Origin of the sequence: Epibacterium sp. MM17-32 (genome assembly GCF_022348205.1) — a bacterium.
Taxonomy (GTDB): domain Bacteria; phylum Pseudomonadota; class Alphaproteobacteria; order Rhodobacterales; family Rhodobacteraceae; genus Epibacterium.
Genome location: NZ_JAKRFC010000006.1, coordinates 168,781 through 262,579, shown reverse-complemented (window position 1 = coordinate 262,579; position 93,799 = coordinate 168,781). Strand labels below are relative to the sequence as shown.

Here is a 93,799-nt window from a genome sequence, read left to right as displayed (position 1 = left end):
TAGGATACCGGCCCCCAGCGCCCAAAAGCATCGTCCCGATAGACCAAAGACCGACGATGCATTAACATTCAAATTGGACCACTCGATGGGGGCACATCAGGCTGATCGGCGAGCTGTGCTGGACCTTTGACCGGCTGGCGCTGCCGCTGTGCCATCCGACAGTGGACGGGCTCAAACCCAGCAACGTGATGATGTTCAAACAGCTCTGCAAAGCGGTGTTGCGGTTTGAACGCCTGGAGCTGGAAGAGACCGGCGAGACCTATGAGAGCGAGACGCGCAACGGGGTGCAGATCAAGGCGCGGCCCGAGGTGGCGGAGCTCTGGCGCGCTGGAGAACTGACGCCAATTTGGACGCCCGATGAAGAGCAAGAAGCGATGCGAGACCTGATCCGCACGCGCAAGCAGGCAATGGATGCGGTGAAGGTGGCCATCGGGCGCAAGAACTGGATGTTCTCAGGCTCCGAGGGGGGCGGTAGAGCCATGGCCATAGCCTTCACCCTCATCGAAACCGCCAAGCTCAACAAGGTCGATCCCCAGTCTTGGCTCACATGGGTGCACGGCAGGATCACCGACCACAAGATCACGCGACTGGACGAGCTGATTCCTTGGCGTTACGTTACCCAAGCAGCGTAACAGGCCGCATCGGAACAGCGCCAGAGCGCCATTCACCGGACAGTCACCAAAGATCGTCAAAGCAAGAGAGGCTAAAAAACAGGAAATCCTTCCGGTGCTTCGCCAACTCGATGAAAAACAGACAAACCTTTTCAAGAGAGTTCTAAGAGAAAACGGTAATTTTTCAAAGAGTTAGAGTAAAAGGCAGTCGACACTAAGAGCAAGGAAACCAAGGACCATACCGGCAACTAAGGCGCCCAATTTCAGGTTCCGAGAGTCCTGTCAATGAGCTCTACTTCGTGCAGTAATAGCCGCCCACGCCATCATATTTCACTTTGAAACGGTTGCCCGGGCAGGCGGCAAAACGGAGAGGGCCAAGGGCATGGAGGTTGAACATGTTGTCCATTTCCTGCCCAGGTTTGAGAGTTCTGCCATAGGTGAACCAAGTGCTTTCGTTTTCACCACATCCCTTGGCATTGGGCAGGTCCGCCTCAACACAGTAAGCCGCGAAAATCTCGAAATCGCAGGTGTTCATTGCCCGATAGATCGAGCGCCCGTCGCTGGCTTCTCCCTTGTCGATTTGAATGCATGGCTCGACATTTGGAATGACTGCGTTACAGATGCCGTCAAACTCTTGCAGGGCTGCGTTCAGGGTCTCAAGGCTCGATGTTTTGCGGGCGCGATTGGCTTTCTTAAGCTCTTTCTCGGCCCGCCCGATCAATCCGCGAAGGTGTTCGCGGCTTTCGCTCCAGTTTTGGTCACGTTTTATCGTCGAATGAACATCCTTGACCACCCCGGCAATCGCCGCCCATGGCGTGAGTTGTTTGGCCTGATTCAGAGACAGTGTCCAAGCCGCGCCTTTGCCATCACCTTGCATTCCTGCGATGGAAAGCTGCCCGGCTGTCGACAGCCCGCCGATAACCTTGATCATCTGAGCCTCGACCTGATCGGCGGATCCTGTGATGTTGCCCTTGTAGATCGAAGCCGAGTTGGCAACGATCCGTGTGAGTGAAAGGGCACGATCCGTCCATTGTCCTACGGCTGACAGAAATGCCTCATCGTCCATTTCCGAAAGGCGTTCGGTCATGTCCTGCATCTTTTCCATCGCAAGGCCATAGTTCTTGAAGCTGTCATCGAAATCGGTGGAGGCAATCTCGGCGCGCCGGTCGGGCCAGTCGGCGCAGAAATTCACCACCTGATCCGCCGACATACCGTTCATCTTGCTTTGGGAGATGGCCGGTTGGCTGAACAACCCAAGCGATAACATGGCCAACAAGAAGAGGTGCGGCGTGATGAAAAATGAACCGTACATTAGGCAGTCTCATATTTCGTAATGAATTTCATCTTTTTCTCTCCCTCTATTTCTCCTACTTTCAAAGGCAATGAGCAAGTCAGCCGAAGAACGCCTGCGAAAGGCCCGGGAAACCGCCTCTTTCTGGATGGGTTGCGTGGGCTTCGCCATTGGCATCTTCGCGGTAACGCCCGCCCTCGTCTTACGCTTCGGGTTTGGCACCTCGTCCGCGCTGTTGCCGATTGTTGCGGCGATTGGCTGGTTGTTCTGCATTGCGATAACCGCGGTCTTCGTTGGTATGTTCCGCCGCTCTGACGATGGCGCGACGTTCCTCGTCTACATTGGCACTTGTCTGTATTTCATCGTGGTTGGGTTCATTCCCGAAGCGTGGGGCCTTGCCTTGGCGCGTTTGGTCGGGCTGATCTGATGGTGAAACCGAATAGCATGACCTTGCGGGCACCCGAGGGGGATTATTACCCGATTACCGTGATGAAGACCCACGTCGAGATGGGCTCGGTCGTGTGCAAGGGTGATCCGCTGATTGATCTGCGCAGCCACCAAGGCCGGACGCTTCGCGTGCGCGCCCCAGAGGATGGCGTGGTCACCTCTCCGCCGCATGGCGAAGGGTTCACGCTTTATGAAGCTGCGATCTTGTTTAGCATAGACGTTTCCCAAGCAAAGGACGCGCCCAAGGCCAAGCCAGAGCCGAAACCCGAAGCACCGAAAGCGGAATACGCCGGTGTCAGGGGCGCAGGCCGCGCCGCGGGGGATCAAAACGCAACCGAGCCCGAGGAGGAACCCGCGTCAAAAGAAAGCGGTCAGCGCGACACCCCGAAGCCCGAATATGCCGGGGCGCGCGGCGCAAAACGTAGTGCACAGGAAAAAGCGGCAACAGATAAGCCCAAAAGCGATCCTCCCAAGCCCAAGCCCAAGCCCAAGCCTGAAAGCAAAACCCAGGCCGGGGAGGCATCGGGCCGCGCGAAATCGCAAGAAAGCGAAAGCCAAACAGCCGATACCAAGGGGTACGGGTTCAGGCCACAGACAGAGACCTATTCGGAGGCCACCGGCGCGCCTCGGTCAGACCCTGCCGCCCGTCAGACGAAGGCCAAGCCCAAGCCGGCCGCCAGCCCGCCCAAGGACCCCCGAGCGCGGCATCGCGCCAAAGCCACCGCCGCCGAACCGACCGCGCCCGAGGCTCCAAAAGGACGTAGCGCTGCCGACCCCGAAAACCTTGCGCCCTTGCCGGGGCCTGTGATCCCCCCCTTACTTTTTTTGCTGACGGCCTTTGCCATCTGGGGCGGGGCCGGAGGCCTCTCGCTGATTGGCTTTGACTACGCCGATCTTCTGCCCACCAGCAAGGAAGAAACCACTGTCACGGTCTTCACCGAGGGTGAACTCCCTGATCTAGGCGATCCTGTCCCGCTAAAGCCCAAGGCCACTCAGGATGCGTTCCAAGAATGGCTCAACGAGGGAGGATTGTGATGCCGCGTTGGCTTATCGCCCTGACTTTTGCGCTTGGGCTTGCCTTGCCCGTACAAGCCGCAGGACCAAAGCACCAGTTTGAATCGAAACCGTTCACGGCAAACTTCACAGTCGATGGATTTCCGCGCTGCGGTTTCGCCGAGAATGAAGCTGGCTTTGGCCTGTTGTATTGGAAAGCCAGAATCCAGATCGGTTCTCTTATGGGGGGCGCCTTGGTTTCCAGCACCTTCAACTGGAATCTGCGCGGCGGCGGTTCCCCCGGTGCCACGGTCTGCCTGCCCCATGGCCTGCCGGGACGCGATCCGGTGATGATTAGTCTGAGTGACATCATGGATCGCGCCACCGAAGAGCGCCTGCTTTCCGTTTATGACGTTGAATTGCAGGTGGTTTTCTACAATCCCAAAGACCAGGACCGTTATGGTATTCTGATTGACGCAGGTGCCATCGGCAAAGCGAACCAATGGTCATTCAATGTGCCCGGCTCCCCGGATTGGGACGAGATGTTTTTTGTGCATTCTATTGATAACATGAAAGGGGTCTCCCCAAACTACGTTGATCGCAAGAAAGCCATCGAGATATTCAAAGAAGGCGAGATTGTTGATGTGCATCTGAATGACATCAAGGTCAGTGCTTGGGATGCCATGCATTGGTGGCGCAAGAACAACAAACTTGCGGAAACGGTGGCCATGGTTGGTGCGGTCAACCGTATCCGCGAAGGGGTGCGCACCGCCTATGGGCTTTATCTCGAAGACTATGAATACAACGTCTATGATGATCGGGTTTTCATGCATGAAGTGCCGCGGCAGCTAAAGTGGAAATACGAGCGCCTAAGCGACATCCCCGAACGGTTTCGCAGCGGACGCGATAGCACCTATGAACAGGTCCAAAGCGATGCACGCGGAATACTCTCCAACGCCCGCCGGTTCATGAACGGTTTGCCTGTCGGCGGGGTTGATGTGTCGCGCTTGCGGCGTGGCCGCCCGCCGGTCTTTGGGGATAGTGGCCTGACCCCTGTCACGATCCGTGGGCCGCTTGAATTTCGGATCTGGGACCACGGCAGCGAAGACGGCGACAAGGTTGATGTTGTTCTGATTGACGAGTTTCAACGAGAGGTCTGGTCAAAACGCAATTTACGCCTGTCCGCACGTGGCCATGGCGATACGGTTCGCGTGTCCCCGGGGGTCTACCAATTGTCGGTTAAAGCGCTCAATCAGGGCAGCTCGGGCGAAAACACGGGCAAAATCCGATTGCAGAGTCAGATTGTGGACGGTCAGGGGACGCAACAATATGACCTCCGAACCGGGGAGGAAGGGACGATGCTTATGACGGTGTTGCCATGAGGAGCACTTTGCAGAATATGGACTGGGCGGCCTGTACGACCGGCCCAAAGCTGCCGCTCCGCTTTCACCGAAAGTGCGGCCGCTTGGCGCCCTATTCCAATTATCGAAACCGATCACGTCGCTGCTCGAAAGCGGACTTTCTACTGGGGTGAAATTTGGCGTGGTGCGCTCCGGTCTATCGCAGCAGCTTGATGCGATCATGCAGACTCAGGGCGCTTGGAATGCTCTTGGCGGCAAGGGCAGCCGAAATCTCGACAAGCGCCTGCCGCGCCTGATCATTTTGCGACAGTGCCTGGCCGTCGGAAGTCAATGCCGTCGCCACAAGCTCCACCAGCGCGTCGCCTGTTTTCTCACGATACCAGTAACCAGAGGGCTTTCGCTCCTTCAGCATGGCTGCCAGCCAGCGTAGGCCGTCAAGACGAAGCGTGGCCCCAAAGCTTGTCGACAAGAAGTGGCAGAAGCGGGTGACGCATTCTTCGTCTCGAGCCAAGTGCGCGGCGGCCCAGCGCTCGTAGACATCCTTCATACGCATAGCCGCGCCGGGTTTCAGCCGGGCCAACGCGGCCTCTTTGCCGAAGCCGAGCAGGTCGCAGATCAGGCGTTCGCCGTAGAACCAGAGGCCAGGTTGAGACCAGCCGGCGGCAAGGCCGTACTCCGCGGTGGCCCGCCAGACACGTTCGAATGCCGCCGGGTCGTCACCTTTCCCCAGACGCAGGAACAATCCCGTAATGAAGTGCTGCAGCGCGTAGTGTGCTGCCGGACCGTGGCAGAGAACCGGTTCCCAAACCTCCCACTCTTCTCCTTCGAGCGCCGATAGCGTCAAGGCTCCTAGCTTCAAAAGGATGTCGTAGCCGAAGTTCTGGCTTGGCAAGTCGTATTCGCCGTACTCGTTTTTCTCCCGCTCCCTGGCGCGCGTCGCGTCGTAGTCCCAGATGCGCAGCGCCAAGTCTGTATCGAGGCGACGGTCGCCAGTGCCACCGCCATCGATCAGCCAGTTGAACAGAACACTGAGGAAGTGGTCGTCTAACGAGCCGCTCCGTCGGCGTTCCGGCTTTCCGCGCCAAGTCTGGGCGCCAGAATTGTAGAGCCTCATCTGGCGCCGGAAGTCTAACCGCCCTACGCCTGCGGCGACACGCTCGAAGTTGAGGTCATCTGGCGTCGCATTCCTTCCACGAAGCGGAAAGCGCCGCAGCCGCGCGAGCCACATAAGCCAGGCACGCTCCGCTTCCTCGTCGTCTCCGTGGTGCGGAGCGAGGACGTTAAGGCCCGACCAGAAGAGCCCGGCGCGGAGCAGCCGCCACCAGGCCGCACCAAGCTGTTTTCGATTGGCATAGGCAACGCCGATTACGACGGCGGTCGCTTCCGTGTCGCCGCTCGTCAGAAGCCGCAGGACGGCCGCGTCCCACTCCTGAACACCGTCTCCATCGGCAAGCCACTGGTGCATTACCGCGTGGGCGATGAACTTCAGCTCGCCGCGGAAACGCTCTGCGCGCCGTCCGCGAATCTCTTCTACCGTAGACGCCACTGCCGCCACACCAGCACGCACTACTTCGAACACGAGATGCTGAGCATCGGGATGCTGAACGAGCCAAGCGTCGCCCAGTGTGATGAGGGTGCCGGCTGCAGCGGACCGACACTTTGACTTCTCGACCTGGTCCTCGCCCTCCGCCCCGGCCTCGAATTCTTCGACAACATTGAAGAGGTACGCCGCTTCATCGTCGCTGAGTGGTTGATCGCCTCGAAGACGCTGCTCGCACTGGGTTGGCAGGAGAAGATATGTCAGAGATGGTGCGTTATCCGCATGCCACGCCTGCACCTCAAGGCGCAGGTCGTCTGGGTACACGAGGTCCAGACTCTCCGCGCCTGTCGTCGGGTCGGTGACCGTCTGATAATTGGCCCGGTCGAGCGCGGCGAATAGCAGCTTGAACTCCAACGCCTCTTTCGGGTCTTCAGGCAGCTCCCAAGTCTTCAGCACCGTTTGAAGACGCCGTGCAAGGTCGTCGTCGGCCAACACTAGCTCGGCAACGACATCTACGAACTTCTTCTGGCGATGGGGCGCCAAGATCCAATCGCGCGCGAAGTCGAACACTACCTGGCCACTCCGCAGCCAGGCCCAATCGGTGAAATTGTAGTCTACGCGCTTTACACGGACACTGTCCCAATAGAACAAGTCTGGAAACGTCAGAAGGGGCGCGAGTGGCCCCCTTAGCAGCGATGGCCGATACTTCGCGACATTGACTAGCACGCTTACAAGCGCCGCGGAGTTCCCCTCCTCGAAAATTCTCTCGATATCAGCATTGATTTCCTTACCTGCGTCTAGCCGCAGCGTAAGCCACCGCTCCAACGCGTCGAGCGCGCAGAACAGATTTCCGCGGCGCATCGAGTCATTGGACTGCGGCCAGTCGAACACCTGCCACCAGCCGAGGAAAGTCTTTTTTGGCAAGTTCGCGAATTGCAGTGTTATTCCGGGCGGCGCGCCGTCACGGCCCCTCATGACCTCCGCGGCCCAGCGCTCCGTACAGAAGTTCACCAGCTTGATGAGCGAGGCGAGCGCGGTTTCCGGGGCCAATTGCAAGAAAGCGAAGAACGGACTCTTCCAGAAGACTGTCGGGTGCGCGTCCTCCGGGTAGTCAAGTCCAAGGTCAATCTCGAGTCGGTGGGACCCGTATTCCCGCTCAGGCTGATCTTCGATAATGAGCGCAAGCAGGACCTCGCTGGCCAACTCGGGGCGCGCGCGCATCAGATACTGAATGCCGTTCTGCTTGATGCAGGCGGTCCGGAAATCCCTGTCGAGCTTGTGACAGGCCCCCAGTGGCCAGGGCGGGAGGCGATCCCGGGATGATCCGATGGAGCGTGGTACCTGCTTTCGCTCCTCGTGCCGAGCCTTGTATTCGGCGTCGGCTCTTAGACGCTCGGCGTGCGCCTTCGCCTTCTGTTGCTGAACCTCAGCGATGCGCCGTTTGACGTCAGCGTCGACCTCTCGGCGCCCCGCTAGTTCAAGCGCCCAGTTTCTAACCTCGGTCGGTAGGTCGGCGACGCCAGCCAACGGTGCGGTGTAAAGCGACGGTTCGCGCATCAAGTACATGACCCCATGGCCCTTCTCGACCTGAACTGTTCGAGCCATGTCGAGCACCATCTCTGCCAATTCCAATCGGAATGGCATCAGCAGGCCGTTGCTCAGCGTCCGCGGTGTCTTCATAAGCCAGGTCTCGATAACCTTCGCTAGAGCGGGTGAAACCACCCCAGCCAGTCTCTCCCGCTGCGCGATGAGGAAGCGGAGAACGGGCGGCCACCGGCCGAAGACAATCGAGCGATAATGCGCCTCCAGGTACAAGCCGTACTCAGCGCTCAATCCCGTTTTGCCGCCGGTCGGCACTGTCGCGATGTGGTGGAAACGCAGAAGCAGCCGCGTGAGGTATTTCTCGCCTTTGTCGAGGAGCAGGTCGACGCGTTCGGTCAAGAAGCGTTCGGCGTCGGGATCCAAGCAGAGCGCATCAAGGAGGACATCGCCCGCTAGCTCATCCTCTATGGACTCCGCGGCCGTAAACGCGACGTCCCAAGCCGTGCCAGTCTCGGCTGGCTGCCGAAGCAGAAACTGCCCCAACATCCGAAGCGCGTTCGTCCAGAGAGGATTGCCAGCCAGGGCGGCCCACTGCGACGTATCCGTCCAAATCTGCTTCAGGAACTGAAAGCGCGCCCAATCCGCCGCAAGATCGTGCTCGAACTCGATGCGGTTGGTCCGCTCGTTCAGGCGTAGCGGAAGCTCGTGGGGCCGTTGGGTGAACGTGGCTGTATCCGCCGGCTCCAACCCGGTCAGCGCGAAGCTGCGCTCGAACGATGCTTCTCGCTGGGCAAGGCGCATCATAAGCGCCTGCACGTCGGCGCGGTCCTTCGTCCAATACTTCCAGAGGCGGTCGGCGACGGCGGTGTGAGACGCCAGTCCGCCGGCGTTCGACCCCAGTGCCGGGCCTGCCTTGATGACCCAGGCCAACGTCCGCAGATTTGTTAGCGCCGCGATAGTATCCTCATGCGCGGCCAACCAATGCAAAGTGGGCAACTTCAGAAGCGCCAACTTCACAGCGTCGCTCTTGAGCGCCTCGACCTCGACGAGATGCGATTTCCGTAGGCCGAGTATGGTCTCTTCGCCTTCGATCCAACTCTGAGTCTGCGTCACGATGACGACTCGCCACGCGGCCTCAGTCTCTTTGTCGTCATCTGGCAGGATGTCTTGAAGCAACCGGCGGATGACAGGGAACTCGCAGGCCTCGATGCGCTCCGCCGAGTCGATGACCAATACGTTCTGCGGCTCCACAGTGGCGTTCAACACCAGCGAAAGCTCGTGCGTAAGCGGGAGAGCGCTGCGGCGCGCTGCGCTAAGCGCCTTCTGCAAATCTTCCGGACCGAACCACACCTGGTTCCAAGATTCGTAGCTGCCGTCCAACACCGTCTTGACCAGCGCTGACTTGCCCGAACCCGATTCCCCCAAGACCGTCGTGACGAGATTGTCGGCGACCGACGCACGGAACGCCGCCTCTTCCGCATTCCGAGATACAACATGGCCTGATGTGAACTCGGTCTCGATCCGCGCCTTGTGGTCCGTTGCTATGTCGGCGAGCGTCTCCCAATCGCGCTTATAGTCTGGGTGATGGCGAAGACGGAACTGGCCCCGCAGCATAGACACGAGGTCCAAGACGGTTACGGTCCCAATACGAAGGCGCACTTCCTTCGCGACGTGTATGAGCCGCTCCCAAAGAGCAATTGCTTCCTCGTTGCGGTCAGACGCGAGTAAGCAGCGGCATCGAGCGATAGCCCTAGCTTGATCCTCCGAATGCGCGAACTGCAAGTCGGTCGGCAGCACATGCAATCGGCGAATGAGCTCGATGGTCTCCTGGTCGGTTTCGCTGCCGGGGCTCTGGACGCTGTTAAAGACCCGCGATTGCCTCGCATTGCTGCGGATGCGGCTCATCGCGAGCGCCATATCTGGACCGTTGCACGCGCTTTTTACCTCGCGCCATGCCGGTTCGAAAGTCGGATGGGTGCCGAGCGTCACTAGAGCTAGTCCGTCGGTCGCGCGGTTAAACGGCCCCTCGGCGTCTCGCCATTGTTCCCAGGCGCGGGTCACGAAATCAGCGGGGAGGCCGGCCGCAGTCACCTGAGTGTTCCCCTTCGCGGAGATCGCCAATCGTCGCGGTGCGTCCGCTGCCTGCGCCGTCAGCAGGAGGTCGTCAATGTGCCAGCCTAAGGTCGAGACTTGCGCTTGGATTTTTGTGACGACGCTACCGATTCCCGGAGCCAGTTCACCCGAAAGGGCTTTCACCAGCTGCCACGCGCTTATCAGGTCTTCGAATTCAAACCCCGCCCCGCTCATTGAGCGCAGCGTCGCAGGCGCGCGCTGCGCGCTGTTGCCTCGAGAAGGTCTCGGCTTCGATGTCTTCCTAGGCGGGGCCATAATCTTCCGAATGTTTGTAGCTCTGCATCCTAGTGATATCTGACGAACGGAGCTATTTGAACGTCCGCTTTTGCTGTGTGGATGGCGAAAGTTGCAGCGCCGCTTTCGGCCCATACCGGACCTTCGCGAGGTTCGCCCTCGCTGCGGCGCAGCTTCCCCAAACCGGCCATCGGTCGCATCGTGCAGCATGTTCTGGCACGCCAAGGTCAGCTGTGCGGACGAAGCTGCCGTTCGCTGCAACGCCTCGATCTGTGCTGCGCTTGCGACACGTTTTGCTCCAAGGGCGGAGAGCAGTCATTCGCTGCGTTTCGCACGAACGACCGCTATGCAAGAAATGTCCCTCAGGATCCTTGCGGAAAGATGGAGTTCCTAGCAACCTATAGACTAACCACTTGTCGATCTGTAGAGAATAGCCATTTCCTGCGGAAAGCCCCACTGCAACGCAGTAGAACTCAGCAAGGTTTTTTTTGATGAGCAGAGTAAAGTCTATTGATTTCCATGACTACAAAACGTTTTCGAAGTTCACTATTTCTGCAAGGTCCAAAAACGTCCTCGTTGGCCCTAACAATGCAGGCAAGTCGACGGCTTTAGACGCATTTAGGATTTCCTTCGATGCGCTTAGGTATGCCGGTCGAAGGAACGCGACTTTTAAGTCCCACGCTGAGGATGGCGTCTGTTCGACTTGGGAAGTGCCGGTGTCGGCTATTCAAACTGACCTAAGATATTGCATACACAACTTTGGTGATGGGCGTGCAAAAATATCAATCAGACTGGAGAACGGAAACTCCTTCATTGTTACTGCATCCAACGACGGGCCATTGGAATGCTATTTAAAAACAGAACTTCAACCTCGAAAAAACACGCAGTTTTTGCGAGATCAATTTCCGCTAAATCTGACTATAGTTCCAACGCTAAGCCCGCTTGAGCAAAACGAAGAACTTGTGCGGCAAGAAACTGTTGAAAGAAACCGGTATGGACGACTTGCCAGCCGGAATTTTCGTAACTTTTGGCTTCATAAAACCGAAGCAGAGTTTGAATCGTTTGCGGATTTGGTTGAGTTGGGCTGGCCGGGTATCAGGGTCCAACGACCTGAGATCGAGAGAGGAGGTAAACGCCCAGTAGTTCGGATGTATTTTCGTGACGGACCTCATGTAAGAGAGGTACAATGGGCTGGGTTTGGCTTCCAAGTCTGGATGCAAACTATGATGCACCTCTCGACCTCAAACCATACTTCAACGCTTATCTTGGACGAACCTGACATTTATTTGCATCCTGATTTGCAGCACCGTCTTCTCAGACTAGTTAGCCAACGGGTTGGTCAGTACTTTATCGCCACGCACTCAACTGAAATTATTAATGATGTCGAACCCGGCGAAGTCTTAATTGTCCGACCCGGATCTAGGAGTGCCAAGAGAATTCAAGGCGAAGCTGGATATTCAGACGTTTATTCTGCGATTGGCAGCTCAGAGAACGCACAGTTCGCCAGACTGGCAAAAACAAAAAAGGTTCTGTACTTCGAAGGCAATGACGCAAGGATACTTTCAAAAATTGCCAAGAAACTTGGAGGGATGGACTTCATCTCAAATTCATCCGTTACTCTCATGAAGACCGACGGATTTGCAAATTGGACCAGAGTCACAACTTCCTCTTGGGTGTTCGAGAACTTCTTTGGGTTCAAGATACCTGTGTCGGCTATTTTTGATCGCGACTATCGGTGTGATGAAGAGATAGATGACTTCATAGAAGGTGTGAGTGTTGGGGATACGCTCTGTCGAGTTCTTCCACGTAAGGAAATCGAAAACCTCCTCTTGGTGCCTGAAGCGATTGCTGCCGTTGTAAAAAAGTTTGGCCGTGATCGGCTACAAGAAAACTATAAAGAAGTTGTCTTTGACGCGATCAACACAAGTGTCGACGAAGTGAAGTCAAAGACGTTGTCGGCCAGGATCGGAGCAAAGATAACCTATGAAGTCGGCAAAGGGTCAAAGAAGGACATCGCGACCATTTCCGCCGAAGAAGAGGCTAATTTCACAAAAGGCTGGCAAGAGGAGGATTTTCGATATCGTGTTGTGCCAGGCAAGTCGGTATTTTCGGCAATCACCAAGAGGATACAAGAAGAGTTGAAAGTCACTGTGACTTCATCTCGTGTTGTTGATGAAATGACAGCGGCTGATATCCCTCCAGAGCTTTTCGAAACCCTTAAGGATGTGAAGCGCCATCTCGATGGCTAGCGTGAAAGCAAGTGATTGCGGCCCTCGTCTGGAGGGTTTGTCCTTTGGTACCTTTGCGGCCCTTAAACGCAGATGTGACGAACGGCCGGTTTGGGCCGCTCTTGATTGACATTGACCTATTGTGGAAACTCGAAAGCAATAATGTGGTGGGGATAGGGCCAGTTTGATGAATGTTTCAAAGACTGTTTCTTGGATTTCTTCGAGTCCATTGGTGCAATTGGCCGATGCTGCTTCGAAGTTGGCTATTTTTGTTGTCGCAGCGGTTTGGGTGTTCGAGGCGGACGAGCGTGAGAGGCAGCGCGAAGACGTTCGAAAAGACAAAATTTACCGTGCCTTTACTATTCTCTCTCAGCAGACATTCCTTCAAGTTGGCGGTCCCATCCCCGGTATGGCTCTCGCCGAGCTAATGGAAGAAGGCATCAGTCTTCGCGGTATGGAGTTAACGGGGGGCACGTATACCGCTGTCAACTTGGATGGTGCCGATTTCCGTAATGGTGATTTTTATGAGCTAGAGTTCAACGGGGTTTCTTTGGTTGGTGCTGATTTTTCGGGAGCTCACTTTACCGATGTGTCCTTTAAGGGTGTAAACTTGAAGGACACCAAGTTCCATGGAGCTGTTTTTTCATCCGGTTCGACCTTTGAGAATGTGGATGGGATTACGAGCACGAGCTTCATAGGTTCAATAGTCTGCCCCGACACGAAATTGCCAGACGGCATTGAAATGGATGAATTAGATCGTTCAGGGAGCCTGGTCGAAGTACCAGAGAACTATAAGCCTGAAGGCTGGTGGGCTTCCATCATAGTGGATTGCATACCCCAGGCCCAATAGTTTAGAGAAACACGAAACTTCCCCCAAAAGGGTCGATGTCTCCTTTGGCTTGCTGCACCGCAGTGATCCGCTTACTGCACGAATGTCCGCAGAGGGCCGCGATTACCGGGACTGCCTTTCTGGGCCTGCGAGATGCGGCGCGGCTGCATGTTGCAGTATGGGCTCAGAACCGGACCTGCGGCAGCGTGCCGAACCGTCCCGCACTCCCAGGTACCCTTACCGGCGCGGTCGGCCCATAAGAGACGTTGACCGTGACTTCGAACGCTGCGGCGCTGCTTCCCGAAAGCCGACACTGCGAGGCTGCACCGCATTTAGGGTGTGCGTGAGATCGTCTGACCTCGAACGCTCGTTCCGCAGTTGCCAATCAAAGTGCCTACGCACACAGTAATGCGACAAAGCCAAGGCACATTGGAGTCGTGATGGGAAAGACCAAGCCAGTAGCAACTGTATTTATAGATACAAACATATTGAAGTTTTCAGCGGTTAAAAAACACGTGTATCGTACAAAGAAAACAACCGTGAATTGGGGCGGCACCGAATTCGAGACGGAAATTCACGAGCCGCATACGGTCAACGATCTGCATAAAATCAAAAATGAAGTCCAGAAGCGCGATGCCGTGGTTCTCGGTATGCTCGCCTACGCCGGAATTTCCGAGTGGCTTGGCTTCTACATTCACCGCGAAGTTGTTCTGGAAACTTGGGGGCTGCCCGGAATGGCAAGCCCGTCTGGGCGATTTTTCGGATGCACCATCCACGAAGTTCCCGACCCGGTTGCGCTGCAGTCGCGCATAATCTTTGGCGGTAACAAGAAGTTCAAAGAGCACATTCTTGATTTTATGTGCAGCATAAAGCAACCGCGCTTTGTCGAACTGACAAAAATGACGGGCGCATACCAGGGCGCAAGCAAGCCATTGAACCTGAACCAAGCACTAGATGCCTACCACATTTGGTGTGCGGAATCGGCTGAAATGGATTACTTTTTGACGATGGACTATAAACTGCAAAAAGTAGTTGGGCGGTCGAAGATTGAAACGTCGGTGAAAGTCGTAACGCCAGACCAATTGCTGCGCTTAGTTATTCCAAAATTTGGCTTCGTGGGGGCCATCAAGTTTATGTGGAACGGTTATAAGTTCGCTAAGCCTCGCGTAGGCTTTGACGAAGGCAAGGGCTGGACTTAAAAAGTAGCCTCGGCTGCGTCGCTTGACGCAAACAACCCTTCGTATCGAACGGTTTGACCGGCCCATTGCTGCCGGTCGGGATTACTCCTACGCCGCAGCTCGGTTTCCCCAAAGCTGACACTTGATCATCCCGGCATCGAACCCCGAAGGGGTAACTCAAGCGCGCCGCAGCGATAGGCGTGCGCAGCTCGAAGCTGCCGATCAGGCTGAATATTCCTTTTGCTGTGCTTAATCCCAGAAATGTCCAGAAACGAAGCTCTTAATGGGAGGCATTCAGCATTATATAGTATTTGCGGAGTTTGCTCGGGCAAAACTGCGAAACGATTTTCTGGTTTCAATTTCAATGCATGAATCATTCAACTTTCAAAGCAAGATAAATTGCCCTGACAAAGGGGTCTTGAAGGTTGGTCGCATCTCCGCCCTCACATATCAACATAATATCAGACTTAATAGCGCTCAACCTGGAGTGATGCATTTCTTCCAGCGCCTTGCCTACTTTTACAACTTGCTGATCTGTCAAATATGCACACCTGCCGGACATCGATAAGGATAAGAAGATGTAAAGCTCAATTTCCCATTTTGGAAAATCTCCGGAATCCAAACTTAATGCGTCCCTTAGCAAGGATTCTGCGCTCTGGTAGTTTCCCGCCTTTAGGTTCTGCATCGCGTCTAGCACGAGGACGCATGCTGCCGCAGCACTGTCACCGATCTCTGCGGCGTACCGTGAGAATCGCTCAAATGACATGGCGTTGCTTTCATGAGGTCGACTGAGAATATCAAGAATTGCTACGCCGAAAGTAGAATACAGCGTCTCAATGGGTTCAGCGAATCTCGATCTATTCTTAAGCGCGGCGCGCATCGCAATCTGAGCAAGCCCAAACCTGCCTGAGTAAAAAAAGTAATTTGCGATACAATGTAGGGAGCGCCCCTCAACCAATCCGACATAATCTATTTCACCTGAATTACGAACTTTCGCCCTTACTTCTCGTAAGATCTTTCGAAAATCAGATTGACGCCCAGAGTACGTGGCGATGTCCATTGCAAAAACTAGTGTATCCAACATCGCCTTAAGGTCATTCATGGCTATAGCTGCCTCCAGCGATGCATCTATGGATTTCGAGGACATAGGTAAACATCTCACGTAGAAGAAGTTCGCTCGCTCTCGAAGGCGACGGTCGTTACTAAGTATCAGCTTTTCGAAGATAGATCCGGCAGAAACTCGATCATCAAGGTTGAACGACAGGCGAGCCACAAAGTACATCAGCTCGTCCCTGCTGAATTTTGGTATGTATAGTTCATCCGATTGTGATTGCACCAGCGTACTCACTTTGCTGACAGAGCTGTGCCAAAATTTTGCACTGACGTCGCCCTGAAAGACGCTGACCTCAGCGCCGGCGTCTTGCCAAATTTCAATTATATCTGAGATGTGAAGGAAATTGGATTCTTCAAATTCCACTTTTCTAGGAGCATGGCCGCAATAGTCGTATATATCAACGATCTTCGGACGTATTTCCCTTAGCGCAGGGGTGATGTCAAATGAGTCACTGAAGCTGTACCCCATAACGACTAGCCTACCCCCGTTGGCAGATGAAACAGATCTCAGAATGTCGCTCGGCGCGTGAGCTGTATCTCCTCCGCGTGCCACTGATGCGATGTCCGCCCGCAGGTTAGATGGATGTTCTGCTACAAGTTCTCCGTCGTAAATTTTGTGCGCTGTTCCGTGTAACTTCACAATATTGGAAATCGAGGCGTGCACTCTTTCCGGCCATAGAAATAGCATTGCTTGCTCAATTAGCGTGTCGAAATTTGTTGTCAATACAGTATCGCCGAGTACGGCCCTTTCGGCGAGGTAAGCATGAAGGCCATTGAAGCGGGAGCCATGATTGGATCTGACCCTCGCGAAATTTAGTGATTCTAGCGCAGGATCAATTTCTGACAGGCATGTAATAATTTGCTCAAATCTCAGCCCCCTGTATATTTCATCCCCATAGAGGCATCTCCTTATAATATCATCTTGAATATCGAGATTGCCTCCAATAGCCTTCGCCAGCTCACTTTTGAAATAGTTCACCGAAGGCAAGTTAGCCGGAGGTGGAACTGATATGCCTGCGCCACATAAGAAGACAGTGCCGTTTGCCTTTTTTCCCATTTAGCTCCCTCAGCTCAATTGGGCCAAATTTTCTGGCGTATGTTAAATGAACTAGGCGAGGTGAGCGGCTGCACCAACTCACCCGCCGAAATTTATGAGGAATAGATACCCTGAGCTAAACTGGGGCACACCCAGCCTAAGCGTCAAGTTCTGCCTCATCCTTTCTAATTCCCCCAATAAACGCTCAAGTAGAGAAGCTGAAGAGGTCCAATAGGGCATTTGCGCAATCTTCTTCGCTCCCAGGCCCTGTGATCAGCGTCATTTTGTGATTAATCGCTTGCCGCAACATAAATTCGACTGTGCCCTTCCCTGCGCTTAGCGTTGCTCTCTGAGCGTGTTGCGACTGGCCGCTATCGCCGATTTGCTGCGCCTGCAACGCCGCAGTCTCACCGTCAGCAGACCGCCCCGACCGGCCGCTTTCCGCCCAAATACGACATTCTTGCAAGGCGCAGCGAAGGCACTGCTGCGTGCGAATGGCTTCCTGAGACCCGCCATCACGCATCAAGCGGGGCGGCGAAATTTGCTGTGATCCTGCTGCCGCACCGCCGCAAGTCAGCTGTGAGCTGTGAGCTGTGAGCTCAAAACCGGATGTCGCGAGGAGCATCAATGTCGGCTTTTATTTTATTAGTGCCTAGGATAGATTCTCAGTGTAAAGATCACTCGAACCATAGCTGCAGCACTTCTTGTTTTTTTGTTGGGCCTGATGACAGGACTCGGCGACCGTTCGCACGCGACGATAGAAAATTGCAATGGTGGGCATTGCGAAAACCACCTGCATACCTCTGTAGTCGGTCATCATGTTGACCACGCCTCAGTTTTGCCGAGCAGAAGCGCACCACATGAGCCAGACGGCACGACGCACGAAGGATGCAATCCACTCCTTTGCAATGCCGTTGTGCTCACGGCGCAGGATTTCCAAGCGACAACTAACCGATCCGTGAATGTAACGGCATGGCAGGCCTCAAACTTCTCGACGCTCAGTGAACCGGACAATCCGGACAGGCCACCTAACGCTTAAAACAGATTTTCGACGCTGTTCACGGCAGTGAACACGTTCCAGTGTGCTGCGATTTATTTGCGGCACCGCTCTGTTACACAACATTAGGACCAGTACATGAACCGAAAATATCTCCTGATCGGCACTTGCGCCGTAGTAGTCGCCGCTGCCTATATTACTCTACGCCCCGTCCCGGTTGAGAAAGCCGCACAGTCAGCGCCCGACGAGGGCAATGCTATGGTGGCCATACAGATGCCTCCTATCGAAGGAAACGCGGCCATCGGGCAACGGATATTCGAAAACGCGTGCGCCGCATGCCACGGTAGCAACGCGGCAGGCGTTGAGGGCGCAGGGCCGCCACTGATCCATATTGTTTACGAACCCAGCCATCATGCAGACGAGTCCTTTCAAAGCGCGGTCGCAATGGGCGTCAGAAGCCACCACTGGCAGTTTGGCGACATGCCTCCAGTTGAAGGCTTGACCCGCGGTGACGTGGCTATGATCATCGACTACATCCGCGAAATCCAGCGCGCTAATGGAATAAACTGAGGGTTCCTCAATGAACAAGCTCACCACATTTGCATTGATTTCCATGCTTGCCACAAACGCATTTGCCCATTCGAGCGTGGACACCACCACACCGGAAAGCGGCGCGACGGTTGCCGAAGTGCCCTCAAAGATCAGTTTCAATTTCGCGGATGATATTCGCCTGACAAAAGTCAACATGATCCATCAGGAGGCTCACACCGTCACGCTCGAACTTGGAGACCAGACAAGTTTTGGGCGAGCGTTCGCGCTCCCGCTTCAAAGCATGGGTGAAGGCACCTATCGCATTGAATGGCGAGGCTTGGGAGCAGACGGACACGCCATGCAGGGCGAGTTTACGTTCACGGTAGACTAAGCATGCCGGATATCTGGGGAATAGGCGCGATTTTATCCAAGCTGATGCTGTATGTGGGTATTAGTGGTGCGACTGGTCTTTTGATCATTCGGGCTGGTTTTGCTGACTTGGTGTCGCCTCTGAGCGGTATGATGCGTGGTCAGATTGCTCTGTTAGCGGGGCTCGCGCTTGCAAGCTCTGTCCTTGGGTTCATGCTGCGCGGCGCAACCCTGACGGGCGGGACTGATGGTATGACCGATCCAGAGATGCTCGGTCTGCTGTGGCAGACCTCTGTTGGCGACGTCCTGGTCTATCAGGTTGTCGGGACAGCTTTGATGATTTTCGGGGTATTCATGCCCCTAATCGGCCAATGGATCGCGCTTGTCGGTGGAATGATCGTGCTGTGGTCATTCGCCCAGATCGGGCATGTCCCCGATTTGGAGATAACCGGCGTCCGTGTGCTTTTGCTCCTGCATCTTCTGGGTGTCGCGTTTTGGATCGGCATCCTTGGACCGTTGCGCGCCCTGTCTCAACGGCCAGAATATCTGAACAACGCGGCCATGTTGGGGCATCGGTTTGGGCAGGCGGCTTCGGTTATTGTCCCTGCTTTGATTTTGGCCGGACTGCTGTTGGCTTGGATGTTACTCGGCGATGTGTGGGCGTTAATGACAACTGGCTACGGCCAAACCCTGCTAATCAAACTTGTGCTCGTGGGCGCGGTCTTGATGTTGGCCGCCGCAAACAAACTTCGCTTCGTCCCGGCCATGCAATCCGGGGACAAAAAAGCCGCCCGCCATTTGGTACGCTCCATTGAAATCGAAGCCGTGATCATTCTGGTGGTCATTGCAGCAACCGCGACGCTCACCAGCGTCTTGACCCTACCCAGTTGAGGCAGCCCATGATCAAGCGGGATTTTTTGATCGCTACATTTGTCGGCTTCGCAACGGGTGCAGGCGCTGGTCACGAAATGGATGACCGGGATTTGACCAATGGGCAGACCTTTTACGCCGAACAATGCGCGTCCTGTCATGGCGTCAATCTCGAAGGACAGCCGGATTGGCAGACGCCTGACGACAACGGTATTCTTCCTGCGCCACCCCATGATGAGACCGGGCACACATGGCACCACGACAACCAGCTTCTGTTCGAATACACTCTGCTGGGTGGGGAAGCGGCGTTGGCCGCGCGCGGCGTCGACGGCTTCACGAGTGGCATGCCCGGATTTGGAGGTACCCTCTCCGACGACGAAATCTGGGACATTCTCGCCTTCATAAGGTCCACTTGGCCTGAGCGCGTTCAAGAAATTCAAGCATGCCGCAACCCGCCGCACCAGTGATGCAATGTTTTGGGAGCAGCCATAGGATTTTGGACAACCAAAGTTCACTTTGTCCGCACCCCTTCTGTTCGATGATGGTTGGTGGCTGCACGCGCGGCGAAGGTCTGTTCTTTCCATTGCTCGCGCAGCATTGGACCGCCGCCCGGGTGGCAGATCGCCAGACTTTGCAAATGTCGCTATCTGCGCTTCTCTGACCTGCAAGCCGGGCGCAGCATCCCCTGGGTCAACTGGGCAGACTTAAAGGTCCGCTTCCAAGAAGCCTTTCGCGCAGGCAGCAGTGCCTTCGCTGCGCCTTGCATGAATGTCGTGATGGGCTGGCTTGCTTCATTCGGTGGTAGGAAGCGGACGGGGTATCTATACAACCAGGCAGCCGTAGCGCCGCAAGTGGGTCGTGGGTCCTAACCGACGATGGATCATATCGTTGGTCACGTTGACGGGGCAGATGTTACGCCGCACTGTCGACATCTACGACCTCGGGCTCGGCCATACGCTCCTAGGCACCTTTTCGCCGAGGATCTTTTGGGATGGCAACACTTTGCAGCAGCAATGGTTATCTTTGCGGACAGCAGAAAGAACGGAGCGGCATCATGAGACGGTTATTGGTTCTAATTGCGGCAGCGGGCACCTCTTTCGGGGTGACTGCAGAGGGAGGAAACCACAAATCTGGACAAGGGCATTCTGGCGGTGCGTACAAAGTAACCAATTGCCCTCCGGGTCTCGCCAAGAAGAACCCTCCTTGCGTTCCGCCCGGTCAAGCCCGCAAGTACGACCGTGGAGATGTGATCTATAAAGATTACATCGTCATCGGCGATCCAGGGCGGTACGGACTTAATCGCGAGCAGACCTACTACCGCGTGGGTGAATATGTCTATCGTGTTGACCGCGATACGCGCGAGGTGCTGGACTTAATTGGCGCGGTCGCGCGCGTCTTGGACTAGTGCGCGAATGCACAGCTTTGGCTCGAGAGTTTCGAACCGAGACAGATCGATGCGCGACCGAGGCTGGATGACGTAAGAGCGGGATTGCCGCATTGATCCTTTCCCCCCCCCCTTTTTTTGTTCCACTTATGTTCCATCAGGCGAAGCGGAGCAGCGAATGCCTCTTTTTCTTCATGTCTGCTGTGAGTGCGGTCACGTTGGCAAGATCGAGGTAAGCCTCCGCGACAACCATCATGCAATTTTTCAGAAAGCGAGATGTAGCATGTGTCGCTCCAGCGGGAGGCGGGGAATTCCTGTCAACGCGTTGTTGGGTCGGGGGTACGAATGCAATTTAGAGGTTGAGGTGTTGAGGGTCCGGACGCCTGACACCCGCTGAATGTTGGGCTGCCCGATTTGATTTCGGCTTGTTCTCGCGCTCCGATGCTTCAGCATTCGCGCTGGCCTTGTTAAGGATGATGGCGGCAAAGCAAAGGGCTGCCAGAGTTTACAAGTGTTGCAACAGATCGAGCTGAGGGGAGTGTTGATGAGCGCAGAGAAAATCAAAGTTGAGCGGCTGGAGAATGGGCGGGTCAGCGTTCGAAAGGGAACTTGGTCCGATGTCTTCCCCGAAGATCGGAGAGAGCAATGGGCGGCATGGTATGAGCGGATGCATGTCGAATATAGCTATCTCGGATACCTGGATATGGCGAAAGCTCTGCGGGATTTACCAGAATGATAACCCCGGACTTCAACGCGAGGTCCGGGGTCCGTTTTTGTGGCACCAACACTCTGAAAACAAAGGCAAACCTACCTACTTAAAATCCCCAGGCTTTAGCCGTGCGGGTTCGAGTCCCGCCGCCCGTACCAATCTGAAGATAAAAGATTTTTTCCAACAATGAGTTTGCCTTCAAAGGCGTCCGGTGCACGAGTTGGTACAGGTTGCGTTCTCAGACTCGTCGTTTCCTGATTTCTACGACCTTCGACGCCCTACTAGAGCGGTCGCGGGGGGGAAGGTGGTGCCCTCAGTGTGCTGGTCTGCGGGCTTCAGGGGGGGGGGTGGACCTATCTGTGAGGTCTCCTGCGGGCCGAGAAAGGTGTGTTCTGTGCGGCCCTGTCTATGGTGAAAACGATCCGGCCAACCTTGGGGCAGCGGACCGGCAAACGGGAAAAACGCGCGGGGCGACGCCTTTGGGGCGCGGTTGCCAAGGCTGGCACTCTCTGAGGCAGATTGGAAAGTGATCGACTGCCTGCGGGCCTTGCCGGAACTTGGCGAAAACGGGGGCGTGAAGGGATAAACCCTTTCGTCGTCCCGTGAGAGGACCGGCAGCAGGATCTTTGCTGCCGGCCAAAGTGACTCCGCGCGTCAGAACCGGGTGATGACCGTGGCGCCGACGGATTGGAACTTGTCCATGCTCATAAGGGCCTCGGGGGCCTCGGAGAGGCTGATCTGATCGCCCACCAGCCGCGCCGGATCAAGCGTCCCGCTGGCGACCATGTCCAGCATCGCGCCATAGCGGTGCGCCTGCATCCCGTGCGAGCCGAGCAGCTCGATCTCCTGGCCCACGATCTTGGGCATGGGCACGGCTGGGGCGGCATGGTCTCCCAGCATCAGACCGACCTGAACGTGTTTGCCCCGTGGTCGCAGGCAAAGGATAGAATTGGTCATGGTGACCGGATGCCCAAGCGCATCGAGCGAAACATGGGCGCCGCCGCGTGTCAGTTCCTTGATCGCTTCGGGCACATCGGCCTCGCCACCGTTGATGACCGCAGCGGCACCGAGATCTTTGGCCAGGTTAAGCTTGGCCTCATCGAGATCCACGCCGATCACATTGGCCCCCGCCGCCGCCGCGATCATGACGGCCGACAGCCCGACACCGCCACAACCGTGTACGGCCACCCATTGGCCTGCGCGCACCTTGCCCTGATCGATGACCGCGCGGAAGGATGTCGTGAACCGGCATCCGAGGCTGGCGGCGGTCGCAAACCCCATGCTCTCCGGCAGCGCCACAAGGTTCAGATCGGCTTGGTGGATGGCGACATATTCTGCAAACGAGCCCCAGTGAGTGAAGCCAGGCTGTTCCTGATGCAGGCACACCTGCTGTTGGCCTGCGTGGCATTCGCTGCAGCTGCCGCAACCGCAGATAAAGGGGACGGTGACCTTGTCGCCAACCTTCCAGCGGGTGACGTCCTTTCCCACCGCCTCGACCACGCCGGCCAGCTCGTGGCCGGGGACATGCGGCAGATCGATATCGCTGTCATGACCCATCCAGCCATGCCAGTCGCTGCGGCAGACCCCCGTTGCGGCAACCTTCAGGACGACACCATGTGGCGCGGGGCTCGGGTCTGCGACCGTGACCACCTTCGGGGCGTGTTGGAACTTTTCGAACAGGACAGCTTTCATCGGGGTGTCTTTCGGTTCTGGGGTTTAATCAAGGCGATCATATCGTTTCCTGTGGAAAGACCCCTGTCAATCTTGCAGAAATCCAGGTGACCCTGAGCGGGATCTCCTCTCTGTTCCTCACTTTCTGAAAGCTTCTGCCCTTGCCTGACCTTGATGCCGTAAACGTTCATCTCCTGTCCCTGCTGCAAGAGGATGGCCGTATGACCAATGCGAAACTGTCCGAAACCCTCGGGATGAGCGAAACACCCTGCTGGCGCCGTTTGAAAAAACTGGAGGAAAGCGGGGTCATCGAAGGGTATCAAGCCAATCTGAACCGCCGCAAGCTGGGGCTGGGCGTCATGGCCTTTGTACAGCTGCGCTGTTCAGAACACGATCAAGCCGCCACGGCGGAGTTCCAACGGATTGTCGAGACAACCCCGAATATACTGGCCTGTCACAACACCACCGGAGCGGACGATTTTCTGCTGATCGTCGTGGCGCGGGATCTGGACGATTACAGCGCCTTTGTCGACAGCACCCTGCGTCGCCTGCCGGGGGTCACCAGCATTCGCTCGAACCTTTCACTGAAAGAGATGAAAGCGTCCAACAAACTACCGGTGAGGCCGTCTGGGAGGACATGACACCAATGACATGACGCGGCAAACCCACGTTGCGACAGCCGTCCGCCGTCGTCGGTGCGGCCGTGACGGATCACCGAACGGATATGAAGGGTGCCTTGCCGCCCTGCGCCGCGATTGTGCAAACGTCGGCTGTGTCAAACTGAGGCTGGCCGCGCAGTCTCGCGAGCCGGCAAAGAACCCCGCTCCGGGGCGCCAGGGTATATCCGTAGCGCGATAGCCCACCTTCAGCGCGTGAAGCGCACTGGTGACCTGGCTGCGATGGTGTGGTCGCGGGTCTGCCCCGATATCGTCGTGGCAATCGAAGAGGTTGTCGTTCTGCCAGCCAGAATAGGCCGCCATCTCTTGAATGTCGTCGCTTGTGATCATCGTGATCTCTCAAAACAGCCCGGTTGTTTGGGCGTTACAAGGCCCTGCCGGTCATCGTGGTGCAACAGGTTTGCGTATGATGGGCCGGTGGAGTGTTGTGCGGAGATCCGTATCGCCGTGAGCAACGGGCCGCCCTGTGGTCCGCTGCTACCCACCGTCCGTGACAACGAACCGGTGGAGGATGCGGCGCACGATGGGCGCGACGACCAGCACGGTGGGAAAGGCAATCGCCCAGGAGGGCAGCCAGGCGGAGAGCCAACGCGGTACAAAATCGGCTGCAAAGCCGATGGCCAGGAATGTCGCCACGCCAGATATCAGCAGCGACATGAAGCAGGACAGAAGAAAGCCGAAAGCAATATGCTCAAGCTTGCGTGGAATGAACGGGCGTATCATGAAACCTCTGCATGGGTTTGACAGGGGGAACGGCGGTTGTGGACATGCAGCTTGGTCTATTCGGCTGCGGCGCGCGTGTCATCTGTAAGGGCCATCCATGCATCGTTTTGTGACAGGAAGATCCGGCCGTTCAGATCATCGATCAAATGAGACCGTTTCAGCCGATCCATCACCGGGCCTTTGACCTCGGACAGATGGAGGCCGACACCCATATCCCTGAGCCGGGCGTTCACCGCTTCAAGGCTTTCGAGGGCGGAATAGTCGACCTCGTTCACCGCTGAGAACATCAAGACGACATGCGCGATGCTGCATCCTTCGGTGACGCGGGACTGGACAAGATCCTCCAGAAAACGCGCGTTGACGAAATAGAGGCTTTCGTCGATCCGCAGGCTGAGCACGCGAGGGTCGGTTTCCACCTCATGGCGCAGCACGTTGCGAAAATGCTCGCTGCCGGGGACGCGGCCGACCTCGGCCACATGGGGCCGCGAGGTTTTGTAGAGTTGCAGCAGGACGGACAGGATGACCCCGGCTGCGACGCCAACCTCGACGCCGAGCGTGAGGGTCAGCACGATGGTTGCGGCAACGGCGGTAAAATCCGCGCGGCTGTAGGTCCAGGTTTTTTGCAGGATCGACAGATCGATCAGCGACAGCACCGCCACGATAATGGTCGCAGCGAGGGCAGCGTTTGGCAAATAGTAAACCAAGGGCGTCAGCGCGACGGCTGCAATCGCCAGGCCAAGGGCGGTGAAGGCCCCGGCGGCCGGGGTTTCCGCGCCGGCGTCAAAGTTCACGACGGAGCGCGCAAAGCCACCGGTGACGGGATAGCCGCCGGTGAAGGCCGCCCCGAGGTTGGCGGCGCCCAGGCCGATCAACTCCTGATCCGGGTCGATCCGCTGACGTTTCTTGGCGGCAAGTGTCTGGGCGACCGATACGGATTCGACAAACCCGATGATCGAGATCAGGATCGCGGGCACCAGGAGCGCCTGCAAAAGCTCGGCGGAAAACCCCGGACGTGTCAGCGGCGGCAGGCTTTGCGGGACGGCGCCCACGATCTTGACACCGTGGCCGGCGAGATCGAGCGCCCAGACCAGAGCCGTGGTGCCGACCACGGCGGCAACTGGCCCGGCCTTGGCTGCAATCTCGGTGACCAGCGTCGCGGCCCCAAGCCGTTTCAGCGTCGGTTTCAGGCCCGTGCGGACCCAGAACAGGAATGCGGTCGCCGTGACGCCGATGGCCAGCGTGATCCAGTTGATCTCATGCAGCTGCGTCCAGAGCGCCACCAGTATGTCCGGCAGCGTATGCCCATGGGCCGGGACGCCCAGGATATGTTTCAGCTGGCTGGTTGCGATAAGAATGCCCGAGGCGGTGATGAAACCAGCGATCACAGGGTGGCTGAGAAAATTGGCAAGAAACCCCAGCCGGAACACCCCCATAAGGACCAGAAAACCGCCCGATAGGAACGCAAGCGTCAGCGCCGCGATCGCGTAGCCCGCGGTGCCTTGCTCTGCAACCTGACCGATGGCCGAGGCGGTCAACAGCGAAACCACCGCGACCGGGCCGACGGCCAGCGCACGGCTGGTCCCGAAGAGCGCGTAGAGCACGATCGGCGCGATCGAGGCATAGATCCCGGCCTCAGGCGGCAGACCTGCCAGAAGGGCATAGGCAAGGCTTTGCGGGATCAGCATGATCGTGACGATCAATGCGGCGATCATATCGTTGGAAAACGCCTTGCGGTCGTAAGTACGCCCCCAGTCGAGGACCGGCAGGTAGCGGCGTAAAAGTCGGGTCATGATCTTGTCCAGAAAATAGGGCAGGGGGCTGATCTTTGCACGCAGGCGCCCCGCGCCAGGCGCGCGCATCCGGGTGGCGATGCGCGCGGGTCAGGTCTTGGTGTCTCAGTCCGTTGCGGGGTTGAGCTTTTCAGGCTTGGCCATCCATTCCTTGCCCTTCAGCATGGCCTTCCAATAGATCGGCGGCAGCATCTTTTCCTTCAGGAACCAGGCCAAGCGCGTCGGCTGTGTGCCGTCCAGCAGCACCGAGGGGAAGCTGGGTTTGAGCACGCCGCCATAGCCGAACTCCGCCAGCACGATCTTGCCGCGCTCGACGGTCAGCGGGCAGGATCCGTAGCCGTCATAGGCGGCGGTGGGGGACCGCCCGGCAATATCGGCGACGATGTTTTCCGCGACTGTTGGCGCTTGTTTGCGCGCCGCCGCGGCGGTCTTGGCATTTGGGGCGTTCATGACATCGCCAAGCGACCAGATGTTGTCGAAACTCTTGTGGCGCAGCGTGGTCTGATCCACATCCACCCAGCCCGCGGCATCGGCAAGCGGCGACACACGGATGAAATCCGGTGCGGTCTGCGGCGGGCAGACGTGCATCATGTCAAAATCGACCGTCACGGTTTCGGGGGTGGTGTCAGGTTTGGAGACCTTGAACGTCGCGGTCTTTGCCGGCCCATCCACGGCCACCAGATTGTGGAAGAAGTTCAGCGTCGCATCGTATTTTTCGACGTATGTCTCCAGCGCCGGAACGTAGTCTTTGACACCAAACAGAACACCGCCGGCAGTCATGAACTGGATGTCGATATCCTTGAGCGCCCCGGTGCGGAACCAGGCATCGCCGGACAGATACATCGCCTTTTGCGGCGCACCGGCACATTTGATCGGCATCGGCGGCTGGGTGAAAAGCGCGCGCCCTTCCTTCAATCCCTGCACCAACTGCCAGGTGTAGGGCGCAAGGTCGTAGCGGTAATTCGAGGTCACGCCATTGCGACCAAGCGTGTCTTCGAGGCCTTCGACCGCGTCCCAGTCCAGCTTCAGGCCGGGGCAAACGACCAGCCGGTCATATTTTACCACCCGGCACCCATCCAGGATGACCGCGTTGTTGTCCGGCTCGAATGCGGCGACGGCGGACTTGATCCAGGCCACGCCGCGCGGGATGAGCGACCCCATGGTCTTGGCTGTTTCGCGGGCCTCGAAGATCCCGCCGCCGACCATGGTCCAGCCGGGCTGATAATAGTGAATGTCCGCAGGATCGATGATGGCGATCGACAGGTTCGACTGCCGCGACTGAAGGCTCGCGGCCACCGAGACGCCACCGGCGCCGCCACCGACGATGACCACATCATATTTGGCGTCACCGGTGTCGGTCGGGGTCTTGCCGCCGTTGGCAATCCGCCTGGCAACCCCGTTCATGTCATAGCCAGCAGCCTTGGTCGCCGCGAGGATCTCCGGCATCGGGCGTTTCTTGCTCTCATGGAACGACCAGAGCGTCGCCGACCGCGTGCCGGTCCGGCAATAGGCCAGAACCGGACGTGGCAGGTCGGAGAGCGCGGCGCTGAAGGCCGCCACATCCGCATCCTGCACCAGACCGGATTGCACAGGAACATAGGCAGCCTTGATCCCGACAAGATCCGCAGCCGCAGCGATTTCCGCGAAACTGGGCTGGTCTGCGCCTTCCCCGTCGGGGCGGTTGCAGATAATGGCGCGAAAGCCGGCCTCCTTGATGGCGGCGATATCTTCGACCATGATCTGGGGGGTGACAGAGGTTTTGTCGCTGATTTTCCGGATGTCCATGGTCCCGCCCCTCAAAGCCCGTTCACGGGCACTTTGAGCATGGGGTTGCCGTCCTTGTCGGTCGGCACTTCGCCCGCGCGCATGTTCACTTGCAGCGAGGGGATGATCAGCCTTGGCATCGCCAGTTGCGCATCCCGTTCGGTGCGGAATTTGACGAACTCCTCCTTCGTCTTGCCGCCGCCGACGTGGATGTTGTGGGCTTTCTCTTCGCCCACCGTGGTTTCCCACTGGATGTCGCGCCCGTTGGGGCCGTAGTCGTGGCACATGAACAGCCGCGTCTCGTCCGGCAGGGCCAGGACCTTCTGGATGCTGTCATAGAGCTCACTCGCGTCGCCCCCGGGGAAGTCAGCACGGGCCGAGCCGCCATCCGGCATGAACAGCGTATCCCCCACAAAGGCGGCATCGCCCATCACATGCACCATGCAGGCGGGCGTGTGGCCGGGCGTGTACATCGCAAAGGCCTGCATCTCGCCGATCTGGTAGGTGTCGCCATCTTCGAACAGCGCGTCGAACTGGGACCCGTCACGCTGGAACTCGGTGCCTTCGTTGAAGACTTTGCCAAAGGTATCCTGGACCACCATGATCTTTGACCCGATGCCGATCTTGCCGCCCAGCCGGGACTGGATGTACGGGGCTGCGCTCAGGTGGTCGGCGTGGACGTGGGTTTCGATGATCCACTCCAGTTTGAGGTTTCGGGCCTCGATCTGGCGGATCAGCTCATCCGCGTGGTCGTAGGTGATCCGCCCGGCAGCATAGTCGATGTCCATGACACTATCGACGATGGCACAGGCGGTCGATGACGGGTCTTTCACGATGTAGCTGATCGTGTTCGTGGCCTCATCAAAGAAGGCCTGAACCTCTGGCTTGATGTTCATGTTGACGGGGTAGGTCATGCTGTATCCTCCGGTTGCGGGGTCAGGGGCTAGGGGGTTACGTGGCGCGGTTTGCGGCCAACCAGGCGGCGCAGAAAGACGCCCGCTGTGACCGACACCAGGAACAGGGCGACCTCCCAGCGACCGGTGCCAAGTGCAGGGATGGCGGCGCCCGGGCAGAACCCTGCGATGCCCCAGCCCACACCAAACAGGGCCGCGCCGCCGATCAGCCTGCTGTCGATACGCGTCGATGTCGGCACTTGAAAGCTCTGCCCAAAGAGCGGGTTGGACCGGCGCCAGACCCACCGGTAGCCGATGGATGTCACGATCAGCGCACCGCCCATGACGAACATCAGGCTCGGGTCCCATGTCCCGGCAATGTCGAAGAAGTTCAGAACCTTGGCAGGGTCCATCATGCCGGAGATCGCAATCCCGGTGCCAAAGACAAGGCCGGTCAGAAGCGCAAACAGATGTTTCATCTCAACCTCCGAATACGTGGCGGATCACAAAGACGGTGATGGCGGCGGTCGCCATGAAGGTCGGCACGGCCACCAGCGACCGGATCGACAGGCGCGACAGGCCGCAGACCCCGTGACCCGACGTGCAGCCGGAGCCGAGGCTGGCACCAAAGCCGACGATGACACCGCCGATGACGATCATCATCGGGCTCACCGGTACTGTCAGCGCAGGCATCGCGCCCGTCACCGCAAAGATCAGCACCGGGGCGAGGATCATGCCCAGGATCACGGCGATGCGCCATGACATCTCCTGCCGGTTTTCGACAAGGACCGCGCCGGACAAGATGCCGGTTGCGCCAAAGATCCGTCCCAGGCCCAGCATCAGCAAGACCGCGCCGAGACCGATAAGCAGACCGCCCCCGAGGGACGCGAAAGGTGTGAACACGGTTTCCATCGCGTCAGGCCCGGCAGGTCTTGAAGCCAAAGATGGAATAGATCGGGCACACGCGGATGGCGGCGACGATCAGCATCACACAGCCAACAAGCGCTGCGCCATATTTCAGAAGCCCCCCGTCAAAAGCGGGCACCCCGCTCAGAAAGGCGAGATAGAGCAAGCCAACGCCAAGGGCTGCGCGAAGGAGGCGGTCAAGGGTGCCGACATTGGTGGTCATGGGGGTCTCCAATCCGATAACTTGGAGAACAGATATAAGTTTGCGGTGCGCGCTTCAGTGACAATGTCACTTAGCAGGCACAAAGTGAAAGGCTACGCCGAAGTGGCAACGGCGCGCAAAGCCGGTTTGTCCAGCAATTCGATGCGGCCACGCGACTGTGCGATCATCTCGCGTTTCTGGAAATCCTGCAGGATGCGACTGATGACTTCGCGCGCGGTGCCCAGCTCGCTTGCGAGATCCTGATGTGTGGCGGCGACCTCTTTGAAATCACCTGCCAGTGCAATGAGCCGTTCCGCCAGACGCACATCCATATGCCCAAAGGCGACATCATCCACGACGCGCAACAAGTCGATCAACCGCCGGGAGTAGGCGGCAAAGACAAACTTTCGAAATGCGTCTTCTTCCGCCACCAGCCGGTCAAAATCCGGCTTGGGCAGAACGATGGCGGTGATGTCGGTCTCGGCGATGCCTTCGGCGTTGTAGGCCTCTTCGGCCAGCATGCAGGCAGTGGTCAGAACACAGCTTTCGCCGGCATCCACGCGGTAGAGCACGATCTCCCGGCCGGTGTCAGAGCTTTGCGACACGCGGATGCGGCCCTCGTAGAGGAAAAACAGGCTGTCGGGGATGTTTGCCGGTCCAAAGACCTGCGCGCCCGCGGGGATTTCGATTGCGCGCGCAACCTTCTGCAACCGGTCCCGCACCGGGCGCGGCAAGGCCGCAGTGCCCTGAAAGCGCTCTGTCCAATCGGCGATCATCGTGCTTTGCGCATCGGTGCGACGATGCCCTCCTCAAGTGGGGCGATACGCGCCAGAAGATCATCGCGGTTGGAGGCAATGTCGGCGAGTGTCAGATCGTCCAGAACCTCCATGAAGGCGCGCGCGGCCCTCTGCAGCGCCCGCGACAGTTTGCAAACCCCCATCAGCGGGCAGGTGTTGTGTTCGGGATTGAAACACTCCACCAGTTCGAGCGGGCCTTCTGTCAAGCGCACGACATCCCCGATCACGATGTCTTCGGCGGGTTGTCCCAGACGAAACCCACCATTGCGCCCGCGCTGTGTAACGACATACCCCGCAACGCCCAGTTCATGGACGATTTTGACGATATGCGGCCGCGCCAGCCCGTGTACGCGCACGACATCATCGACCCTGATCAGGTCCGGGGACTTCAGCGCCGCCAACTGCAAAGAACGCAGCGCGAAATTGGTGTAGGACGTCAGTTTCATCGCCTCTCCTCGCCCGAAACTTATATTTGCACTATATGTTATTGCAAGATGGGTGGAACCGTCTTGTTGCTCTGTCCGTGCGGCGACCGGTAGCCGGCTCGGACACCAAATCAGCGTGCGCTCCCCGGACAACACGCGGATCGCCCTTGGAGAACCGCCGCAAGGGACGTGCTCGACGCCATGCGGATCCAAGCGGCTGCGCCGGGTCGGCGGAAATACGCGGCTTGGGGCAGGGGCAGGGTCCTGCGTCGACATCGGGCTTGGCAGGGCCTCCGTGGTGCCCATAGGATAGTGCTGTCCGGCACCCGTTGCGGCGCCTTTTTGGGGCGGTGTGACAGAGTGGTGCCGGGCTAAAAACGATGACGCTGGCGTGGGTTACACGATTTGACCGAAGATTTTATTGCAAGAGCAACGCTGCTGGATCAGGGGTTTTCGACCCTGGGTCTCTACGCGGTCCTCGACGGCGCCTGCCTGCCCGGATTGCCAGAGCGGCTGGAGGCGTCGAACGCGGCATTTGAGTGCCTGTTTCAAGGAGACGCAGCAGAGGATCTGCGTGACGTGGCCCCCTATCTGGTGGAGGTCGCGCAGGGTGGGGAGCTGCTGCGAGATTTTGTCGACACCCAGGACACCCCCCAGGCCATGTGGCACAAACGCCCCGGCATTCTGATCGCGACCGATATGGAAATTGCCCCGCTGCGCAAGCACTTGCGCCGCTTTCTTCGGGTCACGGTCGAGGCGCGTCCCTATCTGTTCCGGTTCTGGGAAGCCGCGCCCGCAAGGGTCTATTTCCAGGCGCTCCAAACGCAGGAGCGGCGCTCTCGCTGGTTTCTGCCGCGTGACGGGGGGCGTGTGGACGCCTTCCTGCTCCCGGACCCGGAGAACGACGGGCTATGGGTCGCGGGGCCGGGGCCCTCCGGCGCTGCGGATGAGACCGCCGCCCCGCTGCGGCCCTTCAACCTGTCGGAGCCGGAGCTTCTGGCGCTGCGCAGCGCCCGCACGCGTGACAATCTGGCGGAAATGGTGGCGCTTCTGACGCAGACCTTTCCCGAGCAGGTCGCGGGGAAAGAGCCCGCCGGGCTGGAACGTCAGGTGCAGCGGTCCGTCGGCCGAGCCTGGGAGTTCGGGATCCGCCAGCGTGCGAACGCCTTTCGCATTGCGGCGTGGGATCTGCATGCTGACGGCGCGTTCGAAGACCTTGATCCCGAAGCCAAAATTCGTGCGATCCTTGAGCTGCCTGTCGGTGAGGCGGACAAGATGCGCCGTCTCGCGGCGCGGGTGGCAGAACTGGATCGCCCCTCGCTGTGATCCTAGACCGCTTGGCCCGGGTCGTTGTCATATTCGACCCTGACGTGGTTGGTTTCCGGGCCGTGGCCCTGATGATCGGCGCTCAGGAAATCGCCGTCCTTCATCGAAACATGGCCGAAGTTGCGCAAAATGGCAGCCCGGTCTGCCGTTGAGATGGACCCACTGCGCATGGCGGCCTCATAGGGTTTCAGCCCCTCGGGAATTACGTAATTCTCGTCAGTGCTCGGCAATTCCAGAAACGCCCCATCGACCTCCGCCACGGCGGCCTCGTGCATCATGTGCAGCGCGACCCGCGACAGGCCAAGTTGCACCCAGGGGCGATGCAGGGCCAGTTGCTCGTCATAGGTGAAGGTCTGGCGGGTGATGGTTTCGAACCCGTGCTGGACCGTGACCGTCCGTTCGACGATCGGGGTCATCACGCGAAGCACCCCGCCTTCGGTTTCGTTCGGACCAAGCCAGCCCTCGCGCACGAACACCGCTTCCAGATCGCGATGCGCTCCCGGTTGCAGATCCGCCTGCTCGACGGCAGCGCGTGCGGCCTCGGCCTCGGCCCGCTGATAGTAGAATTGCCCCCTCGCGCTTTCGAGTGGGGCGGTGTCACCGGGATCGGCGTAGCCGCCGCCGACATCGGAATGCGCCCCGGGCAGTTCGAATGTGTCACCGCCGCCGGGAATGTTGCGGTTGAGGCGGAAGTTCTTGCGGTATTCATCCCCCGCAGTCAGATGGTAAATCCGGTTGCTGGCCTGGTCGCTGCGCAGATGCACGTTCACCGGGTCGTTGTCGTCATCGGTGGCCTTGCCGATCGCGGCGACCGTGTCGAAGATACCAACAAAGCGAATAGAGACGGGCAGATCTTCGGGCCAGGTTTCCTCGTAATCGCCAATGCCCCAGGGGTCATAGGTTGCCCGTCCGGCCCGGATCGAGTTCACGAAATGACGCGCCCCCGCGGCCCCGCGCGAAAACCCGAACACGTCGAGCACCACCTCCTTGAGGTAGGGCGCGCCGCCGAGGAGGTTGACGCGGCGCAGAACCTCTCGGAAGCCTTCGAGGACGCGCGCTTCGACACCGCTTTGACGGCCCTGACCAAAGGCATAGCCCATGGTGTCGTCGGCTTCGCCAGCGGTCGAACCGGGGCCTTGGACATAGACCGACCGGAACGCGCGCGCGGTGCCGCCGCAGGCATTGGGTTCATCGAAATCGGGATCGTTCTTGTAGCGATCATAGAGCAGCGCCGGGTTCGACAAGGCATTCTGGTAGCTGCCGTCGTCGCGCCCGCCGGACAGCACGTTGAAGCGATTGTTCAGCGTCCCATCGAAGAATACGCCGATTTCAAGCGTCGTCTTGGGGCAGGTCTGGGCAATGTTGCCGGTCTCTCCGGACATGCCGGCCTCTGCCGACGCGCCCTGGGCCGCGGTATCAATATCGGTCAGACCCATGTTATCCTCGCGGTTCCGGGCAGTGGGACGATCTGTCCTCGGCTGCGCTGTTGCTGTCGATGCCCTCAAGGAGGCGGGGCAGTTCTGGGAATTGCCCTGTCTCCAGGCGCCAGGCCTTGTCGGCCGCGGGCACCCGGGTGCCGCAGACCCGTGCCAGGTCATTCTGAGCGGAGCGGTCGGGCCGGGCCTCGTCAGAGCCGATCAGAAGTTCGCCATTCGGCCCCAGGATCACCAGCAGGTGATAGGTGGATGTGTCGCGCACCAGATCCTCGATCGCGATGGTTGCCGAGGCGGTCCAGGCCTTGTCGGTCGGCAGCTCCACCCATTCCACCGAGATGGTCCATGTCCCGTCCCCCTCGACATCGTTGGGAAGCGACAGGATCGATCCGCCGGCGGAATCGCGCGGTATGTTTATATCCGCGCTTCCGGAGGCGATCAGCGGCTGAATGGGCGTGAGCGGCTGTTCGATGGCAAATTGGGTCACCACGGCGGGGGCGGTCCGATAGGCCTGAAATCCCAACGACACGGCGCGATGCGGCGGCGTCGAGAGCCACAGGGCGAGACTGCCGCCCCCGGCCAGCCCCATGACGGCGAGGAGCGCAAGACCGTATGTGCGCCGCGAAAGGGAGGAGCCAGCCATGCCCGGGCCTACCGTTTCACAAAACGCAGCATCGGATTGGCGCGCGCCCAATCGACGATGCTGACCTGATAGGCGGTATAGAGGTCCTCCAGGCAGGTCTCCAGCGGCACGATGCCATAGTCCTCGACGGGGCGGCCGCCGGGGCGCGGGGGCAGGATCCTGGGCGCGTAGACCATGCCATCGGGCAAGGGGCCAAGCGCGGCTGCAAGCCGGTCATAAAGCGGTTGTTGCGCGCCGTCGTGCACTTCGATCATCTGCGGCGGAATTTGCAGCAGGCGTTCGCGGATCTGCCTCTCCGCCGGGATGGCCGTGTCGCCGGTCAGGTTCGGCATTTCCAGCGTCGACAGGATCGGGGACAGAAAGCCGAAGCCATGACGTTGCGACCAGACCATCAGCTCGCCGAGGTTGCCATAGGCGATGGCATGGGTATCACCGGCAAGCTCGGGGTCATTTCCAAAAATGAAATCCATCAGACCGGCCAGCCGCGCGGGCTCCAGCAGGTGAACGCGGCCCATCGCCACGGAGACAAGGCCGTAGGTGGCCCAGACCTCGATCAGCAACGGGGGCAAACGCGGCTGCCACCGCGCCAGTGTGTCTGGGGCCACGGGCATTGCATCATCCGGGACCGGGCCAAGCACAGGGAAAAGATCGGACATGCTGACTCACAAATGCTTCAAAAAATAGACTGTCGGTGCACCAGAGGCTGCGACCGCAAGTGCTTTTGTCTCTACTCGACCAAAGGTTGTTTCGCAATCCGCCGCCAGCACAACGGCGCTCTGTTGCCGATGCACGATAGGTGAAAAATTCCTCGCCTGCGCGCCGGGCCGGACATGCAGGTGCGCGTCGGTCTGGTGCTAGGGCGCTGATAAATCGTGCGTTTTGCGGCGGGCGGGTCAAAGCGGGCACAGTGGCGCCGCCACATCAGCTTGTGTAACACTGGCGGGCGCGATCGACATCGCGTATCCCCCATGCTAATGTGTGAGAATCAAACGTGAACGAAGGGCGCTGAAAGTTGAGACCGATCGCAGTCGAGTTGTTTGCGGGCGCAGGTGGCCTCAGCCTCGGGTTTGAGCAGGCGGGGTTCGACGTCCGGGCCGCGGTGGAAATCGACCCGGTGCATTGCGCCGTTCACAAGTTCAACTTCCCCCATACGGCGGTGCTGGCACGCTCTGTCGAAGGGTTGAGCGGCGATCAGATCCGCGCGGCGGCGGGCCTGGGCGATGCACGGATCGACTGTGTCTCCGGGGGGGCGCCCTGTCAGGGGTTTTCCATGATCGGCAAGCGGGTGCTGGATGATCCGCGCAACCGGCTGGCGATGGATTTCCTGCGCATTGTCAAGGAATTGGATGCCAGGTCCTTTGTGTTCGAAAACGTCAAGGGGCTGACAGTGGGCAAGCACAAGCAGTTCCTCGAGGAGCTGGTGGCGGCCTTTGATGCTGCCGGTTATGCCTGCCAGACCCCGTGGAAAGTGCTCAACGCGGCCCATTTCGGCACGCCGCAATCGCGTGAGCGGCTGATCCTGATGGGGGTCAAGAAGGGCCTGCCGTTGCCTCAATACCCGGCGCCGCAGACCAACATCAGCGGCAAGCCCAAGACCTTCGAGGGGCTGCCCGACGGGCCCAGCTGCCACGAGGCGCTGGGGGATCTGCCGGATGCGGAACGTTTCGACGCGCTGCTGGACAGCGATGCCACGCGCGGTGTGCGGTTCGGCAAGCCGTCGGACTACGCGGCAGAGCTGCGCGGGCTGACCAATGACGCCTGGCATCACGGCTATGTGCGCGACTGGCAGCCCAAGGTGCTGACCTCCAGCGCCCGCACCGGCCACACCGAGATCACCCGCCGTCGCTTTGCCGAAACCGCCGAAGGCGCGGTGGAACCGATCAGCCGTTTCTTCAAGCTGGCCCGGGGGGGCGTCTCCAACACGCTGCGAGCCGGGACGGATGGCGCGCGCGGCGCGTTCACCAGCCCGCGCCCGATCCACTACAAGTACAACCGCTGCGTCACCGTGCGCGAGATGGCGCGGCTGCACGGGTTCCCCGACTGGTTCCGCTTCAACGCCACCAAATGGCACGGCGCGCGCCAGATCGGCAATTCGGTGCCGCCGCCGCTGGCCCGTGCCGTGGCCGCTCAGATGATGGCAGCGCTTGGCCATGCACCGGAGCGTCCCGAGGGGGTCATGCAGCTGGGCGACCCCGATCTGCTGCAATTCGACCTGACCCGCGCCGCCGCCCATTTCGAGGTGGATGCCATGCCATCGCGCCGCGACCGCAAGAGCGGCGCGACCAAGCGGCGCCAGGCGGATATCGAGCTGGAACGCGCCGCAGCCGCCCCCAAGAGCGCCAATGGCTAAGCGACAGAACCGCTACAGCGCCCTGATCGAGAAGATCTTTGTCGAGCGCTACAGCGAGGGCGCGACCGAATTCGGCTTCAGCCGCGAAGAGCTGGAGCAGGCGGCGGCGGAACTGGCGATCAAACTGCCCAAGAACCTGGGCGATGTGCTCTATTCCTTTCGCTTTCGCAATGCGCTGCCCGAGGCCATCGTGGCCACCCAGCCCGAGGGGCGCGAATGGGTGATCGAACTGGCCGGGCGCGCGGTCTATAAATTCAGCCTGGTGAAGATCAACCGCATCCTGCCGCAGCAGGATCTGGAGGTCATCGACATCCCGGATGCCACCCCCGCCATCATCCGTGCCTATGCGCTGGATGACGAGCAGGCGCTGCTGGCGGTGGTGCGCTACAACCGGTTGATCGACACGTTTCTGGGCCTCACCACCTACAGTCTGCAAAACCACCTGCGCACCACGGTAAAGGGCATGGGCCAGATCGAGATCGATGAGTTGTATATCGGGCTCGACCGGTACGGCTGCCACACCATCATCCCCGTGCAGGCCAAGGGCGGCAAGGATCAGATCGGCATCGTGCAGGTCAGCCAGGACATCCGCTACGCCGACGCCAAGTTCCCCGGCATGCGTTGCCGCGCCATCGCTGCGCAGTTCATGGAGGACAGCGTCGTGGCGCTGTTCGAACTGGCGGTGCAGGGGGACGAGATCCAGGTACTACAGGAACGCCACTACCGTCTGGTCGCCGCCAATGCGCTGAGCTACACGCGGCGGATCGCCTATCGGGACGAGGTCTGAGGCGATGGACGCGTCGGCGCCCGTGGCGGGCGTGGAACAGGTCGCCCCGTTCAAGACCCAGCTGCTGAAATGGGTCGGCAACAAGCAGCGCTTTGCCCATGAGATCGTCGCCCATCTGCCCAAGGACTACGGCACCTATTTCGAGCCGTTTCTGGGGGCGGGCGGGGTGATGGCCAATCTGCGGCCGCAGCGTGCGCTTGGCTCCGACATCTACCCGCCGCTGGTGGAGATCTGGCAGGCGTTGCAGGAAGATCCCGACCAGCTGAACCACTGGTATCAGGCGCGGTATGAGGCCTTTATGGCCGGGGACCGAGTGGCAGTCTACGAGGCGATCAAGGCCCGTTACAACGCGACGCCCAACGGGGCGGATTTCCTGTTCCTGTGCCGGGCCTGCTACGGCGGTGTGGTGCGCTTTCGGCGTAAGGATGGCTATATGTCCACGCCCTGCGGCAGCCACCCGGTGATGAAGCCGCATAAATTCGCGGAACGGGTGGAGATGTGGCGCGACCGGATGGCGGGCGCGCGCTTTGCCTGTCTGGATTACCGCGCCGCCATGGCGCAGGCGCGCGCGGGCGACGTGATCTACTGCGACCCGCCCTATGCGCATTCGCAAACCATCCTCTATGGCGCGCAGACCTTCCGGCTGGAGGAGCTCTTTGCCAGCATCGCCGCCTGCAAGGCGCGCGGAGTGCGGGTGGCGATGTCGATCGACGGCACCAAGAAATCCGGCGACGTTTATTGCGATATCGAAATCCCGCAGGGCCTGTTCGACCGCGAGATCCTCGTCAATATGGGCCAGTCGATGCTGAAACGGTTCCAGATGGGCGGCCAGCGCATGGAGACGGAGGCCGTGCGCGACCGGCTGCTCCTTACGTATTGACCCGGGGCACCTGAGCCTCCCAGGGAGAGGGCGCAGCGCGCGCCATCTACGCGGATATTCTGCGCGTTAGCTGTTCAGGAAGGTGCGCACCGTCGCCTCGAACTCGCGCGGCTTTTCGGCATGCAGCCAATGGCCTGCGCCGGGGATCTTGGCAAAGCGTGCGCCGGGAAACAGCGATTTGATGCGACCGCGATGTTCCGCCAGCACGTATTCCGAATTGGCCCCGGTCAGGAACAGTGCCGACCCGTCCCAATGGGTATCGACCTCCGGAAACGACAGGATGTGCGGCATCTCGCGCTCCAGCGTATCGAGGTTCAGCCGCCAGCACTTGTTTTCCACATCAAGGGACTGGGTGAAGAAGCTCTGCAACATCGCGTCCACGCCAGCCTCTGCCAGCTGTTCCTGCGCGTCCGAGCGACGCGTCACACGCGACAGATCCACACTGCGCATGGCGGTGATGAAATGCGCCTGGGTGTGCTCATACCTCACCGGGGCAATATCGGCGACCACCAGACGGTTCACGGCCTCCGGGTGGTTGAGTGCCAGCATCATCGCCGCCTTGCCGCCCATGGAATGTCCTACCACATCCATGCGGCCGCCATGGGTGGCGATCACCTCCGCCAGATCCTCGGCCAGATCGACATAGGTGTGGCTCTCGGTTTGCGGACTGAGGCCGTGGTTGCGCATATCCACGGCAATCACCTGCCGTTCATCCGAAAGCCGCTTGGCAATCACCCCCCAATTGCGCCCGGAGCCATAGAGGCCATGCGAAATCAACAGGGGTGGTTGGTCCGTCGGGGTGCCATGTAGGATCGTGTTCAGCATGTCTGCGGTGATAGCGGGCAGAGGACAGGCTGTCAGCCCCCAACCGCCCCCCTGCGGCATTGAGATCCCGACAGGCGATGGCTATGGTCGGGCGCGTTGCATCTGCTGAACGAGGGCAAAGCGCCATGCGCGAGACGTTACAGAGTGAGTTGGACCAGATCCGCGCGTTGCTGGAAAAGCGGCTGAAGCTCTCAGGCGACCTGTCAGAGAGTTTGCGCCGCGCCCGGCGTCATTTGCCGCATCGGTTACGCAAAGCGGCGGATGATCTTATGTCTGCTGAGGAGAGCTTTGCCCATCCACGTCTGGCTGCGGCGCTGGACGAGGACCGACTGGTCAAGAAAGCGCGCCGCCTGCGGGCCTATCTTGCGGAGCTGGACCTCAGGGACAGGCGCAAGGGGCGCCTTCTGGATATGGCCGCCACCTCCGCCTTTGCGGTATTGTGCGTCATAGCGCTTCTGGTGGTCGTGCTGCGCTGGCGGGGGTTCGTCTGATCCCGTGTGACCCGACCGGGCGGTAAGGCGCGTGTGAGAGCGCGTCGCGCACCACCAGGGTGACGGTGACAAAACTCACATACAACAGCAGATACCAGCTGCCCATCTTGGCGATACTGACCCATTGATCACTGTCCTGCCCGGCATAGAGCCATGTGCGCGTGCGGGTGCCGACGTTTTCCGCCACCCAGAGGAAGAAGCTGGACAGGAAGGCCGCCAGTGGCAGTGGCATCCAATAGGCGTGGCCGCCGATATAGAACCAGATCCGGGTGCGGATAAAAATCACCACCGTGGCAACAAACAAGGCCAGCCTGATATCGGGCAGGAAATGGTGGCTGAAGAAATTCACATAGATCGCCACCGCAACGCCCGTTGCCATCCAGAGCGGCGGGTAGGGGGCAAAGCGCATGTCAAACAGGCGGATCACCCGCGCCATATAGGACCCCACCGAGGCATACATGAAACCCGAGAACAGCGGCACACCCCAGAGTTTCGCCAGACCATCCCCGGGATAGGCCCAGCTGCCGGCATCGACCTTGAAGATTTCCATGATCGTGCCGGTGAGGTGAAACAACAGGATCACCCGCACCTCGCGCCAGCTTTCCATGCCCGTGGCCAGAAACACCGCCTGAAGCCCCAGCGCATAGATCAAAAGCGCATCATAGCGCGCCAATGCCCAGTCCGCTTGCCAGATACGGCTGGAGATCAACAGCCCGCCCAAAAGCAGGATACCAAAGATCGCAGCCCAGCCCTGTTTCAGGGTGAACATCACGAATTCCGACAGGTAATGCGGCAGCCGCGCGCGCATCCAGTCCCCAAGGGCGCGCTCAAGGCGGCGTGTGCGGTTGGCGCTGGCGGGCGGATAGGGTGTCTGCTGGGTCATATGAGCGAAATGACTGCAAAACGGACATGAAGTCTATGTGCTTTTGACACGCGGAGGGTCTTTGAAGCCGGGATTTGCATTTGAGGGGGCATGCGGCCTATAGACGGGTATGGCGTGAACGCGGTTCAGAAAATCGGATGGGTAAGATGGCAACAAAGGCAGAGCAGCGCAGGGCGGACCTTCGTGAGAAGCTGGTGAATGCAGCAGAAGCGCGTATTCGCGACGCAGGCGTCACTTCGCTCAGGGCGCGGGATCTGGCCAAGGATGCAGGCTGCGCGGTGGGGGCGATCTACAACGCCTTTGACGATATGACAGCCTTGGTCATGGCGGTAAACGGGCGCACGTTTCAGCGGCTCGGGGCAGAGGTCGAGGCCGCCGTGGCCGCATCACAGGGGGCCGCCGCCAGTGAACGGCTGATCCGGATGAGCGAGGCCTATCTGGACTTTGCCAGCGCCAACAATCGCCTGTGGCGCGCGTTGTTCGATCTGGAGCTGCCAGCCGACGGGGAAGTGCCCGATTGGTATCGCACCGCACTTGATCGCTTGTTTCAGCATATTGCCGGCCCGGTTGCCGAGCTGTTTCCCGATCAGCCCCGTGCGGAGCAGGCGCTGACCGTGCGGGCGCTGTTTTCTTCTGTGCATGGCATTGTGCTGCTGGGATTGGAAAACCGCATCTCTGGCGTGCCCCCGCAAGAGATCCGGCGCATGATTGCACTGGTGCTGTCACAGCTGACGGTAAGGTAAACCTTACCTTTGTGAACGCTGTTCATTTTTATTCTTGAACGTCGTTCAGGGATGCCGTACATCCTCCACATGAACGATGTTCACGAATGGAGGGATGATCGTGTTCTCAACGCTCAAAACCCTGATGGTCGGTGCAAACCGCCGCGCCGAGACCCAGGTGCGCCAGCAATTTTCCATCGAGTTGATCGAGGAAAAGATCGCCCAGGCCAATGATGATCTGAAGTCGGCCAAATCCACATTGGTCAGCCTGATCCAAAAGGAACGCGCCGAAGGGCGTCAGATTGCAACGCTGACAACGCGGATCAATGATCTGACCCTCCGCGCCAAAGCCGCACTGGCAGATGGGCGCGACGATCTGGCGACAACCGCTGCAGCCGCCATCGCCGAGATGGAAAACGAACGTCGCTTGCGTCAGGAGACACAAGCGCGCCTGGAAGCCCGCATTCTGCGTCTGCGCCAATCTGTGGAAACCGCTAGCCGCCGTCTGATCGACCTGCGTCAGGGGGCCATCGCCGCCAAGGCCGTGCGGGGCGAGCATCGCGCGCAGGCCTCTCTGGGACACGCGCTCCACGGGCGGCCAATGGATGAGGCGGCAGAACTCATTCAGGAGGTGCTGGGACAGGAAGATCCCTTTGAGGCCTCGGAAATCCTCAACGAGATTGAAACCGGCCTCACGCCCCATTCCGTTGCAGATCAACTGGCAGACGCGGGCTTTGGTGCCGCCACCCGCAGCACTGCCAATGATGTGCTGAGCCGTCTGAAATCCGACAGCTGACCTGAAAACTCTGCGGGGCAAAGACGCCCCACTTCACATGGGCAAACGCCCGGTTTTACGCGACTAATTTCAAATCAAAGGACCTGACTTATGTCTAACATGCGCAACGAAAACGCCCTGATCACCAACCTTAACATTGCTGGCGTCGTCATCGCTTATGGGATGCTCGGCATTTCGCTCTGGCTCTCGACCGAGGTGCCGCTGTCGACCAAAGGGTATTGGGCCATGGGCATCCTGCTGCTGACCCTGAGCCTCATCAACGTGGTGAAGTACCGCTTTGACATCCGCCAGAGCGAAGACCGTATTCGCCGCATCGAGGACATTCGCAACGAGCGCATGCTGGAAGACGCGCTGAAAGAGCCGACGTCTGAGGGATAAGTTCCTAAACCTGAGAACATAGTTCGGGTCGGAGCCAGCTCAGATGAGCGGCTCCGGCCCTATGTTTTCGATCAGCTCCGGCCCATCGTCCTCAATCCCGAACCGCGCCACCTGATGAAACCGCATGCGTCCGTCCCAATCGGTGCCGAGGTCTGATTTTGCCGTGTCCCGGTCCACCTCGCCACTCAGCCATGCCTGGAGCTGCCCATCTGCCAGAATGACCGGAGAGCGCGGGTGCAGGTGGGCCGTTTGTGTCAGCGCCGGTCGGGTCAGGATCGAACAGGTCCGAAGCCCGCTCTCCAACCGTGTTTGCAGCCCTGCAAAGAACAGCATCGGCGCATTGCTTTGCGTGGTGATCCACCACGGCTGCTTTTGTCCTTTGTCACCTGTCCATTCGAAATACCCGCTGGCCGGGATGGCGCAGCGGCTGGCACCGCGAAAGCTCGGCAGGGTGTCGGCGGTCTCGATCTTGGCGTTGAAGGTGGTGGCCTTCCAATCCTTCGGCGCGCCCTTGAACCACTGTGGCACCAGCCACCAGCGCGCATTGGCGGCGACGAGGGCGCCCTTGCGGACAAAAAGCGCCTCTACGGTTTGGGTGGGTTTGACGTTCCAACTCATGACCAGATCGTCAGAGCCGTCCTCGCGGAGGATGTCGAGCCAGTCGAACTCGCCGCGCTGCCACGCCACGAATTGTTTCCACGTCAACTGGGGAAGGCCGATTCTACCACACATGCCAGTATGATAGCGGTCTCTGCCACACCGGGCAAAGGTGGCCCCCACAATGAAAAACCGCCGCGCAATCTGGCGCGGCGGTTTGATTTTTACCCGTAGTGGGGATGGATCAGAGGTTCGGGTAGAGCGGGAAGCGGGCGCAGAGCGCTGCGACCTTGCCGCGGACCGCTTCTTCAACCGCGCCGTTGCCGTCTTCGCCATTGGCGGCCAGACCGTCGACCACTTCGACAATCAAATGCGCGATTTCGCGGAACTCAGCCTCGCCAAAGCCACGGGTGGTGCCGGCAGGCGTGCCCAGACGAATGCCGGAGGTCACGGTGGGCTTTTCCGGGTCGAACGGGATGCCGTTCTTGTTGGTGGTGATATGCGCGCGGCCCAGGGCCTTGTCGACGATGTTGCCGGTCACGCCCTTGGGACGCAGGTCGACCAGCATCACATGGGTGTCGGTGCCGCCGGTCACGATGTCCAGACCGCCCTTGATCAGCTCATCCGCCAGCGCAACCGCGTTTGCACGCACCTGTTTCTGGTAGGCCTTGAACTCGGGCTTCAGCGCCTCGCCGAACGCAGCGGCCTTGCCGGCAATCACATGCATCAGGGGACCACCCTGGATGCCCGGGAAGATGGCGGAGTTGAACTTCTTCGCCAGATCCGGGTTGTTGGTGACGATCATACCACCGCGCGGACCGCGCAGGGTCTTGTGGGTGGTGGTGGTGGCGACATCCGCATGGGGGAAGGGCGAGGGGTGCTCGCCTGCGGCCACGAGACCGGCGAAATGCGCCATGTCGACCATCAGCCAGGCGCCGACGCTGTCGGCCACGGCGCGGAACTTGGCAAAGTCGATCTGACGCGGAATGGCGGAACCACCAGCGATGATCAGCTTGGGCTGGTGCTCGGTCGCCAGTGCTTGCAGCTGGTCATAGTCGATCAGGTTGTCGTCTTCGCGCACACCGTAGTGGACCGCGTTGAACCATTTGCCGGACTGGTTTGGCGCTGCCCCGTGGGTCAGGTGACCGCCGGAGGCCAGATCCATGCCCAGGATGGTGTCGCCGGGCTGCAGCAGCGCCTGGAACACGCCCTGGTTCGCCTGAGAGCCGGAGTTCGGCTGCACATTGGCGAATTCGCAGTTGAACAGCTGCTTGGCGCGGTCGATGGCGAGGTTTTCCGCCACGTCCACATGCTGGCAGCCACCGTAGTAGCGACGGCCCGGATAGCCTTCGGCGTATTTGTTGGTCAGCACGGAGCCCTGTGCTTCCATAACGGCGGCGGAGACGATGTTCTCAGAGGCGATCAGTTCGATCTCGTCGCGCTGACGGCCAAGTTCGTCGGTGATTGCGCCGAACAGCTCCGGGTCGCGCTCCGAGAGGCTTTGGGTGAAGAAACCGGTGTCACGGGGGGTCTCAGTCATGCTGGCTCCGTCTGGTTGGGGGTGATCTTTGCGAGATTTCCTATCGGAAACTTCACAGATCTGAAAGGCTGTAAAGCGACGAAACGGGACAGGTGAACGGCAACTCTGGTCTTCGGGGAAAACCTGTGCTTGTTTCGGAACCGTTTGGACCCTTCCGGAAACAGGACCGCGCCTTATGAGAATCGCATTTCTGGCCAGTGAGGCCCCTTTGGCGCAAACGGCCCTGTCTGTCCTGAGCAAGCGCTATGGCTCTGTCGCGGTGGAGGCGGCGGATGTGATCGTCGCCCTGGGCGGCGACGGCTTCATGCTGCACACGCTGCGGGATACGGTAAACCTGAACATCCCGATCTATGGGATGAACCGTGGCACGGTGGGGTTCCTGATGAACTCCTACGGCGAGGGGGAGCTTCTGGAGCGGCTGGAGGCGGCCAGCGAGGAGATCATCCATCCCCTGCGCATGTGTGCCAAGGACCGCGCCGGAAAGATGCATGCGGCGATGGCGATCAACGAGGTGTCGCTGTTGCGGCAGGGGCCGCAGGCGGCCAAGCTGAAGATCTCGGTCGATGGACGTCAGCGCATGGCGGAGCTGGTCTGCGACGGAGCGCTGGTGTCGACGCCTGCGGGCTCCACCGCCTATAATTTCTCCGCCCATGGTCCAATCCTGCCGATCGGGGCGGATGTGCTGGCCCTGACCGCGATCGCGGCGTTTCGCCCGCGGCGCTGGCGCGGGGCATTGCTGCCAAGTGGTGCGACGGTGCGGTTCGACGTGATCGATGCCGCCAAACGGCCGGTGATGGCGGAGGCGGATTCGGTGTCGTTCAAGGAAATCGACTGGGTCGAGATCCAGAGTGAACGCCGGATCAGCCACAAGATCCTGTTTGATCCCGGCCACGGGCTGGAAGAACGGCTGATTTCCGAGCAGTTCAACTGAGACCGGTGCCAAGCGGGCGCGCTGGCGCGCGGCTGGGTAAGCCCCGGACCGGTTGGTCCGGGGCCGTTGCCTCCGGCGGAGGTGTTTAACAAAAAGATGAAGGGCAGGGGGCGGAGCCCTGCGTCACATCCGCTCCCACAACAGCGGTGCCATCTGACCGATGCGATCCTCGATGGCGATGGCGGCGTCTACCGCCATGTCTTCGCGCCAGCGTTGGGCCACGATCTGCACATTGATGGGCTGCGGGCCTTTGGCCAGCTGCGCCAGCCGGGACGGCACGCAGGCGGCGGGCAGACCCATGTAGTTCATGGCGTAGGAATAGACCGCACAGCCGAGGACATCATGCGCGCCCTCAACACCCTCGCGGTCGCGGTCCGGGGCAAAGAAGGGATGCGGCAGGAAAGGCGTCAGCACCAGCGGGTAGTCCGCCATGAACATCGCCCACTGACGGGCGTAGTGGCTGCGTTTGGCGTACATCTTGAGGAGGTCTTCGCCGAGGAAGGGGGGGAACTCCTGAAAATAGGTTTCGAACATGGTGCGGATGACTTCGGACCCCATCGCGTCGAGATCCGGTTTCATCAGCGCGTGGATTTCGCCCATGAGTGCGCGATAGCCGGTGCGTCCGGCCTCAAACACATTGGGGGGCTCGACCTCCTCGACGATATAGCCCGCATCCGACAAGGCATCGCGGGCCGCCAGCAGCGCGGCCTCGACCTCCGGGTGCAGATCATAGCCATGGGTGTTGCGGGTGAAGGCCACCTTGATGGGGGTCTCCGGGGGGGGGCCTTGCCACGGAACCGGCGCATGGAAGGGATCGCGAATGTCTGGCGCGATCATCGCGGGCATGGCGAGATGCAGGTCGCGGGCACTGCGGGTCATCAACCCCTGCACGCTCATCAGCTGTGCCAGCAACCCGCGTTCGGCTTTCTGGCTGGGGTTCCAGGCTGGCACACGGCCAAAGCCCGGTTTAACCGTCACCGCGCCATTGGCAGCCGCGGGAAAGCGCAGGGAGCCGCCGATGTCATTGCCATGCGCCAGCGGGCCGACCCCGGCCATGACCGCGGCACCGCCGCCGCCCGAGGAACCCCCAGGAGAGATATGCCGCCCCCAAGGGTTATGGGTGCGCCCGTAAATCGGATTGTCGGTGTCCGCGCGGAAGGAAAACTCCGGTGTGTTGGTGCGCCCGATCACAACCGCGCCCGCAAGTTCCAGATTTTGCACCACCGGGGCATCATCGGGTGCGATCAGATCCTTGAGCGCGGGAATGCCGTTGGAGGTGGCGTGGCCGGTCTGGTCGACGTTGATCTTGATCGTCACCGGCACGCCATGCAACGGCCCGCGCGCGGTCTCTGGCGTGCTGTCCAGAACCTCGGCCCGAGCAAGCGCCTCATCGCGCAGATCCTCAACCACCGCGTTGAGGGCCGGGTTCACCGCATCCATCCGCGCCAGTGCGGAGGCAACCGCCTCGCTGGGGCGGACCGCGCCACTGCGGGTCAGGGGGGACAGTTCATTTGCGCTCAGGCGCCAAAGTTCCTGATTTGACATGTTAATAATCTCCTTGGGGGCGAGCCTAGTGCCGGTTCCCCGGGCTGGGAAGGGCAAATTCCGGGCACAGCGCGCCCGCCTTTAGGAGCACGGCACATTGCGGGGGGCGAAAAATATTCTGCATCCCGCGGGAACAACTGCGGGCCGGCGGCGTTATCAGGTCAAGCAGCAAGCGTTTGAAAACGCACTGTGATCCGACCTGAACCTAAAGGAGCAGAGATCATGAATTGGGATATTATCGAAGGCAAATGGAAGCAACTCAAGGGTGAGACGCAGACCCAGTGGGGCAAGCTGACCGAAGACGAGATCGATCAGGCCGCGGGGGACCGTTCGAAGCTGGCGGGTCTCATTCAGGAGCGCTATGGCGTGGCCAAGGATGAGGCCGAGCGTCAGATCGACGAATTTGCGGAGCGCCTCAAAGATCGCGTCTGATCTTGGGTGTCTCACTGGCGACATTGGCAAAAGCGGCCCTCAGCGGGGCCGCTTTCTGCTTGCGTATTACCGGCTTGCGTAGCCGAGGCTTTGCAGGGCGGTGGTGATCTCGTCCAGAATGGCCGGATCATCAATGGTAGCCGGCATCTTCCAATCGGAGCCGTCGGCGATCGACACCATGGTCGCGCGCAGGATCTTGCCCGAGCGGGTCTTGGGCAGGCGATCCACCACGCAGGCGAGTTTGAACGCTGCCACCGGGCCGATCTTCTCGCGCACCAGTTGCACCACCTCTGCGGTGATCTCGGCATGGGGGCGGTTGCAGCCCGCATTGAGACAGAGGAACCCCAGCGGCATCTGGCCCTTGAGCTGATCCGCCACGCCAATCACCGCACATTCCGCCACATCCGGGTGGCCTGCCAGGACCTCTTCCATCGCGCCGGTCGACAGGCGATGGCCCGCGACGTTGATCACATCATCGGTGCGCGCCATGATATAGAGATAGCCATCCGCATCCATCATCCCCGCATCGCCGGTCTCATAGTAGCCGGGGAAGGTGGTGAGGTAGCTCTTCTTGAACCGATCCTCCGCATTCCACAAGTTTGGCAACGTGCCGGGGGGCAGGGGCAGTTTGACCGCAATCGCGCCAAGCTCTCCCGGTGGCATGGGATGGCCACCCTCATCCAGGATCTGCACGTCATAGCCGGGCATCGGCACTGCGGGAGAGCCCAGTTTCACAGGCAGTTCCTCGATCCCAAGCGGGTTGGCGGCAATCGACCAGCCGGTTTCGGTCTGCCACCAGTGATCGATGACCGGCACGCCCAGCTGGTCCTGCGCCCAAGTGATGGTGTCGGGATCGGCGCGCTCGCCCGCCAGATAGACCTGCTCCAGACAAGAAAGGTCGTATTTGCCGACGAACTCACCCTTGGGGTCTTCGCGCTTGACGGCGCGGAAGGCGGTGGGCGCGGTGAAGAAGCTCTTGACCTTATGTTCCGAAATCACCCGCCAGAAGGTGCCCGCATCGGGCGTGCCCACGGGCTTGCCCTCAAAGACCACGGTGGTGTTGCCATGGATGAGGGGGCCGTAACAGATGTAGCTGTGACCCACGACCCAGCCCACGTCGGACGCGGCCCAGAACACATCGCCGGGGTCGACGTTATAGATGTTCTTCATCGACCAGTTGAGCGCCACCAACTGCCCGGCGGTGTGGCGGATCACGCCCTTGGGCTGCCCAGTGGTGCCAGAGGTATAGAGGATATAGGAGGGGTGATTGCCCTCGACCGGCACACAGTCCGCAGGCTCCACGCCATATTGGAACCCGTGCCAGTTCACATCGCGGCCCTCGATCAGCTCTGCCACTTCCTGCTCGCGCTGGAAGATCACGCAGAAGTCGGGCTTGTGGGTCGCCAGGTCAATCGCCCCATCCAGGAGCGGCTTGTAATGCACGGTCCGCCCCGGCTCGATCCCGCAGGAGGCGGCGATGATCGCCTTGGGGGTGGCGTCGTCAATCCGCACCGCAAGCTCCGAGGAGGCAAAGCCGCCAAAGACCACCGAATGCACCGCGCCGATGCGGGAACAGGCAAGCATCGCCTCCAGCGCCTCGGGGATCATGGGCATGTAGATGATGACGCGGTCGCCTTTCTCCACCCCCTTGGCCCGCAGCGCACCGGCCAGTGTCGCAACCCGGTTGCGCAGCTCGACGAATGAAATCTCGCGCTTGGTGTGGGTGACGGGGCTGTCGTAGATGATCGCGGTCTGCTCGCCGCGCCCGGCCTCAACATGGCGGTCGACGGCATTGTAGCAGGTGTTGACCTTGGTATCGGCAAACCACTCATACAGCCCGCCACCCAGATCGCTCAGCGCCTTGGTCGGGGCCTTGTCCCAGCTGATGGCGTTTGCAGCCTCCATCCAGAACCCCTCCGGATCTGATTTCCACTGCGCGTACACCTCAGAATAGGTCATGGGGGTCCTCCTCACTGTCTCCTCCGCGTCAGAGCCTAGGCGGAGGGTTCGAAGTCCCGCAAGCGTGCTGCGCGACCCTGCGTCACATTGGAGCGGATTTGCGGAATATTTTGCCCCGATGGATTGCAAAGATTTGCAAAGCCTCTGGGATACAAGAGTTTCGCTAAGTAACTTGCCGGTTTCTGCAAATTTGCAAAACTGGTGTTTGCGCTCGCAGTTGAAAACGGCAGGTGGGGTAGACTGGTGCGACTCACCCGTGTCGGGGTTGTTTCAAAGGAATTCTGCCCCGGTCTCGAATAATGCGCCGCCCTTGATCGTTATCCCGGCACAAAGGAGAAACGTTCATGACCAAATCATTTCTGATCCCCCTGTTTGCGGCCGCGATACTGGCGGCGCAATCGGCGCTGGGCGCGCCGGCCGTGTTCGACTTGAACACGGATAAAAGCGTGGTGGCCTTCACCTATTATCTGGATGGCACCCCGACCGAAGGCCAGATGCCGGTGAGTGCTGCGGAGCTCTCGCTGGATCTCGACAACATCGCGGCCAGCCAGATCGACGTGACGCTCAGCCCGGGCGGCGCACGGGCCGGGTTCCTGATCGCGACCGAAGCCTTGAAGAGCGCCAGCGTGTTGGATGCGCGGCGTCATCCGCGTATCCGGTTTGTGGCGCGCAAGATCACCGGGTCGCTGGCCGGGGCGCAGGTGTTCGGGGATCTGACGGTGAAGGGCGTGACACGGCCGGTGACCCTGTCGGCGCAGCTTTATCGGCAACGCGGGACCGATGCGGGGGAGCGGGACCACCTGGCAATCCTGCTGACCGGCAGCCTTGACCGTACCGCATTTGGCGCGGCGGGCTATCCGGAATTGGTCGGCTCGCAGATCGATCTGCGCATTCTGGCCCAAGTGGACCGGGCAGGCCGCTGAGGCAACGGCCCCTATACGCAACGCTCAAGTCAGGCGGGTTCGAGATGGCCCGCCTGTCTTGGTCTTGTCGGTCCGGCCTTAGCCGTAATGCGCCACAGGGGTGCCAGCGATGGCGGCCATGTTCAAAAGGCCGCGCGCCGTGATCGAGGGTGACACGATATGCGCGCGGTTGCCCATGCCCATCAGGATCGGCCCGACCTCCAGCCCGCCAGAGCGCATCTTCAGAATGTTGCGCACGCCAGAGGCCGCATCCGCATGGGCAAAGACCAGCACATTGGCGGCCCCTTCCAGACGCGAATTGGGGAAGATCCGCGCGCGCAGCTCCGGGTCGAGCGCGGTGTCGATGTTCATCTCGCCCTCATAGACAAAGTCGCGACGCTTATCATCGAGGATTTCCAGCGCGGCGCGCAGCCGGGCGCCGGTGTCACATTGGATATTGCCGAACTGGCTTTGTGAACAGAGCGCGATCTGCGGTGTCAGGCCAAAGCGGCGCACATGGCGTGCGGCACCGATCACCGTCTCTGCGATCTCTGCGGGGGTCGGTTCGATCCGCACCTGGGTGTCGGCAATGAACAGCGGCCCGTCTTCGAGGATCATCATCGACAGCGCCCCATGCGGCGCATAGGAACCGCCGCCCAGGATCTGCTGCACGTAATTCAGGTGCCAGCGGTATTCGCCAAAGGTGCCGCAGATCAGGCTGTCCGCCTCGCCGCGATGCACCATGATAGCGCCGATGGCGGTGGTGTTGGTGCGCAGGATCGCCTTGGCGAGATCCGGGGTCACCCCCTGGCGCTGCATGATGCGGTGATAGCTGGTCCAGTAGTCGCGGTAGCGCGGATCGTTTTCCGGGTTCACGATCTGCACGTCCTGCCCGGGCCGGATCGAGAGGCCAAGCCGTTCGGCACGACTCTCGATCACCTCGGGACGCCCGATCAGGATCGGGGTTTCGGTGGTTTCGCGCAGGATTTCCTGCGCAGCCCGCAGCACGCGCTCATCCTCGCCCTCGGCAAAGACGATCCGGCGGGCCGCGGCGCGGGCGGCCTCGAACACCGGTTTCATCAGAAGGGCGGATTTGAACACGCTCTGGTTCAGCTTTGCGCGATAGGCGCCAAGATCCTCCATCGGGCGCTTGGCCACGCCGCTGGACATGGCGGCACTGGCCACGGCGGAGGACACGACGGCCACCAGACGCGGATCAAAGGGCTTTGGGATCAGGTAATCGGCCCCGAATGTCAGCTGTTCACCCTTGTAGGCGGCGGCGGCTTCGGCAGAGGTGGTGGTGCGCGCCAGCTCTGCGATGCCGTCGACACAGGCGATCTGCATCTCGTCGTTGATCTCTGTCGCACCGACATCCAGCGCGCCGCGGAAGATGAACGGGAAGCACAGCACGTTGTTGACCTGATTGGGAAAATCGCTGCGCCCGGTGGCGATGATTGCGTCCGGTGCCACCTTGCGCGCCACATCCGGCATGATCTCGGGCGTCGGATTTGCCAGCGCAAAAATGATCGGACGTTTGGCCATTTTTGCGACCATTTCGGGCTTTAGCACATTGGGGCCGGAAAGGCCGAGGAACAGGTCTGCGCCGTCGATCACCTCATCCAGCGTGCGCTTGTCAGAGGCCTGGGCAAAGGCCGCCTTATGCGGGTTCATGTCCTCTTCGCGGCCCTCATGGACCAGCCCGTGAATGTCGCAGAGCCAGACGTTTTCCCGCTTCACGCCGAGTTTGAGCAGCATATTGAGGCAGGCAATCCCCGCCGCGCCACCGCCGGTCGAGACGATCTTGATGTCTTCAAACTTCTTGCCGGCCACATGCAGCGCGTTTTTTGCAGCAGCACCCACGACAATCGCAGTGCCGTGCTGGTCGTCGTGAAACACGGGGATGTTCATCCGCTCGCGACAGAGTTTTTCGACGATAAAACAATCCGGTGCCTTGATGTCTTCAAGGTTCACCGCGCCAAAGGTCGGCTCCAGCGCACAGACGATATCAGCCAGTTTTTCCGGATCGCTCTCGTTCACCTCGATATCGAAACAGTCGATATTGGCGAAATTCTTAAAGAGGACCGCCTTGCCCTCCATCACCGGTTTGGAGGCCAGCGCGCCGATATTGCCAAGGCCCAGAACCGCAGAGCCGTTTGAGACCACCGCAACCAGATTGCCGCGGGCGGTGTAACGCGCAGCGTTGACCTCATCCTCCTTGATCTCGACGCAGGCCTCGGCCACGCCGGGTGAGTAGGCGCGGGCAAGGTCATTGCCGGTGGCCAGCGGCTTGGTGGCGCGGATTTCCAGTTTACCGGGACGCGGGAACTCGTGATACCGCAGGGCCGCGTCGCGCAGGGATTCCGAAGTCTTGTCGGTCATGAATAGGCGCTCCTGATGGTGATAGTTTAGTATTAAACTATCTTGAGGCTCAGGGGAACAGGCTTTCCGCGCCTTTGTGGGCAGCGGCAGAGAAGCGCTGAACGTGGTCCCGCCGACCCGTCCGAGGCAACGCCATGTCAGGGGAAGGGGGCGCTCCCGCCCCCGCGCGGGCCAGCGCCTGCGGCGTGACCCGCTGGCGGCGTTGGGCCGCGCCCGCAACCCGCAATGCGCGCTGCGGGCGGTGGCGCGCGACGCGACCGGATCACGCGTAGAGACCGCCGGGCAGGGGAGACGGGGAGGCATGAGACGCTGCGGGCTACAGAGCCCATCCGCACCGATGCGCGAATGCCGGTGAGGCGAGGATCTGCCGGCCTTCGTCCTTGAATACCGTGCGGGGAGCGCGCAGGGTGGCGACACATCACGATATCACCAGCCTCAAGGGAGTGCACCATGGCCGACACGGTCGCCGAGATCCTTCTGCCCACATCCGAGTTAAGGGATGATATTCCCTTTTATACCAAGGTTCTGGGAATGAAGCTCGACATGATCTACCCGGCGGACGACCCGCGCGTGGGGGTGTTTTCCGGTCACGGATTGCGGGTGCGGATCGACCGGGATGCACAGACCGCGCCCGGGGTCATCCGGATCCTGACCGATGATCCCGATGGCTTTGCCGCGGGGCAGCGCGATCTGGCTGCGCCCAATGGGACACGGGTTCTGATCGACGCGCGCAACCCGCCTCTGGTGATGCCCGCAACCGTGCACAGTTTTGTCGTGCGACGGCTGAAGGACCAGGCTCCGTGGATCATCGGACGCGCGGGCATGCAGTATCGCGACCTGGTGCCGGATCGGCTCGGAGGCTCGATCATTGCCAGCCATATCCGCATTCCGGACGGCGGCCCGGTGCCGGATATGGTGCATTTTCACAAGGTCGGGTTTCAGCTGATTTTCTGCATCCACGGTTGGGTCGATGTGGTCTACGAGGATCAGGGCGACAAGATGCGGCTCACGGCCGGGGACTGCTTTATCCAGCCGCCGGAGATTCGTCACCGGGTTCTGGAAGCCAGCGACAACGTGCAGGTGATCGAGATCGGCGTGCCCGCAGAGCATGTCACCGAGATCGACCACGATATGCGCCTGCCGACGCCGCATTACCGGCCGGAGCGGGAATGGGACGGGCAGCGCTTTGTCCATAACACAGCCGAGGGCGCGGCATGGCAGGCGTTCCGACTGCCCGGGTTTCTGTGCCGTGACACCACCATTGCCGAGAACACCAAGGGAGTTGCCGGGGTGCAGGTGGTGCGTCCGGCCCCCGATGGGGGCACCAGCCCCTGGGCGGCGCATGATACCGATATTCACTTTGCCTTTGTGATGGCGGGCACGGTGACGCTGGAAGGAGAGGGCCGGGCGCCCTATGATCTGGAACAGGGCGATGCCTTTGTGATCCCGCCGCATATGAAGACCCGGCTCAGTGCCGCCTCGGCGGATCTGGAGATCCTGGAGGTCACCTTGCCCGGGCAATTCGACACCGCGCTGGAGCAGGATGCGGAGCCGCAGCGGGCTTGACCTTCGCCGGCAGATCCTATTTGACCATTTGGTCAAAATAAGAACAGATATCTGCGGGGCCGCCCTGCCGGCTCCGTCATCAATTCGGAACACCGCCGCAAGAGCACCTTGGCGCCGGTGTCGCAACTGGGAGTGCAGCCATGTCTCACGTCGAAAAATCCACCAGCTCGTTGCGGTCCTCTGCGGCTGCGGTGCGTGAGAATGCCCATGCACCCTATTCGAATTTCAAGGTCGGCGCGGCGATCCGGGCCGCATCCGGTACCGTCTATGTGGGCTGCAACGTCGAGAATGTTGCCTACCCCGAAGGCACCTGTGCCGAAGCGGGCGCCATTGCCGCCATGGTTGCGGCGGGCGAGACCGAACTGCTGGAGGCTTATGTCATCGCCGATTGTCCCAGCCCGGTGCCGCCCTGTGGCGGTTGTCGCCAGAAACTGAAGGAATTTGGTGCCGCCGATGTTCCGGTCACGCTGGCCACCACCGACGGCACGGAGATGGAGACCACCATCGGGGCCTTGCTGCCCGGTGCCTTTGACGCGGGCCACATGGAACGGAGCTGAGAGCGATGGATGCACGATCTGTCATCGCCAAGCTGCGCCAGCGTCAGGTGCCCACCGCGGCGGAGCTGTCTTGGTTTGCCGAGGGGCTGGCCGGAGGCGCGGTGAGTGATGCGCAGGCGGGCGCCTTTGCCATGGCCATCTGTCTGACCGGTCTGCCGGCCGAGGCGCGTTCGGCCCTGACACTGGCCATGCGCGACAGCGGTGATGTGCTGCATTGGGATTTGCCGGGGCCGGTGGTGGACAAGCATTCCACCGGCGGGGTCGGCGATTGTGTCTCGCTGCTGCTGGCGCCGGCTTTGGCGGAATGCGGGGCCTTTGTGCCGATGATCTCGGGCCGGGGGCTGGGGCATACCGGCGGAACGCTGGACAAGCTGGAGGCCATTCCGGGCCTGTCCACCCAGGTGCCGCAGGAGCGTCTTGCCAAGATCGTGGAGGACGTCGGCTGCGCGATCGTGGGGGCGACCGCACGTATCGCCCCGGCAGACAAACGGCTCTATGCGGTGCGGGATGTGACGGCGACGGTCGAGAGTCTGGACCTGATCACGGCGTCGATCCTGTCGAAGAAACTGGCGGCCAGCCCGCAGGCGCTGGTGCTGGATGTGAAGATCGGCTCCGGCGCGTTTATGAAAACGGTCGAGGAGGCCCGTGCTCTGGCGGTCTCTCTGGTGGAGACGGCCAAGGCTGCGGGCTGTCCGACGCAGGCGCTGATCACCGATATGAACCAGCCGCTGGTGCCCGCGCTTGGCAATGCGCTGGAAGTCGCGGAGGTGATGCGGGCGCTGACCGGGCAAAGCGGCGGAGCAATCATCGACATCACCGTGGCGCTGGGGGGCGCCCTGTTGCATCAGGCAGGGCTTGCCGACAGTGCCACGGCCGGAGAGGCGCAGATCGCCGCGGTTCTTGCCGATGGGCGCGCGGCGGAACGCTTTGCCCGGATGGTGGCAGCCCAGGGCGGGCCGGCCGGGTTCGCCGACGACTGGGCGCAGCTGTTGCCGGAGGCCCCTGTTATTCACGAAGTGACGGCGCAGACACCCGGGCAGATTGCGGCGATCGACGGCGAGGCGCTCGGGCTGGCGGTGGTGCGGCTTGGTGGTGGGCGCATGGTGGAGAGCGACCGGGTCGACCCGGCGGTGGGCATCGCGGATCTGCTGCCCCTGGGGAGTACCGTCGCCCCGGGTGATGTGATCGCCCGCATCCATGCCGCCCGTGCCGAGGATGCGCAACAGGCGGCGTCGGCCTTGCGGGCGGCGGTGACCGTCGCGCCTGCGGCCCCCGATCTGCCGCCGCTGCTGCATGAAAGGATCTCCTGATGGCGCGTGCATTCCTTGTGGTCATGGATTCGGTCGGGATCGGCGGTGCGCCGGACGCCAGCGCCTATTTCAACAAGGATCTGCCCGATCTGGGCGCCAATACCGTGGCGCATATCGCCCAGGCCTGTGCGGCAGGGCGCGCCGAGCAAGGGCGCAGCGGCCCGCTGCACGTGCCGACGCTGGATCGGCTGGGGTTGGGCGCGGCGCTGCGTCTTGCCACGGCCCAGCCCGCACCCGGGCTGGAGGCGGAGCCAACCGGGCTCTGGGGCGCGGCTCGCGAGATCAGCACCGGCAAGGACACCCCCTCGGGGCATTGGGAGCTGGCGGGGCTGCCGGTGCCCTGGGCCTGGCACTACTTCCCCGAGGACGGCGATGCCTTTGACGCCGATCTGGTCGCGCATGTGGCGCAGGCGGCGGGCACCTCGGGCGTGCTCGGCAATTGTCATGCCTCCGGCACCGAGATCATTGCAAAGCTGGGCGAGGCCCATATGCGCAGCGGCCTGCCAATCTGCTATACCTCTGCCGACAGCGTCTTTCAGATCGCCGCGCATGAGGAGAGCTTTGGCCTCGACCGGCTGCTGGCACTCTGTGCCGAGGTGGCGCCCTTCCTGCACCGGATGAAGGTCGGTCGCGTGATTGCGCGGCCCTTTGTCGGTACGGCAGAGACCGGGTTCACCCGCACCGCCAACCGACGCGATTTTGCGATCACGCCACCGGCACCGATCCTGACGGATTGGGTGCAGGCCGGCGGTGGCCCTGTGCACGGGATCGGCAAGATCGGCGACATCTTTTCCATGCAGGGCATAGATACACTGGCCAAGGGCACCGATGCGGAGCTGATGAACCATCTCCGTGCGGCGGTGAGCAGCGCCGAAGAGGGCAGCCTGACCTTTGCCAATTTTGTCGAATTCGACAGCCATTTCGGGCACCGGCGTGACATATCGGGCTATGCCCGCGCGCTGGAGTGGTTTGATGGCGAAATCGCCCGCGTCCTGGAGGGGCTGCGCGCCGGGGACCTGCTGATCCTGACCGCCGATCACGGCAACGATCCAAGCTGGCCCGGCTCCGACCATACCCGCGAGCAGGTGCCGGTGCTGATCGCAGGAGCGGGCACAGGCAGCATCGGCAGCATCCGCTTTGCCGATGTTGCAGCCTCTGTTGCCGCCCATCTGGGGGCCCCTGCGCAGGGGCCCGGGCGGAGCTTTCTGCCCGCATGAACCACCGGCGTGCGCCGGAAAACGCCTTGCCTGTCCCCGGGTGCGGCGCTTAAGAGAACCAAAAGCAAAATGGAGAGCGCCCGATGAGTGACCACCTGACCGTCGTTGACCACCCGCTGGTGCAGCACAAGCTGACCATCATGCGCGACAAGGCCACATCCACTTCGGAATTCCGCCAGCTGCTGCGCGAACTGACCCAGCTGCTGGCCTATGAGGTCACCCGCGAACTGCCCCTGACCACCACCACCATCGAAACCCCGATGGAGGAGATGGAAGCGCCGATCCTGGCGGGCAAGAAACTGGCGCTGGTGTCGATCCTGCGCGCAGGCAACGGCATGCTCGACGGGGTGCTGGAACTGGTGCCCTCGGCGCGGGTCGGGTTTGTCGGCATGTACCGGGATGAAGAGACGCTGGAGCCGGTGCAATACTATTTCAAGGTGCCGCAACAGATCTCTGACCGGATGGTGATCGCGGTGGATCCGATGCTGGCCACCGGCAATTCCTCGGTCGCGGCGATCGATCTGTTGAAGAAGGCGGGGGCGAACAATATCCGCTTCCTGTGCCTGCTGGCCTCGCCCGAAGGGGTGGCCCGCATGAAAGAGGCGCATCCGGATGTGAAGATCATCACCGCCTCGCTGGACCGCCAGCTGAATGAGAAGGGCTATATCCTGCCCGGTCTGGGGGACGCCGGCGATCGTATGTTCGGGACCAAGTAACGCCTGACCTAAAGGGCGCGTGCAGGGCCAGCCCGGCACCGCCCGCGCGCGCCTGACCCGGGACCGGAGCGGGCCTGCCGGATCTGAGCGCCGGATTGTGGCGACGATCTGCCGGAACCTGCCATATTGTTGCCAGCATTTCCTTTACTCAGCGGGGCTTTTCAGGCATCCTGCCGCCATATATTGTGGGGCAGTTCCATGAAAATAACTAGAATTACGGCAGTATCCCTTATCTGGGCGGTTTCAGGTGGGGCGGGTCTTTACGCGCAGACCATTCAGCCCATCGCGCGCCCGGCGGAGGTCCCTCCGGCGTCATTTGAGGGGCGTCAGTTCGTGGACAGCAAGGGCTGTGTGTTTATCCGTGCCGGTGTCGACGGCAATGTCGCGTGGATTCCGCGGGTGAACCGGGCGCGACAACAACTCTGCGGTGCCACGCCGACAGAGATCGCCGGGGCCCGCCCCGCCGCGGAGGTTCCCCCGTCACCGGCCCCCGAAGTGATTTCACTGGCGCCCGGAACCGCAGCAGGATCCGACGCGGCCTCCGCGCCCGCCGCCTCCGTCGCGCCGGTGACGCCGGTGGTGAAACCGCAACGCGCGGCCGACAGCACCTCTGCGGCACAGACAGCAGTGAACCTGTCGCCGGTGCGCCCCGCCCGCCCGGTCTCCGCACCCCGGGCGCCCACATCCGGCACCCGGCCTGCGGCGGTCCCCGTCGCGCCCCCGCAGACAGCCGCGGCATCCGCCGATCCCTTGTCGCGCATCACGCCAAACACACGCATCCTGCCGGTTCATATCTATCTCGAACGCCGCAAGAGCGAGGGCCTGCAGGTGCCCGAAGGGTATCGCGTGGTGTGGGAAGATGATCGCCTGAACATCCACCGCGCCGAGCAGACCATACGTCCCACGGTTCTCAGTGATCGCATGGTTGTCCCGGACGGGTACGCCCCTGCCGATCGCGCCGACAACCGCATGAACGCCCAGCGGGGCGTGCGGACTCCGGCGGGCGATGCGCAGATGGCGCAGGTCTGGAGCGAAGAGCTGCCCCGTCGGCAGGTCGAGCGACCGCTGGACAAGACCCCCTTTGTCCTGTGGGACGCGAAGGCGAAATATGGCATCGTGCCGCCGCGCCGGGGTGGGACAGGGTCCGCCATCTCGAGCCGCTCTGCTCCCGATGCAACCTTGCCCGAGGCCGCTCCCGTGGCGCGCCGTTACGTGCTAGCCGCAACCCTGTCGGATCCGGCCGAAGCCCGGCGCGTGGCGCGGGATCTTGCCTCTGCCACCGGATTGCAGATGCGGCTGGGCACGCTGAAGCGGAACGGGCAGACCTACAAGGTGGTGCTTGCCGGTCCCTTCACGGTCGGAGCTCAGCAGGCGCTTCACCGCATTCGTGCGGCTGGCTTCAGCGGCGCGCGCCTCAGCAAATAGGCGCGCGCAGGCGCAAGGGCGACCAGAGCTGCCCAGCTGTCCCACGCCGGGCGGAACCTCGGTGCCAAAGCGGATGTCTTGTGCGGGGGGGCTTAAGGGCTGGGGCGCGTCAGCGCCGGCGGCTGCGCCTAGCCGCAGATGTTCTGCAACTGAACCCAATCCCGATCATTCAGCACCGGCGCCAATTCCCGCCCGGCCATCGGATCGGCTTCGATCAGTCCCAGCGTGGTTTCACCGGTGACATCGCGGGCGTAGGCATAGGGAGTGGAGGGAATGGCCGCGCGGGCAAATTCCGCCAGCAGGGTCTCCACATCGACGCCAGGGCGCGGCGAGGCCAGCATGGTCTCCGAATAGCGGTCCAGGGTCTCGCGCCGGATCTCTCCGGTGGTCAGCAGGCGGAAGGTGGCGCCGATGCCGCCAATGTCGAGGATCTCGGCCATCGGGTCGCGCGTATCAGCCCGCACATGTTCCACCAGCACTGCCCCGGCCGCCACCGCCGGGTCTTCGTAGTCTTCGACAAAGGAGCGGTGGATCAGCACGATGCCGCCGGGCAAGGTCAGGCTTTCGGCAATCCCGGAGCGCAGCACCACCACGCGGCGCACATCGGTGCGATCCGCGAGCTTTCTCAGGATCGGTTCCGCCTCGGCCGTGGAGCAGGCCTGCCCGGAGACCCGCTCGATGCGCCCGAGAAGCGCCTGACCAATGGCCTTGCGATGCACGTCCGACACCGCCGCGAGGGTCTGCGTGCGCATGGTCTGTGGCAGGCCAAAGGCCAGCAGCGTGGCAACACAGGCCAGAATGCCAAGACCGCCATAGAGCCGCAGCCGTCCGGGATGCGGGCGCGCGCGGTCGATGGCGGTCTGCACCGTCTCGATCGCCTCGCGCATGGTGACCTCATCCTCGGCCAGTTCCAGCGTCTCGCCGGGGTCGCCGTCGGGATGATAGAGGGCAGGAAACGCGCCCGGATTGGCCCGCTCGACCGCGGCCAGCGACCAATGGGCGAGGGGGCGATCCTGCATATCGGTAATGGTGAGCGTCGCATCCCCGAGCGAGACAATCACGTCGCGCCGCTGCTCTGACGGCGAAGGCCGCCAGATGCCCACCGCCTCAAGCCGCTGAAATTCACGGAGTACCGTCATCGACCGGGATTGCCTGCTCCTGTTGTTCTAAATCGTATTTAACATGCAAGCCGCATCGGCGGCAAACCGCTTTGCGGCTCAAATGGCGGCGCTTGAGTGTTTTTCTAAGCGTTGAGAGGGCGTTGAGGTGGAAAGGAGCCGGATGTGGACGTGCAAGACGTGCCGTTGGACTGTTAACGATCATTCCAGAGAGCGCCTGCGAAGGCAGACGGGCGGGATGATGTGTCAAACTTGATACCATTCATTTGTGTTGCGCGTCACGAATGAACAGTCTGAGGCCGAACCGACCTCCATTGCACACAGATACAATGTCTGCTTCAAATTGGTTTACAGCGCGGAAAGGCTATACATTGTTCAAACGATTGTTCGGCAAACGGCAATTTTAGTACAAGTGCAACGCGTGTGGTGAGTTTCACCAAGGGGCGCCGTCGTTTTCGTTTCAGTTTCCGACATACTATTTCGATGTCCCCGAGGGGGACCGAAAAGATCGGACTGTCGCCTCGGATGATCTTTGTCACATTAAACCTGCAGAAGATGACGACCAAGGGGACGAGATTTTCTGTATTCGTGTTGTCCTTGAGATCCCGATCCAAGGTGCCGATGCCGTGTTTACTTGGGGAGTTTGGGTTACTCAGTCTAAAGATAGCTTCGAAAAATACGTCGAAACCTTTGGTCAAGATCAGTCGTCGCTCGGGAGCTTTGGATGGTTGCCCGTCGACATGCCGTTTTACAATCTATCTGATGCTGGCGCTCCGCTTGAGCACCTTCAATGTGATATTCAATGGAGTGCGAAAGGGCAAAGACCAAAGGCCTATCTTTGGGACAGTTCCCATCCGCTTTCCATTGATCAACGCGAAGGGATCAGCTGGAGAAAGGCAATAAAAATTGCCAATCTCGCAAATCACGCGTGCTCAAGGAAAGATCAGGTCGCTTAACAGATGAAGGCCGACATTCGCGTAGTCGCTGCGAACTGGTGCTTCGTCCCGTGTGGTATCCATCTATGAATGCCGTGGTGAATGTCAGCAATCGCAGCTTCACGCCCGGTCTGACAGATCTTCGCGATCCAGTCTCATTTCACAAAAGCGTTCCCAATTCGCGGCTGGAGGTCGCCCTCAACTCCCCCCGGCGAACCGCTTCCTCAGTTCAAACTTCTGGATCTTTCCGGTCGAGGTCTTGGGCAATTCCCCAAAAACCACCGCTTTCGGGGTCTTGAAACCGGCAAGCGTCTGGCGGGCGAAGGCGATCAGGGCGGCCTCGTCGACCGCTGCGCCCTCTTTCAGCTCCACAAAGGCACAGGGCACTTCGCCCCATTTTTTGTCGGGCTTTGCCACCACCGCAGCAAGGTTCACATCCGGGTGGCCCATCAGCACACCTTCGACCTCTACAGAGGAGATATTCTCTCCGCCTGAAATGATGATGTCCTTGGCGCGGTCTGCGATCTGGATATAGCCGTCGGGATGCTGCACCGCGATGTCGCCGGAGTGGAAATAGCCGCCGGCAAAGGCCTCAGCGGTGGCCTCCGGGTTCTTCAGATAGCCTTTCATGACCGAATTGCCGCGCATCACGATCTGTCCCTGCGTCTGACCGTCCTTGGCGACTTGCGTCAGGGTCTCATCCAGAACGGTGACATCTTCCATCATCGGAAAGGCCACACCCTGACGCGCCTTGATCGCGGCACGCCCGGCGGTGTCGAGCGTGTTCCAGCTGTCGCCTTTCCAGAGGCATTCGGTGACATGGCCATAGGTTTCCGTCAGACCGTAAACCTGAGTGACGTGAAACCCCAGACGCTCGATCTTTTCCAGCGTCGCCGGGGCAGGGGGCGCGCCTGCGGTAAAGACCTCGACCGTGTGGTCAAAGGCGCGCCGCTCCGCATCCTTGGCGTTGACGATCATATTGAGCACGATCGGCGCGCCACCAAAATGGGTCACGCCTTCATCGGCGATGGCATTATAAATCGCCTCGGCGGTTGTGTTTCGGCAGCAGACCACGGTGCCACCCAGCACCGGCATCATCCACGTATGGTTCCAGCCGTTGCAGTGAAACAGCGGCACGATGGTCAGATAGACCGGGCGCATTTGTAGCCGCCACGAGATCACCGTTCCCATGGTCATCAGATAGGCGCCGCGATGGTGATAGACCACGCCCTTGGGCCGCCCGGTGGTGCCGGAGGTGTAGTTGAGCGCAAGGCTTTCCCATTCGTCCTCCGGCATGATCCAGTCGAAATCATGAGGGGCCGCGGCGAGGAGTTCATCATAGGTGGCATGGCGTCCGCTTGCAGGCACACCCGCCTCGGGATCGGGCACTTCGATGAGGATCGGGCCCTCGCCCTGCATCCGTGCCTTGGCGGCCTCGGCCAGTTCCAGAAACTCACTGTCAACCAGCGCCACCTTGGCCTCTCCGTGGTCAAAGATATAGGCGACCGTGTCCACATCCAGCCGGATGTTAATCGTATTGAGCACCGCACCACAGGCCGGCACGCCAAAATGCGCCTCGGCCTGTGCCGGGATATTCGGCAGCAAGGTCGCAACCACATCGCCCGGTGTCACCCCCATGCCGGCCAGCGCCGCCGCCAGCCGGGTACAGCGGTCGTAGTACTGCGCATAGGTGCGCCGGGTTTGGCCGTAGACCAGGGCCGTGTCCTCGGCAAAGACATGCGCCGCGCGCTGCAAGTGTGAGAGCGGCGTCAGCGGCACATAGTTTGCCGCCGTCCGTTCCAGCCCGGTTTCATCTGCCAGCCACCCCATGATTCTTCCTCCCGGTCTTGCCGATTTGCGCCTGAGACCGAATATTGCGCTGGAGATTTGAAAATTGAAAGAGATTGCGTGCCTGGGCGGTATTTCTACTGGCTTCGCCCCATGCGCTCGGATGTTTCCCAATGCTCTGTAATGGGTTAGCCTCTGCGCATGATCCTTTCGCGCGGGCGCAACTACGTCTTTATCCATATCCCCAAGACCGGCGGCACCGCGCTTGCGCTGGCGCTGGAGGCGCGCGCCATGGCCGGGGACGAGATGCTGGGCGACACGCCGAAGGCCGTGAAACGCCGCCGCCGCCTGCATGGCACCCAGACGCGGGGGCGATTGTGGAAACACTCAACCCTGGCCGACATCGAAGGCCTCGCCAGCCGCGAGGAGCTGCGGCAGATGTTTGCCTTCACGTTGGTGCGCAATCCCTTTGATCGCGTGGTCAGCCTCTATCACTGGCTGCAAGGACAGACGTTTGACCATCCGATGGTGCCACTGGCCAGATCGCGGTCGTTTTCCGGCTTTGTCACCGACCCTTTGGTGATGCGCGCGCTCAGGGCCCAGCCTGCGCCCTCATATATGCAGCAGTCGGACGGGTATGAGCATTGCAGCCTTTATATACGGCTCGAATCCTTTGCCACAGATGCCGCACCCTTGTTCGATCACTTGGGATTCGCACTGGATCTGCCCCGTGTGAACGGGTCACAGCGTGATCCCGACTGGCGCCTTTACTATGATTCACAGGCGATTACTGCCGTTCAGGATTGCTGCGCTACTGAATTGGAGCGATTTGAATACTCTTTTAACGATTCCCCCCTATCCCTTTGAGACAGAGCGGCTCCGTTAGAGACCGCGCCCAGGCCCGCCCGGTTTGCTACAACGTATTCACGGAACGGCGATTGGAGCTTCGAGCCCCCGAGGTCCGGAGCAACTCAAAGGTCGAAAGGACAGGAACATGCTGGATTGGTTTGCAAAACGGAATGCCTCCCCGATGGCAGAAGCGTTCACCACCGAATTTCCGATGGTGGCCACCGGCCAGGCCGGCTTTCTCGCCGGGACCATGGTAGCCACCGCGACCGGTTGGCGCCCCGTTCAGGCGCTGTCCATCGGTGACGAGGTGCTGACCTTCGACCACGGCATGCGCCCCATCAAATCGATCACCCGCCGCACTCTGGTTCTGGGCGACACCGCCTCCGCTCAGGAAATGGCACCGGTCTATATTCCCCGCGATGCGCTCGGCAACCGCAACCCGATGTGGGTCAAGCCGGAGCAGGGCGTTCTTCTGGAGCATGACCTGCTCGAAGATAACTTGGGCGACCCCTTTGCCGTCGTTCCCGCCTGTGCGCTCGAAGGCTACCGCGGCATCACCCGCGCACCGCAGCAGGTGACCATGGAAACCATCCTCCTGACCTTTGACGAGGACGAGGTGGTTTACATCGAGGCCGGCGTTCTCGCCTTCTGCCCCGCGGATCACGACCTGATGCACTACTGCGTGACCGCCCAGTCTGAGGAACTCTACACCATCCTCTCCGCCGGCGAAGCCCGCGAACTGGTGATCGACATGATCACCGAGGACAGCTTCTGGACCCCCGGCGCGATGGCGGGCACCGGCGGCACCGGCGAGCCGCAATACGCAACCTTCGCCTGATCACACGCTCTCTCTCACACCCCTCCAGAGCAGCCGACCCGCCAGCCGATCCTTTCGGTGGCGGGTCTTCGTCATCTTGGCACATGCGTGAACTGTCAGGGCCTCAAGGAACCCCGGTTCTTCATCTTTTCATAAATATCTCGGAGCGCGAGGCAGAGCCTCGCACAACAAAAAAAGCCGCCCCGTGAGGGGCGACTGTTTTAGATCACATGTGCGCAGCGGTCAGGCCGCCTGATCCTCTTCCGGCGCAAAACGGCCATAGAAGGTCTGGCCTTTCTCCGCCATCTCACGCAACAGCGGCGGGCAGGCAAAACGGTCGCCATAAGCCTCTGCCAGCTGGTCGCAGCGCTCCGCCGCATAGGGGGTGCCGATGATGTCGAGCCACGAGAGCGGTCCACCGGACCACGGCGCAAAACCCCAGGCCAGAACCGCGCCCACGTCCCCCTCGCGGATGTCCATCAACACGCCTTCTTCCAGCGCCCGCACGGCCTCCAGGACCTGCGCAAACATCAGCCGTTCCTGCACTTCGATCAAATCCGGCTGCTCGGAGGCTTGCGGGTATTTCTCCGACAGGCCTTTCCAGTACTCAACGCGCTTGCCTTTGTCGTCATAGTCAAAGAAGCCCGCATTGGCCTTGCGCCCGAGACGCCCCTGGTCTTCCATCCAGAAGATCAGATCATCCGCCGGGCTTTCGGGATAGGCATCGCCCATCGCCGCCTTAGTGGCCCGTGCGATCTTGGCCCCAAGATCAATCGAGGTTTCATCGGTGAGCTGGATCGGCCCCACCGGGAAGCCCAGCTGACGCGCGGCGTTGTCGATCAGCACCGGCGAGACACCTTCGGTGATCATCCGCGCGCCCTCATTGATGTAGGGGATGATGCAGCGGTTGCAGTAGAAGAAGCGTGCATCATTCACCACGATCGGCGTCTTGCGGATCTGGCGCACATAGTCCAGCGCCTTGGCCACCGCGCGATCCCCGGTTTTCTCGCCCTTGATGATCTCCACCAGGAACATCTTCTCCACCGGAGAGAAGAAGTGAATGCCGATGAACTGCTCGGGCCGGACCGAGGCCTCGGCCAGGCTGGTGATCGGCAGGGTCGAGGTGTTGGAGGCAAAGATGCAGTCTTCGGGGATGATCGCCTCGACCTTCTTGGTCATCTCGGCCTTCACGCTCGGGTCTTCAAACACCGCCTCGATGATCAGATCGCAGCCTTTGAGGGCGTCCAGATCCGGTGTTGCCGTGATCTGCGCCAGCAGCGCCTCTTTCTTCTCCGGCGTGGCTTTTCCGCGCTTGATGCCCTTGTCCATATAAGTGGCGGAATAGGCCTTGCCCTTGTCGGCAGCGTCCTGGTCGCGGTCGATCAATACGACCTCCATACCAGCCTGCGCCGACACCAACGCGATGCCCGCGCCCATCATACCTGCGCCCAGCACGCCGATCTTCTTGACGGTCTGATCCTCGATACCCTTGGGACGCACCGCGCCTTTTTCCAGCGCTTGTTTGTTGATGAACAGGGATCGGATCATCGCAGAGGAGGACGGGTTCATCAGCACATGGGTGAACCAGCGCGCCTCAATGCGCAGGGCGGTGTCGAAATCCACCAGCGCGCCCTCATAGACCGCAGAGAGCAGCGCCTTGGCCGCCGGGAACGCGCCTTGGGTCTTGCCATGCACCATGGCGGAGGCCCCGACATAGTTCATGAACCCAGCCGGATGATAAGGCGCGCCGCCGGGCATTTTATAGCCCTTCTGGTCCCACGGCTTGACGATATCGGCGTCCTTGGCATTGAGCACCCACTGACGCGCTGCCTCCAGCGGATCGGCGGCAACCTCATCCACGAGGCTTGCGGATTTCGCCTTTTTCGGGTCCAGCATCTTGCCTTCGAGAAGCACGGGGGCGGCGTTCACGGCGCCCACCATGCGCGAATAGCGGATGGTGCCGCCGCCGCCGGGGAAGATGCCCAGCAGAATTTCCGGCAGGCCGATCTTGGCCTTCGGGTTGTCGGTCATGCTGCGGTAATGACAGGCCAGCGCAATTTCGGTGCCGATGCCCGCACAGGTGCCATTGATGGCGCAGGCAATCGGTTTGCCGCCCTTGTTGGTCTTGGCGTCCATCCCGGCGCGCTCCAGCTTGCGCAGGATGCGGTGGCCGTTCATCGTGAAATCAAACAGGCCCTGAGCCGGGTTTTCGCCCGACTCCTCGCGAATGGTGGCCAGCACGTTCAGATCCATGCCGCCGGCAAAGTCTTTCTTGCCGGAGGTGATCACCACGCCCTTGACCGCGTCATCGCCAAGCGCACGGTCGATATACTCCTCCACCAGGCCAAAGGCCTCGCGGGTCAGCACGTTCATGCTCTTGTCGACTGCATCCCAGGTGATGATGGCAATGCCGTCTGCGTCCACGTCATATGTGAAATCACTCATGTGTCGTCTCCGATCTGCTCAGCCGTCAGCGGGCTGCCGTCTTTACGGGTGAAGGTGAAAGCGCCATCGGCAACCTTCACCATCATGTCGAGGTCGCTGTAGAAGCCCGTCTCGGTCTCGGTCCGTGTGCCGATCACGAGGAAGGAGGCCAGCGCGTCGCTCTTGTTGATAAGGTGGTGGCCGTTTGCATCGCCCTTGGGGAAGGCGGCGCAATCGCCCGGGTTCATGTCATGTTCGCCTGCGTCATCCACCAGCACCAGCGTGCCGGCGGTGACCATGACGAACTCGTCCTGTTCCATGTGGTAATGGCGCAGGGAGGACAGCGCCCCGGGCTCCAGATGCACGAGGTTCACACCATATTGGCTGATCCCAGCGGCATCGCCCAGACGCTGTGACGTGCGACCGTCGACGCTCCGGGCCAGTTTGCCGGGATAGGTCGAGCCGCCCTTTGCAGGGATTTGGGAAAGGTCCAGTTTCGGCATCAGACGCGCTCGATGATGGTGGCGGCCCCCATGCCCGAGGCGATGCAGAGCGTGGCAAGGCCGCATTCCTTGTCCTGCCGTTCCAGCTCGTCCAGCAGCGTGCCGATGATGATTGCGCCGGTCGCGCCCAGCGGGTGCCCCATGGCGATCGAGCCGCCGTTCGGGTTCACCAGGGCCGGATCGACGTCAAAGGCCTGCTGGAAGCGCAACACCACCGAGGCAAAGGCCTCGTTGACCTCGAACAGATCCAGATCGGAGATCTTCATGCCAGTCTCTTTGAGGATCTTCTCGGTCACAGGCACAGGGCCAGTCAGCATGATGGTCGGATCGGTGCCGATCTTGGCAGTTGCCTTGATACGGGCGCGCGGCTTCAGGCCATGACGCTCGCCAAATTCCTTGTTGCCGATCAACAGCGCGGCAGAGCCATCCACGATCCCCGAGGAGTTCCCGGCGTGGTGGATGTGGTTGACCTTCTCCAGATGCGGGTATTTCAGTTTTGCAACGGCATCAAAGCCCGGCATCACTTCGCCCATCATCTGAAAGGACGCATTGAGCGCGCCAAGCGCCTGCATATCGGTGCCGGGGCGCATGTATTCATCATGATCCAGGATCGCCAGACCGTTCTGGTCGCGCACGGTGATGATCGACTTGGCAAAGCGGTTGTCATCCCAGGCGGCCTTGGCGCGGCGCTGGGATTCCACCGCCAGCGCATCGGCCTGCTCGCGGGTAAACCCATACTCGGTCGCGATGATGTCGGCCGAGATCCCCTGCGGCACGAAATAGCTGTCCATGGCCAGTGTCGGATCGACGGCAATCGCCGCTCCGTCCGAACCCATGGCGACACGGCCCATCATCTCCACGCCGCCCGCGATATAGCCATCCCCTGCGCCACCTTTTACCTGGTTTGCAGCAAGGTTCACCGCTTCCATGCCAGAGGCGCAGAAGCGGTTGATCGCAAGGCCCGGAATGGATTGATCCAGATCGGAGGCCAGCACCGCAGAGCGCGCCAGACAGCCGCCCTGTTCCATCACCTGCGTGACGTTGCCCCAGATCACATCCTCGACCGCATGGCCTTCAAGGTTGTTGCGCTCTTTCAGCGCGTTCAGGGTCAGGGCGGAGAGGCGCACGGAGGTCACCTCATGGAGTGCGCCGTCCTTGCGGCCCTTGCCGCGTGGGGTGCGGACGGCATCATAGATGTAAGCTTCGGTCATATTGGTCTCCTCAAGCTCGATCCGACGGGTTGCCGGGCATCAGGTCATAGGGGTGTTTCCAGCCGGGCAGGGCGCTGAGGCGCGACAGCCAGGCGTCGATATTGGGGTAGTCCTTGCGGTCAAATCCGAAAGGCTCCGGGTAGTAGAGGTAGCTACAGCAGGTAAGGTCGGCGTTGGTGAGGCTTTCGCCCACGATCCAGTCGCGGCCCTCCAAGTGTTTGTCCAGAACTGCGTAAGCCGCTTTGAGGCGTCCTTGCAGGAATGCGATTACGTCAGCCGGGCGTTTGTCTTCGGGCAGGAAATTCATCAAGAACCGGCACAGGCCCGCGTTTGAAGACAGTTTGTGATTGTCCCAAAGCTGCCAGCGCAGGACTTCCCGTTTCTCTTCCGGGGTGGTTCCACCAAACTTGCCATAGGTTTCGGACAGATACTGCTGGATCACGCCGGACTGGCTGAGCGTGACGTCACCATCAATTAAAACCGGACATTCGCCCATGTCGTTGACGTCACTTCGGAACGCATCGCCGCGTGTGGTACCGTTGAAAAAATCAACAAAGACCGGCTCCCACTCAAGCCCTGCCAGCTCAAGCGCCAGCGCCGCCTTGTAGGAATGGCCGGATTCGCCAAAACAATAGAGTTTCATGTCAAATCGCCCCTCCCAGTGGCGATGTCGTGGCGGGGGTTTCACACCCCCGCACCCCCGTGGGATATTTTGAAGAAGATGAAAGATAGTCAGCGTTTGTTAACCAAGATGGCGATAACATGGCAGTGCGGTACAGGCTGGGAAGCCGATGACCGCAGAAGCTGAAGGCGCGCTTGCCCATTAGGCGGAGAGCTCGGGGGCAGGCGCGCCCCATACCTTCAACTTCTCTCAAATATCCCCGCCGGAGGCATCCGTCAGACGCGGTGAGGGAAAGCGCTGGAACTGTCACAGCGACCTCGCAATCAGCTCTTTCATGATCTCATTGGTGCCGCCGTAAATGCGCTGCACACGGGCATCGGTCCACATTTCCGCCACGGCGTATTCCTGCATGAACCCGTATCCTCCGTGCAGTTGCAAACACTCATCGAGCACAGCGCCTTGGGTGTCGGTGATCCAGTATTTGGCCATCGCCGCTTTTTCGACGCTCAGGTCCCCACGTAGGTGCTCAACCATGCAGTCATCAAGGAAGGCGCGGGCGACTTTACTCTTGGTCAGGCATTCAGCGAGCTTGAAGCGGGTGTTCTGGAATTGGGTCAGAGGCCCGCCAAAGGCTTCGCGCTCTTTGCAATAGGCGATGGTGCGCTCGACAGCGCCCTGCATCGCGCCCACCGCGCCGCAGGCGATGATCAGCCGTTCCTGCGGCAGTTGTTGCATCATCTGGTAAAAGCCCTGACCCTCGGCACCGCCAAGGATGTTTTCCGGGGGCACCGCGATATTATCGAAGAACAGCTCCGATGTGTCCGCTGCGTGCAGGCCGACTTTTTCGAGATTGCGGCCACGAGTGAACCCGTCGGCGCCATCCGTTTCGAGCCCCACCAGCGAGATGCCTTTTGACCCAAGGGACGGGTCCGTTTTTGAGGCCACAAGGATCAGGTTGGCGTGCTGGCCATTGGTGATAAAGGTTTTCTGCCCGGACAGCCGGTAGACATTGCCGTCCCGGATGGCCTTGGTCTTGATGGCCTGCACGTCAGACCCGGTTGAGGGTTCTGTCATCGCCAGCGCGCCGACCAGCTCGCCGGACACCATCTTGGGCAGCCAACGCTGTTTTTGCTCTTCTGTACCGTAGGATAGGATGTAATGCGCCACAATGCCGGAATGGATGCCGTGACCCCAGCTGGCGAGATTGGCGCGGCTGGCCTCGATCAGGATCGCCGCCTCATGGCCAAAATCGCCGCCTGCGCCGCCGTATTCCTCGGGGATGGAAGGGCAGAGCAGGCCCAGTTCACCGGCCTCGGCCCAGGTGGAGCGGTCCATCTCGCCCTGCTTGCGCCAGCGCTCGAATTTTGGGGCCCACTCCTTGGTGATAAAGCTCTGCGTCATGTCGGCGAGCATCTTGTGCTCGTCGGTCATCCATGCAGATGATGTGCGAAAATCCAGCTCTGCGCTCATCTCTCCCCCTTAAGCGCGTGGCAGTCCTCGCCGTGCGCTAGCGTTTGCGATCCTCCAGCTCGGCATTGAACAGCCGCAACCGGTGGGTCAGGTTTTCATTGTTGGTCACGCTGTCAAAATTCTCGAACAGAAACGACAGCGCTTCTCCCTCATCCAGTCCGGCCTCCTGGGCAAAGCGTTTGAGCCTGCGAAAGCCATCCTCCGTCATGGCGACGGGAAAGCGGCGGGTCAGGCGAAAGCGTTTGGGCATATTCGGATCCTCTCAATTCCAAATGCGCCCCGGCGGCCAAGGGTGGATATGCCCCAAACGGGGCACATCCCATGTCATATCGCTCAGCGCGATCAGAACTGTGCGGCGTCGAGCGCCATCACCGTGTCGGCACCGGTCTCGATGCGGGCAAGGTGCAGTTTGGTCGCGGGCAGTTGACGTGCCATGTAGTAGCGGCCGGTGGCGAGTTTTGTCTCGTAGAACGCCGCGTCAGAGGCCCCGTCGTCAAGCGCCTTTTGCGCGGCTTTGCCCATCATCGCCCACATGAGGCCAAGGCAGACATGGCCGAACATATGCATGAAATCGGTGGAGCCAGCGAGCGCGTTGTTGGGGTTCTTCATGCCGTTTTGCATGAAATACATCCCCGCCGCTTGCAGATCCTTGGAGGCCGCCTTCAGAGGCTCGATGAAGTCCTTGGCGTAGTCTTCGGAAATCTCGGCGTTTTCCTTGCAGAACCCTTTGACCATATCAAAGAAGCCCATCACATGTTTGCCGCCGTCCTGCGCCAGCTTGCGGCCCACCAGATCCAGCGCCTGCACACCGTTGGCGCCCTCGTAGATCATCGCGATACGGGCGTCGCGGGTGTATTGCGACATGCCCCATTCTTCGATGTAGCCATGGCCGCCATAGACCTGCTGGGCCTGCACGGTCATGTCATAGCCCTTGTCGGTCAGAAAGCCTTTGATGACCGGCGTGAGCAGGGAAATAAGACCATCGGCGTCCTTGTCTTCAGAACGATGCGCCTTGTCGATCATGGTCGCACCCCAGAGGATGAACGCCCGCGCGCCCTCGGCAAAGCTCTTTTGATCCATGAGGTTACGGCGAATATCGGGGTGTACGATCAGCGGGTCGGCCGGACCATCAGGGTTTTTCGCGCCGGTCACGTCACGGCCCTGAAGGCGGTCCTTGGCGTATTCCACTGCGTTCTGATAGGCGGCCTCTGCCTGCGCCAGACCCTGCATGCCGACACCCAGACGGGCCTCGTTCATCATGGTGAACATGGCGCGCATGCCCTTGTGCATATCCCCCAAGAGCCAGCCGGTCGCGCCATCATAGTTCATCACGCAGGTGGAGTTGCCGTGGATGCCCATTTTCTCTTCGATCTTGCCGACCGAAACGCCGTTGCGCTCACCGGGAGTGCCGTCCTCGTTCACGATGAACTTCGGCACGATAAAGAGCGACACGCCCTTGATGCCCTCGGGGCCGCCGGGGATCTTGGCCAGCACCAGATGGATCACATTGTCGGACATGTCGTGATCGCCAGCGGAGATAAAGATCTTCTGGCCGGTGATCTTATAAGAGCCATCGTCCTGCGGTTCTGCTTTGGTGCGCATCAACCCCAGATCGGTGCCGCAATGGGGCTCCGTCAGGTTCATGGTGCCGGTCCACTCGCAAGAGACCATCTTGGACAGATAGGTGTCTTTTTGTGCGTCGGTGCCATGCGCCAGAATGGCCGAGGCCGCGCCATGGGTCAGGCCCTGATACATGGTAAACGCCTGGTTCGCGCCGGAGAAGAACTCGCCCACGGCGGTGCCGATCACATAGGGCATATTCTGGCCGCCGTATTGTTCCGGCATGTCGAGACCGGGCCAGCCGCCTTCTTTCACCTGTTCAAACGCGGCCTTAAAGCCGGTCGGGGTGTAGACCACACCGTTTTCCAGACGGCAGCCCTCGGTGTCGCCCACCACATTCAGCGGGTGCAGCACGTCGCGGGCGATCTTGCCGGCTTCTTCCAGAACGGCGCCGGTGAAATCGGGCTCCAGCTCGTCATAGCCGGGGATTCCTGCGTCCTTGATGTTCAGCACGTCATGCAGAACAAATTGGGTGTCCTTGGTGGGGGCGGTATAGCTCGGCATCGCGGTCCTCAAAGGTTGGATGTGGTGCGTTTAGCGGTTCAATCAGTCGGGCAGGGCGGTGAGGTTTACTCGGCCGCCTTGGCGTTTGTTTTCATCGAGGCGATGACTTTCTCGCCCCATTTCAACTGATCCTTCAGGTCATCAATGGCCTCGGTCAGCTCGTCGCGCTGGCGCTCCATATCGGCCAGACGCTCTTGCGCGATCTCATAGGTGCGGCTGAGCTGCGTCAGCTGCTGGTCGCCCATATGATACAGGTCGAGCAGCTGGCGGATTTCCTCAAGGCTGAAGCCAAACCGCTTGCCGCGCAGGATTAGTTTCAGCCGCGCCCGGTCGCGCTTGGTAAAGAGCCGCTTTTGTCCGTCCCGGATCGGGAACAACAATTCCTTGGCTTCGTAAAATCGCAACGTGCGCGGCGTTACTCCGAACTCGTCGCACATCTCGCGAATGGATTTGGTGTCTTCACTCATGGGGCGTCACTCAGATGTTGCTTTACGTTGGCGTCGTCTGCGTAAACCTTGGCGGCTCTTGTCGAGAGTTACAACATGAACTTGACGTTTACGTAACTCCGACGCCGCGTCATTTTGAGGGGTGACGTGGTGGCAGGGCGATTTGACGTGACGTCGTGAGCCGGAAGGGCAGGAAATCGCCGAAGCTCTCCGGCGCAACGACCGGAAAACAAGCGTAAAATAGGGCTTTTCCTGTGCAGGTGGGGGCTTTGTCGTGCCCGTTGGCGTGACGGGTCTATCTGCACTGGAAATTCTGGTGTGACTGTCAGCGAAGTCGACAGAGCGGGTCCACACGGCCTCTCACTCTGTTGGAAATCTCTGGTTGGTTCGGGCCTCTGTCAGCAACGAACCGTCTTCGAAACACTTTAATCTTTCCCGGGCGACGCGGATGAATGCCTCCACGATGCCGAGATCAATGTCGTTGCCAAAGGTGTTGAGTGTGAGTGTATTGGGGCCATCGCAGCGAGATATGTCCGCAAGTACATCGCCGTATTCGTCGATCAGCTCCACTGACAAACAATTGCCTTGGACGTTTCCGGCGACTTGCCAGCGAAAGTTCTTCATAGATGTTTCATGGCTGAAAGGTCCAAGCGTGCATCACGACTAGGGTGCAACCGCAGTTGAGATATTGGCTCCGATCCAAAAGCCAGGCCGGGTCTTGCGCCTCTGAAGAGCAGATCAGTCATCCAGCAGGTTCAGGGTCACCTTGCGCAGGTCGGTCAGCTCTTCCATCGCCTCGTTGATTTGCTGGCGCTGGAGTTCCAGTTCCTTCAGTTGCCGGTCGGCCATCTCGATAAAGGCGCGGTTTTGCGCTTCGTCGCCTTCCTTGTCGTAGATCAGCAACCACTGGCGGATCTCTTCGAGCTGAAAGCCGAACTTGCGCCCGCGCAGGATCAGCTTCATCCGCGCCACGTCGCGCGCGCCGTAGAACCGCGAACGCCCCTGACGTTCGGGCTGCAACAGCTCGATATATTCATAGTACCGAAGGGTGCGCGGTGTCACATCGAACTCGGCGCACATCTCCTTGAATGACAGTTTTGTTTCGGTCATCCATGTCCTCCCTTGCTCGGGCAACCTAAGCATCTGAACCGAGCGGTGCAACTGGGAGTTTTGCAAGCCTTGCGCTTTGCCCCCATGCACGGAATAAATGAGGCAAATCCGGCAAGGAGCAAGTCATGGCTGACAAAACCCAACTGGCGCGCCAGTTCATTGAGGCGATCCCGCACTCAAAGGCTTTGGGGATGGAGCTGACCGAGATCGGCAATGGGCGCGCGGTGATCGTGATGCCCTATGATAAGAAACTGATCGGGGATCCGGATACCGGTGTGATCCATGGCGGTGCAGTTTCGGCCCTGATGGATACCTGCTGTGGCGCGGCCGTGATGAGCCACCCGAGCGAGCCGTCGAGCACCGCCACCATCGATCTGCGGATCGATTATATGCGCGGGGCGACGCCGGGGCAGACCATCACAACTACCGCAACCTGTCACCATGTGACCCGCAATGTCGCCTTTGTGCGCGCGGTGGCGACGGATGAGGAAACCGAAGTGCCCGTCGCAACTGCCTCTGGCGCCTTCACGCTGGAGCCAAAGCAATGAGTCGCCCCCGTCCTGAGCCTGTGCAAGTGATCAAGCAACGCCGCGATGCGGCCCTTGCGGCCTTGGTGGAATCGGTGCCCTACATCGGGTTTCTCGGCATCACCTTCGAGCGGCGTGGCGATGAGCTGACCTCGACCATGCATTTTCACAACAATCTGATCGGCAATCCGATGCTGCCCGCGATCCACGGTGGGGCGACGGCGGCCTTTCTGGAGGTCACCTCGGTGATCACCCTGCAATGGTTCCACCTCTGGCCGCAGTTCGAAAGCGGCGAGTTGGACGTGGAGACGATGACCGCGGGACAGATGCCGCGCTTGCCAAAGACCATTGATTTCACCGTGGATTATCTGCGGTCCGGCCTGCCGCGCGACTCTTATGCACGGGCCACGGTCAACCGCTCGGGGCGGCGCTATGCCTCGGTGCATGTGGCCGCCTGGCAGGATCACAAGGACAAGCTCTTTGCGCAGGCAACGGGGCATTTCCTGATGCCGCAGGACCGGCGTTCCGGCACTTAATCACAAAGGTCGACATCCATGTCCGAGGCATCTGGCCCTATCACCCATGGTCGGGTGCTCAAAATCGCGCTGCCGATCGTCTTGTCCAATGCGACCGTGCCGATCCTCGGCGCGGTGGACACGGGCGTCGTGGGACAACTGGGCGAGGCCGCCCCCATTGGCGCGGTGGGGGTAGGCGCCGTGATCCTGTCGACGCTTTACTGGGCCTTTGGGTTTCTGCGCATGGGCACCACCGGGCTTGCGGCGCAGGCGCGTGGGGCCGGAGATGTGGCCGAGACCGGTGCGCTCCTGATGCGGGGGCTGATGCTGGCCTTCGGGGCGGGTGTGTTTTTCATCCTTGCACAGGCTTTGGTGTTCTGGGGGGCGTTTGCCCTCGCGCCCGCCAGTGCCGAGGTGGAAGGGCTGGCCCGGGCCTATCTGGAGATCCGCATCTGGGGCGCCCCCGCGACCATCGGGCTTTATGCGGTGACCGGCTGGCTGATTGCGGTGGAGCGTACACGCGCGGTGTTCCTGCTTCAGATCTGGATGAACGGGCTGAATATCCTGTTGGACCTGTGGTTCGTGCTCGGGCTTGGCTGGGGTGTCGAAGGCGTTGCGACAGCGACGCTGATTGCCGAGTGGTCGGGGCTGGTGCTGGGACTGTGGTTCTGCCGGTCGGCCTTTGCGGGCGATCAATGGCATGATTGGGCGCGGATCTTTGATCGGGCGCGCATCAAGCGGATGATGCAGGTCAATGGCGACATCATGGTGCGGTCGGTGCTGCTGACGCTGTCGTTTACGACCTTCCTGTTCATCGGCGCGGATATGGGGGATGTGACGCTGGCGGCCAATCAGGTGCTGATCCAGTTTCTGGAGATCACCGCCTTTGCGCTGGACGGGTTTGCGTTCAGTGCCGAGGCGCTGGTGGGCGGCGCGGTGGGCGCGCGCGATCCGCAGCGCTTGCGCCGGGCGGCGCTGGTTTCCAGCCATTGGGGGATCGGCTTTGCCGCACTGCTGGCGCTGGGGTTCTGGGGGCTGGGGCCGATGCTGATCGACCTGATGACCACCGCGCCGGAGGTGCGCGAGACCGGCCGCACGTATCTCGTTTGGGTGGCGCTTGCCCCGCTCGTCAGCGTTGCCAGCTACATGTTCGACGGGATCTATATCGGCGCCACATGGACCCGCGACATGCGGATTGCGGCGCTGCAATCGGTCGCCGTCTATGTCGGGGCCTTGCTGGTTCTGGTTCCGGCTCTGGGCAACCACGGTTTGTGGCTGGCGCTGATGGTGCTGAACCTCACCCGGGCCGTGACGCTGGCGCTCCGCTATCGGAGGCTGGAGGCCGGCGTGGCGGCTGCCTGATACTGCTCTGGTTGGTCTGGACGGGCCGTTGCGCTGACCGCGGCATTGGGTGCGCTTTGCGATCTCGCGAGAGAGGTTGCGCTTTGCCAAGCAAATCGCCGGGGGGCAGGCCGCGCCTTCGGCGCGGCCTGCTGGTCCCCTGAGGTCACCGGATCGCACTGGCTCAGGCCAGGGCGATGCCGGGGTGGGTCAGGTTTCCCTGGCCGGTTTTCTGTTTCCGGTTTTCTGTTTCCGGTTGCCCCTGCCGGATCGCTCCGACAGGGGACATGCAGGCTGGAGCAACGGATCACAGGGGGCGAGTGTTGCTCCGGCGTGGGCTTACTTCTGGCTGATGCGACCGTCAGTATAGGCGCTGTAGGGGCCAGCCTCGGCAAGGTATTCAGCCACCACATCGGCAAGATCGGGGCCGAAGTCATAGGCGTTCTTGTCGTCGCCGGCGAACATCTTGTAGCCGTCGCCGCCGTTGCGGACGTAGTTGTTGGACACCACGCCGTAGGTCTTGGCGGGATCGATCGCCACCCAGGCATCGCCCTCCATGACCATCACGTCAGAGACCCGCGCGCCCGGTTCCTTGGCCGGGTCGAAGGCGAACTTCATGCCGGCGACCTGCGGGAAACGGCCTGCGCCCTCCTCGATCTGACCCACGCCGTTTTCCAGCGCGTCGATCATGGTCTGGCCGCTGACCTCGAAGGTCGAGAGCGTGTTCTGGAACGGCAGCACGGTCAGCACTTCGCCCATGGTCACCTCGCCCGCGTCAATGGAGGCGCGCAGCCCGCCGCCGTTCTGGATCGCGATCGAGACGCCCTGGTCCTTCACCCGCGCCAGCATCGCATCGGCCACCAGATTGCCCATCGAGCATTCGCCCGCACGGCACACATCGCGAGAGCCATCGACAGTATCGGTGGTTTCGGCCACCACGCGGGTTTTCATCTCTTCGATCGGGGCGCCCATCTCGGCCACGCGGGCGGCGATCTCCGCATCCGGCGTCACCGAGGCGTCGAGCAGGATCGGGTCGCCCTCGGCCGCAGTTACATTGCCTGCGTCGTCAAAGGTCACCGTCAACTCGCCGAGGTATTTGGAGTAGGCATAGGCCTGCACCACCGGCACATCGCCGACCATGGTCGGGTAGGGGCCCGCCGCGCGATCAGAGGTGTTGGACAGGAGCGTGTGCGAATGACCACCCACAACCACGTCCAGGCCCGGAACCTGTTCCGCGATTTCCAGATCCTTGGCCAGGCCCACATGGGTCAGGGCGATGATCTTGTTGACGCCTTCGGCTTGCAGCGCCTCCACATCCGCGGCCAGGCTGTCGATCTCGTCCTGGAACACGACGTTCGGCCCCGGCGAGGAGGTCTCGACCGTGTCGGTCGCAAGCGCGGAGATGATGCCGATCTTTTCGCCGCCGACCTCCAGCACCACGTGGTTGCCGACCTTGCCCTTCAGCAGCGGTTCGGAGCTGAGGTCGAGGTTGCCGGAGATCACCGGGAACGACACGGTATCGACGAATTTCTCCAGCCCGGCCGGGCCGTCGTCGAATTCGTGGTTGCCGACGGCCATGACGTCATAGCCGATGGCCTCCATGAACTCGGCCTCGGCTGCGCCCTTGTAGGTGGTGTAGAACAACGAACCCTGGAACGGGTCGCCCGCATCCAGAAGCAGGACGTTCTGTCCCTCAAGCGCCGCGCGCATTTCGTCGACCTTGGTCTTGATGCGGGCCACTCCGCCGAAACATTTGCCTTCGGCCTCGTCCTCTGCGCCGCAGGTGGAGTCGTATTTGTTGATCGACTCGATGCGGCTGTGAATGTCGTTGGTGTGCAGGATGGTCAGCTTGTAGTCCGCCGCCGCAAGGCCGGCGGTCAGGCCAAGCGCGGCCACGGATGTCAGGAAACGTGCGATCATAGGATAAACCCTCACCTTTGTTATGCCACCTCTACCGGCGGTTGTTATTCGACCAATATTCGGGATCTTTGTCCAAACAGTCAAAACCAAATTATCATGACAGGGATATATCGACGCAGGGGAAACTTTGCGCTGCCCATTGCACAAGCGCCCTTGCGCAGCAGGGGTGTCTGAGGGCATGAGGTTCCCATGCTGATGTACAAGATTTTCCGTGACGACGAATGGCGCGCTTTTGAGGCCGCCGGTGAAACCGATGGCGCGCCCGTGGATCTGGCGGACGGCTATATCCACTTCTCGACAGCCCAGCAGGCGGCGGAAACCGCGGCCAAGCATTTTGCCGGGGCCGAGGGCCTGTGGCTCCTGGCGTTTGACGCCGAAGCGATGGGCGAGGCGCTGAAGTGGGAGCCATCGCGCGGCGGGGCGCTGTTCCCGCATCTCTATCGCCGCTTGCAGTTGACCGAGGTGCTCTGGGTCAAACCCTTGCCGCTGGTCGACGGCCAGCATCAATTTCCCGCCGAGATGGTCTGAGACCCCCGCGCTGCGCGCACCAAAGGAGACATGGCGAATGAAGCTGTCCGAAACACTGGCGCTGGCGGTGATGCATCGCCTGGACCCCGAAACAGCCCATGGACTGTCCATCAAGGCGCTGAAATCCGGTCTCACACCGCGTCCGGGGCCTGTCACCTCGCCGCGGCTGAAGACCGAAATCGCGGGGCTGCGCCTGCCCAATCCGGTGGGGCTGGCCGCAGGGTTTGACAAGAATGCCGAGGCGCTCGGCGCGCTGACGCAGGCGGGCTTTGGTTTCATCGAGGTCGGCGCTGCAACACCGCGCCCGCAGCCCGGCAACCCGAAGCCCCGCCTGTTCCGGCTGAGCGAAGATCGCGCGGCGATCAACCGCTTCGGCTTCAACAACGAGGGCATGGACGTGATCGGCGCCCGGCTCGCCAACCGTCCAAAGGATGGCGTGATCGGCCTCAACCTCGGGGCCAACAAGGACAGCGACGACCGCGCACAGGATTTTGCCCGGGTGCTGCGTCACTGCGGCGCGCATCTGGATTTTGCCACTGTCAATGTGTCCTCACCCAATACCGAGAAACTGCGCGACCTTCAGGGCAAGGCTGCGCTGTCGGCGCTGCTGGCTGGGGTCATGGACGCCCGCAGCAGCCTCGAACGCCCCATTCCGGTGTTCCTGAAAATCGCACCCGATCTGGATCAGGCGGGGCTGGATGACATCGCGGCAGTGGCGCGCGACAGTGGCATTGACGCGGTGATCGCCACCAATACCACGCTTGCGCGAGACGGTCTGAAAAGCCCGCATCGGGCGGAGGCTGGCGGCCTGTCCGGCGCACCGTTGTTTGACAAATCCACCCGCGTGCTGGCGCAGCTGTCTGCGCGTCTCGACGGCGCGGTGCCGATCATTGGCGTCGGGGGAATTTCCTCGGCAGAACAGGCCTATGCCAAGATCCGGGCCGGGGCCTTGGCGGTGCAGTTCTATACCGCGCTGGTCTATGGCGGCCTGTCCCTGGCCGCAGAGATCGCCACGGGGGTTGATACGCTTCTGGCGCGCGACGGCTATGACACCGTGGCGCAGGCTGTCGGCACCGCGCGCAGTGACTGGCTCTGACGGGCGATGGACCACCCGCTGATAGATCTCATCAACGCGCGAATTGCTGCCGCCGAAAAAGACGGAGCCTTTGATAATCTCGAAGGGGCAGGCCGTCCTTTGCCCCCATGCGATGATCCCGACAATGCGGTGATGAACAGACTCCTGCGGGACAATGGCGCGGTGCCCGAAGTGGTCGCGCTCAGCCGTGAGCTGGCCCGATTGCGTGCGGAGCTGAACGAGACCAGTGATCGCAGCAAGCGTCGCCAGATCATCTCCGATTTGTCCATGACAGAGGCGCGGATCGAACTGGCCCGCAAACGGGGCTGAGGCACGCAGGCGCACGCGGGGTTTCCGATCTGGCATTCTCCGGCCTCGGACAACAGATGCTGCGCGCCTGTGCGGCAGTGCGCGTTATGCGCTTCGGACCATGGGTGGGGCGTCGTGATCGCCCGCTTCGGCGGCCTCGGTGGCCTTGCGCAACAGCTGCAGCATGTCTTGGCGTTCACTGCGGGACAGGCCAGCGAGGATATCGGTTTGGAGCGCTTCGACCAGCGGGCGGGCGGCGGCGTGCAGGGCCGCACCGGCAGGGGTCAGATGCAGGCTGCGCGCCCGGCGATCCTCGGGGCGCACCTCGCGCCGGACCAGATGTTTCAGATCGAGGCGTTCCACCACTTTGCCGAGTGTCGCACGATCATATCCGATGAGTGCTGCCAGCGTTGCCTGATCAACCCCGGGCCGGGCAGCGAGTGCGGCCAGTGCGGCATATTGCACCGGGGTCAGGTCAATGCTGGCGTTGGACATGGCGGCCGCAAACCGTGCGACAGAGATCTGGTTCAACCGGCGGATCAGCGTGGCGGGCAGGTGATCAAGTTCCAATTCGCGCTCGGGCATGGCGGGCCTTTGGGTCAATGATGCGGGGAGTATGTCCCCAAATGCGGCCAGGACGTGGCCAGAAGGCACCTCATGCGCGGGCGGATCGTTCGCGGGCCGGTTGCATTCGGCGCAGACATGCCCCGGCGCGAGTGGATAGGTATTTTGTTGTCGCACCGGTGAAGATAGAGATGGGGCATGGCTCTGACGTTTCAAACACTTTCCGATTTTCTTTCGCATGGGCACGATACCGTGATCGACGTGCGCAGCCCGGCAGAATACGCCGAGGACCATGTGCCCGGCGCGATCAACCTGCCGGTGCTCGACAATGAGGAACGGGCCGAGGTGGGCACGATCTATGTGCAGGAAAGCCCCTTTCGCGCCCGCAAGATCGGCGCGGCGATGGTGTTTCGCAATGCCGCCACCCACATCGAACGGCGGCTGAGCCATCACGACGGCAGCTGGAAACCTCTGGTCTATTGCTGGCGCGGTGGGCAGCGCTCGGGCAGCTTTACGTGGATGTTGAGCCAGATCGGCTGGCGGGCCGAGGTGGTCCAGGGTGGCTACCAGAGCTATCGCCGTCTGGTGCATGCCGCGCTCTATGAGGCGGGGCTGTCGCATCGGCTGATCTTGCTGGACGGGTTGACCGGCACTGCCAAGACCGAGATTTTGCAGCAGGTCGCCGGGATGGGCGGTCAGGTTCTGGATCTGGAGGGGCTTGCGGGGCATCGCGGTTCGCTCTTGGGCGAGATGCCGGGAGGGCAACCAAGTCAGAAACGGTTCGAGAGCTATATCGCCTGCGCGCTGGCGCAGATGGACCCGGCGCGCCCGGTGCTGGTGGAGGCCGAAGCCAGCAAGATCGGGGCGCGCATCCTGCCGCCCAGCCTGTGGGAGGCGATGAAAGCCGCGCCGAGGATTGATCTGGAGGTGCCGTTTGAGGCCCGCTGCGCCTATCTGGTTGAGGCTTACGATGACATTCTGTCAGACGCGGACCACCTGCGCGCAAAGCTCGGGCCTCTTAGGGAACATCGCTCTGGTGCGGTGGTGGAGGACTGGTTCGAGCTGATCGCGGCGGGGGATAAACCAGCACTGGTGGCGCGGTTGATGGCAGACCATTACGACCCGGCCTACCGCAAGGCCCGCAGCCGCTACGCAGTATGCAACCAACGCCAGATTGCGCTGCCGGGATTAAGCGCGTCGGATCGCACGCAGGCCGCAGCGCGCGTATTGGAGGTGATGGCAGCTCTTTGAGCTGGGTTATCGCAGCACGATACCTTCGTCAGGGCCGCGCATTTCGCCAACCTTTGCAGCATGGTAGCCGTGGTTTTTAAGCTGCTCCAACACCTGTGCAGAATGTTCGGGGGCGACACAGGCCAAGAGACCGCCCGAGGTCTGCGGATCAAACAGCAATGCCCGCGCGCCTGCGGTGCCGATGCCGGGCAAAAGAGCCGCATTGTCGTCAAAGATCGTGGACCGCACGCCCGCCTCGGCAAGTTCGCGTGCGCCCTCCATCAAAGGGATCGCGTCACATGTGACCTCTGCGCCCAGATGCGAGGCCTCGCACAGACCCTGCAAGTGACCCAGCAGACCAAAGCCCGTGACATCGGTCATGGCGCGCGCCACGGGGCGCAGGACCTTGGCGGCGTTGCGTTGGCTCTGACACATCAGATCAAGCGCGCCCGCAACCCAGGCCCCGCGCGCCTGTCCCGCCATTTCGGCGGCTAAAATCGTGCCTGACCCCAAGGGTTTGGTCAGGATCAGGTGATCGCCCGCGCATGCGCCAGCAAGGGTGATGGGGGGCGCGTCACAAAGCCCGGTGACGGTGAAGCCGACGGTTAGTTCCTCCCCCAAAGAGGTATGGCCGCCCACGATGGCGGCACCTGCGGCTTTCATCTCTTGGTGGGCGGTTTCCATGATCTCGGACAGTAGCCGTTCCTGTAGGTCGGGCGACTGGAGGGGCAGGATCAGGGTGACCGTCGCGGCCTGTGGCCGTGCGCCCATCGCCCAGATGTCATTGAGCGCATGTTGCGCAGTGATCGCGGTCATCGCCACCGGGTCTTCGGTAAAGGCGCGCAAGTGGTCGGTGCTGATGACCTGCATGGCCCCGCCGACCGTCAACTGTGCTGCGTCGTCGCCCGGCAGCGGGGTCACATCCGGGCGCGACGCGCCGTGGTATGCGCCAAGCCCCTGTTGCAGCGCTGTGCGCCCGACCTTGGAGCCGCAGCCGCCGCACATGGGTTTCGAGCCAAGTGCCTCCTGCATGCCCTTGGCGTGGGTGCGGGGCAGGGCGGGTGGGGACATGACCGGCAATGACGTGAATTTCCCCATGAATTTACGGTCGATGTGATCTTTCCAGCGCCACAACAGCCCACCGGAAAAGCTACGCCCGTTGCGATCCGCAAGAGCGGATTTTCCGCCCATAGAAATGAGCTTGAGGTAATCCTGCTGCGGGTGATAACTCTTGAATGCGCCTCCCGCCAGCATGGCCTTGAGGTTGTGAAAGAGCACCGGCGCTTGCCGCACCGCGTAGACGCCCGCCTTGGGGCGCGGGGCATGCGCCATATAAGCGCAATCGCCGGTGGCAAAGACGTGAGGGTCAGAGGTTTGAAGACGCTCAGAGACCACAAGCGCGCCGTCATGGAGCGCAAGCCCGGAGGTCGCAAGCCAGCCATAGGCGCGCGCGCCCGCAGCGCCAACACTGAAATCGCTGGAGATGTCGCGCCCGTCCCTGAGGTGAATGCGGCCTTCGCTCAGGCGCTCTATCGGCGCATGTTCCAGCACCGTAACACCATGCGCATCCATTGCCTTGCGCAGGCGCGATTGGCTCTGAGAACTCAGCACGGAGAGCGCAGCGTCACTGTCGATCAAGGTCGCCTGTGCCAGTCGGTTCTTCTGGCGCAGAGCATGTGACATGGCAAGGATCAGCTCCACCCCGGCAACGCCACCGCCGATACAGGCGATCCGGGCGGGGTCGCTGCCGGCACGAAAGGCATCCCAGCTTGCGGCAAACTCTCCCAAGGGTTTGGCAGGAATGGCAAAATCGGCAAAGCCCGGCAGCTCCGGCATGGCCGAGGTAATCCCGATGTCGAGAGAGGCCACATCATAGGAGATGGCCGGGCGGCCCGGCACGGTGATGCGCTTGGCCTCGGGGTCGATCTCTTCGGCGGCTCCCAGAATGAGCCGCGCCCCGGCAAAACGTGCGAGCTTCACTAGGTCAATGTCGAGCGCATCGCGGTCGTAATGACCGGCCACAAATCCCGGCAGCATACCGGAATAGGGCGCGGTGGGGCCGGGGTTGATCAGGGTGAGACGTACGCCCGGCAGCGGGTTCATCCCCCACATCCGCAGCAGCAGCGCGTGGGTATGGCCGCCTCCCACAAGAACCAGATCGCGGGTCAGGGGAAGACGGGGTGCGTGCATCGGGGCCTCCGGGTGGCGGCCGGTCCCCAAACGCTAGGCTTCGGGCGTGTCGGCCGAACGATGTTCAGGTTTGTTATGCGTCGCCCAGAGTTCGCAGTCGCCGGGGGCGGGCAGGTCTTTGGGCTTTGTCTGCTGGTTGATGAACACCTTGGCAAGAAAATTTGCCGTGACCGGAGCGGAGACCAGCAGGAACAGGGTGATCAGCAGCTCATGAGCAGAGAGGCGGCCCTCATAGACCACCGCATGCAGCATGGAGCCCAAAAGCACGCCGCCGACGCCGAGCGTCGTCGCCTTGGTGGGCGCATGCATGCGCGACATCGGGTCGTTGAGCTTGAGCAGGCCAAAGGAGCCGACAAAGCCAAAAAAGCCCCCCAATACGATGAACCCGGTGATGAGAAGGTCGAGAAACATGTCTGTCTCCTCACTCGATGATGTTGCCGCGCAGCAGGAAGCGCGCATAGGCCACGGTGGAGATGAAGCCGAGCATGGCCATGATCAGCGAGGCCTCAAAGAAGATTTCCGAGCTCAGGAACACCCCGAACAACACCACGAGGGCGATGGAGTTGATGAACAGGGTATCAAGCGCAAGGATGCGGTCGGTGACCTCGGTGCCGGTCACCACTTTCCACAGGTTCATCAGCATCGCCAGGGCGAAACAGCCGAAGGCGAAGATGTAGGCGTATTCGATCATTCGAAAATCTCCTTCAGGCGGCGTTCATAGCGGGTCTTGATTTCATCGCGGACAGAGGCGGTGTCGGGCGCGTGCAGGCAGTGAACCAGCAGGTGACGCCCATCAGCCGAGATATCCGCAGTCAGGGTTCCCGGTGTCATGGTGATGGTTCCGCCAAGCATCGCGATGGCCTCGGGCGTGCGGATGTCCAGCGGGATTTCGACCCATGTGGGCTGACGTTTGCTGTTGGGCATGAACAGGATGATCCGCGCCACGGTGATATTGGCGATCACGATATCCCAGAACACCAACAGCACATAGGTCGCCAGCCGCAGCGGGCTTTTGAGCTTGGGGCGATTGGGCCAGTAGGGCTGGGTCACCACCGGGATCAACAGGCCGAGGAAAAAGCCGAACACCAGCGAGTTGAGCGAGAAACGATTGACCAGCAGCAGCCAGATCACCGTCAGCATCAGCGTCAGCAACGGGTGCGGCAGAAGGCGGTTCAGGAGCTTCATCAATGGCCCTCCTCTTGGATCTGCGCCGCATCGTCGTGGCTGTCGTCGCTGCCATACCCATCGGCCTTGGCCGGGTCGACAACGGGACGGTCACGGTTGGCCAGAACCGTCTCGATATAAGCCTCGGGCGCAAAGAGATCCTGCGCGGTGGCGGTGGTGTAGCGGGTCATCGGACCGGCAAAGACGGTGAGCGCCACCAATCCCGCAAGCAGACCGAAGGTGGCGACAAAGGGCAGCGCGGGCGCGCGCGGTGCGGCGGGTGCGTCGTCCTGATCGACCTGTTCCAGTTCGATTTCCGGTTCTGCGATGGTGTCGTCATGCTGCAACCCGTGGCTCTTCCAGAAGATCAGCGTGCCGGCGCGTGCAAACCCCATGATGGTGATCAGAGAGCTGACCAAGATCACGGCCCAGACCCAGATCACAAGCGTATCCCCGCGCGCGGCGTCGAGGATCAGCAGTTTTCCCAGAAAACCGGACAGGGGCGGCATGCCTGCGGTGGCGATCGCAGCAACAAAGAACAGCACCGATATGAGACCGCTTTGCGCCATCACAGGTTGCGGCATGATCTCGCCGCCCTGCCGTTGCCGTACCATGTCGGCGACCAGGAACAGCGCTGCGGCGGCAAGGGTCGAATGCACAGCGTAATAGAGCGCCGCGGCAGCGGCCTCCGGCGTGAACAGGGCGATCGCGGTCAAAAGCGTGCCAACGGAGGTGATCGCGCCAAAGGACATCAGGCGACCGATCTCCTTGGCGCCCAGAACACCGATCGCACCGATGGCCACGGTCAGGAGTGCTGCTGGCAGCAACCAGTCGCCCACCAGCCCCTCGACCACCGCCACATCGGGGCCGAAGATCAGCGTGTAGACACGCAGGATCGCATAGGCGCCGACCTTGGTCATGATCGCAAACAGCGCCGCCACCGGCGCAGGCGCGTTGGCGTAGGAGGCCGGCAGCCAGAAGTGCAGGGGCAGCAGCGAGGCCTTGATCGCAAAGACCAGGAGCAGCATCGCCGCCCCGACGCGGATCAGGGCGCTGTCTTCGGCCGGCAGCTCTGCCACGCGGACGGCAAGATCGGCCATGTTCAGCGTGCCGGTCACCGCATAGATGGTGCCAAGCGCAAACAGGAACAGGGTGGATCCCAGAAGGTTGAAGACCACATATTGCACGCCCGCCTGAAAGCGCCGGGCGCCGCCGCCGTGGATCATCAGACCGTAGGAGGCGATGAGCAGCACCTCGAAGAACACAAACAGGTTGAAGGCGTCACCGGTCAGGAAAGCGCCGATGATGCCCATCAGCTGGAACTGGTAGAGCGCGTGGAAGTTGGCCCCGCGTTCGTCCCACTTGCTGCCGATGGCATAGAGGTTGACGGCCAGCGCCAGCAGCGTGGTCAACAGCACCATCATCGCCGACAGCCGGTCCAGCACCAGCACGATGCCGAAGGGCGCTTGCCAGTCCCCCAGTTCGTAGACCTGCACCGTGCCGTCGGCGGCCTGAACCGCCAGGGTCAGCGCGATGGCAACCAGAAGCACATTCGACGCCAGCGAGAATATGCGCTGCAAATCGATATGATAGCGCAGCGTCATGATGATGAAGGGCGCCACCAGCGCGGGCAGCACGATGGGCGCAATCAGAAGGTGGTTCATGCGTCCTCTCCCTGCGCGGGCGCAGTGTCGTCCATGTTGATATTGTCATTGCGGGCGCTGAGGAACGCCCCGAGCGCCACCATCACCACCACCGCGGTCATGCCGAAGGAGATCACGATCGCCGTCAGCACCAGCGCCTGCGGCAGCGGGTCGGAATAGGCGATGTCCTCGTATTTGTTGAGGATCGGCGGCGCGTTTGTCACCAGTCGCCCGGAGGCGAACAGGAAGACGTTCACGGCATAGGACAGCAAGGACGTGCCCAGGATCACCGGAAACGTCCGGCGGCGCAGGACCAGATAGATCCCCGCAGCGGTCAATAGGCCAACGGCAGAAGCCAGAAGGAGTTCCATGCTCAGACCTCTTTGGTGTCATGCGCCGCGTCATCGCGGGCGGGGTTGATGTCCATGGCGTGCTCGGTCGAGGTGCCCGGTTGCCAGGCAAAGCGGCTGAGGCTTTCCAGCGCCAGCATCACCGCGCCGACAACCGCGAGGAACACGCCGAGATCGAACAGCGCGGCGGTGGCCAGTTCGAATTCCTCCAGCGGCGGCAGGTGCACATAGCCGAAGGCAGAGGTCAGGAACGGTTGGCCATTGAACCAGGCACCAAGCCCGGTGGCCGCGGCGATCAGCACGCCGGAGCCGATGATGCCGTGATAGGGCATGCGCTGGCGCTCTGTCGCCCAGCCGAACCCGGAGGCCATATACTGCATGATCACCGCGATCGCCGCGATCAGACCGGCGATAAAGCCGCCGCCGGGCAGGTTGTGACCGCGGAAGAAGATATAGGCCGCAACCATCAGCGCCACCGGCATCATCATCCGCGTCACCACCACCATCATGCCGGGATGGCTGTCGCCCGCCTGTTCGATGTCGGGTTTGCGGTTAAGGAGATAGGCCCGTACGCGCGTCGACAGCACCGCTTCGGTCAGGGCAAAGATCACCAGCGCCGCGATCCCCAGAACGATGATCTCGCCAAAGGTGTCAAAGCCCCGGAAATCCACCAGGATCACGTTCACCATATTGGTGCCGCCGCCGCCCTTGTAGGAGTTCTCGATGTGAAAGCCCGAGATCGACGGGAAGGCAAAGTCGCGCATCAACAGCGCATAGATCAGCCCCCCGACGCCAACACCGCCAACGATGGCGATGGCGCCGTCGCGCAGGCGCGACAGGGCGGGCGTTTCCACCGGGGTTTCCTTGGGCAGGAAGTTGAGCGCCAGCAACATCAGGATGATTGTCACCACCTCGACCGAGATCTGGGTCAGCGCCAGATCCGGTGCGGAGAGGTAGTTGAACGACAGCGACACCACCAGACCGACGATGCCGATCAGGATCAGCGCCACAAAGCGCTGGCGGTGGAAGATCACGATGCAGCAGGTGGCCACGATCAGACACAGCCAACCGACCACCGGCAGCACGCCGAACTCTTGCGCTTCTCGCGTGGGCAGGCCAAGCGTCCCGGTGCCATAGGCAAAGATGCAGATGGCGACGGTGAAGCTCACCATGATCGCCGCATATCGGGTGAGCGATCCATCATGCAGCCCTGCCGTCACCCCCTGCGTCAGAGCGGTCAGGCGGAGCACGATGGCGTCAAAGATCACCTTGGCCTCGGGGCGGGGCAAGGCGTTCCAAGCACGCTCCAGCGGGCGATGCAGGGCCAGCAGGACCAGACCACCGACCACCGCGGTGATCGACATGTAGAGCGCGGGCGTAAACCCGTGCCAGAGCTTCAGCGAATAATAGGGCAGTTTCTCGCCACCAATCACCGCACTGGCGGAGGCCGCAACAAGCGGGCCCACCAGCTTGGCCGAGAACAGACCGATCAGCACGACCAGTACCACCAGCAGTGCAGGCGAGGCCCACATACCAAAGCCGGGGTCATGTGGCTTGGCCGGATAATCCTCGCGCTTGGAGCCGAGGAAGACATGCGCAATATAGCGGAAGGAATAGGCCGCCGAGAACATCGCCGCGAAGGTCGCAAGCCCGGCCACCATGTAGGCGGAGTTGAGCCATGTGGTCTTCTCTGCCGCATCCAGCATCATTTCCTTGGACAGGAAACCATTCAACGGCGGGATACCGGCCATCGACAGCGAGGCGACAGCGGCGATCACAAAGGTCACCGGCATCAGGTGACGCAGGCCACCCAGACGTTTGATGTCGCGGGTATGGGCCTCGTGGTCGACGATCCCTGCCGACATAAACAGCGCCGCCTTGAACGTGGCGTGGTTGATGATGTGAAACACCGCCGCGACGGCTGCATATTTGGTGCCAAAGCCCAGGAGCATGGTGATCAGCCCCAGATGCGACACGGTGGAAAACGCCAGCAGCGCCTTCAGGTCGTCCTTGAACAACGCGATCACCGCGCCGATCACCATGGTCACGAGGCCCGTGGTCGCGACGATATAGAACCATTCCGGCGTGCCAGCGAGCACCGGCCACAGTCGCGCCATCAGGAACAGGCCCGCCTTTACCATGGTGGCGGAGTGCAGATAGGCCGAAACCGGCGTCGGCGCCGCCATCGCATGCGGCAGCCAGAAGTGGAACGGGAACTGTGCGGATTTGGTAAAGGCCCCGATCAGGATCAGGATCAGCGCCGGCAGATAAAGGTCGGAGGACTGGATCGCCTCCTTGTTTTGCAGGATGGTGCTGATGTCATAGGAGCCTGCAATCTGGCCGAGGATCAGCATGCCACCGATCATGGCAAGCCCGCCCATGCCGGTCACCGTCAGCGCCATCCGCGCGCCCTGGCGGCCTTCGGGCAGGTGCTTCCAGTACCCGATCAGCAGGAAGGACGACAGCGATGTCAGCTCCCAGAACACCAGCAGCAGCAGGATGTTGTCGGACAGCACAATGCCGACCATCGCGCCCTGGAACAGCAGCAAATAGGTATAGAACTGCCCCATCGGGTCCTGCCGCGACAGGTAGAACCGCGCATAGAGGATGATCAGCAGCCCGATCCCGAGGATCAGCGTGGCGAACAGGAACCCCAGCCCGTCCAGAAAGAAATTGGCCGACAACCCCAGCGCGGGAAGCCAGTCGATACCGACCTTCACAACCTCGCCGCGCAGAATGGCGGGGGCGTGCAGCATCAGTCCAATGAAGGCAAGCCCCGTGGCCAGTCCGGCAGAGGCGGCCGAGGCATTGCGACCGGCGCGGATCAACAGTGCGGGAAACAGCGCGCCAAGAAATGGCAAGGCCGCTATCAAGAAAAGGGACACGTCATACTCTCCAGGTCGGGCATATTGTTTTTATGTCGGGCAACAGGCTCCAAGCTGTAGGCTGAGTAAGGAATTTTCCAGTGCTGATCCAGAAAATCCGCACGGAATCTGGCCTGTTTCGCATCGGAAACGCCAAAATGTGACACTGGGCCGCATGTTTTGGGCCGCAACCTGCGATTGCCGCGATGCGGCATGGTGATGACGGGAACTTGATGGCGCAGTGAGGAGGACAGCCGCGCAGGGACGGGCGGCCTGTGCTAGGACCTCGGGGCAAGGACTATGGAGCCGTCACGCAGGAGGTGCAGATGGAAATGTCAGAACCCAGGACGGCGATGTCGCGCCGTCGTCTCCTGTGCGCGGGGGGCGTGATCGGCGTCGCGACCGCTGCCGGTTGGTGGCGGCTCGCGCGCTATCGCCCGTCGCATGAGGGCGGCATGCTCGGCGTTCGGGCGGCGCATGCGCAGGCCCGGGCAGGAGAGATCCTGCTGGTGGATATTCGCACCCCGGGCGAATGGCGCCGGACCGGCGTGCCGGAGGGGGCGGTGCCACTGGACATGCGCCGCGACGATTTCATCGACAGGCTCGACGCCTTCGTGGCTCAGGACCCGACCCGCCCGGTGGCGCTGATCTGCGCAGGGGGCGTGCGCTCGGCCCGTCTCAGCCGCCAACTCCTTGCGGCAGGCTACCAGCAGGTGATCGACGTGCCGGAGGGGCTTCACGGGTCCTCGGCCGGACCCGGCTGGCTGGCGTCCGACCTTCCGGTGCGCCCATGGAACGGTTGATCCCGCTCTGTGTCGCTGTGGCGCTGACCGCAGCCGGCACCGCCCGCGCAGGGTGCGGACCGGTCGAGCCGCAGTGTGAGATTCCGGGCGGCAGCTACGAGATCGCCTTGCCTCCGGCGGCAACAGACACTGCGGGCGATCCGTCACCGATCCCGGCCGTCCTGTTCCTGCACGGTCATGGCGGATCGGCCAAAGGGGTTCTGCGCATGCGCGGCATGGTGGAGGCGGTCACCGCCCGAGGCTATGCGGTGATTGCACCAAATGGGGCGCGCCGTCCCAACGGGCCGCGCAGCTGGTCTTTCCTGCCGGAATTTCAGGGCCGCGATGATTTTGCGTTCCTGCCCGCAGTGGTGTCTGATGCGGCGGCGCGCTTTGATATCGATCCGCAGAACACTGTTCTTGCTGGGTTTTCTTCGGGAGCCTTCATGGTGAACTACCTCGCCTGCGACCAGCCCGAAACCTTTGCGGCCTATCTGCCCGTGTCCGGCGGGTTCTGGCGTTCGCAGCCCGAGAGCTGCACCGGACCGGCGCGGATCTACCACAGCCACGGCTGGCGCGACGGCGTTGTGCCTCTGGAAGGGCGGATTCTCGGCGGCGGGCGGTTCACGCAGGGGGACATCTGGGCCGGGCTGGAATCGTGGCGCGACACGATGGGCTGCGACACCCATGCGCCCGACAGGATCTGGCAGGACGGGGAGCTGAGCCTGCGTCGCTGGCAGTGCGGCGCTGATGCGGAACTGGTGTTCGAGTTGTTTCCCGGAGGGCACATGGTGCCGCCGGGGTGGGCGGATCGGGTCATCGACTGGATCGAGGCAGGTGCAGGCCCGCAGGCCGAGACCGACTGATCCCCCTTTCAAACGGCCAATTGGCCAAAGGGTCAAACGGCGGGCCGGATCTGATGCGCACCATCGCGGGAGGCCGCGACGGTGCGGTCTTGACCTACTCGACTGCGGGCACCGGGGTGTCCGGCCCCTGCAGGTTCTGGCGCAGCAGACTGCGGTAGTGCCGGGCGGCCTTGTTGATGCGGGGTTCCTGCAGGACCTCGGCGGTGCCCATCCACCCTCGCGGCAGGCGCAGGCTGGACAGGGCTGACAGCGGCACGGCCAGCACCAGCGACAGCGCGATCGGCGCAAGCCAGAGCGACACCAGCCCCGCCGCGATCCCGGCCCAGAGAGCCACACCGCTGACCGTTTCCAGCGCGTGGCATTTGAACAGGGTGGCAAGGCTGTAGTGCCCGCCTTCGCGTGCCTGCGGCGACCAGCCCTTTTGCAGCCCGAACAGCGTGCGCAAGACCGCGATCATCTGCTGCACCATCAGGATCGGTGCATAGAGGATGGCCAGCAGGATTTCGGTCGACATCGACAGCAGGAACCGGCCCGTACCGCCATAGTCGCCGAGCCGCCGCCCGGTGAGGGGCAGCGCCGCCACGGACAGCACCTTTGGCAACAACAGCATGGCATAGATCAGAATGATCACCGCCACATGCCGGGGTTCGCTCATGTCGGGCCAGTTGGGACGCAGCGGG

Annotated in this window: 87 protein-coding genes and 1 pseudogene (1 of these 88 cut by a window edge); 43 read left to right on the top strand and 45 right to left on the bottom strand. The window is 61.2% G+C overall.

What is annotated here, in order from left to right; all coding sequences use genetic code 11:
• Positions 1 to 188 precede the first annotated feature (188 nt).
• Complete coding sequence (locus MHM88_RS12430) at positions 189 to 632, top strand: transposase domain-containing protein (protein WP_239365394.1); 444 nt, start codon at positions 189 to 191, stop codon at positions 630 to 632.
• 271 nt (positions 633 to 903) lie between these two features.
• Here the strand turns inward: MHM88_RS12430 and MHM88_RS12425 are convergent, their stop codons facing one another.
• Positions 904 to 1,923 carry a hypothetical protein gene (locus MHM88_RS12425; RefSeq protein ID WP_239365392.1) on the bottom strand — a complete coding sequence of 340 codons (1,020 nt, stop codon included), beginning with the start codon at positions 1,921 to 1,923 and terminating at the stop codon, positions 904 to 906.
• Between the two features lie 70 nt (positions 1,924 to 1,993).
• Between MHM88_RS12425 and MHM88_RS12420 the strand changes: the two genes are divergently transcribed.
• From MHM88_RS12420 to MHM88_RS12410, 3 genes are read left to right on the top strand one after another with little or no spacing between them, the layout of a single operon-like run.
• On the top strand, positions 1,994 to 2,329 hold the full coding sequence (locus MHM88_RS12420) for a hypothetical protein (protein ID WP_239365389.1): 336 nt from the start codon (positions 1,994 to 1,996) through the stop codon (positions 2,327 to 2,329).
• Positions 2,329 to 3,384, top strand: coding sequence for a hypothetical protein (locus MHM88_RS12415; protein ID WP_239365386.1), 1,056 nt, complete (start codon positions 2,329 to 2,331; stop codon positions 3,382 to 3,384). Before MHM88_RS12420 ends, MHM88_RS12415 begins: the two co-directional genes overlap by 1 nt.
• Positions 3,384 to 4,724: a hypothetical protein gene (locus MHM88_RS12410; RefSeq protein WP_239365384.1), complete on the top strand. Its 1,341-nt coding sequence runs from the start codon at positions 3,384 to 3,386 to the stop codon at positions 4,722 to 4,724. Before MHM88_RS12415 ends, MHM88_RS12410 begins: the two co-directional genes overlap by 1 nt.
• A 175-nt stretch (positions 4,725 to 4,899) precedes the next feature.
• Here the strand turns inward: MHM88_RS12410 and MHM88_RS12405 are convergent, their stop codons facing one another.
• A complete protein-coding gene (locus MHM88_RS12405) occupies positions 4,900 to 10,092 on the bottom strand; it encodes a hypothetical protein (protein WP_239365376.1) in 5,193 nt (1,730 codons plus the stop codon).
• Between the two features lie 551 nt (positions 10,093 to 10,643).
• On the opposite strand from MHM88_RS12405, the gene MHM88_RS12400 reads away from it, so the two are divergent.
• The 3 genes from MHM88_RS12400 (at position 10,644) to MHM88_RS12390 (ending at position 14,408) form a co-directional block, all read left to right on the top strand.
• Complete coding sequence (locus MHM88_RS12400; RefSeq protein ID WP_239365373.1) at positions 10,644 to 12,401, top strand: ATP-dependent endonuclease; 1,758 nt, start codon at positions 10,644 to 10,646, stop codon at positions 12,399 to 12,401.
• 166 nt (positions 12,402 to 12,567) lie between these two features.
• The gene (locus MHM88_RS12395) at positions 12,568 to 13,230 is read left to right on the top strand and encodes a pentapeptide repeat-containing protein (protein WP_239365371.1); all 663 of its coding nucleotides are present in this window, start codon (positions 12,568 to 12,570) and stop codon (positions 13,228 to 13,230) included.
• Between the two features lie 419 nt (positions 13,231 to 13,649).
• Positions 13,650 to 14,408 carry a hypothetical protein gene (locus MHM88_RS12390; protein ID WP_239365369.1) on the top strand — a complete coding sequence of 253 codons (759 nt, stop codon included), beginning with the start codon at positions 13,650 to 13,652 and terminating at the stop codon, positions 14,406 to 14,408.
• Between the two features lie 352 nt (positions 14,409 to 14,760).
• Here the strand turns inward: MHM88_RS12390 and MHM88_RS12385 are convergent, their stop codons facing one another.
• Complete coding sequence (locus MHM88_RS12385; RefSeq protein WP_239365367.1) at positions 14,761 to 16,557, bottom strand: hypothetical protein; 1,797 nt, start codon at positions 16,555 to 16,557, stop codon at positions 14,761 to 14,763.
• A 1,114-nt stretch (positions 16,558 to 17,671) separates the two neighbouring features.
• Between MHM88_RS12385 and MHM88_RS12380 the strand changes: the two genes are divergently transcribed.
• The 6 genes from MHM88_RS12380 (at position 17,672) to MHM88_RS12355 (ending at position 21,423) form a co-directional block, all read left to right on the top strand.
• Complete coding sequence (locus MHM88_RS12380) at positions 17,672 to 18,103, top strand: cytochrome c (RefSeq protein WP_239365365.1); 432 nt, start codon at positions 17,672 to 17,674, stop codon at positions 18,101 to 18,103.
• A 10-nt stretch (positions 18,104 to 18,113) separates the two neighbouring features.
• On the top strand, positions 18,114 to 18,455 hold the full coding sequence (locus MHM88_RS12375; protein ID WP_239365349.1) for a copper resistance CopC family protein: 342 nt from the start codon (positions 18,114 to 18,116) through the stop codon (positions 18,453 to 18,455).
• 2 nt (positions 18,456 to 18,457) lie between these two features.
• Positions 18,458 to 19,324: a copper resistance D family protein gene (locus MHM88_RS12370; RefSeq protein WP_239365331.1), complete on the top strand. Its 867-nt coding sequence runs from the start codon at positions 18,458 to 18,460 to the stop codon at positions 19,322 to 19,324.
• Between the two features lie 8 nt (positions 19,325 to 19,332).
• Complete coding sequence (locus tag MHM88_RS12365) at positions 19,333 to 19,770, top strand: c-type cytochrome (RefSeq protein WP_239365328.1); 438 nt, start codon at positions 19,333 to 19,335, stop codon at positions 19,768 to 19,770.
• Positions 19,771 to 20,294: 524 nt separating this feature from the next.
• Complete coding sequence (locus MHM88_RS12360) at positions 20,295 to 20,708, top strand: hypothetical protein (protein WP_239365325.1); 414 nt, start codon at positions 20,295 to 20,297, stop codon at positions 20,706 to 20,708.
• 523 nt (positions 20,709 to 21,231) lie between these two features.
• Positions 21,232 to 21,423, top strand: coding sequence for a hypothetical protein (locus tag MHM88_RS12355; protein ID WP_239365322.1), 192 nt, complete (start codon positions 21,232 to 21,234; stop codon positions 21,421 to 21,423).
• A gap of 627 nt (positions 21,424 to 22,050) precedes the next feature.
• Here the strand turns inward: MHM88_RS12355 and MHM88_RS12350 are convergent.
• Positions 22,051 to 23,088, bottom strand: coding sequence for a zinc-dependent alcohol dehydrogenase family protein (locus tag MHM88_RS12350; RefSeq protein ID WP_239365319.1), 1,038 nt, complete (start codon positions 23,086 to 23,088; stop codon positions 22,051 to 22,053).
• 140 nt (positions 23,089 to 23,228) lie between these two features.
• On the opposite strand from MHM88_RS12350, the gene MHM88_RS12345 reads away from it, so the two are divergent.
• The gene (locus tag MHM88_RS12345) at positions 23,229 to 23,708 is read left to right on the top strand and encodes an Lrp/AsnC family transcriptional regulator (RefSeq protein ID WP_255734618.1); all 480 of its coding nucleotides are present in this window, start codon (positions 23,229 to 23,231) and stop codon (positions 23,706 to 23,708) included.
• Positions 23,709 to 24,221: 513 nt separating this feature from the next.
• On the opposite strand, the gene MHM88_RS12340 is transcribed toward MHM88_RS12345, so the two are convergent.
• The 9 genes from MHM88_RS12340 to MHM88_RS12300 form a co-directional block, all read right to left on the bottom strand.
• A complete protein-coding gene (locus MHM88_RS12340) occupies positions 24,222 to 24,467 on the bottom strand; it encodes a DUF2798 domain-containing protein (RefSeq protein WP_239365314.1) in 246 nt (81 codons plus the stop codon).
• Positions 24,468 to 24,523: 56 nt separating this feature from the next.
• Positions 24,524 to 26,257 carry a SulP family inorganic anion transporter gene (locus tag MHM88_RS12335; RefSeq protein ID WP_239365312.1) on the bottom strand — a complete coding sequence of 578 codons (1,734 nt, stop codon included), beginning with the start codon at positions 26,255 to 26,257 and terminating at the stop codon, positions 24,524 to 24,526.
• Between the two features lie 105 nt (positions 26,258 to 26,362).
• On the bottom strand, positions 26,363 to 28,042 hold the full coding sequence (locus tag MHM88_RS12330; RefSeq protein WP_239365310.1) for a bifunctional protein tyrosine phosphatase family protein/NAD(P)/FAD-dependent oxidoreductase: 1,680 nt from the start codon (positions 28,040 to 28,042) through the stop codon (positions 26,363 to 26,365).
• An 11-nt stretch (positions 28,043 to 28,053) separates the two neighbouring features.
• Entirely contained in the window at positions 28,054 to 28,935 is an 882-nt protein-coding gene (locus MHM88_RS12325) for an MBL fold metallo-hydrolase (protein ID WP_239319264.1), read from the bottom strand.
• Positions 28,936 to 28,964: 29 nt separating this feature from the next.
• Positions 28,965 to 29,393: a DUF6691 family protein gene (locus MHM88_RS12320; protein ID WP_239365308.1), complete on the bottom strand. Its 429-nt coding sequence runs from the start codon at positions 29,391 to 29,393 to the stop codon at positions 28,965 to 28,967.
• A gap of 1 nt (position 29,394) precedes the next feature.
• Positions 29,395 to 29,826: a YeeE/YedE family protein gene (locus MHM88_RS12315; protein WP_239365306.1), complete on the bottom strand. Its 432-nt coding sequence runs from the start codon at positions 29,824 to 29,826 to the stop codon at positions 29,395 to 29,397.
• Between the two features lie 4 nt (positions 29,827 to 29,830).
• Positions 29,831 to 30,043 carry a DUF2892 domain-containing protein gene (locus MHM88_RS12310; RefSeq protein WP_239319274.1) on the bottom strand — a complete coding sequence of 71 codons (213 nt, stop codon included), beginning with the start codon at positions 30,041 to 30,043 and terminating at the stop codon, positions 29,831 to 29,833.
• A 92-nt stretch (positions 30,044 to 30,135) separates the two neighbouring features.
• A complete protein-coding gene (locus MHM88_RS12305; RefSeq protein ID WP_239365304.1) occupies positions 30,136 to 30,798 on the bottom strand; it encodes a Crp/Fnr family transcriptional regulator in 663 nt (220 codons plus the stop codon).
• Positions 30,795 to 31,265: an Rrf2 family transcriptional regulator gene (locus MHM88_RS12300; protein ID WP_239365302.1), complete on the bottom strand. Its 471-nt coding sequence runs from the start codon at positions 31,263 to 31,265 to the stop codon at positions 30,795 to 30,797. The genes MHM88_RS12305 and MHM88_RS12300 overlap by 4 nt, the downstream gene beginning before the upstream one ends.
• A gap of 384 nt (positions 31,266 to 31,649) precedes the next feature.
• On the opposite strand from MHM88_RS12300, the gene MHM88_RS12295 reads away from it, so the two are divergent.
• Entirely contained in the window at positions 31,650 to 32,570 is a 921-nt protein-coding gene (locus MHM88_RS12295; protein ID WP_239365300.1) for a DUF4123 domain-containing protein, read from the top strand.
• A gap of 2 nt (positions 32,571 to 32,572) precedes the next feature.
• Here the strand turns inward: MHM88_RS12295 and MHM88_RS12290 are convergent, their stop codons facing one another.
• Genes MHM88_RS12290 through MHM88_RS12280 form a run of 3 tightly spaced genes read right to left on the bottom strand, consistent with a single transcriptional unit; the run spans position 32,573 to position 35,302 of the window.
• On the bottom strand, positions 32,573 to 34,006 hold the full coding sequence (locus MHM88_RS12290; protein WP_239365297.1) for a phospholipase effector Tle1 domain-containing protein: 1,434 nt from the start codon (positions 34,004 to 34,006) through the stop codon (positions 32,573 to 32,575).
• Position 34,007: 1 nt separating this feature from the next.
• Complete coding sequence (locus tag MHM88_RS12285) at positions 34,008 to 34,646, bottom strand: hypothetical protein (protein WP_239365293.1); 639 nt, start codon at positions 34,644 to 34,646, stop codon at positions 34,008 to 34,010.
• 8 nt (positions 34,647 to 34,654) lie between these two features.
• Positions 34,655 to 35,302 carry a GAD-like domain-containing protein gene (locus MHM88_RS12280; RefSeq protein ID WP_239365284.1) on the bottom strand — a complete coding sequence of 216 codons (648 nt, stop codon included), beginning with the start codon at positions 35,300 to 35,302 and terminating at the stop codon, positions 34,655 to 34,657.
• 356 nt (positions 35,303 to 35,658) lie between these two features.
• On the opposite strand from MHM88_RS12280, the gene MHM88_RS12275 reads away from it, so the two are divergent.
• The 3 genes from MHM88_RS12275 to MHM88_RS12265 are packed head-to-tail and all read left to right on the top strand — an operon-like array spanning position 35,659 to position 38,663.
• The gene (locus MHM88_RS12275) at positions 35,659 to 36,996 is read left to right on the top strand and encodes a DNA cytosine methyltransferase (protein WP_239365281.1); all 1,338 of its coding nucleotides are present in this window, start codon (positions 35,659 to 35,661) and stop codon (positions 36,994 to 36,996) included.
• On the top strand, positions 36,989 to 37,783 hold the full coding sequence (locus MHM88_RS12270; protein ID WP_239365278.1) for an endonuclease: 795 nt from the start codon (positions 36,989 to 36,991) through the stop codon (positions 37,781 to 37,783). Before MHM88_RS12275 ends, MHM88_RS12270 begins: the two co-directional genes overlap by 8 nt.
• A 4-nt stretch (positions 37,784 to 37,787) precedes the next feature.
• Positions 37,788 to 38,663 carry a DNA adenine methylase gene (locus tag MHM88_RS12265; protein ID WP_239365275.1) on the top strand — a complete coding sequence of 292 codons (876 nt, stop codon included), beginning with the start codon at positions 37,788 to 37,790 and terminating at the stop codon, positions 38,661 to 38,663.
• Positions 38,664 to 38,729: 66 nt separating this feature from the next.
• Here the strand turns inward: MHM88_RS12265 and MHM88_RS12260 are convergent, their stop codons facing one another.
• Positions 38,730 to 39,488 (bottom strand): alpha/beta fold hydrolase, encoded by a 759-nt coding sequence (locus tag MHM88_RS12260; protein ID WP_239365269.1) that lies wholly within the window; start codon positions 39,486 to 39,488, stop codon positions 38,730 to 38,732.
• Between the two features lie 125 nt (positions 39,489 to 39,613).
• Between MHM88_RS12260 and MHM88_RS12255 the strand changes: the two genes are divergently transcribed.
• Positions 39,614 to 39,979 carry a hypothetical protein gene (locus tag MHM88_RS12255; RefSeq protein ID WP_239365267.1) on the top strand — a complete coding sequence of 122 codons (366 nt, stop codon included), beginning with the start codon at positions 39,614 to 39,616 and terminating at the stop codon, positions 39,977 to 39,979.
• Here MHM88_RS12255 and MHM88_RS12250 read toward each other — a convergent pair.
• Complete coding sequence (locus tag MHM88_RS12250; RefSeq protein ID WP_239365265.1) at positions 39,933 to 40,862, bottom strand: DUF817 domain-containing protein; 930 nt, start codon at positions 40,860 to 40,862, stop codon at positions 39,933 to 39,935. The two genes, MHM88_RS12255 and MHM88_RS12250, sit on opposite strands and share 47 nt — an antisense overlap.
• A gap of 146 nt (positions 40,863 to 41,008) precedes the next feature.
• On the opposite strand from MHM88_RS12250, the gene MHM88_RS12245 reads away from it, so the two are divergent.
• The 3 genes from MHM88_RS12245 (at position 41,009) to MHM88_RS12235 (ending at position 42,758) form a co-directional block, all read left to right on the top strand.
• The gene (locus MHM88_RS12245) at positions 41,009 to 41,605 is read left to right on the top strand and encodes a TetR/AcrR family transcriptional regulator (protein ID WP_239365263.1); all 597 of its coding nucleotides are present in this window, start codon (positions 41,009 to 41,011) and stop codon (positions 41,603 to 41,605) included.
• Positions 41,606 to 41,699: 94 nt separating this feature from the next.
• Entirely contained in the window at positions 41,700 to 42,380 is a 681-nt protein-coding gene (locus MHM88_RS12240) for a PspA/IM30 family protein (RefSeq protein WP_239365261.1), read from the top strand.
• A gap of 90 nt (positions 42,381 to 42,470) precedes the next feature.
• A complete protein-coding gene (locus MHM88_RS12235) occupies positions 42,471 to 42,758 on the top strand; it encodes a YiaA/YiaB family inner membrane protein (protein WP_065329230.1) in 288 nt (95 codons plus the stop codon).
• Positions 42,759 to 42,797: 39 nt separating this feature from the next.
• On the opposite strand, the gene MHM88_RS12230 is transcribed toward MHM88_RS12235, so the two are convergent.
• Positions 42,798 to 43,490: an SOS response-associated peptidase gene (locus MHM88_RS12230; protein ID WP_255734615.1), complete on the bottom strand. Its 693-nt coding sequence runs from the start codon at positions 43,488 to 43,490 to the stop codon at positions 42,798 to 42,800.
• Between the two features lie 109 nt (positions 43,491 to 43,599).
• A complete protein-coding gene (gene glyA / locus MHM88_RS12225; protein WP_239365238.1) occupies positions 43,600 to 44,895 on the bottom strand; it encodes a serine hydroxymethyltransferase in 1,296 nt (431 codons plus the stop codon).
• A gap of 175 nt (positions 44,896 to 45,070) precedes the next feature.
• On the opposite strand from glyA, the gene MHM88_RS12220 reads away from it, so the two are divergent.
• The gene (locus tag MHM88_RS12220) at positions 45,071 to 45,826 is read left to right on the top strand and encodes an NAD kinase (protein WP_239319305.1); all 756 of its coding nucleotides are present in this window, start codon (positions 45,071 to 45,073) and stop codon (positions 45,824 to 45,826) included.
• Between the two features lie 123 nt (positions 45,827 to 45,949).
• Here MHM88_RS12220 and MHM88_RS12215 read toward each other — a convergent pair whose 3' ends face one another.
• Complete coding sequence (locus MHM88_RS12215; protein ID WP_239365236.1) at positions 45,950 to 47,371, bottom strand: amidase family protein; 1,422 nt, start codon at positions 47,369 to 47,371, stop codon at positions 45,950 to 45,952.
• 222 nt (positions 47,372 to 47,593) lie between these two features.
• On the opposite strand from MHM88_RS12215, the gene MHM88_RS12210 reads away from it, so the two are divergent.
• Complete coding sequence (locus MHM88_RS12210; protein ID WP_239319310.1) at positions 47,594 to 47,803, top strand: CsbD family protein; 210 nt, start codon at positions 47,594 to 47,596, stop codon at positions 47,801 to 47,803.
• Between the two features lie 66 nt (positions 47,804 to 47,869).
• Here MHM88_RS12210 and prpE read toward each other — a convergent pair whose 3' ends face one another.
• Complete coding sequence (gene prpE, locus MHM88_RS12205) at positions 47,870 to 49,762, bottom strand: propionate-CoA ligase PrpE (RefSeq protein ID WP_239365233.1); 1,893 nt, start codon at positions 49,760 to 49,762, stop codon at positions 47,870 to 47,872.
• 344 nt (positions 49,763 to 50,106) lie between these two features.
• Here prpE and MHM88_RS12200 point away from each other — a divergent pair, with 344 nt between their 5' ends.
• Positions 50,107 to 50,685, top strand: a complete 579-nt coding sequence (locus MHM88_RS12200; protein WP_239319314.1) for a YceI family protein — start codon at positions 50,107 to 50,109, stop codon at positions 50,683 to 50,685.
• A gap of 78 nt (positions 50,686 to 50,763) precedes the next feature.
• On the opposite strand, the gene MHM88_RS12195 is transcribed toward MHM88_RS12200, so the two are convergent.
• The gene (locus MHM88_RS12195; protein WP_239319316.1) at positions 50,764 to 53,043 is read right to left on the bottom strand and encodes an NADP-dependent malic enzyme; all 2,280 of its coding nucleotides are present in this window, start codon (positions 53,041 to 53,043) and stop codon (positions 50,764 to 50,766) included.
• Positions 53,044 to 53,493: 450 nt separating this feature from the next.
• Between MHM88_RS12195 and MHM88_RS12190 the strand changes: the two genes are divergently transcribed.
• The 6 genes from MHM88_RS12190 (at position 53,494) to MHM88_RS12165 (ending at position 59,834) form a co-directional block, all read left to right on the top strand.
• The gene (locus MHM88_RS12190) at positions 53,494 to 54,609 is read left to right on the top strand and encodes a cupin domain-containing protein (RefSeq protein WP_239365204.1); all 1,116 of its coding nucleotides are present in this window, start codon (positions 53,494 to 53,496) and stop codon (positions 54,607 to 54,609) included.
• Between the two features lie 140 nt (positions 54,610 to 54,749).
• Positions 54,750 to 55,166 (top strand): cytidine deaminase, encoded by a 417-nt coding sequence (locus MHM88_RS12185; protein WP_239365202.1) that lies wholly within the window; start codon positions 54,750 to 54,752, stop codon positions 55,164 to 55,166.
• A 5-nt stretch (positions 55,167 to 55,171) separates the two neighbouring features.
• Complete coding sequence (locus tag MHM88_RS12180; protein WP_239365189.1) at positions 55,172 to 56,476, top strand: thymidine phosphorylase; 1,305 nt, start codon at positions 55,172 to 55,174, stop codon at positions 56,474 to 56,476.
• The gene (locus tag MHM88_RS12175) at positions 56,476 to 57,693 is read left to right on the top strand and encodes a phosphopentomutase (protein WP_239365186.1); all 1,218 of its coding nucleotides are present in this window, start codon (positions 56,476 to 56,478) and stop codon (positions 57,691 to 57,693) included. The genes MHM88_RS12180 and MHM88_RS12175 overlap by 1 nt, the downstream gene beginning before the upstream one ends.
• Positions 57,694 to 57,776: 83 nt before the next feature.
• Positions 57,777 to 58,409, top strand: coding sequence for a uracil phosphoribosyltransferase (gene upp / locus MHM88_RS12170; protein WP_239319328.1), 633 nt, complete (start codon positions 57,777 to 57,779; stop codon positions 58,407 to 58,409).
• A 198-nt stretch (positions 58,410 to 58,607) separates the two neighbouring features.
• The gene (locus MHM88_RS12165; RefSeq protein ID WP_239365183.1) at positions 58,608 to 59,834 is read left to right on the top strand and encodes an SPOR domain-containing protein; all 1,227 of its coding nucleotides are present in this window, start codon (positions 58,608 to 58,610) and stop codon (positions 59,832 to 59,834) included.
• Between the two features lie 128 nt (positions 59,835 to 59,962).
• On the opposite strand, the gene MHM88_RS12160 is transcribed toward MHM88_RS12165, so the two are convergent.
• Complete coding sequence (locus MHM88_RS12160; protein ID WP_239319334.1) at positions 59,963 to 60,973, bottom strand: hypothetical protein; 1,011 nt, start codon at positions 60,971 to 60,973, stop codon at positions 59,963 to 59,965.
• Between the two features lie 401 nt (positions 60,974 to 61,374).
• On the opposite strand from MHM88_RS12160, the pseudogene MHM88_RS12155 reads away from it, so the two are divergent.
• Positions 61,375 to 61,908 (top strand): annotated as a pseudogene (locus tag MHM88_RS12155) (DUF2199 domain-containing protein); the annotation flags it as partial.
• 177 nt (positions 61,909 to 62,085) lie between these two features.
• On the opposite strand, the gene MHM88_RS12150 reads toward MHM88_RS12155, so the two are convergent.
• Positions 62,086 to 63,717: an AMP-binding protein gene (locus MHM88_RS12150; RefSeq protein ID WP_239365180.1), complete on the bottom strand. Its 1,632-nt coding sequence runs from the start codon at positions 63,715 to 63,717 to the stop codon at positions 62,086 to 62,088.
• A 159-nt stretch (positions 63,718 to 63,876) separates the two neighbouring features.
• Here MHM88_RS12150 and MHM88_RS12145 point away from each other — a divergent pair, with 159 nt between their 5' ends.
• Together MHM88_RS12145 and MHM88_RS12140 are read left to right on the top strand one after the other, a co-directional pair.
• Complete coding sequence (locus MHM88_RS12145) at positions 63,877 to 64,542, top strand: sulfotransferase family 2 domain-containing protein (protein WP_239365177.1); 666 nt, start codon at positions 63,877 to 63,879, stop codon at positions 64,540 to 64,542.
• 127 nt (positions 64,543 to 64,669) lie between these two features.
• The gene (locus MHM88_RS12140) at positions 64,670 to 65,362 is read left to right on the top strand and encodes a Hint domain-containing protein (protein WP_239365174.1); all 693 of its coding nucleotides are present in this window, start codon (positions 64,670 to 64,672) and stop codon (positions 65,360 to 65,362) included.
• Positions 65,363 to 65,584: 222 nt separating this feature from the next.
• Here the strand turns inward: MHM88_RS12140 and MHM88_RS12135 are convergent, their stop codons facing one another.
• The 10 genes from MHM88_RS12135 to MHM88_RS12090 form a co-directional block, all read right to left on the bottom strand.
• A complete protein-coding gene (locus MHM88_RS12135; RefSeq protein ID WP_239365171.1) occupies positions 65,585 to 67,786 on the bottom strand; it encodes a 3-hydroxyacyl-CoA dehydrogenase NAD-binding domain-containing protein in 2,202 nt (733 codons plus the stop codon).
• Complete coding sequence (locus MHM88_RS12130; RefSeq protein ID WP_239365168.1) at positions 67,783 to 68,268, bottom strand: cupin domain-containing protein; 486 nt, start codon at positions 68,266 to 68,268, stop codon at positions 67,783 to 67,785. The genes MHM88_RS12135 and MHM88_RS12130 overlap by 4 nt, the downstream gene beginning before the upstream one ends.
• The gene (locus MHM88_RS12125; protein WP_239365145.1) at positions 68,268 to 69,479 is read right to left on the bottom strand and encodes an acetyl-CoA C-acetyltransferase; all 1,212 of its coding nucleotides are present in this window, start codon (positions 69,477 to 69,479) and stop codon (positions 68,268 to 68,270) included. Before MHM88_RS12125 ends, MHM88_RS12130 begins: the two co-directional genes overlap by 1 nt.
• 10 nt (positions 69,480 to 69,489) lie before the next feature.
• The gene (locus MHM88_RS12120; protein ID WP_239365143.1) at positions 69,490 to 70,122 is read right to left on the bottom strand and encodes a glutathione S-transferase family protein; all 633 of its coding nucleotides are present in this window, start codon (positions 70,120 to 70,122) and stop codon (positions 69,490 to 69,492) included.
• Positions 70,123 to 70,407: 285 nt separating this feature from the next.
• Positions 70,408 to 71,571 (bottom strand): acyl-CoA dehydrogenase family protein, encoded by a 1,164-nt coding sequence (locus tag MHM88_RS12115; RefSeq protein ID WP_239365141.1) that lies wholly within the window; start codon positions 71,569 to 71,571, stop codon positions 70,408 to 70,410.
• Between the two features lie 37 nt (positions 71,572 to 71,608).
• Positions 71,609 to 71,821, bottom strand: a complete 213-nt coding sequence (locus tag MHM88_RS12110) for a hypothetical protein (RefSeq protein ID WP_239365121.1) — start codon at positions 71,819 to 71,821, stop codon at positions 71,609 to 71,611.
• A gap of 92 nt (positions 71,822 to 71,913) precedes the next feature.
• Entirely contained in the window at positions 71,914 to 73,695 is a 1,782-nt protein-coding gene (locus tag MHM88_RS12105) for an acyl-CoA dehydrogenase C-terminal domain-containing protein (RefSeq protein WP_239365118.1), read from the bottom strand.
• Positions 73,696 to 73,760: 65 nt separating this feature from the next.
• Positions 73,761 to 74,162, bottom strand: coding sequence for a MerR family DNA-binding transcriptional regulator (locus tag MHM88_RS12100; RefSeq protein WP_009176619.1), 402 nt, complete (start codon positions 74,160 to 74,162; stop codon positions 73,761 to 73,763).
• A gap of 339 nt (positions 74,163 to 74,501) precedes the next feature.
• Positions 74,502 to 74,765 carry a hypothetical protein gene (locus MHM88_RS12095; protein ID WP_239365115.1) on the bottom strand — a complete coding sequence of 88 codons (264 nt, stop codon included), beginning with the start codon at positions 74,763 to 74,765 and terminating at the stop codon, positions 74,502 to 74,504.
• 114 nt (positions 74,766 to 74,879) lie between these two features.
• Positions 74,880 to 75,251: a MerR family DNA-binding transcriptional regulator gene (locus MHM88_RS12090; RefSeq protein WP_239365112.1), complete on the bottom strand. Its 372-nt coding sequence runs from the start codon at positions 75,249 to 75,251 to the stop codon at positions 74,880 to 74,882.
• 125 nt (positions 75,252 to 75,376) lie between these two features.
• Between MHM88_RS12090 and MHM88_RS12085 the strand changes: the two genes are divergently transcribed.
• From MHM88_RS12085 to MHM88_RS12075, 3 genes are read left to right on the top strand one after another with little or no spacing between them, the layout of a single operon-like run.
• Positions 75,377 to 75,799, top strand: coding sequence for a PaaI family thioesterase (locus MHM88_RS12085; protein ID WP_005629591.1), 423 nt, complete (start codon positions 75,377 to 75,379; stop codon positions 75,797 to 75,799).
• On the top strand, positions 75,796 to 76,314 hold the full coding sequence (locus MHM88_RS12080) for a PaaI family thioesterase (protein ID WP_239365109.1): 519 nt from the start codon (positions 75,796 to 75,798) through the stop codon (positions 76,312 to 76,314). The genes MHM88_RS12085 and MHM88_RS12080 overlap by 4 nt, the downstream gene beginning before the upstream one ends.
• An 18-nt stretch (positions 76,315 to 76,332) precedes the next feature.
• Entirely contained in the window at positions 76,333 to 77,655 is a 1,323-nt protein-coding gene (locus MHM88_RS12075; protein WP_239365106.1) for an MATE family efflux transporter, read from the top strand.
• A gap of 318 nt (positions 77,656 to 77,973) precedes the next feature.
• Here the strand turns inward: MHM88_RS12075 and MHM88_RS12070 are convergent, their stop codons facing one another.
• The gene (locus MHM88_RS12070; protein WP_239365102.1) at positions 77,974 to 79,554 is read right to left on the bottom strand and encodes a bifunctional UDP-sugar hydrolase/5'-nucleotidase; all 1,581 of its coding nucleotides are present in this window, start codon (positions 79,552 to 79,554) and stop codon (positions 77,974 to 77,976) included.
• Between the two features lie 189 nt (positions 79,555 to 79,743).
• Here MHM88_RS12070 and MHM88_RS12065 point away from each other — a divergent pair, with 189 nt between their 5' ends.
• Genes MHM88_RS12065 through MHM88_RS12055 form a run of 3 tightly spaced genes read left to right on the top strand, consistent with a single transcriptional unit; the run spans position 79,744 to position 81,487 of the window.
• The gene (locus tag MHM88_RS12065) at positions 79,744 to 80,082 is read left to right on the top strand and encodes a DUF952 domain-containing protein (RefSeq protein ID WP_239319366.1); all 339 of its coding nucleotides are present in this window, start codon (positions 79,744 to 79,746) and stop codon (positions 80,080 to 80,082) included.
• Positions 80,083 to 80,119: 37 nt separating this feature from the next.
• Entirely contained in the window at positions 80,120 to 81,178 is a 1,059-nt protein-coding gene (locus MHM88_RS12060) for a quinone-dependent dihydroorotate dehydrogenase (RefSeq protein WP_239365099.1), read from the top strand.
• Between the two features lie 6 nt (positions 81,179 to 81,184).
• Positions 81,185 to 81,487, top strand: a complete 303-nt coding sequence (locus MHM88_RS12055) for a DUF1992 domain-containing protein (RefSeq protein ID WP_239319373.1) — start codon at positions 81,185 to 81,187, stop codon at positions 81,485 to 81,487.
• 84 nt (positions 81,488 to 81,571) lie between these two features.
• Here MHM88_RS12055 and MHM88_RS12050 read toward each other — a convergent pair whose 3' ends face one another.
• A complete protein-coding gene (locus tag MHM88_RS12050) occupies positions 81,572 to 82,051 on the bottom strand; it encodes a MarR family winged helix-turn-helix transcriptional regulator (RefSeq protein WP_239365096.1) in 480 nt (159 codons plus the stop codon).
• A gap of 177 nt (positions 82,052 to 82,228) precedes the next feature.
• Here MHM88_RS12050 and mnmH point away from each other — a divergent pair, with 177 nt between their 5' ends.
• A complete protein-coding gene (mnmH, locus tag MHM88_RS12045) occupies positions 82,229 to 83,281 on the top strand; it encodes a tRNA 2-selenouridine(34) synthase MnmH (protein ID WP_239365093.1) in 1,053 nt (350 codons plus the stop codon).
• 6 nt (positions 83,282 to 83,287) lie between these two features.
• On the opposite strand, the gene selD is transcribed toward mnmH, so the two are convergent.
• From selD to MHM88_RS12010, 7 genes are read right to left on the bottom strand one after another with little or no spacing between them, the layout of a single operon-like run.
• Positions 83,288 to 85,450: a selenide, water dikinase SelD gene (gene selD / locus MHM88_RS12040; RefSeq protein ID WP_239365090.1), complete on the bottom strand. Its 2,163-nt coding sequence runs from the start codon at positions 85,448 to 85,450 to the stop codon at positions 83,288 to 83,290.
• A gap of 33 nt (positions 85,451 to 85,483) precedes the next feature.
• Positions 85,484 to 85,861 (bottom strand): Na+/H+ antiporter subunit G, encoded by a 378-nt coding sequence (locus MHM88_RS12035; RefSeq protein ID WP_239365088.1) that lies wholly within the window; start codon positions 85,859 to 85,861, stop codon positions 85,484 to 85,486.
• A gap of 10 nt (positions 85,862 to 85,871) precedes the next feature.
• Positions 85,872 to 86,141 carry a K+/H+ antiporter subunit F gene (locus MHM88_RS12030; RefSeq protein ID WP_239319384.1) on the bottom strand — a complete coding sequence of 90 codons (270 nt, stop codon included), beginning with the start codon at positions 86,139 to 86,141 and terminating at the stop codon, positions 85,872 to 85,874.
• Positions 86,138 to 86,635: a Na+/H+ antiporter subunit E gene (locus MHM88_RS12025; RefSeq protein WP_239319386.1), complete on the bottom strand. Its 498-nt coding sequence runs from the start codon at positions 86,633 to 86,635 to the stop codon at positions 86,138 to 86,140. The genes MHM88_RS12030 and MHM88_RS12025 overlap by 4 nt, the downstream gene beginning before the upstream one ends.
• A complete protein-coding gene (locus MHM88_RS12020) occupies positions 86,635 to 88,278 on the bottom strand; it encodes a monovalent cation/H+ antiporter subunit D (RefSeq protein ID WP_239365085.1) in 1,644 nt (547 codons plus the stop codon). The genes MHM88_RS12025 and MHM88_RS12020 overlap by 1 nt, the downstream gene beginning before the upstream one ends.
• Complete coding sequence (locus MHM88_RS12015) at positions 88,275 to 88,628, bottom strand: Na+/H+ antiporter subunit C (protein WP_239319389.1); 354 nt, start codon at positions 88,626 to 88,628, stop codon at positions 88,275 to 88,277. The genes MHM88_RS12020 and MHM88_RS12015 overlap by 4 nt, the downstream gene beginning before the upstream one ends.
• 2 nt (positions 88,629 to 88,630) lie before the next feature.
• Complete coding sequence (locus tag MHM88_RS12010; protein ID WP_239365082.1) at positions 88,631 to 91,492, bottom strand: monovalent cation/H+ antiporter subunit A; 2,862 nt, start codon at positions 91,490 to 91,492, stop codon at positions 88,631 to 88,633.
• 305 nt (positions 91,493 to 91,797) lie between these two features.
• Here MHM88_RS12010 and MHM88_RS12005 point away from each other — a divergent pair, with 305 nt between their 5' ends.
• Both MHM88_RS12005 and MHM88_RS12000 read left to right on the top strand, forming a co-directional pair.
• The gene (locus MHM88_RS12005; RefSeq protein ID WP_239365079.1) at positions 91,798 to 92,274 is read left to right on the top strand and encodes a rhodanese-like domain-containing protein; all 477 of its coding nucleotides are present in this window, start codon (positions 91,798 to 91,800) and stop codon (positions 92,272 to 92,274) included.
• Entirely contained in the window at positions 92,262 to 93,119 is an 858-nt protein-coding gene (locus tag MHM88_RS12000) for a PHB depolymerase family esterase (RefSeq protein ID WP_239365076.1), read from the top strand. The genes MHM88_RS12005 and MHM88_RS12000 overlap by 13 nt, the downstream gene beginning before the upstream one ends.
• 94 nt (positions 93,120 to 93,213) lie before the next feature.
• On the opposite strand, the gene mdoH is transcribed toward MHM88_RS12000, so the two are convergent.
• On the bottom strand, positions 93,214 to 93,799 hold the final stretch of the coding sequence (gene mdoH, locus MHM88_RS11995; RefSeq protein WP_239365074.1) for a glucans biosynthesis glucosyltransferase MdoH. Its footprint extends 1,307 nt past the window's final position; 586 of the gene's 1,893 nt are visible here — the last part of the coding sequence; its start codon lies beyond the right edge, outside the window; its stop codon occupies positions 93,214 to 93,216.

Excerpts from the sequence above, each read along its gene's own strand:
- MHM88_RS12430 (WP_239365394.1), top strand. The coding sequence starts at position 189 with ATGATGTTCAAACAGCTCTGCAAAGCGGTGTTGCGGTTTGAACGCCTG.
- MHM88_RS12425 (WP_239365392.1), bottom strand. The coding sequence starts at position 1,923 with ATGTACGGTTCATTTTTCATCACGCCGCACCTCTTCTTGTTGGCCATG.
- MHM88_RS12420 (WP_239365389.1), top strand. The coding sequence starts at position 1,994 with ATGAGCAAGTCAGCCGAAGAACGCCTGCGAAAGGCCCGGGAAACCGCC.
- MHM88_RS12415 (WP_239365386.1), top strand. The coding sequence starts at position 2,329 with ATGGTGAAACCGAATAGCATGACCTTGCGGGCACCCGAGGGGGATTAT.
- MHM88_RS12410 (WP_239365384.1), top strand. The coding sequence starts at position 3,384 with ATGCCGCGTTGGCTTATCGCCCTGACTTTTGCGCTTGGGCTTGCCTTG.
- MHM88_RS12405 (WP_239365376.1), bottom strand. The coding sequence starts at position 10,092 with ATGAGCGGGGCGGGGTTTGAATTCGAAGACCTGATAAGCGCGTGGCAG.
- MHM88_RS12400 (WP_239365373.1), top strand. The coding sequence starts at position 10,644 with ATGAGCAGAGTAAAGTCTATTGATTTCCATGACTACAAAACGTTTTCG.
- MHM88_RS12395 (WP_239365371.1), top strand. The coding sequence starts at position 12,568 with ATGAATGTTTCAAAGACTGTTTCTTGGATTTCTTCGAGTCCATTGGTG.
- MHM88_RS12390 (WP_239365369.1), top strand. The coding sequence starts at position 13,650 with ATGGGAAAGACCAAGCCAGTAGCAACTGTATTTATAGATACAAACATA.
- MHM88_RS12385 (WP_239365367.1), bottom strand. The coding sequence starts at position 16,557 with ATGGGAAAAAAGGCAAACGGCACTGTCTTCTTATGTGGCGCAGGCATA.
- MHM88_RS12380 (WP_239365365.1), top strand. The coding sequence starts at position 17,672 with ATGAACCGAAAATATCTCCTGATCGGCACTTGCGCCGTAGTAGTCGCC.
- MHM88_RS12375 (WP_239365349.1), top strand. The coding sequence starts at position 18,114 with ATGAACAAGCTCACCACATTTGCATTGATTTCCATGCTTGCCACAAAC.
- MHM88_RS12370 (WP_239365331.1), top strand. The coding sequence starts at position 18,458 with ATGCCGGATATCTGGGGAATAGGCGCGATTTTATCCAAGCTGATGCTG.
- MHM88_RS12365 (WP_239365328.1), top strand. The coding sequence starts at position 19,333 with ATGATCAAGCGGGATTTTTTGATCGCTACATTTGTCGGCTTCGCAACG.
- MHM88_RS12360 (WP_239365325.1), top strand. The coding sequence starts at position 20,295 with ATGGCAACACTTTGCAGCAGCAATGGTTATCTTTGCGGACAGCAGAAA.
- MHM88_RS12355 (WP_239365322.1), top strand. The coding sequence starts at position 21,232 with ATGAGCGCAGAGAAAATCAAAGTTGAGCGGCTGGAGAATGGGCGGGTC.
- MHM88_RS12350 (WP_239365319.1), bottom strand. The coding sequence starts at position 23,088 with ATGAAAGCTGTCCTGTTCGAAAAGTTCCAACACGCCCCGAAGGTGGTC.
- MHM88_RS12340 (WP_239365314.1), bottom strand. The coding sequence starts at position 24,467 with ATGATACGCCCGTTCATTCCACGCAAGCTTGAGCATATTGCTTTCGGC.
- MHM88_RS12335 (WP_239365312.1), bottom strand. The coding sequence starts at position 26,257 with ATGACCCGACTTTTACGCCGCTACCTGCCGGTCCTCGACTGGGGGCGT.
- MHM88_RS12330 (WP_239365310.1), bottom strand. The coding sequence starts at position 28,042 with ATGGACATCCGGAAAATCAGCGACAAAACCTCTGTCACCCCCCAGATC.
- MHM88_RS12325 (WP_239319264.1), bottom strand. The coding sequence starts at position 28,935 with ATGACCTACCCCGTCAACATGAACATCAAGCCAGAGGTTCAGGCCTTC.
- MHM88_RS12320 (WP_239365308.1), bottom strand. The coding sequence starts at position 29,393 with ATGAAACATCTGTTTGCGCTTCTGACCGGCCTTGTCTTTGGCACCGGG.
- MHM88_RS12315 (WP_239365306.1), bottom strand. The coding sequence starts at position 29,826 with ATGGAAACCGTGTTCACACCTTTCGCGTCCCTCGGGGGCGGTCTGCTT.
- MHM88_RS12310 (WP_239319274.1), bottom strand. The coding sequence starts at position 30,043 with ATGACCACCAATGTCGGCACCCTTGACCGCCTCCTTCGCGCAGCCCTT.
- MHM88_RS12305 (WP_239365304.1), bottom strand. The coding sequence starts at position 30,798 with ATGATCGCCGATTGGACAGAGCGCTTTCAGGGCACTGCGGCCTTGCCG.
- MHM88_RS12300 (WP_239365302.1), bottom strand. The coding sequence starts at position 31,265 with ATGAAACTGACGTCCTACACCAATTTCGCGCTGCGTTCTTTGCAGTTG.
- MHM88_RS12290 (WP_239365297.1), bottom strand. The coding sequence starts at position 34,006 with ATGGGTCTGACCGATATTGATACCGCGGCCCAGGGCGCGTCGGCAGAG.
- MHM88_RS12285 (WP_239365293.1), bottom strand. The coding sequence starts at position 34,646 with ATGGCTGGCTCCTCCCTTTCGCGGCGCACATACGGTCTTGCGCTCCTC.
- MHM88_RS12280 (WP_239365284.1), bottom strand. The coding sequence starts at position 35,302 with ATGTCCGATCTTTTCCCTGTGCTTGGCCCGGTCCCGGATGATGCAATG.
- MHM88_RS12270 (WP_239365278.1), top strand. The coding sequence starts at position 36,989 with ATGGCTAAGCGACAGAACCGCTACAGCGCCCTGATCGAGAAGATCTTT.
- MHM88_RS12265 (WP_239365275.1), top strand. The coding sequence starts at position 37,788 with ATGGACGCGTCGGCGCCCGTGGCGGGCGTGGAACAGGTCGCCCCGTTC.
- MHM88_RS12260 (WP_239365269.1), bottom strand. The coding sequence starts at position 39,488 with ATGCTGAACACGATCCTACATGGCACCCCGACGGACCAACCACCCCTG.
- MHM88_RS12255 (WP_239365267.1), top strand. The coding sequence starts at position 39,614 with ATGCGCGAGACGTTACAGAGTGAGTTGGACCAGATCCGCGCGTTGCTG.
- MHM88_RS12250 (WP_239365265.1), bottom strand. The coding sequence starts at position 40,862 with ATGACCCAGCAGACACCCTATCCGCCCGCCAGCGCCAACCGCACACGC.
- MHM88_RS12245 (WP_239365263.1), top strand. The coding sequence starts at position 41,009 with ATGGCAACAAAGGCAGAGCAGCGCAGGGCGGACCTTCGTGAGAAGCTG.
- MHM88_RS12240 (WP_239365261.1), top strand. The coding sequence starts at position 41,700 with ATGATCGTGTTCTCAACGCTCAAAACCCTGATGGTCGGTGCAAACCGC.
- MHM88_RS12235 (WP_065329230.1), top strand. The coding sequence starts at position 42,471 with ATGTCTAACATGCGCAACGAAAACGCCCTGATCACCAACCTTAACATT.
- MHM88_RS12230 (WP_255734615.1), bottom strand. The coding sequence starts at position 43,490 with ATGTGTGGTAGAATCGGCCTTCCCCAGTTGACGTGGAAACAATTCGTG.
- glyA (WP_239365238.1), bottom strand. The coding sequence starts at position 44,895 with ATGACTGAGACCCCCCGTGACACCGGTTTCTTCACCCAAAGCCTCTCG.
- MHM88_RS12220 (WP_239319305.1), top strand. The coding sequence starts at position 45,071 with ATGAGAATCGCATTTCTGGCCAGTGAGGCCCCTTTGGCGCAAACGGCC.
- MHM88_RS12215 (WP_239365236.1), bottom strand. The coding sequence starts at position 47,371 with ATGTCAAATCAGGAACTTTGGCGCCTGAGCGCAAATGAACTGTCCCCC.
- MHM88_RS12210 (WP_239319310.1), top strand. The coding sequence starts at position 47,594 with ATGAATTGGGATATTATCGAAGGCAAATGGAAGCAACTCAAGGGTGAG.
- prpE (WP_239365233.1), bottom strand. The coding sequence starts at position 49,762 with ATGACCTATTCTGAGGTGTACGCGCAGTGGAAATCAGATCCGGAGGGG.
- MHM88_RS12200 (WP_239319314.1), top strand. The coding sequence starts at position 50,107 with ATGACCAAATCATTTCTGATCCCCCTGTTTGCGGCCGCGATACTGGCG.
- MHM88_RS12195 (WP_239319316.1), bottom strand. The coding sequence starts at position 53,043 with ATGACCGACAAGACTTCGGAATCCCTGCGCGACGCGGCCCTGCGGTAT.
- MHM88_RS12190 (WP_239365204.1), top strand. The coding sequence starts at position 53,494 with ATGGCCGACACGGTCGCCGAGATCCTTCTGCCCACATCCGAGTTAAGG.
- MHM88_RS12185 (WP_239365202.1), top strand. The coding sequence starts at position 54,750 with ATGTCTCACGTCGAAAAATCCACCAGCTCGTTGCGGTCCTCTGCGGCT.
- MHM88_RS12180 (WP_239365189.1), top strand. The coding sequence starts at position 55,172 with ATGGATGCACGATCTGTCATCGCCAAGCTGCGCCAGCGTCAGGTGCCC.
- MHM88_RS12175 (WP_239365186.1), top strand. The coding sequence starts at position 56,476 with ATGGCGCGTGCATTCCTTGTGGTCATGGATTCGGTCGGGATCGGCGGT.
- upp (WP_239319328.1), top strand. The coding sequence starts at position 57,777 with ATGAGTGACCACCTGACCGTCGTTGACCACCCGCTGGTGCAGCACAAG.
- MHM88_RS12165 (WP_239365183.1), top strand. The coding sequence starts at position 58,608 with ATGAAAATAACTAGAATTACGGCAGTATCCCTTATCTGGGCGGTTTCA.
- MHM88_RS12160 (WP_239319334.1), bottom strand. The coding sequence starts at position 60,973 with ATGACGGTACTCCGTGAATTTCAGCGGCTTGAGGCGGTGGGCATCTGG.
- MHM88_RS12150 (WP_239365180.1), bottom strand. The coding sequence starts at position 63,717 with ATGGGGTGGCTGGCAGATGAAACCGGGCTGGAACGGACGGCGGCAAAC.
- MHM88_RS12145 (WP_239365177.1), top strand. The coding sequence starts at position 63,877 with ATGATCCTTTCGCGCGGGCGCAACTACGTCTTTATCCATATCCCCAAG.
- MHM88_RS12140 (WP_239365174.1), top strand. The coding sequence starts at position 64,670 with ATGCTGGATTGGTTTGCAAAACGGAATGCCTCCCCGATGGCAGAAGCG.
- MHM88_RS12135 (WP_239365171.1), bottom strand. The coding sequence starts at position 67,786 with ATGAGTGATTTCACATATGACGTGGACGCAGACGGCATTGCCATCATC.
- MHM88_RS12130 (WP_239365168.1), bottom strand. The coding sequence starts at position 68,268 with ATGCCGAAACTGGACCTTTCCCAAATCCCTGCAAAGGGCGGCTCGACC.
- MHM88_RS12125 (WP_239365145.1), bottom strand. The coding sequence starts at position 69,479 with ATGACCGAAGCTTACATCTATGATGCCGTCCGCACCCCACGCGGCAAG.
- MHM88_RS12120 (WP_239365143.1), bottom strand. The coding sequence starts at position 70,122 with ATGAAACTCTATTGTTTTGGCGAATCCGGCCATTCCTACAAGGCGGCG.
- MHM88_RS12115 (WP_239365141.1), bottom strand. The coding sequence starts at position 71,571 with ATGAGCGCAGAGCTGGATTTTCGCACATCATCTGCATGGATGACCGAC.
- MHM88_RS12110 (WP_239365121.1), bottom strand. The coding sequence starts at position 71,821 with ATGCCCAAACGCTTTCGCCTGACCCGCCGCTTTCCCGTCGCCATGACG.
- MHM88_RS12105 (WP_239365118.1), bottom strand. The coding sequence starts at position 73,695 with ATGCCGAGCTATACCGCCCCCACCAAGGACACCCAATTTGTTCTGCAT.
- MHM88_RS12100 (WP_009176619.1), bottom strand. The coding sequence starts at position 74,162 with ATGAGTGAAGACACCAAATCCATTCGCGAGATGTGCGACGAGTTCGGA.
- MHM88_RS12095 (WP_239365115.1), bottom strand. The coding sequence starts at position 74,765 with ATGAAGAACTTTCGCTGGCAAGTCGCCGGAAACGTCCAAGGCAATTGT.
- MHM88_RS12090 (WP_239365112.1), bottom strand. The coding sequence starts at position 75,251 with ATGACCGAAACAAAACTGTCATTCAAGGAGATGTGCGCCGAGTTCGAT.
- MHM88_RS12085 (WP_005629591.1), top strand. The coding sequence starts at position 75,377 with ATGGCTGACAAAACCCAACTGGCGCGCCAGTTCATTGAGGCGATCCCG.
- MHM88_RS12080 (WP_239365109.1), top strand. The coding sequence starts at position 75,796 with ATGAGTCGCCCCCGTCCTGAGCCTGTGCAAGTGATCAAGCAACGCCGC.
- MHM88_RS12075 (WP_239365106.1), top strand. The coding sequence starts at position 76,333 with ATGTCCGAGGCATCTGGCCCTATCACCCATGGTCGGGTGCTCAAAATC.
- MHM88_RS12070 (WP_239365102.1), bottom strand. The coding sequence starts at position 79,554 with ATGATCGCACGTTTCCTGACATCCGTGGCCGCGCTTGGCCTGACCGCC.
- MHM88_RS12065 (WP_239319366.1), top strand. The coding sequence starts at position 79,744 with ATGCTGATGTACAAGATTTTCCGTGACGACGAATGGCGCGCTTTTGAG.
- MHM88_RS12060 (WP_239365099.1), top strand. The coding sequence starts at position 80,120 with ATGAAGCTGTCCGAAACACTGGCGCTGGCGGTGATGCATCGCCTGGAC.
- MHM88_RS12055 (WP_239319373.1), top strand. The coding sequence starts at position 81,185 with ATGGACCACCCGCTGATAGATCTCATCAACGCGCGAATTGCTGCCGCC.
- MHM88_RS12050 (WP_239365096.1), bottom strand. The coding sequence starts at position 82,051 with ATGCCCGAGCGCGAATTGGAACTTGATCACCTGCCCGCCACGCTGATC.
- mnmH (WP_239365093.1), top strand. The coding sequence starts at position 82,229 with ATGGCTCTGACGTTTCAAACACTTTCCGATTTTCTTTCGCATGGGCAC.
- selD (WP_239365090.1), bottom strand. The coding sequence starts at position 85,450 with ATGCACGCACCCCGTCTTCCCCTGACCCGCGATCTGGTTCTTGTGGGA.
- MHM88_RS12035 (WP_239365088.1), bottom strand. The coding sequence starts at position 85,861 with ATGTTTCTCGACCTTCTCATCACCGGGTTCATCGTATTGGGGGGCTTT.
- MHM88_RS12030 (WP_239319384.1), bottom strand. The coding sequence starts at position 86,141 with ATGATCGAATACGCCTACATCTTCGCCTTCGGCTGTTTCGCCCTGGCG.
- MHM88_RS12025 (WP_239319386.1), bottom strand. The coding sequence starts at position 86,635 with ATGAAGCTCCTGAACCGCCTTCTGCCGCACCCGTTGCTGACGCTGATG.
- MHM88_RS12020 (WP_239365085.1), bottom strand. The coding sequence starts at position 88,278 with ATGAACCACCTTCTGATTGCGCCCATCGTGCTGCCCGCGCTGGTGGCG.
- MHM88_RS12015 (WP_239319389.1), bottom strand. The coding sequence starts at position 88,628 with ATGGAACTCCTTCTGGCTTCTGCCGTTGGCCTATTGACCGCTGCGGGG.
- MHM88_RS12005 (WP_239365079.1), top strand. The coding sequence starts at position 91,798 with ATGGAAATGTCAGAACCCAGGACGGCGATGTCGCGCCGTCGTCTCCTG.
- MHM88_RS12000 (WP_239365076.1), top strand. The coding sequence starts at position 92,262 with ATGGAACGGTTGATCCCGCTCTGTGTCGCTGTGGCGCTGACCGCAGCC.